We start from the raw sequence: 112,405 nt of genomic DNA, 5'->3' as shown, positions 1-112,405 counted from the left end.
GTTGTCAGACCACCGCGAGCCGCCGGCTCACCACCTCGTCCACGATCCCGTACGCCACCGCCTCCTGTGCGGTGAAGACCTTGTCGCGGTCCATGTCCGCGCGCAGTGTCGCGGTGTCGTGGTGCGTGTGCCGGGAGAGGACCTCCTCGACCTGGGAGCGGATGCGGAGCATCTCCTTGGCCTGAAGAGTGAGGTCCGAGACCGTGCCCTGCCGGCCGCCGCTGGCCGGCTGGCCGAGCAGCACCCGCGCGTGCTCCAGCACGAACCGCCGCCCGGGATCGCCCCCGGCCAGCAGCACCGCCGCCGTCGAGGCCGCCTGCCCGACGCAGAACGTCGAGATCGGCGCCTGCACGAACGTCATCGTGTCGTAGATCGCCATGAGCGAAGTGAAGGAACCACCGGGCGAGTTGATGTAGATCGCGATCTCGCTCTCCGGGTTCGAGGACTCCAGATGGAGGAGTTGTGCGATGACGACGTTCGCGACCCCGTCGTCGATCTCCGTGCCGAGAAAGATGATCCGCTCGGACAACAGCCGGCTGAAGACGTCGTACGACCGCTCGCCCTGCGGGGTCCGCTCGATGACGTTCGGAATCGTGTACGTACCCATGTCAGAGTCCCATCCGTCGCCGTGACGCGGCCGGGCGGACGTCGTCGAGCGACTCCACGACCCGGTCCACCATGCCGTATTCCTTGGCCTGCTCGGCCGTGAACCAGCGGTCGCGGTCGCCGTCCCGGGAGATCGTCTCCTCGCTCTGGCCGGTGTGCTCCGCGGTGATCCGCTCGATGGCCTTCTTCGTGAACTCCAGGTTCTGCGCCTGGATTTCGATGTCGGCGGTCGTGCCACCGATGCCGGCCGACGGCTGGTGCATCATGATCCGCGCGTTCGGCAGTGCGAAACGCTTCCCGTGCGTGCCCACACTGAGCAGGAACTGGCCCATGCTCGCCGCGAATCCCATGGCGAGGGTCGAGACGTCGTTCGGGATCAGCCGCATCGTGTCGTAGATCGCGAGGCCCGCGGTCACCGATCCGCCCGGACTGTTGAGGTACAGGCTGATGTCGGTCCGCGCGTCCTCCGCCGACAGCAGGAGCAGTTGCGCGCAGACCCGGTTCGCGGAGACCTCGTCGACCTGCGTGCCGAGAAAGACGATCCGCTGGGCGAGCAGCTGCGCGGCCAGATGGTCGTCGAAGCGTGACGGAGGGGTGTCGCCCTCCTCGGCCCGTGGCGCACGGGCCGGGTTCCAGCCGGTGATGAGTGGAGTCATCGGTCCTCCTAGTCGTGACGCGGCTGCCGTCGCCGCACGCTCCACTCTCGGCCCGAACACGCCCATGGATCAGCTTTCTCGGCCCGCAGCAGATTCGCTGCGAGCAGAGGTCCACGTCGAGATCTACGGCACCAGCCTCATCGGCGGGTACGGGTACGGGACCGGGCCTCGCTCGGCGGGCGGATGAACTGGAGTTCCAGGGTGACCGGGGGTTCGGCGATGCCCGGTCCTCCGGCGGCCGCCCACCGCAGCACGTCCTCCGTGCAGTCGTCGTCCATGGCGAAGCCGATCCACGTGGGCCGGCCGCCGGCCCGGCGCCCGGCCCCGGACGGCTGCACGACGATGACGTTCGCCTGGTCGCACGGGCCGAGACAGTCCGTCGTCCGCACGACGAAACGGCCCCCGGAGGCGTCGGCACCGGCGCGCAGCCGGTCCAACTGCCAGTCGTGGTCGGTGCCGGGGTACTTGCGCGGGTTGCCGCAGCAGCAGCCCCGGCAGACGACCAGGGTGCAGGGCCGCGAAGCGGCGGCGCCTATCGCGGTCCTGCGAAAGCTCTGGGGCGTAGCGCCGGTCACGGGGATGCGGGTCCTTTCACCTGGGGTGCCGTTCGCCGGAGGACGGAGTTCTCACGGGTGGCGCCGGTGATCACCGTACGAGACGGCTCGCACCCGGTGTTGATCACCCCCTGTGCGAGGAGCCGGCGCCGTCAGCCGGCCTCGCGAAGCTCCCGGAAGAAGGCCCGGACATCGTCGATCAGCAGATCCGGCTCCTCCATGGCGGCGAAGTGACCGCCCCGGTCGAACTCGGTCCAGCGGACGATCTTGTCGGTGCGCTCGGCCAGGTGTCGCAGCGGTACGAAGTTCTCCCGGGGGAAGACGGCGAGAGCGGTCGGCGTGGTCGACCGCTCGGGCGGCAGGCCCCAATAGTCCGCGTGGGCCCGCTCGTAGTAGATACGGGCCGACGAACCGGCCGTGCCCGTCAGCCAGTACAGCATCACATTGGTCAGCAGCAGATCCCGGTCGACGGCGTCCTCGGGGCGGTCCCGCGAGTCCGTCCACTGCTTGAACTTCTCCGCGATCCAGGCGAGTTGGCCGACCGGCGAGTCCGTGAGTCCGTACGCGAGGGTCTGCGGCCGCGTCGACTGGATGTCGGCGTACCCCTGTTCGTCGCGGAGCCATTCCTGGCCCCGCCGCCAGGAGAACAGCGTGCGCTCGCGCTCCGCGGGGCTCAACGCGGCCAGTTCGTCCGGGTCCGGTTCGGCCGTCGCCGAGGACCCGGGGAGCAGATTCAGATGGACGCCGATCATGCGGTCGGGGTACGCCCGGCCCAGCTCGCGCGAGATGCCCCCGCCCCAGTCCCCGCCCTGCGCGCCGAACTGCCGATAGCCGAGACGCTCCATCAGCTCGGCGAAGGCGGCGGCCACCCGCTGGAACTCCCAGCCGGTGTCCCGCGTCGGCCCGGAGAGCCCGAATCCGGGAATGCTCGGTACGACCAGATGAAACGCGTCGGCCGGATCACCACCGTGCGCCCGCGGATCGGTCAACGGGCCGACGACGTCCGTGAATTCGACGATCGAGCCGGGCCAGCCATGCGTAATGATCAGGGGAGTCGCATCCGGTTCCGGAGACCGGATGTGCGCGAAGTGAATCCGCGCGCCGTCGATCTCCGTCGTGAACTGCGGCCATGCGTTCAGCCGCGCCTCGGCCGCACGCCAGTCGTACTCGTGCCGCCAGTACCGTACGAGCCCTTCCAGATAGTCCCGGGGAACTCCGTACGCCCAGCCCACACCCGGCAACGCGTCGGGCCAACGGGTGCGGTCGAGGCGCTGATGGAGATCATCGAGGTCGCTCTGCGGGAAGTCGATGCGGAAGGGGGCCATGCGTGTGCCGTCTGAAGAAGTCATCGCCGCGCATGCTAGCTCCGGCCGCGGAGGGGTGCGTCCGAATATCTTCGCCGTGCCGACGATGAGTTTTCGGACGACGATCAGTCGACAGAAGTGACGACGTTACCCGCCCGAGGAGGTACGCATGCCCGCCGACGGATTCACCACGTGTCTGTGGTTCGACGGCCAGGCCGAAGAGGCCGCGCACTACTACGTCTCGATCTTCAAGAACTCCCGGCTCGGCAGGATCGGCCGCTATACGGAGGCCGGGCCCGGACCCGCCGGTTCCGTGGTCGCCGCCGAGTTCGTGGCCAACGGGCAGAAGTTCGTCGCGCTGAACGGCGGCCCGCAGTTCACGTTCGACGAGGCGATCTCGTTCCAGATCCACTGCGAGGACCAGGAAGAGGTGGACCACTACTGGAACAAGCTCATCGACGACGGCGGCGAAGGGGGCCCGTGCGGCTGGCTCAAGGACAAGTTCGGTCTGTCCTGGCAGGTCGTCCCGAGCAGGCTCATCGACATGATCAGCGACCCGGACCCGGTGAAGGCGGCCCGCACGACCGAGGCGATGATGCAGATGTCCAAGCTGGACATCGCGGCCCTGGAGAAGGTGTACGCGGGGGAGTAGCGGATCCGCAGGGGCCGGCCGCACAGCAAGAGTCGTAACAGCAAGAGTCGTACATGGTGTGCGGCCCGCCCCCATGTCAGGAGCCTCCTGTCCAGCGCGCCTGTCAGTGGCTTCCGGCAAGAATCAGGCGAGCCGGCCGCTGTGCAGCGCCGTGTACGCGCCGCCGCGCCGCAGCAGCTCCTCGTGCGCGCCGATCTCCAGGACGGCCCCGTCCCGCATCACGACGATGCGGTCCGCGCCCCGGATCGTGGACAGCCGGTGCGCCACGACGAACGTGGTGCGCCCGCGCAGCAGCCGGGCCAGTGCCTGCTGGACGAGGGCCTCGGAGTGCGTGTCCAGCGCGGAGGTGGCCTCGTCGAGGACGAGTACCCGGGGATCGCGGATCAGCGCCCGCGCGATGGCGAGGCGCTGCCGCTGCCCCCGGAGAATCGGGCCCCGTGCTCGCCGATCACGGTGTCGAGGCCCTGCGGCAGCCAGTCCACGAACTCCAGCGCGTTGGCGGCGCGCAGTGCCTCGCGCACGGTGGCGTCACCGGCGTCGTCCATGCCGTACGCGACGTTCTCCCGGACCGTGTCGTCGAAGAGGATCGACTCCTGCGGCACCACCGAGACGAAACGCCGGTACGTGCGCAGGTCCAGCGTGTTCATGTCGGTCCCGTCGAGCAGCAACCGGCCCGACGTGGGACGGATGAAGCCGATGACGAGATTGAGCACGGTGGACTTCCCGGCACCCGAGGCGCCGACCAGGGCGATGGTCTCGCCGGGAGCGACGGCCGGTGTGAAGTCCCGTACGGCGGGACTGCCTTCCTCCCGCGCGGGCCCGGCCCCCTCGAAGTGCGTATGTCCTACGCCCTCGAAGACGACGGCACCGCGCAGCGCCTTGACCTCCAGGCCGTGTGCCCGGGTGACCGGGATGAGCCGGGTCATCTCGGTCACCGGCGACGACAGATGCTCGACCTCGTGCCGGAAGTGCTCATTCTGGGAGCGGAGCCGGGTCCGCAGCCGCGCCACGAGCAGGGCAGCGACCGGCACGACGCACAGGAAGACGGGCACGAACTCGGGTGTGCGGACGGCGATCACGACTAGGCCGCCCGTGAGTACGGTGAGCGCGCCGAGCCCATGCGGCGGACACTCCCGTACAGCAGACGCACGTACAGCAGGTGCAGCGGGATGTTGACCAGCAGGATGAACAGAACGGCCCCGGCGCTCAGCCACACCCGGCCGATCGGCTGATGCTGGACGACGGTGTCGATGATGGACGCGGTGATCAGCGGCAGCAGCCACACCGGGCTGTGCTTGACGGTGAAGACGAGGAACGCCGCGGCCAGCTATCGGCGGTCGCCAACCGGCTGACGTGCAAGACGGCTCCGTTCGTGCGGCTCGGCTGATGAGGCGCGTCATCCGTCACCGCTTGGATCAAGTGTCGGAAAGTGCAATCCCCTGAGAGCTGTTTTCCGTATTGACTCACAGGAAGCAACTCCTTCTGATCAACAGCTCGCGATGCCGGGCTCCGCATGGCGATCCAGTGCGGGGTGTCCCTGGGCGTCGCCCAACGCTGGTGCGGCTGCGTAACTGCCTTTTCACCCACGGACGGCAAAGGCACCGGCTACCCGCGCGGCCTGAAAATCTTCAAGATCAAAGCAGTGATCGCCCCGCGATCTGGTTCGTGCTGCGCTGAACCGTGTGGCGAGGACGCGGCCGGATGCCGTCTCCCCCTGGGCCCCTCTGCTCAATGCCCCTGAACACCTGGAGCCACGATGAACTCCACGAATGCTGCCGAAGTCACCTTGAAAGGACTGGGAGTGTGCTGCGCCGTTGGCAATACGGTCCTGCACACGCTCCTGGTCCCTGATCATCTTGAGGAGATGTTCTACATCGGTCTTCTGTTCGCCGTGGGCAGCGCCATCATGCTCGTCGTGGCAGTGGCGCTGGTCATCGTCAAGCGTCCCTTGACCGCTTGGCTGACCGGGACATTCGTCAGCCTCGGCATGATCGTCGGCTTTGTGCTCTCGCGCACCGTCGGCCTGCCGGGCGGCTATTACGAACCCGGCTGGGAGCCGCCGTACGGCCCCCTGTCCTTGCTCGTTGAGGGACTCTTCGTCTTCGCCTTCCTCGCCTGGCTCGGTGACAGGGCCGCGCACGGCGTAGCGCCCAAACTGCCGTACAGGGCGGACCACGAGCCGGTCTCGGTGGGGCCCGGCGTATCAAAACCCCGGTGACGCCGAGCCTGAGGAACATGCACGCGGCCTGGCGGGACCTTCACAAGGCCCGCCACGGCGCCCTCCCAAGGGCCGTCCGTCATGGAACCCGTCATCCGCCCGTCCGCCGGGGCACCCCTCGTCGTTCAGGTCCCCACGTCTTCGTTCAGGTCTCCACGTCCAGCTGGGCTGTCGCGAGCACGGTGCCGTCGGGCGCCGTCACCCGGGCGCCGGAGAGCGTCGAGGGGTCGACGGAGGCGGGGCCACCCCAGGAGCCACGGCCCTCACTCAGGGTGAAAGTGCCGACGGGAACCGTGGTGCCGTCCTTGCGCTCCAGCTGGCAGACGACCTTGCCGTTGGAGGGGGTACCGGCCTGGGCGAGGTCGATGGTCATGTAGACCCAGCCCTCGGGGTCGGCGTGTGCGTAGACCTCACCGACGGGCTTCCCCGGGGCGACGGTTGAGGTCAGGTCTCCGGAGAACAGGTCGTTGCCGGTGTTGGTGGAGGTGGCGGAAGGCCCGGCCACGACGTTCTCGATCGCCGTACCGGCCGCCCAGCCGCCGAACCCGACCGCGACGACGAGCGCGGCGGCGGCGGAGGCGACCCGCAGCCGTACCGGGCCACGGACGCGCTTGCGCGGGACGGCGGACCCGCGGGCGTGCGCACGCCCCTCGTGCACCGGCGCCCCCTGCGTCAGCGCCTGAGCCACCCGGGTCTCGAACCCGACCGGCGGCTCGCTGCCGGGCAGCAGTCCGATGAGCCCGTCGCCCACGAGGGTCAGCTGCTCGATGTACTCCCGGCAGTCCGCACACCCCTCCAGATGGGCGACCGCACCCGCCCGTTCACGGCCGGGCAGCACGCCGAGCGCGAACTCGGCGCCGACCTCCCGCAGCTTCTCGCAGGTCACATCACTTGCCATGGTCGCCTCGGTTCGGAGACGCGAGCGTGGTTCGCAGTTTGCCCATCGCCGTCCTGATGCGCGTCTTGGCGGTGCCCAGCGGGATCTTCTCCCAGTCGGCGATCTGCTGGGCGGTCATGCCGTAGATGCCCGCCATCACCAGGGCGCGGCCCTGCTCGCGCGGCAGCTCCGCCACGGCTGCCCGCAGCTGGGAGGACGCCTCGGCGGCCAGTGCGTGCTGCTCGGGCGTCTCGCCGATGACGCCGAGCATCGCGTCAAGATCCTCGGGCGCCACTGGCTCCGGCCGTCGCGACCGGACGGCGTCGATAGCGAGATTGTGGGCGATGGCCATCAGCCAGGTCCTTACCGATCCGCGGCGCGCGTCGTAGATCTGCGCATAACGCCACGCGCGCTCGAATGTCTGCTGGGCGATGTCTTCGGCGAGCTGTGGATCCCCGATGACGGCGATGGCGACACCGAAGACCGTGTGCTGGAACCTCCGTACGAAGGTGACGGCGAGCTCCGGATCGCCGGTGGCCAGTCCGGACAGCAGAGCCTCGTCCGGGAGCCGGCCCACGGAAACCGGAAATCTCGACATATCCGTATGTACGGTTCGCCCGCGTCTAGGGATTGCCCCACCGCTACGGAATCGGAAGGCCATGTTCCGATTCTCCCTCGGCCGGGCTCCGCGCACCGCGGTGGTTCCTCACGGGTTCCAGGTCTCGTCGTCGCTTGCCGGGCTGCGCGAGCGCATGCTTCGGCCGCACGCGAACCTTGAGGCTGCCTGGGGTCAGGCGGTCACCCTGGCGATGAACGCGGCGAGGTTCGCCACGGTCCGCTGGATCTTCTCGGCCGGCGTGAGCGACTCGTGGATCCGCGAGCCGACGCCCGCGTCCTTCTTGCCCCGCACGTACAGCGAACAGGAGAGGTCGCTGCATATGTAGGCACCCACCGAGTTGCCCTGCTGCCCGGCCCTCCCCGCCTTCGGCGCGACCATCAGGGAGACGCCGCCCGTGTGGGTGGTCATGCAGATCGAGCACATGCTGCGCCGCATCTGCCAGGAGGCGGGGTTGGGGCAGCGCAGCGCGAGGGCCTTCGGTCCGCCGTCCAGCTCGATGACGAGGTAGGCGCGTCCGGGCGCCTGAGGATCTCGCCAGCCGAGATAGTCCAGGTCGTCCCAGGGGTGGTCGTCGAGGTCGCGTGGGACGGACAGGCGCTTCGCCTCGCCCTTGGTGCAGTTCACGAACGCGGTACGGATCTCTTGCTCGGTCAGCGGCTTCATATGGGGCAGGCTAATTTGCCTAAAAGGTTTAGGCAATTGCATAATCGGTTCTGTCGATTGAGGGGAAGGGTATGGCACGTGTAGGACTGACCACGGAACGCCTGACTCGGGCAGGGGCGGATCTGGCTGACGAGGTCGGCTTCGACCAGGTGACCGTCTCGGAGCTCGCCCGGCGGTTCGACGTCAAGGTCGCGAGCCTGTACTCGCATCTGAAGAACTCCCAGGACCTCAAGACCAAGATCGCCCTGCTCGCCCTGGAGGAACTCGCCGACCGGGGCGCCGCCGACCTGGCCGGCCGGGCCGGCAAAGACGCCCTGACCGCTCTCGCGAACGTCTACCGCGACTACGCCCGGGAGCATCCCGGCCGCTATGCCGCGGCTCAGATGAGGCTCGACCCGGAAACGGCGGCCGCCAGCGCGGGTGTCAGACACGCACAGATGACTCGGGCGATCCTGCGCGGCTACGAGCTGACGGAACCGGACCAGACCCACGCGGTCCGGCTGCTGGGCAGCGCCTTCCATGGCTACATCAGCCTGGAGATGGGGGGAGGGTTCAGCCACAGCGCGCCCGACACCCAGGAAACCTGGTCACGGATGCTGGACGCCCTCGACGCCCTGCTGCGGAACTGGCCGGAGCCCTGACCGGGGCCCCGCACCGGCCAGAGTCCGTCGGCCACGCGGCCCAGCGGCGATTCCGAACAGCGTGAACAGGGCGAACGGGAACAGCGCGAACATTTTGATCAAGAGACCGAGGCCATGCACACCGAGCGCGACTGGATCACCACTCCCCTCACCACGGACCTCCTGCGCGGCGCCCTCGACCTGGAGCGCACCGAGCACGGATGGCTGCCGCATCGGCTGCCCGTCCGGGCCCGCAAGCAGATCCCCGACGGGCAGCTCGCCATGGCCGAGTCCCAGCCCTCCGGCGTACGGCTGGTCTTCCGCACCCGGGCGACCGCCCTCGAACTGGACACGCTGCCCACCAAGCGGGTCTACGTCGGTGCCCCGCCCCGCCCGGACGGCGTGTACGACCTGCTCGTCGACGGCCGCCTGGCCGGGCAGGCCTGCGTGAGCGGCGGCAACACGCTGACCATCGACATGGCCACCGGATCCGTCCAGGCCCAGCCCGGCCCGGTCGGCACCCTCCGCTTCGCCGACCTGCCGGACGGCGACAAGGACGTCGAGATCTGGCTGCCGCACAACGAGACCACCGAACTCGTCGCCCTGCGCACCGACGCCCCCATCGAGCCCGTACCGGACCGGGGCCGCAAGGTGTGGCTGCACCACGGCAGTTCGATCAGCCAAGGCTCCGACGCCGCCGGCCCCACCACCACCTGGCCCGCGCTCGCGGCCTCCCTCGCCGGTGTGGAACTGATCAACCTGGGCCTGGGCGGCAGCGCCCTGCTCGACCCGTTCACCGCCCGCGTCCTTCGGGACACGCCCGCCGACCTGATCAGCGTCAAGATCGGCATCAACCTGGTCAACACCGACGTGATGCGTCTGCGCGCCTTCACCCCCGCCGTCCACGGCTTCCTCGACACCATCCGCGAAGGCCACCCCACCACACCGCTGCTGGTCGTCTCGCCCATCCTGTGCCCCATCCACGAAGACACACCCGGCCCGAGCGTCCCGGACTTCACCGCCCTCAGCACCGGACAACTGCGGTTCCGGGCCGCGGGCGATCCGGCGGAGCGCGCCGGCGGGAAACTGACCCTGGGCGTCATCCGCGACGAGCTGGCCCGGATCGTCGAGCAGCGCACGGCCGAGGACCCAAACCTGCACTACCTCGACGGCCGCGATCTCTACGGTCGGGCCGACTCCGTCGAGCTGCCGCTGCCCGACCAGCTCCACCCGGACGCCGCCACCCACCGCCGCATCGGCGAACGGTTCGCCAAGCTGGCCTTCACCGCGGGCGGCGTCTTCGACGAGTGAGTTTCCGGATGTGGGATTCGGCCGGTCGGGGAATCGGGGATCCACACGCTTCCGTGGTGAGCGGCGACCACTCATCCGCCGCGATCGCCGTCCGGAATCCTCTGGTTGACGGCTAAGCTGATCCCGCATCAGCTGCACCGGGGGAAGGGGGGCGCGGTGGGTGGCGACGCAACACGCGTGATGAATCTCGTGCTGGAGGGCAGCGCGGACAGTGACCAGGAGGAACTGGACACACTTACCCGCCAGTTGCGTAAGCGGCTGCTCGAACTGGACATCGACCGCGCCGAGTTGAATCGCTCGGACGCGGCTCCGGACGGCTCCAAACCCGGCGACGTGATCGCCCTCGGGGCTCTCGCGGTGACCATGGCCCCGTTCGCGTTGCGGAGCGTCGTGCGGCTGGTGGAGACGTGGATCGGACACCGGCCCGTTCGTACGGTCAGCATCACGATCGGCGAGGACAGCCTTGAACTGCAGGCGGTCTCACCCGGTGACCAGCGGAAACTGATCGACGCGTTCATCACGCGGCACGGTCCGACGCCACCACCCGCGGGGGAGCCGGTGAGTGGGCCACCACCGGAGTCCGGCGGTGGTACCGCCGAGGGGGCCTGAGGCCGCGGCCGTGTCCGAAAGTCGCTTCGCGCTGCTCATCGCCACAGGCCGTTACGACCATCCCGGCCTGCAACAGCTCCGCTCACCCGTGCGTGATGCCGAAGGCCTCGCCGAGGTGCTCCAGGACCACCGCATCGGCGGCTTCGATGTGCGGACGGTCGTCGACGGTCGCCAGCACGAGGTGAACCGGGCCATCGAGGACTTCTTCCTCGACCGCGGCAGAGATGATCTCCTGCTGCTGCACATCTCGTGCCACGGCATCAAGAACGACGACGGCGAACTGTACTTCGCGGCCCGCGACACCGACCGGAGACTGCTCGGCTCCACGGGCGTTTCAGCCGCCTTTCTGCACACCCAGATGCGCCGCTGCCGCGCCAAGTCGATCGTGCTGCTGCTCGACTGCTGCTACAGCGGCGCCTTCCTTCCCGGCAGCAAGGGCGATACGGCGGTCCACCTCAAAGAGGAACTGGCCGGGCACGGCCGGGCGGTGCTCACAGCGACCAACCGCGCCGAATACGCCTGGGAGGGCAACCAGCTCAGTGAACTGGAACCCGAACCCTCCCGTTTCACGGGCGCGGTGATCGAAGGACTGCGCTCGGGCGAGGCCGACGGCAATCGGGATGGCCTGGTGAGCGTGCACGACCTGTACGACTACGTCTATGAGCGGCTGCGTGCCGACGGGGTCAAGCAGCGGCCGCAGATGTGGGCGGAACTGGAGTACCGGGTCGTGGTCGCGCGCTCACTTCTTGGCGACAGGAGGGAGGAGCGCGAGGAAAGAGAGGCGCCGCCGACGAGACAGCAGACGCAGGCGCCCAGCCCGAAGGCCCAGGGTGAGCGGAGGACTTGGCCCGAAGGACGGCGCCTCGGTGGCCGGTATGAGCTGGGCCAGGTGCTCGGTCGTGGTGGCTTGACGGAGGTCTACCTCGCGCATGACACCCGCCTCGGGCGCACCGTGGCGGTGAAGACGCTGCGAGCCGACCTCGCACGCGACCCGTCGTTCCAGACCCGGTTCCGCGGGGAGGCCCAGACGGCTGCCTCGCTCAACCATCCCGCGATCGTCGCCGTGTACGACACGAGTGAGGAGGACATCGACGGCACCTCCATCCCGTACATCGTGATGCAGTACGTCGACGGGGCCACACTGCACCAGCTGCTGCGTTCGGGCCGCAAGCTGCTGCCCGAACGCGACATGGAGATCACCATCGGCATCCTCCAGGCGCTCGAGTACTCCCACAGAAACGGCATCGTCCACCGCGACATCAAGCCGACCAACGTCATGCTGACGCGCAAAGGCGAGGTCAAGGTCGTGGACTTTGGCATCGCCCGCGGCCTGGGAGACGCCGGCATGACGATGACGCAGCAGGTCGCCGTCATCGGTACGGCCCACTATCTGTCGCCGGAGCAGGCGAAGGGCGAGCAGGTCGACGCTCGCTCGGACCTCTACTCGACGGGTTGTCTCCTTTACGAACTGTTCACGCACCGACCTCCGTTCACCGGGGATTCCCCGATCGCGGTGGCCTATCGGCACGTACGGGAAGAGCCGGTGCGGCCGAGCGTTGTGGACCGGGAGATCACGCCCGAGATGGACGCGATCGTACTGAAGGCGCTGGCCAAGAACCCGGACCACCGCTACCAGACCGCCGACGAGATGCGCGCCGACATCAAGGCGTGCCTCGACGGTCACCCCGTCGGCGCCCCCTTCTCGGCCTACTGGTTCGCGGTACCCGAGCGCCGTCCGCTGATGTCCGAGACCGATGGCCGGCGGATCACCGAACTGGAGCCGGGCAACTGGTATTTGGCGGTGGAAAGGCAAGGGCTGGCCCTGGTCGTACAGACTCAGGACGGGCTTCGAGGACTGCTGACGGACACGTCCGGCCTCGTGCGCGGTTAGGGCAAAGGGAGGGAAGGATCGGCCATGATCGGCGGAGTGAGACAGCGAATACACCTTGACCACGCCGCGGACATGCTGGCCGAACACGCGGCGCGATGGACGTCCGATCACTGCGTGGTCTCTCCCATCCGGTGGCGCCAGGGCAAGGACGGTCTTCCCACCGCGGACCGCGGTGATCTGGCCAGTCCGGACTGCCTGGGAGTGCGCGTGGCCCAAGCCGGCTGGGAGGTCCAGCTCGTGGTGGAGCTGGAGGCCACGGGGTGGGCGCATTTCCACTTCCTGTCGGAGAACGGCGGTGTGCACGAGCGGTGGCGGGCTCGGTCGCTCGACACGTGGAGCACCCTGCTGGACGAGGCGGTGTCGCGCGCCTCCCGTATCCGTCTGACGCACGCCCAGTTGCTGGCCCGCACCTGTACCACCGGATGGCTGGACTGGATCCATGGCGAGCTGTGGCTGCTGCCGACGTGCCTGGTCCGGGTACGCAGTGGGTTGATGGACTCCGTGGCGAACTCCCTGGGCTCCTCGCTGACGGCGCCGAATCCGGGCCACCTCATCGGCTACGACCCCGCGGCCGTCCTGGCCGCGCACCGCACCAACAAGGTCATCCCGTTCGACGCCGTGGCAAGGGCCCATCTGCACGGTGGTCTGACCACGTCGGGCCTGACGGTCTCGATGGTCGACGGCACGCGGCACAAGCTCCTGTGGCTGTCCTCTGAGCCGGCGCGCCGCCTCCTGACGGACCGGTTGCTGCCGGTGTTGGGTGCCCGTCTCATCCAGTGACGGCGCGCCGCCGAACCGATGAATCCGGACGTACTCCTGCTAAGGGGTGCTAAGGGGTGCTAGGGGGACGCCCCGTCGGTGGCCTCGGCGACGACCCGGGTGATCTCGCGCGTGATGCGCATGATCCCGGGGGAGCGGACCGGGCACGGCTTCGGGGTGGTCGTGGTGGGGGCCAGGCAGAAGTGGAGGTAGTCGTCGTCGCGGTGGAGGGCGGTGCGGTCGCGGGTGGCCTGGGTGCAGTATGTGGGGTGGTCGTGCTCGTACGCCGTACAGGGCAGGTACTGGGTCCAGGTGTAGCGGGCGGATGCCGGGCTCACCGTCCGGCCGGCGTCGGCGACGAGGTCGCCGGCGGCGCGGGCGCGCGCCTTGTACAGGGTGTTCACGGTCTGGACCCGGGTGGGGGTGATCGGGTCGGGGCCCTGGAGGACCCACACGATCCTCGGGCGTCGGGCGCCGCCCGCCTGCGCGATCTGGTCGGTCAGCCGTTTCATGTCGGCTTCGTAGCGCTTGAAATATGTGCTCCGCGCCTTGTCGTAGGTGATGCCGTCCATGCAGGGCGTGTAGCCCCACGCGTTGCCCCAGAACTGGAGGACGACGAAGTCCGGTCGCAGGGAACGGACCAGTGCGGCCGCCTTGTCCGCGGTCGGGACGAGGGACTTCTCGCCGGTGCCCTCCAGGTAGTCGCACAGGGTGGTGCCGGAGTACGGGGCGCTCGTGTAGTGGGCGTGCAGCCGGTCCCGGAGCAGCCCGCCGAGCACCTTCTGGTTCTCCATGGCGATCGAGTCCCCGAGATAGAGGACCGTGGGAGCCTTCGCCGGGTCGCTCGGCTCCGGGGACACGGCGGCTCCCTGGTGAGTGGTCGGGGCCGCCGACCCCGAGCCTGCGGGCGCCTCGGGAGCGGGCGGCGCCGCCTCCGGGCCCGAGGCAGGATCCCCGCACGCGCCGAGCAGCAGCGCGGCCAGCAGCACCCCCACGATCCACGGCTTCCGCATACGGCAACTCCCGCCCCGCCCGTCGAAAGGGCTCACCAGGCAAGCACAGACCGGCGAAAGGCGGAAGACACGCGTCGGCCACACGGCGTGTCCGGGGGGACGGAACCTGAGGCGGGCCGCCCCGCCTCAGCCGGTTGGCCCAACTCCCACACCCGCGAAACCAGCGGAGTCACCGCTCGGGGACGGTGCCTTCCAGTAGTTCCAGCAGGTCGGCAAGGGGCAGCGGCTTGGCGAGATGGGCGTCGAACCCGGCCGCCGTCGACTGGCCACGGTCGGAGCCGCGGCTGAATCCGGAGACCGCGATGAGGCGGACCTTTTGGCCGTGCGGGCGGGAGCGCATCGCGCGCGCCACCGCGTAGCCGTCGATGTCGGGCAGCCCCAGGTCGCACAGCACGACGTCGAAGAGGTGGGACTCGGTGGCCGTGAGCGCGTCCGCGCCGGTGTGTACGGCCGTGACGTGGTGCCCCTGCCGCTCCAGCAGGGTGCGGTAGGTGGTGGCGAGGTCCGTGTTGTCCTCGACGATCAGGACGGCCAACTGCCGTGGCGCGGGCCGGGTGGACGGTGCGCGGCGCGGCTCCGGGACGCCGGAGGCGGCGAGGGGGAGCAGCGCGGTGAACGAGGCGCCGGTTCCCGGTCCGTCGCTGTGCGCGGTGATCCGGCCGCCGTGGAGTTCGACGATCGTCCGGGCCACCGCCAGCCCGAGACCGAGGCCCTCGGGGGTGTTCGGGCCGGCGGGGGCCGCCCGCATGAAGACTCCGAACAATTCCTCGGCCTGACCCGGTGCGAAGCCGATCCCGTCGTCCTCGACGGTCAGCCGCACCTGCCCGTACGGGGCCCGCGCCGTGGCCGCCGCCTTCGCCGGCGACAGCCGTACCCGCGTACGGCCGCCCGGCATCGTGTACTTGAGCGCGTTGGACAGCAGATTGGTCAGCACCTGGGCCAGTCGCAGCCGGTCCCCGTCGACCAGCACCGGGTCGGCGGGCAGGTCGACGTCGAGGGCGCGGTCCTCGTGGCCGAACAGGCCGCGGATGTCGGCGCAGGCGCCGTGCACGACGGAGCACAGGTCCGTCCGCTCGCGCACCAGCTCCAGGCGGCCGGTCACGGCCCGTGTCCCGTCGAGCAGGTCGTTGCTCATCCGCACCAGCGTGCCGAGCTGCCGTTCCAGCACCGGCAGCGCCGGATGGCCGTCCGGCAGGTCGAGCGCGAGTAGTTCGGTGGCCGCGGTGGCGGCGGCGAGAGGATTGCGCAGCTCGTGCGAGAGGGTGGCGATGAACCGGTCCTTGGCCTGCTGCTCCTCCTTCAACGTCCGCCCCGCCGCGTCGAGTTCGGCGTTGACGCGGCTGAGCTGCTCATTGACCTCACGGATCTCCCGGGCACGGACGAACAGGTCGATCTCCATGCCCTCGGCGCGCATCTGCGCCTCGGCGACGGCACGCTCCTGCTCGCGCCCGACCCGGCGCAGATGGACGAAGTCGGTGACGTCCTCGACGCGGTGGATGATGTGGGTCACCCGGCCGTCACCGTCCACCACCGGTGTGTTGACCGGGCTCCAGTACCGCTCGGCGAACGCGCCCTCGTCACCGGTGGGGATGTCGTAGCGCTGCAACGGCATGGTGTCCGTACGCCCGGTGTCCACCACGGTCCGCAGCGAACGGCGCAGGTTCGCCACGCCGTCGGCCGACGGGTCGTCCGGGTTGTCGGGGAACACGTCGAAGATCGGGCGCCCGACGATGCTCCGCCCCGTGCGGGTGGCCGTCAGATACGCACGGTTGACCTCCACGATCGTGAAGTCGGGCGCCAGCACGAGCAGCGGGGAGAGCGCCGCGTCGAACAGGCTCCGGAAATCCGGGGCGGGATGCGGGGTGCTCGTGGACATGGCGGCCCTCAGGGGTCGAGTCGGTAACCGAAGCCGCGCACCGTGGTGATACGTGGCGCGGGCGTGGGGAGCCCGGAGAGCTTGCCGCGCAGCCGGTAGACATGCTCGACGACGGTCGCGGGCTGCTGCCAGGACGCTCCCCAGATCTGCTCCAGCAACTGCTCGGCGGAGAAGACCCGGCCGGGGGAGCGGGCCAGCAGCTCCAACAGGGCGTACTCCTTGGGCCGCAGCGTCAGCGGGATGCCCGCGACGGCGGCCTGATGGCCCGCCGTGTCGACCCGCAGCGCCCCGACCTCCAGGACGACCGGCGCGTCGGGCGGTTGGGACCGGCGCAGCACGGCACGGATGCGAGCCACCAACTCCCGTTGTGAGAAGGGCTTGACCAGATAGTCGTCGGCGCCGATCTCCAGGCCCGCCACCCGGTCCGCCTCCCCGCCGCGCCCGGAGACGACGATCACCGGCAGGCGGCTGCTGGAGCGCAGGGCCCGCAGCAGTTCAAGGCCACTGCCGTCCGGCAGCCCCAGATCGAGGACGGCCAGAGCGATGCCGCCGTCGTACAGGGCGGACTTGCCGGCCCGGGCGTCGATCGCCCACGTGACGGTGAACCCCGCCCGCTCCAGATACGCACGGCACATCAGTGCGAAGTCGGGATCGTCTTCGATCAGCGCGAGGTGAGGACGCATCCCGCACCACCCGGCCCAGCTGCCGCCGCCCCCAGGTTGTTGCGCTGGTGAGCGGGCGTTGATGCCCCGACCATGTGGCGAAGGTAGAACAGAAACGGCCCACGGTTCAAGGGGGAGCCGCACGGGGGGAGTTCCGGCGCGGGTTCGTGCGGTGCGGGGATGGATCGCCGCCGCACGAACCCGCGCCGGGACGCGCCGGCTGCCCCCCCGGTGCCACGTGATCCGGCCGCGTACGCCCCGACAGGCCCGCGCGCCGCCCACAGAACGGATCGGGACAGCTTGAGCGAGCACGCCCTGGAGCGGATCAACGGTGTCTCCTGGCCACCGCCCAGCGACCACGCCCACCTCTACGCGGGAGCCGGTCTGCTGCTCGTCGAACTGCGCGGCGACATCGACCTGGCCGCCGTCCCGCACATACGCCCGTGGCTGGACTCGGTGGCGGCCCTGCCCGCCCGGTTGTACGTCGTGGACCTGCGCCGCACGTCCTTCGTCGACGACACCGGCCTGGGCATGGTGCTGCGCTTCCGCGAACGGGTCACCGATGCCGACGCGGACTTCGGTCTGCTCTGCGCGCGGCGCGTCCACCGGCTGCTGCGCGCGCACGGCAGCCTGGACATGCTCAGCCCCGCGGCCACCCTGGACGAAGTCCTCGCCCGGCGGAGGCGGGGATGCGTCCGCTGACCGACGTCATGGCGGGTGCCGGCGGCGGATGCGGGCGACCAGTACCGCCACGTCGTCCTCCGCGTGGCGGGCGTCGAGCTTGAGGAGGACCTCGTCGAGCAGCTCGTCGACGGCCGCCCCGGGCGGCATCCGGAGCCCGGCCAGCCGGGCGAGCGATGCGTCGATGTCCTCCCCGCGGCGCTCCACCAGACCGTCGGTGAACATCACCAGGGTGTCGTCGGGCGCGAGTGAACGGGTGGCCGGCTCATAGCCGCCGACGCCGGTGCCCAGCGGGGGACCGACCGGCAGATTCAGCAGCTCGCCGGTGCCGTCCCCGGCGAACACCACCGGCGGCAGGTGCCCGGCCCCGGCGAGCACCGCCGTGCCGCGGGCCGGGTCGACCTGGACGAGCAGACAGGTAGCCGGACGCCGGGTGCCGTCCTCGGCAACCGCGGCGTCCAGGCGACGCAGCACCCGGTGCGGCGGCAGATCCGTGGAGGCGACATAGCGCAGCATCGAGCGGTACGCGTTCATGTCCACCGCCGCCTCCAGCCCGTGCCCCATGACATCGCCCACGACCAGCAGGGTGCGCCCGAAGTGCAGCCGTACGGTCTCGAACCAGTCCCCGCCCACCAGGGTGCTGTTCCCGGCCGGGAGATAGCGGGTGGCCAGATCGAGGTTGGGATGCGGCCGCCCGGGCTCGGTCAGTAGCGCCCGCTGAAGGTCGAGAACCGAGCTGCGGACGGCGTTGTGCTCGCGGGAATGGCCGAGGTGGACGGCGGCCAGGCGTGCCGCGTAATGCGTGCCGGTGGTCTCCGCGTCGGTGAACGCCGGCCCTCGCCGGACGGTCAGCAGCACCCCGTACAGACGGCCGTGCGCGAGCAGCGGCACGGTCATGACCTGCCGCGGGACCCGGCCGGACAGGTCGAGCGAGGCGGTGATCGGGTGTCCTTCGTCCAGCACCTGCACGGCCAGGGGACGCGCACCGCGCTCCGGGGTCAGCAGTTCGGTGTGGCCCGCCGTGGCGGCCCGCGAGAGGCCGGGGTCGGGCGTCTGCCGGGTGGCCGGGGCGTCCGCGGGCAGCAGATCCACCGCCGCGGCGTCGCAGAAGTGCCGGCACACGAACGCCGCGAGCTCGGTACACGTGGTCTGCTCGTCCAAGGTGGTGCCGATCGACTCGACGGCGTCCTCCATGGCGCCGGACGGCGTCCGGTCACCCGCAGGGTCTGCACCGCCTCGGCCCGCCATGCCACCTCCACCGCCGCACACGCCTGGGTCCATCCACGCACGCGGGCGGGGCGCCCGCATGCTCAGTGCCGCGGGGAAAGGTCGTTCACCAGCACCGCCGCCCCCTCGAAGCGGCCCGCCGAGAGGTCCTTCAGGGCCTGCTGGGCCTCGGACAGCGGGTAGGTGTGCGTCGTGGCGTGTACGCCGTACCGCGCCGCGAGCGTCAGAAAGTCCCGGCCGTCCTCGCGGGTGTTGGAGGTGACGCTGCGCAGCTCCTTCTCGTAGAACAGCTCGCTCTCGTAGTGCAGGGGCGGGGTGTCGCTCAGGTGGATCCCCGCGACCGACAGGACCCCGCCCCGGTCGAGCGCCCGCAACGCCACCGGAACGAGGTCACCGACCGGCGCGAACAGGATGGCGCTGTCCAGCGGCTCGGGCGGCTCGTCGTAGGCCCCGCGGGCGGACGCGGCGCCGAGCTCCAGCGCCAGCCGCCGGGCGGCCGGGTCACGGGTCAGTACGTGCACGGTGGCGCCCTGTGCCACGGCGAGTTGTGCGCACAGGTGGGCGCTGCCGCCGAAGCCGTACAGCCCGAGCCGCCCGCCCGGTGGCAGCGAGGCCCTCAGCAGCGCGCGGTAGCCGATGATGCCCGCGCACAGCAGCGGGGCCAGGGCGACGTCGTCCACCTCGGCGGGCAGCCGGTAGGCGTAGGCGGCCGGAACGGTCGTGTACTCCGCGTAGCCGCCGTCGGCGTCCCAGCCCGTGTACTCGGAGGCCGGGCACAGATTCTCGGACCCGCGCACGCAGTACCCGCAGGTGCCGTCCGTACGACGCAGCCAGGCGACGCCCACCCGGTCGCCGACGGCGAACCCGCTCACGTCCTCGCCCGTGCCCGCGACCACGCCGACGACCTCGTGCCCCGGTGTCACTCCCGGCCGGCGTACGGGCAGGTCGCCCTCGGCGACGTGCAGATCGGTGCGGCACACCCCGCAGGCGCGGACGTGCACAAGGAGCTCGTCGGATCGGGGTACCGGCACCGGTTTCTCGACGAAGCGCAGCGGATTCCCGTCGATCGGCCCAGGCCGGGCCACTTCCCACGCCTGCATCATCGCGCCCGTCCCATCGTGTCGACGACCACCGTGCCCGCCTTCCAGTGTCGTGCAGGAGACCCCGCTCGGCGCGCGGCCCGGCGGAAGGCTGGCTAGCGTGACAGGCGGAACCGTTCACCGAACCGGAGAAGGTCGACGTCATGGCCGTACAGCCTGAAGGAACGCCCTGTTGGGCGGACGCGATGTTCAGCGATGTCGAGGGAGCGAAGAGTTTCTACGGTGACGTACTCGGCTGGACATTCGGCGAATCGTCTTCCGAGTACGGCAACTACACGCAGGCGTACGTGGACGGCAAGGCGGTGGCGGCCGTCGTCCCGCCGATGCCCGGGCAGGAAGGCCAGTCCTCCTGGTGTCTGTATCTCGCCTCGCCCGACGCCGCCGCGACCGCGACGAAGATCAAGGGCAACGGCGGTGAGGTGCTGATGGAGCCGATGCAGGTCGGCGAGTTCGGCACCATGGCGCTGGCCCGCGACCCGGGCGGCGCCGTCTTCGGCGTCTGGCAGGCGGGCACCCACGAGGGCTTCGAGGCGACGGGCGTGCCCGGCGCGTATGCCTGGGCCGAGGTCTTCACCCGCGAACCCGAGAAGTCCGACGCGTTCTTCCCGGCGGTCTTCGGGTACACGGCGAAGCAGATGCAGGACGACGCGGTCGACTACCGGATGTACAACCTGGGCGAGGGCACGGTCCTGGGCCGGATGAAGATGACGGACGAATTCCCGCCCGAGGTGCCGTCGTACGTCAACCTGTACTTCACCGTCGAGAACTGCGACGCGGCCGTGGCGAAGGCGACCGAGCGCGGCGGCATCCTGCGCTTCGGGCCCATGGACAGCCCGTTCGGCCGGTTCGCCGCGCTGAGCGACCCGCAGGGCGCGTCGTTCTCCGTCATCGACATGAAGACCACCCAAGGGGACATGCCCAAGACGACCGACGTGTGAGCCATTCCCGCACGAGGCATTCCCGTACGAGGGCAACCGCGTGGATGCGGTGCTCGTCCCTTCTTGTGGCCGTGGCACCTTCGGGTGGCCGGATCCCCCACCAGGACGGCGAGTGAAAGAGACCGCATGCTCCGCATTCACTTCACCCCGCACGATCTGCAGAACATTCGCGTGGCCAGGCAACCCGATCCGCTGTGGGAACTGATCTGCAGCCTCTGCCGGCTGGAGACCGGGCAGGGACCGCTCGACTTCGGGCAGTGGCGGCGCGCGGCCCATGCCCGGCTCTCCAGGGACGCGGTCGCGGGCCGCGCGCTGCGCCCGCTGCGGGCACTGATCCCCGCGGCCGGCTACATCCCGGACTTCCTCACCCCGCCGGTCACCGGAGCGGGTCTGCCCGCCGCTCTCGACCAACTGCGGAGCACTCCTCGCCCACGGCTGGTCCGCGAACTGACGCGGCTGGCCGACTCGCGCCCGCTGCCGAACTGGACGACCTCGCTGGGCAGACCCGGCAGCGATGCCCTCAAGTCCCTGGCGGGCGCCCTCGGCGGTTACTTCCGCGCGCTGCTGGAACCGTACTGGGGGCACATCCGCACGGCGGTTGACAACGATGTCGACCTGCGCTCCCGGGCCCTCCTCGACGGCGGCACCGGGGCGCTCCTCGACGGACTGCGCCCGCTGGCCCGCTGGAACGCACCCGTGCTCGAAGTGGACTACCCCACCGAGCGCGATCTGTATCTGGAGGGCCGCGGCCTGCTCCTCGTCCCGTCCTACTTCTGCTGGCGCCGGCCGACCGCGCTGGCCGACCCGGGCCTCGATCCGGTTCTCGTCTACCCGGTCGAGAAGGCGCCCCTCGCCATCGCGCGCGGCACGGACGACGGGCTCGAACGCCTGCTGGGCCGCACCAGGACCGCCGTACTGACCGAGGTGGCGGGCCGTACCGCGCGCACCACCTCCGAAGTGGCCGAGGCCGTCGGGATCGCACTGCCCAGCGTCAGCTACCAGCTCGGCGTCCTGCGCGACGGGGGACTGGTGGCCAGCCACCGCGACGGCAAGTACGTCCTGCACACGGCCACCCCGCTGGGCCGGCGACTCCTCGGCGCGGGCAGCTTCTCCGGGGCCCGGTGAGCCCGCGGCGCGGGGCCCCGGCCGGACCGTGGCATGATCGGGGCCATGCCTGAACGCGTTGTGGCCGCCTGTGACGGGGCTTCGAAGGGAAACCCGGGACCCGCCGGATGGGCCTGGGTCGTCGCCGACGGGGACGAGAGTCCCACCCGCTGGGAGGCCGGCCCGCTGGGCACGGCGACCAACAATGTCGCCGAACTCACCGCGCTGGAACGGTTGTTGACGGCGATCGCCCCGGATGTGCCGCTGGAGATCCGGATGGATTCCCAGTATGCGATGAAGGCTGTCACGACCTGGCTGCCGGGCTGGAAGCGCAAGGGCTGGAAGACGGCCGCGGGGAAGCCCGTCGCCAACCAGGAACTGGTCGCCCGCATCGACGAACTCCTCGACGGCCGCACCGTGGAGTTCCGCTATGTCCCCGCGCACCAGGTCGACGGCGACCGCCTCAACGACTTCGCCGACCGCGCCGCGAGCCAGGCCGCGATCGTCCAGCAGCCCGCGGGCAGCGACCTCGGCTCCCCGGAGCCGCCGTCCTCTCCCGACACGCCTGCCCCCGCCCGCCGCCGCACGACCACGAAGACCGCGCGGCAGAGCACCGCATCGAGCCGCACCATCAAGGCGAAGTTCCCGGGCCGGTGCCTGTGCGGCCGCTCCTACGCGGCGGGCGAGTCGATCGCCAAGCTCGGCCAGGGGTGGGGGCACCCGGAGTGCCGTACCGCCGAGACGAGCAACGCGTAGGCGACCTCCGCATCAGGGGTTCCAGGAGCTTCAGGGGACTTCCCGCAGAGGTGCGCCGATGCCCAGGCCTTCGTCGAGCTTGGCGACGACCTGTGCGGCGAGCGCGGGAGGGAAGTCCCGCTCCGTCCACTGCCCGACGAGGCCCACGAACCCGGCCAGCGCGCTCCGCACGGAGTCGAGCAGCACCGGAAGTTCACTGAGCGGCAGTTCGACCGGCGGGCCGGCCGGGCGTTCCGCGTCCGGCCGGAGCCGGACGAGCGATCCGGAGTGCTCCACATCCGGCGCGGGGTCGTGGCCGAGCCAGGGCGTCTCGCCGTCCAGCAGATCCAGCCAGTCCCTCCAGTTCTCGAGACCGAAGCAGCACCCCGGCGACACGGTGATTCCGCTGGCGGTGTCCCTGAGCCGCAGGCCGCCCGGAGCGATGACGGACTCGACCGACACCAGGCGGCGAAGCAACGCGAGGCCGTCACAGGGGCCGGGGTCATGGCGTGTGCGCTGCGTCTTGTTGTAGCCGGCCAGGACCGCCATCGCGGTGCCGACCTCAAGTGGCGACAGGTCGCCGGAGAGGGCGAGCAAGCGGTCCGCGGGCTGTTCGGCGGTGGGCCACAGAGTGAAGTCGGCGGCTTCGTAGGTCTCCAGTACGGCGTCCATGATCAGCACGTCTCTCATCCTGCCGATCGGCACGGCTGAGCGCCGCTCCTTTTCCGCGGGTCGCGGAGGCCCCTCGTGCGAGGTTCCTCCGCGACCGGAGCCGGTTCTGATCAGACGGTGTCGAACGTGTAGTACGCGGTGTGATCCAGCAGATCCGCCGGGCGCACGTCGTTCCACGGCTTCATCGTGTCGTTGAGGTCGACGACGTCGGGGGTACCGGCGAGCGGCAGATAGCCGGAGTCGGGGTGGCGGCGCTGCCAGTCGGCCCACAGCTTGTCTATGTAGGCGTGGTGGAGCCAGAAGACCGGGTCGTTGGGGGAGACGCCGGTGGCCATCTGACCGCCCACCCAGACGTGGACGCGGTTGTGCAGATTGACGCCCCGCCAGCCTTCGAGATGATTGCGGAAGCCGTCCGAGGAACTGTTCCAGGGCGCCATGTCGTACGTCGCCATGGAGAGCACGGACTCCACCTCGGCGCGGGTCGGCAGCTCCCGGGTGCTGCCACCGAGCGATCTGCGCAGGTACGTACGGCTGTCGACACGTACGTTGATCGGCCAGTTGCCCGACGAGGCGGCGAACGGGCCGTCCATCACCCGGCCGTCCAGGCTGCGCCCGGTGCCGCCGAGGAAGTCGGGCGCCCACAGGGACGAGCGCGCCGTGCGGTCGGTGCTCCAGTCCCAGTACGGCAGCGCGACGGAGGAGTCGACGGACTGCAGGGCCTGCTCGAACTCGAGGAGGAATCTGCGGTGCCAGGGCAGGAACGAGGGTGAACGGTGGCCCGTCCGCTCGCCGTTGTCGGTGTCACCCATGATGAAGGCGTTGTGCGTGGTGACGAAGGCGTCGTACCGGCCACTGCGCTTGAGCTGCACGAGCGCGTCGACGAAACGCCGCTTCTCGTCGGCACTCAGGCTCGCCTGGTTCTTGCGTACGGTCATGTGCGGGACTCCACGATCTGCTTGCGGGGCGGGTCAGTTGGTGTGGAAGGGGACGAGCGGGGCCCCTTGCAGCTCCACGACCGCGGCGCGGGCGGCGGCGCGCGGGGTGGGTACGGGGTCGTAGTGGCTGACGACGCTGATCCAGGTGCCGTCGGCGTTCCGCATGACGTGCAGTTCCACGCCGTCGATGAACACGGTGTATCCGGCGTCGTGGTGGTGACCGCCCCCGCTGACGGGCCGGCCTTCTATTCGGCGGCCCCGGTAGACCTCGTCGAAGGGGTCGGGCCCGCCGTGGTGGTGTTCGGCGGCGGACGCCACGGGTGCGGCGACGGCCTGGGTTCCGGCCGCGACGGCCAGCGCGGCCGCGGCCCCGAGGGCACGGCGACGAGTGAGTTCCGGCATGCGGAAACCTCCAGTGATCGGCTCTGTTGACGACTCGTCATGCCTATCGGGTCCTCAAAGAGCGGGAGAAATCGCCGAATGTCGGTTGGCTGCGATCCGGACAATTAAGTAAATGTCGTGCAAGGTTGAACGAAGATGATCTTGCTGTCGGAGGGGTTCGCGGGCCACCGGAGGGTGAAATTCCTCCCGTTGGGCGGCCCGTTGTCGATGATCTTGCTGGGGTGGCCCGCGGTGAGTGGCGCGGCTCACGCCCGCAAGGTGACGTGAACTCCCACGGTGACACCCCCTGCTACTCTTCGTGATCAATTGACCGCTTTGTGCAACAAAGGGGAGTGCGCGTGAAGATCGCGTGCGTCGGTGGCGGACCCGCAAGCCTGTACTTCTCGATCCTGATGAAGCGCCAGGACCCGTCCCATGACATCGCCGTCTACGAGCGGAACCCGGCCGGATCCACCTATGGCTGGGGGGTGACCTACTGGGCGGGCCTGCTCGACAAACTGCGCGAGGGCGACCCCGAGTCCGCGCTCGCCGTCAGCGAGAACTCGGTCCGCTGGAGCGACGGGGTGGCCCACGTCGGCGACCGGACGACGGTCCATCACGGTGACGAGGGTTTCGGCATCGGACGTCGGCGGATGCTCGACCTGCTCGCCGAGCGTGCCGTATCGCTCGGCGTACGCGTTGAGTTCGAGCACGAGGTCACCGCCGGCCGGCTGCCCGACGCGGACCTCGTCGTCGCCGGCGACGGGGTGAACAGCGCGCTGCGTGAGCGTCACGCCGACCACTTCGGCAGCGAGATCACGCTGGGCCGCAACATCTACATCTGGCTCGGCACGACGAAGGTCTTCGACTCCTTCACCTTCTCGTTCGTGGAGACCGACCACGGCTGGATCTGGTGTTACGCCTACCGGTTCGGCGACGACCACAGCACCCTCGTCGTCGAATGTTCCCCGGAGACCTGGACCGGCCTCGGGCTCGACCGGGCGAGCGAGGCCGACGGGCTGGCCCTGCTGGAGAAGCTCTTCGCCGACCTGCTGGGCGGACACGGGCTGATCGGCCGGGCGCAGGCCGACGGCAGCGCGCAGTGGCTCAACTTCCGCACCCTGACCAACCGGACCTGGCACCGCGGCAACCTCGTCCTGCTCGGCGACGCCGCCCACACCACGCACTACTCGATCGGCGCGGGCACCACCCTCGCCCTGGAGGACGCCATCTCCCTGGCCGGAGCGCTGCGCGACCACCAGGAACTGGAGTCCGCGCTCGCCCACTACGAGCGGGAACGCAAATCCGCGCTCCTGTCGGTCCAGAGCGCGGCCCGGCACAGCGCCCAGTGGTACGAGAACCTCCCGCGCTACATCCGTCTCCCACCGGCGCAGATGTTCGCCCTGCTCGGCCAGCGGCACTCACCGCTACTTCCGTACATCCCGCCGCAGCTGTACTACCGGATCGACCGCGCGGCCGGACAGCTGGAGGCGCTGCGCCGGTTCAAGCGCTGGCTGGGGCCCCGGGTGGCCCGCACGGTGCAGGCCCGCTCCCACCGGTAGCAACCTGGCAATATATCGGCGGCACATTGGGTGAATGGTGATTCACCAGTATGGTGAATCACCATTCACCTTCTTTTTCGCGTCGACTTCAGGAGTGTCCATGGCGGCCCTGCGCGATCGGCTGGCGGTCCCTGTCCTGGCGTTCGGCGGGATTCTCATGGCCGTCATGCAGACGGTGGTGGTGCCCCTGCTCCCGGATCTGCCCCGGCTGACGGGCGCCTCGGCGAGCACGGTCTCCTGGATGGTGACGGCGACGCTGCTGTCCGGAGCGGTGCTGACGCCGGTGCTGGGCCGCGCAGGAGACATGTACGGCAAGCGGCGGGTGCTGCTGATGGCCCTCGGGCTGATGACGGTGGGCTCGCTCCTGTGCGCCCTCACGTCGGACATCCGTGTCCTCATCGCGGCGCGGGCGCTGCAGGGCGCTGCCGCTGCCGTCGTACCGCTGTCGATCAGCATCCTGCGGGACGAACTGCCACCGGAGCGCACGGGTTCCGCCGTCGCGCTGATGAGCTCCACCGTGGGGATCGGCGCCGCGCTCGGTCTGCCGCTCGCCGCCTTGATCGTCCAGTACGCCAACTGGCACGTCATGTTCTGGGCGACGACCGCGCTCGGCGCCTGCGGGCTGACGCTGGCCTGGTGGGCGGTGCGCGAGTCGCCCGTACGCGAACCGGGCCGCTTCGACACGACGGGCGCGCTGGGCCTGGCCGCGGGACTCATATGCCTGCTGCTGGGGGTGTCCCAGGGCGGTACGTGGGGCTGGACCAGCCCCCGGATCCTGGGTCTGCTCGTGGCCTGCGTGGTCATCCTGGCCCTGTGGTGGATGCAGCAGCGGCGCGCCGAACGCCCCCTGGTCGACCTGAAGCTGGCCGCCCGCCCGCGGGTCGCCCTGCCGCACATCGCCGCGCTCCTGACCGGATTCGCCTTCTACGGCAACTCGCTGGTGACGGCGCAACTGGTGCAGGCGCCGGAGGCGACCGGCTACGGGCTCGGACTGTCCATCGTGGCGACCGGCGTGTGCCTGCTGCCCGGCGGAGTGACCATGCTGCTGCTGTCACCCGTGTCGGCGCGCATCTCGGCGGCCCGCGGTCCGCGCGTGACGCTGGCCATCGGGGCCGCGATCATCGCCTTCGGCTATGTCATACGTATCGCGGACAGCCGCGACCTGTGGGTGATCATCGTGGGCTCGACCATCTGTGCGACTGGCACGACCTTCGCTTACTCGGCCCTCCCCACCCTCATCCTGCGCGCCGTTCCCGCCGGGCAGACCGCGTCCGCCAACGGCGTCAACGTCCTGATGCGCACCATCGGTCAGGCCGTGTGCAGCGCCGCCGTCGCCGCCGTACTCGTCCACCACACGAGCCTGATCGGCGGCGCCCCGGTGCCCACGCTGCACGGCTATCTGCTGGCCTTCGCCATGGCGGGTACGGTCGCACTGGTGGCCTGCGCCGCTGCCCTCGCCATACCCGCCGACCCCGCCGACGCCGCCTCAAGCGGCACCCGGCGCGCCCGCCGCCGTACGGCGGCGCCCCGCGACGAAGCCCTCGAAGGAGCATGAGCACCGTGACCACCCCGCACCCCGGTCTCACGGCACCCACCGCCGCACCGCCGCGCCGCGACGCGGAGGCGACGAAGGCGGCCATCCTGCGCGCGGCCCGTTATCTGCTGGCCCGGCACGCGCACGCGGACATCACGCTCAAGGCGGTCGCCGACCGGGCGGGAGTGAGCGCGCCGCTGATCCTCAAGTACTTCGGCAACAAGGACGCGCTGTTCGCGCGCGTGATGTCCTTCGAGTCCGACGCCGACGCCCTGCTGGACGCACCGCTGGAGGACCTCGGCCGCCATATGGTCCGCCATCTCCTCGAAGGCCAGACCCAGCGCGGCGCCGACCCCATTCTGCGGATCGTCTTCGCCCCGCTCCAGGGCGAGCAGGGCGACATACTGCGCGCCAACTTCCGTACCCAGGTCAGCGACCGCCTCGCCGAGCGCCTCGCCGGCCCCGACGCGGGCCTGCGCGCCGAACTCGTCGTCAGCACCCTGCTCGGACTCGGCGTGATGTACGGCATCGCCCGCGGTACGCGCCTGCGTGCCACCACGATCGACGACATCGTCGAACGGTACGCACCGACGGTGCAGAGCCAGCTCACACCGTGAGGTGTTCCGCGAAGAGCGGTAGCGCGTTCCGCTCGGTGTGGCCGCGGACTCAGTTCACCCCGTGCGGCCGGAACTGGATGCTGATCCGAGGTCCCGCCGCCCGCGCCGTCTTGGGGATGGCGTGCTCCCAGGTGCGCTGGCAGGAGCCGCCCATCACGATCAGGTCGCCGTGGCCGAGGGGGCGCCGCACGGTGTCCCCGCCACGGCATGGCCGCAGCAGCAGATCGCGTGGAGCGCCCACGGACAGGATGGCGACCATGGTGTCCTCACGGGCGCCCCGCCCGATCCTGTCCCCGTGCCAGGCCACGCTGTCCCGGCCGTCCCGGTAGTAGCAGAGCCCGGCCGTCGTGAACGGTTCGCCCAGCTCGGCGGCGTAGTGCGCGGACAGCGCGTCCCGGGCCTCGTCCAGGATCGGATGCGGCAGCGGGTCGCCCGCGCGGTAGGAGGCGAGCAGCCGCGGTACGTCCACCACGTGCTCGTACATCTGCCGTCGCTCGGCCCGCCACGGCACCTCCGCGGCGAGCCGGTCGAACAGCATGTCGGCCCCGCCGAGCCACCCGGGCAGCAGGTCGATCCAGGCCCCGGCGCCCAGCGCGGTCCGGCGCATCCGGTTCAGCGGACTGAGGTGGAGCTCGTCGGTCTGGTCGAAGAGCGAGCCCTGGAGGTGCATGGCCATGCGACCAGCCTACCCCCGTAATCGAATATATGTTCCATGTCCGGTGTGGTCGTCCCGCTCACCAGGGGACCGGCCCCGAGGCGTCGAAGTAGCCGCCGGTGGGTCCGTCCGGGCCGGTCCGCGCCATGCGGACGATGATCTCGGCGCCCTCCGCGACGGTCTGCGTACCCGTGCGGCCGTTCAGGTCGGTCGCGGTATAGCCCGGCTCCACCGCGTTGATCCGCATGGCCGGGAACGCCTTCGCGTACTGCGCCGTGATCATGTTGACGGTGGTCTTGGACGCCGGGTAGGCGACGCCCGGGTAGGCGTACGTCGGGGTGTCGGGGGCGGTGACGAGGGCCATCGAGCCGAGGCCGCTGCTCACGTTCACCACGACGGGGGCGGCGGACTGTCGCAGCAGCGGCAGGAACGCGTGGGTGACGCGTACCACGCCGAAGACGTTCGTCTCGAACACCGACCGCATCATGTCGGCGGTCACGTCCGCGGCGCCGACCACGGTGTTCCCCTCGCCGCGCCCTTCGACGCCGGCGTTGTTGACGAGCACGTCGAGTCCGCCGTCGGCCTCGATGGTCTTCGCGGCGGCGGCGACGGACGCGTCGTCGGTGACGTCGAGGACGACCAGTCGCGCCCCCAGCTGCCCGGCGGCCCGTCGCCCGCGTTCCGGGTCCCGGCTGCCGATGTAGACGGTGTGGCCTGCTGCGATGAGCTGACGGGCGGTCTCGAAACCGAGCCCCTTGTTCGCTCCGGTGATCAGTGTCGTAGTCATGAGTCCAGGTTCCGGCGCGGCAGTGCGGTCAGCCAGGAGTCCTGTCTTCCTGGGACTGTCAGTACCAGGCATGTCCGCGCCGGACGGTGCACAGTTGAGGGCATGGCGAGCACGGAGTTCGGGCAGATGGTGCGGCGCTGGCGCGACCGGGTCCCGCCGGAGGCGGCCGGGCTGCCCGCCGGCGGCCACCGCCGCGCCGCCGGGCTGCGCCGCGAGGAGCTGGCCCTGCTGGCCGGGATCTCGGTCGACTACGTCACCCGCCTCGAACAGGGCCGGGCGGCCAACCCGTCGGAGCAGGTCGTCGAGGCGCTGGGCCGCGCGCTGCGGCTGTCCGGAGCCGAGCGCGAGCATCTGTTCCATGCCGCCGGGCTCGTACCGCCGGGGCGGGACATGGTGCCCGCCCACATCACACCGGGCGTGCACCGGCTGCTGGACCGGCTGACCGGCACGCCCGCCGCGGTCTACGACGCGGCGTGGACCCTGCTGCTGGCCAATCCGCTGTACGCGGCGCTGCTGGGCGATCCGTCGGGCTGGCGCGGCAACGAGCGCAACGGCGTCTGGCGCAACTTCATCGGCCCGGGCAGCCGCGTCCGCCACACCCCCGAGGAGCGGCGCACCTTCGAGGCCACGCTTGTCGCCGACCTCCGCGCGACCGCGAGCCGGTATCCGGCCGACCAGCGGCTACGGCGCCTGATCGCGGAACTGCGCGCGAACAGCGACCGGTTCGCCGAACTGTGGGAATCCGGAGCCGTGGGCCACCACGAGGCGTCCCGCAAGACCATCGACCACCCCCAGGTCGGCCCCGTGACCCTCGACTGCGACATCCTCAGCGTCGCGGGCGGCGACCTGCGCATCATGCTCTACACGGCCGAGCCCGGCACACAGGACGCCGAACGGGTCGCGCTGCTGGGCGTGTTGGGCACGCAGGCGCTCGTGGAGTCCTAGGGGGACTCCCTCAGTCGACGTCGCCGAAGACCCGTACCCCGGGGGCGAAACCCTGGACCGCTTCCTTGAGCCGGGCGGGATCCAGCCGGCACAACACCATGCCGCGAGTCGACATCGTGGTGCCCCGGAAGGTCTCCACGAAGTCGGCGTCCACGTGGTTCGCCAGGTAGGTGTCGATCGCCTGCACACCGGGGGAGTTCGCCGGGTTCCACGGCGGGGCGGCTCCCTGCCGGTGCCGCACATCGAGGACCGGGACCCTGAACCGGCCGCTCCCCGCCACCACGTTACGGAGGTCGACGGAGACGATCTCGGACCAGGGCACGAACTCCCTGTGGGTGAAGGGCAGACGGCCCAGCGTCATGCCCTTGTGGTCGATGAGAACTGCGGTACGCCGGCACGAAGCCGTCAGGACGGTCGCCGCGAGGATCGGGGTGAGGAGCGGTTCCAGGAGGTAACCGACAGGTGGCTCGGCGCCCGGGATGAGGCCGACGCCCATGAACGCCGCCAGTATCAGCGCGATCCACGCCCCTCGGCGCGTCCACCCGTAGCGGATCTCGTACGTGTCCGGGCTAGAGATCGGCAAGGACCTCACCGATCACATGCTCGGCGTTGGCCGCGATGACGGGGTTCGTGGTGCGGTAGTACGGGAGTTGGGTCAGGGCCATGGACAGGGCCCAGCCGCGCCCCCGCGCCCACATGGCGTCGTCGGTGTCGTTGGCGCCCACGGCGTTCCGGAACGCGGGTCTCGCCTCGGCGGGGAGGAGATTCCAGGCCGGGATGAGGTCGCCGGCGGGGTCGCCGGTGCCGAGGGTGGCGAAGTCGAGGACGGCGCCGAGGCGGCCCTGGTGGGTGAGGAGGTTCATCGGCATCAGGTCGGAGTGGACCCATACGGGCGGGCCGGTCCATCGAGGTGCCGCCAGCGCGGCCTCCCAGGCCGCGGTCGCGGCCGACGTGTCGATGACGCCGTGGAGTTCGGCGATCGCGGAGCGCGTCTCGGCGTCCACCGCCGTCAGGGGCCCGCCCCGGTAGGCGGGCGGCCCGCCGGGCATGTCGACCTGTCGCAGCGCGGCGACGAACCGGCCGAGATCGACGGCCAGCGCCTGGGCGTCGGCGAGCCGGCCGGGGACGGGAAGCTCGCCGTCGAGCCAGCGGAGCACGCCCCAGGACCACGGGTAACCCTCCCCGGGCGCACCGATGGCGAGGATCTCAGGGACGGCGAAGGGCAGCAGAGGCGCGAGCCGTGGCAGCCATTCCCCCTCCTTCTCCACGTCACCGGCGCCCGCCGGGATGCGCGGAAGGCGTACGGCCAGGTCGTCGCCGAGCCGGTAGACGGCGTTGACGGTGCCGGACGACTCGACGCGCTTCAACGGCAGGTCGGCCCACACCGGGAACTGCGCGGCCAGCAGCCGTCGTACGAGCGAGTCGTCGATCCGCGCCTCGTCGGCGTGCATCGGGCTTGCGGGCATGGGCGCCTGCTTCCGGTGTGAGAGGTCAACTTCCGCCATTCTGTGGCTCGTTCACGTTTCCTCGCAGCGCAATTTCGGCTTCCTCGCAGGGCGAAGCAACCCTGCGGGCGCCGCCGTCGTCTTGATCGGCAACGGGTGGGCAGCGCGTGAACCTTGGTGAGTGAGGGATTCCCAGGTGGAAATCCGGCGCACTATACGCTCTGCGTATACATATTGCGTATACGTCGTGCGTATAGCTGAACCGTCACAGGCCGCCGACCCGCGGAAGCCAGCAACAGCCATCACCGCCGGCCCGCGAGCGAACGCGGCCGACCGGTGGCAGACGGAAAGGCATTCATGTACGGCAAGGCCTTCGCCCCGGAGTACCAGGGCGCTTTGACCACCCTGTCGGTGAACTCCTCGCTGACCGACGTCCTCGCGGCCGGCACCGAGCAACTGCGTGCCGCCGAGCGCGCGGGGGCACGGGGCGAGGCGGCCCGTTCGGGTCTCGCGGTCGCCGAGGCGCACCGCCGCCTCGGGCAGGTGGCGGACGCCGACCGGGCGTGGAAGGCGAGCTACCGCACCGCCCGCGAGGCCGGCGACACCGGAGCGATGGCGTGGGCGCTGTGGAGCGGCGGCACACTGGCCCGCCAGCGCGGCGCGTTCCCGCTGGCGTGGAGGCTGCTGCGGCTGGCCGCAGAACTCGGCGAGCACGCCGGGGACGTCGTGGTGCGCGGCTACTCCCTCGCGGGGATGGCGGAGACCGGCCGTATCCAGGGCGACTACGCCGCCGTCACCGCGCTGCACGAACAGCTCCTGGCCGAGGCCCGTAAACGCGGCGAGGCCCGCCACACCGTGTGGGCCCTGGAGGGCATCGCGCAGATACACCGCAACACCGGCGCCCACGACACCGCGTACGCCATGTTCGAGGAGGCGGCCCAGATCGCCGACCGCGCCGAGGACCGGCGCGGTCACGCCTGGGCCCTGCGCGGCCTCGCGGACATCGTCTCCGTACGCGATCACGACGTGGACCGCGCGCTGGAACTGCTCGGCGAGGCGGAGGTGTCCTGCCGGGCGATGAACCTGTCCGGCGCGCTCGCCTACAACCACAAGATGCGCGGCAACGTCCTCTACCGGGCCGGACGGTACGAGCAGGCCCGCGACGTCTACGCGCAGGCGCTCGCGGAGTTCGAGGCGATGAGCGAGCCGCGTGGCCGGGCCCTGTCGCGGCTCGGTCTCGTCAAGTCCCTGGCGCGCCTGGGCCGCGACCGCGCCGAGACCGCCGCCGAACTGGCCGGACTGGCACGGGTGCTGGAGGGGATCGGGCTGCGGCACGCCCGGGACATGGTCGAGCGGGCGCGGACCGAACTCGGCCTCACAGCGACCGGGAGTGCGGACGCGGAGGCTGCCCGATGACCCCTCGCGGTACGGCCCTGCAGTCGCCGCCCGCCGCGCCGGAGATCCTGCACCGGTGCCGCGAACTCGTCGCCCCCGCCCTCGCGGAGGCGATCGGCGGTCTGCACCCCTGGGTGGCGGAGATGGCCGGATACGCGCTCGGCCGCTGCGAGGTGGGCGCCGCCCCCGCGACCCACAGTCAGGGCAAGGGCGTACGGCAGGCGCTCGCCGTACTGGGCGCGGAGGCGGCAGGAGGTCCCGCCGAAGCGGGTGTGCCGGGCGCCGTCGCCGTGGAGCTCGTGCACACCTTCTCGCTGCTCCACGACGACATCATGGACGGCGACGCGCTGCGCCGCGGCCGCCCCGCCGTGTGGAAGGCGTACGGCACGGGCCCCGCCGTCCTTGCGGGCGACGCGTTGTTCGCCCTGGCCGTGGAGACCCTCACCGCGGGGCCCGCGACCGCGCACGCCGCCGCGGCCGTACGGCACCTGACCACGGCGCTGCGCGACTTGGTCCGCGGCCAGGCCGACGACCTGCTGTTCGCCGACCGCCCCTGGCGCGGACCCGAGGCGGTCGGTGTGGGGGAGTACGAGACGATGGCCGAGCACAAGACCGGTGCGCTGCTCGGCTGCGCGCTGGCCCTGGGCGCCCAACTGGCGGGAGCGCGGCAGGAGACCACGACCGCCCTGGACCGCGCCGGGCGCCATCTCGGGGTGGCCTTCCAGATCGGCGACGACCTTCTGGGCATCTGGGGTGATCCGGCTGTCACGGGCAAACCGGTCCACGGCGACCTGCGCCAGGGGAAGAAGACCCTCCCGGTTCTCGTCGCCCTGAACGCGCCCGGCCACTGTGCGCTCGCCGAACTCCTCGCCTCACCGGCCGCCCTCGACGACGCCGCCGTTCGCCACACCGCGTCCCTCGTCGAGCGGGCCGGCGGCCGCACGGGGGCCCTGCGTGAGGCCCGCCGTCATCTCGCCACGGCGGACATGCTGCTGGCGGGCGCGTCGCTCGCCCCGCGCCCCGCCGGGGAGCTGCGCACCCTGCTGTCCTCCCTCGCCCACCGCACGATCTGACACCTGCACGCCTCCGGACCCGCCCGCTGCGGGCCGGAGGCGCTGCGACATGGGTCACATACGCGTGTCAATGGGCCTCACCAGGCAACCGCCTCATTCCCCCTCACATCTGTCCGGGCGGCGCGCAGTTGGGCACCCGTTGATCACCGAGAAGTGAACATTCGTAAAGACATCGCCCGGAAACCAATAAAAGGGATCTTTCGTCTTTACATGTACATGATGAATCTGTGAGGGTGTCGCCTCGGGGCCCAACAGCTCCCACGGCGCCCAACAGCGCCGTGTCTCTTGGCGGTTGGCGATCCCGGCCGCCCTGTTCGAAGGAACTCAGTGCGTAGACCCCACATACGCCGCGTGGCGATCGCCGTCGCGGTGACGACGGCCGCCACTCTCCCGGCGGGCTCCGCCTTCGCGGCCGCGCCCGACTCGCCCGCCCGTGCGGCGGCTTCGGTCTCCTCGCCGGTGGATGCCGCGAGGGCCGCGGCCTTCGCTCACGCGTCGGCCACCGGTGTCACCCAGGGCGACACCCTTCAGGCCAAGGACGTGATGACGGACCCGGACGGCAAGCAGCACGTCCGCTTCGTCCGCACCCACCAGGGCCTCCCGGTCCTCGGCGGCGACCTGGTCGTCCACCTCAGCAAGCAGTCCGGCTACCTCGGCGTGACCCGGGCGGCCGACCACGTGGTCAAGCCGGCCACCACCGAGGCGAAGCTGACGCCTCAGCAGGCCGAGCAGAAGGCCGCCGCGGTCGCCAAGGGTGACGCGGGCAGTGCCGAACTGGTCGTCGACGGCCGCGACGGCGCCGCCGCGCTCGCCTACCAGGTGCGCGTGACGGACAGCGACACCACGGAGGCCGGCGGCTCCCGCACGGTCGTCGTGGACGCCCAGACCGGCAAGGTGCGCAGCAACACCCCCGACAGCGACGAGTTCATCTCGCCGTCCCTGGAGGAGACGCTGCGCAAGCGGGGCGAGTCGGCGACCCCCGAGTCGGGTACGGCGGTCACCGGGCTGACCGGCATCAGCGGCGCGACCGCGGCGGGCCAGTACCCGGCCACGGCCACCGGCAGCGGCGCCTCGCTCTTCGCGGGCAAGGTGGCGCTGAGCACCACGCAGACCGCGCGGACCAGCTTCCTCCTCAAGGACCGGACCCGGTGGAACACCGAGACCCGGGACGCCAGGGGCCAGGAGCTGGAATCCTTCGCCGGCGGCAAGAAGTTCACCGACGGCGACAACAAGTGGGGCACCGGCACCACGTCCAGCCGTGCCACCGCCGCGGTCGACGCCCAGTACGGCATCACCAAGACGCTGGACTTCTACAAGAAGACCTTCGGCCGCAAGGGCATCAAGAACAACAGCGCCGGTGCCCACGCGATGGTCCACTTCGGCAACAAGGTCGGCAACGCCTTCTGGGACTCGACGTGCGGCTGCATGCTGTACGGCGACGGTGACGGCGACCTGTTCAAGAAGCCCCTGGTCGTCCTCGACGTCACCGGTCACGAGCTGACGCACGGCGTCGTCGACGCCACCGCCGCCCTCGAACCCACCCGTGTGGACCAGGACGGCAACCAGTACGGGGAGCCCGGCTCCCTGAACGAGTCGCTCGCCGACATCTTCGGCTCGAACGTCGAGTTCTCGGCCAACAACCCGAAGAACCCGCCGAACTACCTCCTGGGCGAGAAGCTGGGCCTGGAGCAGAAGTTCCTGCGCCGCCTCGACCACCCGTCCCTCGACAAGCTCGAAGGCACGGTCGACTACTGGGCGCCCGAGGTCTACGACACCGAGGTCCACGCGGGCTCCGGCGTCTCCTCGCACGCGTTCTACCTGCTCGCCGAGGGCAGCGGCCGCAAGACGATCGGCTCGGTCACGTACGACTCGCCGACGTACGACGGTTCGACGGTGACCGGCATCGGCCGGACCAAGGCCACCGCGATCTTCTACCGGGCGCTCACCCGCTACATGGTCTCCACGACCGACTTCCATGACGCGCGGAAGGCCACACTCAAGGCCGCCGCCGACATGTACGGGTCGAGCAGCACCGAGTACAAGACGGTCAACAAGGCCTGGGCCGCCGTCAATGTGACGGCCGCCAACACCCCCGCCGCGGGGCACTGACGCACCACATGAGGGCGCCCCGCCATCCGGCGGGGCGCCCTTTCGTCCGCGGCCTCGGTGTCAGTGCTGCTGCGCCTTCTGCGGCGTCACCTCGCTGGGACGCACGACCACGTAACCCTCGCCCTCCAGCTTCAACTGCACGGCCTCGCCCGAACCGCCGCGGATCATCGAGCCGATCGACTGCGAGCGGTGCAGCGAGGTGTGCAGATGGGCGGTCCAGCCGACGACGGCGTCCGTGTCGACGTACACCGGCTGCTGCTGCGAGACGGGTATGACCAGCGGGTTGCCCTCGCAGATCAGTCCCAGACCGCCGTGGCCGGTGAAGACGCTGTTGAAGAGGCCGCCGCCGGTGATGCCCGCGCCCTTCACGGTCTTTATCTCGTACGACAAGGTGGCGTCGAAACACAGGACGTTGCGGCCGTTGACGGTGAACACGTCGCCCGGCTCGATACCGACGATGAAACAGTTCTGCGCCTCGTGCGCGAACCAGGCCTCGCCCTGCCCGCGGACGGTCATCAGCGGCAGCCCCTCACCGGTGACCGCCCGCTTGAGCATGCCGCCCACGCCCTGGCCCTTGCGCTCGAACTGCAGATTCCCCCGGTAGGCGACCATCGCCCCCTGTCGTGCCAGCATCTCGCCGTTGACGGCGTACTTGATGGACTTGGCGTTCTGAATGGTCATGCCCGGCGCGACGGCGGGCTGCACCATGTGGTCACTGGAAAAGAGATCACCCTTCATGCGGGCATCTTGGCGCGGAGGATTTCGTTCCGCCAAGATCCAGGAGACGCCGGAGCCATACGGTGGCGGTCTTGAGACACGCGGTGGCGATCTTGAGACATACGAAAGGGCCGGCCCGGCTGAACCGGACCGGCCCTCAAGGGAGTTGTCAGGCGGCGGTGACTTCGCCGACCTGGGTGTGCAGACGGCTGACGACCTCCGTCAGCTGGGCGGCGACCTCGGCGTCGTCGACCGGGTGGGTCTCGGCGAAGCGGACCACGGAGCCGGGGATGGAGAGCTTGACGTCCTCCAGGACGGTGCCGCCGGCGATGCCCACGGCCTTGCGGGCGTCGTCCTGCGCCCATACGCCGCCGAACTGGCCGTACGCGGTGCCGACCACGGCGACCGGCTTGCCGGTGAAGGCGCCGGCGCCGTAGGGGCGGGACAGCCAGTCGATGGCGTTCTTCAGCACGGCCGGGATCGTGCCGTTGTACTCGGGCGAGAAGAGCAGGAAGGCGTCGGCGCGGCCGGCGGCCTCACGCAGCCGGGCAGCGGCGGCGGGCACGCTGCCCTCGACGTCGATGTCCTCGTTGTAGAAGGGGATCTCGGCCAGGCCCTCGAAGAGCTCGACCTCGGCGCCTTCCGGGGCGAGCTTGACGGCCGCCTCGGCGAGCTGGCGGTTGTGGGAGCCGGCACGCAGGCTGCCGACGAGCGCGAGGATACGTACAGACATGAGTAACTCCCGAAGCTGAAACGTTGCCGCAATAAAGCGGACCGAGGTCCGTTTAAAGTTGTAGCACTGAAGCGGACCGGAGTCCAGTTTTCCCGGTCTGCCGTTACGCTGGCTTCATGTCCACCCCGCTCCCGCCGTTCCCGAAGCGACAGGAACCGTCCGACGAACCCGTGCTGACGGAGCTCACCGCCCCCGGTGACGCCCCGCAGCTGCGCGCCGACGCCGCACGCAACCGCGCGCGTCTGCTGGAGGCCGCCGCCCGGCTGGTGGAGGAGCACGGGGTGGCCAATGTGACGATGGAGGCCGTCGCCGCCGCGGCCTCGGTGGGCAAGGGCACCGTCTTCCGGCGCTTCGGCGACCGCACCGGCCTGCTGATGGCGCTGCTCGACCACACCGAGCAGCGGTTCCAGGCCGACTTCATCAGCGGTCCGCCTCCGCTCGGCCCCGGTGCGTCACCGGCGGAGCGACTGCACGCCTTCGGCTGTCGCGCCCTGCGCCAGACCTCCGAGCGACTCGACCTGTACCTCGCCGCGGAGCCCGACGCCTCCCGCCGCTTCAACTCCGCCCCGTACCGCGTCCACCTCATGCACGTCTGCATGCTGCTGCGCCAGGTCCGCCCGGCAACGGACATCGAACTCGTCGCCCAGACCCTGATGGGATACCTGGAACCCGCCCTGATCCACCACCTGACCCGCCAGCGCGACATGCCGCTGGAGCGCCTGGAGTCCGGCTGGCACGACCTCGTGGACCGGAGCATCCGTCCGCCGTCCGCCTAGCTTCCGCACGCCGGGAAGGCGGACAATGCGGGCATGAGCCATCGTCTCGGCGACGTGAGTGGACCCGCTCGGCTGGCCGGGCCGGAAGAGGGCGTCAGCCAGGAGGAGCTGGCCCTCGCCGCCCGGAATCATGGGATACCGCTGGAGGCTCTGCGGTACGACGTCACGCCACCGGGGCTGCACTACGTACTGACGCACTACGACATCCCGTACACCGCGAGCTCCTCGTGGCAGCTCACGCTCGGGGGACGGGTGCGGCGGCCGCTGCTGTTCGGGATCGCTGACCTGAAGGCGTATCCCGCGGTCACACAACGGGTGACGCTGGAGTGCGCGGGCAATGGGCGGGCCCTGCTGACGCCCCGGCCGGTGAGTCAGCCGTGGCTGGTGGAGGCGGTCGGCACGGCGGAGTGGACCGGCGTGCCGTTGCGGATGCTGCTCACCGAGGCCGGCGTCGAACCCGGGGCGGTGGACGTGGTGTTCACCGGCGCCGATCACGGCGTCGAGCGCGGGGTCGAGCAGGACTACCAGCGTGCCCTTCCGCTGGACGTGGCCATGGGCGGCGAGCCCGAGGTGCTTGTGGCGTACGGGATGAACGGCGCCCCGTTGCCGCCCCAGCACGGACATCCGGTGCGGCTGGTGGTGCCCGGCTGGTACGGCATGGCGCACGTGAAGTGGCTGCGCGACATCACGGTTTCGGACACGCCCTTCACGGGATTCCAGCAGGCCGTGGCGTACCGGCTGCGGCAGGGCGCCGGCGACGAGGGCGAACCGGTCACCCGGATCGCCCCGCGTGCCCTGTTGATCCCGCCCGGCTTCCCGGACTTCATGTCACGGACCCGGGTGGTCCGGCCGGGTGCCGTGGCGCTGGAGGGACGAGCCTGGTCGGGGCGCGCGCCGGTGACCGGGGTCGAGGTGAGCTGGGACGCGGGACGGTCCTGGTCCGCGGCGCACCTGGACGGGGGAAGCGGCCTGCGTTGGGCCTGGCGCCCTTGGCACTTCGACTGGACGGCCACACCCGGCCACCATGTGCTCAGCGCGCGGGCCACCGACGCCGAGGGCCACACCCAGCCCCTGGAACAGCCGTGGAACCGGGGCGGCTTCGTCAACAACCTCGTCCAGCGGGTTCCTGTGCTCTGCCTCGATCCTGACTGACGACGGGACGTGAAGGGGTGGCGGAGTCCCGCGCGGGACTCCGCCACCCCGGGACCATCCGTCAGCTGAACGGATCCAGCGTGATGTAGGCCTGTTGCGGATTGCCGTCGTGGACGAGCGACTCGTAGTTGCCGACGTCGTCGAAGGCGAACGCGTAGGCCTTGCCGTCGGCCATCTGCGCGTGGATCTTGCGGGCGTACTGGTTGGTCACCGTGTCCTGGTAGAAGTTCGCCGAGGTGGTGTCGGGCTGGTTGGGATTGACCAGGAGCGTGGAGCGGTTGAAGCCCGCGCACAGGGTGCGTGAAATGGGGCCGCGCACCAGGTCGTTGGGCGCGTCGAGACGCTTGTAGCAGCCGAAGACGCTGTCGGAGTCGGGCTTCTGGAAGCTGGTGACGACCGCTCCGGAACTGTTGGTGAAGTTCATGACGTCACCGGACACCCGGCCGTAGTACTTCGTGTTCGGCTGGTCGGCGAACGGCGTCACTGTCAGCGTCGACGAACTGTACTTCTGCCACACACGGTTGACGTAGTCGTCCATGACGGTGCCCGGCAGCGCGCCCGCCTCGATGCCGTGGCCGGGAGCGAGAGCCCGCAGAACGGTGCCGTCGGACCGGGTCTGGATCAGATTGGCCCAGCCGCCCGGCTGACCCCGCAGGGCGTTGAAGAACCCGTTGTACCCACCTGACTTGAGGTGGCCGGTGTTCTTCGTCGTGCCGTCGGCGAGCTGGACTCCGACGGCGTACGGCGCCGAGAACATGTCGACCTGTGTGCTGTTGATCCACAGACCGGAGTCGTTGAGTGTGTACTCGGACCAGTTGAAGAGGATGTTGCGGTTGGGGTCGCTCGGATTCTGCACGGCCGGCTGCACCAGGCCGCCGGTCGTCAGCCGGAAGTCGAGCTTCTGCCCGTAGGAGAAGTAGATCCGTCCGGAGAACTTGGGGATCCGGATCGTCTTCGACTGTCCATTGGCCGGCCCCGCGATCGATGCGTCGGGCGCGGGCGTCGGCGGATTGCCGCCCGCGGGCCAGGCGTGGAACGCTCCGTTCGCGTCGGCCCAGCCCTGCTGGCCGGTGGACAGCAGTGTGCCGAGGTCGTAGATGTAAATCGGGTCGCTGCGGCCGGAGTTGTTCGTGAACTTCAGCGGGATGGTCGCCGGGACGGCGGCCTCGGCCCGGGGTGGGGCCCCGAACGTCAACAGCGCCGCGGTGAGCGTGGCCGCCGCCGCTGCCAGGGCCCGCCAGGTGGGTTTTCCGGGCACTCTCTTCCTCCTTGATGTGGGGGATTCAGCGAGGTGGATTCCTGCGGACGAAGGTCGTCCGGTTTCCCTTTGAGAGCGCTCTCAGAATCGTCCGGGGTGGCGTACATGTCAACGATTCACGCATGATTGGTCTGGTCCAACTTTCGCCGCCCCGGGGCCTCGTACGATCCGATGGCCCCTGTGGCCCGACGCCTCGGCCGGCATGGTGCTGCGCGACCTGGCCGACCGCGCGGACATCGTGTTCGTCGGGCTCGACGAGGCGCAGCGCCTGTGGGGCCAGGACCTGAAGGCCGCTGAGGTACGGGAGTTGCTCGGGCGCCCGCGCATCCTTGTGGTCAAGGACGGCGCGTACGCCGCGACCGCGTTCAGTGACGAAGGCGTGTGCACCGTTCCGGCGCTGCGGACGACCGTGGTGGAACCCGTCGGCGCGGGAGACGCCTTCGTGGCGGGGTTTTCAACTGTGGGCGAAGGCGCAGGGCGTGCATCCGCAGACCGCGTATCGCTGGTTCCGTGAGGGGACGCTGCCTGTCCCGGCTCAGCGGGTCGGCCCGCGGACGATTCTCGTGAACGTGGGGGTCAACGCCGCGCCCGAGGCAGTCGGCGGGCTGGGTCTGTATGCCCGCGTCTCCTCGCATGATCAGAAGGACGATCTGGAGCGCCAGGTCGCCGGGCTGGTCCGCTGGGCTGCCACCGCAGGTCACCGGGTGGTGCGGGTGGAGTCCGAAATCGCGTCCGGTATGAACGGCGCCCGTTCCAAGGCCAAGCGGCTGCTTGCCGATCCTGCCGTGCAGACGGTGGTGGTGGAACACAAGGACCGCCTCGGTCGGATGAAAGTCGAGCTGGTCGAGGCCGCCCTGTCCGCGACCGGGCGCCGCCTGGTCGTGCTGGAGGACGGCGAGGTCGAGGACGACCTGGTGCGGGACATGGTCGAGGTGCTGACCTGGTTCTGTGCCCGCCTGTACGGCCGCCGATCGGCGAAGAACCGGGCGCGCAAGGCTCTTGAGGCGGCCGAGCATGGCTGAACCCAGGAAGCAGTTGCGCACCATTGAGGCGCCGTTCGTCGCGCTCGGTCCGTCCGGCGTCGCCATCCGCGACCGCCTCAAGTACCTGACCGCGGGGGACGAGAAGGTGCTGCGCCTCGTCGGTGAGCACCTGGGCTCTGTGGCCTCCCGGGACCTGAAGGCACGATGTGCGGACGGCCTGGAGCACTCCAGTCAGACGTGGGCGGTCCGCAAGCAGGGCCTGACCTCCGAGTCCTCCTCGCGCTGGGCAGGCAGTATCACCAAATCCACCCACGACCAGTGCGCCCTGTCGCGGCGCTGTCAGCTCGCGCACATTCAGAACCTCGAAGCCGGTGTCCGGACTCTGATACACCGGCTGTCACAGCCGATCGGTGAGAAGGGCGCCAAGAAGGCACCGGGCGGATACCGCTCGAAGAACGAGTGGTTCCGCAAGTCCCGGCGTCTGGCCACGCTGGAAGGCCGCCTGGAACAGGAGCGGTCCGACCGTGAGGACGGACCGCTCCGTGTTGTGCGTGGCGGCCGGAAACTGATGAACATCCGCCACCACCTCGCCGACGCTCAGCTCACCGAGGCCGAGTAGCGCAAGCGGTGGGAGGCAGAGCGCTGGTTCCTGGCCGCCGACGGCGAGTCCGGTAAACGCTTCGGGAACGAGACGATCCGCGTCACCCCCGACGGTGAGGTATCCGTCAAGCTGCCCGCACCGCTCGCGCACCACGCGAATGCTGCACACGGCCGGTACGTCCTGACCTCGAAGGTGGCATTCGCGCACCGGGGCCCGGAGTGGGGCGACCGCATCGGTATCGAAGACCTGGACTTCGCGCAGGAGAAGACCCGCGAGAAACACGGCCGCCGCAAAAGGTTCCGGCAGCTCATCTCCGGCATCCCCACCGGCAAGCTCAAAGCCCGGCTCGTCTCGATGGCCGCCGGGCAGGACCTCGCGATCGTCGCGGTCGATCCGGCGTATACGTCGATGTGGGGCGACCAGCACTGGCGTAAGCCCCTGACCAGCAACACTCGCAAAATGTCCCGTCACGATGCCGCGAGCATCGCGATCGGCAGACGCGCCCTCGGGCACCCGATCCGGCGACGGACGGCACCGCCCCACGACGACCAGAGCGATCGTCGTGGGCATCGGACCGCCCAGGCCGGACCGGGCGTTCAGGAGCGTGAGGAAACCCGCCCACCCGTCGGTTCCTGGCCGGTCTGCTGCACGGCATGGACATGAGGCGCGCGCTGTGGCTCGGCCACATCACCGCGGTGTCCGCGCTCGGGGTGACGGGGACCATGTGCCCCTCTCGGACATCGAGCGGATCGAACGCCTCCTCGGCCTGCCGGACCAGGAGTGGCTCACGCTCGGGTCGGCCGTGAGCGCTAACAGCCGTGTGTGGAAGGAGGGTTGACCGAAAGGGACGCCTACTGGTTCAGTGGCTCAGCCACTCATCCACTTGCCGGAGGGGGAACCGTGGAGGCACTGCCCCGCGAGACCATCGTGGACGTCCTGGAAGACCGGCTGCGCACGGAGATACTCAACGGCCGTCACCCGGCGGGGAGTTACCTTCCACCGGAGCGCCAACTCGCCGACGGTTACGGAGTCACCCGGACCACGCTCAAGCACGCCTTCGGCCGGCTCGTCCAGGCGGGCCTGCTGGAAACCCGGCACGGTGTGGGGACCCGGGTGCGCGACTACGCCCGCCTGGGCGGCGCGGACCTGCTGCCCATGCTCGTGCGGCACGACGCGAAATGGATCCACGAGATCTTCGAAGTGCGGCGTGGCGTGGGCGCGTTGATCGCCGAACGGGCCGCGGCGCGAGCCACCCGCACCCAGCGGGCCGAGCTTCGCGCGCTGCTGGAAGCCGTACGGGAGGCCGACGGCGCCGACGCGGTGCAGCTCGCCGACGTCGAGGTGCACCGCGCTCTCGCCCGGGCCACCGGCAACCGCGTCTACGTCCTGCTGACGAACACGCTCTTCAACGCCTACCTGCCCGTCCGCTCCCTGCTCAAGGGGCCCTTCACCGACCCGGCGGCGGCGTACGAACGGCTGGCCCCGGTGGTGGAGGCGGTGACATCCCAGGACGCCCGGCAGGCGCACACGGCAGCCGACACCTATCTGCGGGCCACCGAGCGCATCATGCTGGACGGTCTCGCATGAGGGGCACCGCGTTCAAGGAGACGATGCTCGGCACGGTCCGGCTCGACACCGAGACGCGGGAACGCCGCATACGCCTCGACCTGCGCGCCGAAGCCGAGGGGATACTGCGCCCGCATCGCACCACCCGGGCGCGCGTGACCGGCCGCATACGGATCGCCGGGTACGCCGACGACCCTGACGCCGAGGGCGAGTTGGAGGTGTCACCGCTGGCCAGGCGGCGCATCCGCTACCGACTGGCGTTCACCGCCGACGGCCGCGGCCTCACCCTGGACGGCTGGAAGTCCGTCACCGCGCGCCGCCCGTTGGAGTCGATGACCGTCCTGCCGTTCACGCTGTACGAGGGCGACGCGCCGGCCGGCGAAGGGGTCCTGCGCTTCCCGCTCGCGACCGGCCTCGCACCGTTCCTCCTCAGCTTCCGCTTCCCGCGGCGCGAGAGCCCCTCCGAGCACTTCGCGCCGCGCTGGAACGGCACACCGGGCCGCACCGAGGTCTGGTACACCACGCTGACCGATCCGGCGAGCGGCACCGGGATCTGGCTGCACCACGAACTGACCGCGCCCGCCGACGGATCCGAGCCGTTCGCCCACGGATGGGTCGCGGCGTTCCCCCGCGAGGGCGAGGTGCGGCACGCCCGCTTCGGGCCCGTTCCCTGGACCCGGCCCACGGACGGGTTCGCGGGAGACAAGGTCACGGCCGTCCCGGGGCAACTCACGGGCACTGCGGATGACTTCCAGTGGAAGCTCACCGAACGCCCGCAAGCATCACCCCTGTTCACCTTCCCGCGCTGGTCCTGGCGCCGACCGCTGCTGCCCGCCGCCCAGATGCTCCCAGCCGCTCGGGCCACGTACGACGGCGAATTCTCGTACGGGGAACGCACCTTGACCCCGCGCGGCGCACCCGGCGCCTCGGCCCGCATCTACGGGCACGGCAACGCTCACCGGTGGACCTGGCTCCACGCGGAACTCGGTGACGGCGACGTCCTGGAGATCGTCGCGGCGGTGTCCACCCGGCCGGGCCTGCGGCGGCTGCCTCCGCTGGTGTTCCTGCGGCTGCGCTGCCGGGGCAGGACCTGGCCGCGGCGGGCGGAGCGGTCGGCGGTGGGCTGGCTGGGCGTCGGGCGGTTCCGGGCCGCGTTCGGCCTCCCCGAGTGGACGGTGACCGGCCGGACGGCGCTGCGTCGCATCCGCGTCGAGGTCGACCAGCCCGCCGAACGCACCCTCACCCTGGAGTACCGCGACCCTGACGGAGCCCGCGCGGTGTGCCACAACAGCGAGTCCGCCGACGCCCGCATCGTGCTGGAGCGCTGGTGGGGCCGCTGGCGCCCAGAGGCCTCCTGGGTCCTGGACGGCACGGCGCACGCCGAGGCGGGTGAGCGGTGACCGCCGACGGATTCGTTGCCGCGCTGCTCGCCGACACCGGCGACGAGAGCTGGCCCGCACGCGTGCCGAACCGGCTCGACACGGTGCTCGCCGCGCTGCCCCGGCCCGCCCGCGCCGGGCTGCACACGGCCGTCGCGGCCCTGGAGACGTACGCCGTCCTGCGCACCGGCAGACGCCTGGCCGCACTCGCCGCCGACGAACGCGAGAGCGTGCTCGGCTCGCTGGCCGCACGCCCCCGGATCGCCCCGCTGCTCGACGTCCTCAAGGTGCCCGTGCTGCTGGCGGCGGGCACCGAGCGCATGCCCGCCACGCCCGCCACTCCCACGACGGCACCCGAGGACCCACCCCTCGACTGCACCCCGGCGCACGAGTGGCCGACACGCTCCACCGCCGACGTGGTGGTCGTCGGGTCCGGCGCGGGCGGTGCCGTGGCCGCCCGGACGTTCGCGCGCGCAGGAATGAGCGTGGTCGTCCTGGAGGAGGGCGAACACCACTCGACGGCCTCCTTCGGACGCCGGGCGCCGCTCGACCGTTTCGCCGAGCTGTACCGGGACGGCGGCGCCACCGTCGCCGTCGGCAACCCGCCGCTCCTGCTGCCGGTCGGCCGCGCGGTCGGCGGCACCACCGTGGTCAACTCCGGTACCTGCTACCGGACTCCGGAGCATGTGCTGGACCGATGGAGCAGCGCGTACGGGTTCGGGCTCGCCGAGGGCTTCGCGGCCCGGCTCGACGAGATCGAGCGCACCCTCCGCGTGGCCACCCAGCCGCTCGACGTGCTCGGCAACAACGGCCTGCTCGCACTCGCCGGCGCCGAGCGCCTCGGCTGGCGGGCCGGACCGCTGCGCCGCAACGCGCCCGGCTGCAAAGGCTCCTGCCAGTGTGTGGTCGGCTGCCCCACCGGAGCCAAACAGAGCGTGCAGCTGTCCGTCCTGCCCGACGCCTGCGCCGCAGGGGCCCGGATCGTTACGGGCGCACGGGTCCGCCGCATCCTGGTGGACCACGACGGACCGGGAGCGCCGCGCGCCGCGGGCGTACAGGCGCGGCGGCCGGACGGCAGCGAGCTGGAGATCCTCAGCCCGCTCGTCGTGACCGCGGCCGGAGCCCTCCAGACACCGCCCCTGCTGCGCCGCTCGGGCCTCGGCGGACATCCACGGCTGGGCCGCAACCTCAGCGTGCACCCGGCCACCAGCGTCGCGGGACGCTTCACCGAGCCGGTCACCGCCTGGAAGGGCGTGCTGCAGAGCGCCGGAATCGAGGAACTGCACGACCGCGGCGTCCTCATCGAGGCGACCGCGAGCCCGCCGGGCATGGGAAGTTTCGTCCTCCCCGGCCTGGGCCGCGAGCTGCGGCGCGAACTGGAGGACGCGGACCACCTCGCGACCCTGGGCGCCATGATCGCCGACCGCCCCTCCGGCCGGGTCCAGGGCCACGGCCGCACCCTCGTCCGCTACGACCTGGACCCCCGTGACGGCGACCGGCTGATGACGGCCGTACGCGCCATGGGCCGCCTGCTCTTCGCGGCGGGCGCCGAAGAGATCCTCACCGGAGTCCCCCGCGCCCCGCGCGCCCGCTCACTCAAGGAACTCGACGACCTGCTCACGGGCGTCACCGCCCGCAACCTGCATCTCTCGGCATTCCACCCCACCGGCACAGCCGCCGCCGGCGCCGACCCGCAGCGCGCCCCCGCCGACCCCGAGGGCCGGCTCCGTGGCACCCACGGAATCCTCGTCACGGACGCCTCGGCCCTGCCCAGCTGCCCGGAGGTCAACCCCCAGCTGAGCATCATGGCGGCGGCTCTGGCGATCGCGGAGACCTGGCTGGAACGGGAGGGCGGCTCGGGCGCCCACTGAGCTCCTGGCCCCGCCGAGCCCCGAGGCGCCGGACACTCCAACGGTCCAGTGCCATTCGCGGACCCCGATCCCGGCACGGAGCATGAGGGAGTCTCGTACGCCAGGAAGAGGACGAACCCCCCATGCGCACACGCACCCCCGACGCCCGAGGCCGATCGACCCGATCACGCCGGATCGCTGTCCTCCTGGCAGTGTTCGCGTGCGGGTCCGGGCTCGTCTCGTGCAGCACGGACAGCAACGACAGCGGCACTTCCTCCTTCAGCCCGCGCCCCACCGCGCCGAACGAGTCCAACTTCACCGGGTCGGCGCCGTCCGCCCTGGCCTCGGCCGCCTCCTCGATCATCGGCTCCGCCCGCGCCTCGGCGTCGGCGGCAGCCTCCTCCGCGGCGGCCGCCGCCTCGGCGTTCGAGGCGTCCGTCTCCGCCGACACGGCACGCGCCAGTGCGGCCGCGCAGAAGGAGCTGAAGGACGTACAGGGCAGCGGCAACGCGATGTCCGAGGTCGCCATGACCGGCCTGCCCAAGGCGGAGACCGGTGGGCTGCTCGCCGTGCTCGTCACCATCACCAACAAGACCGACCAGAAGGCGTCGTACGCCGTGCAGATCGACTTCGAGGACTCCGACGGCAAGGTCGTGGAGACCCGGTACGTCGGAGCGGAGAACCTCGACCCGGGGAAGCGGGCCCAGCCCATCGCCATCAGCAGGCAGCCCGCCGAGCCCCAGCTGACGGCTCGGCTGGCCAAGGCGCAGCGGTACTAGGCAGCCGTCCGGGACAGGGTCTGTCACCGTCGTGTCACAGACCCTTGAGCAGGTGAACCCCGCAAGCCGCCGATGCTCTCTGAAGCTACGAGTGCCGGTGAGCGACCGGCGCCTGAACTTCTACTTCGGGGGACTACATGCAGTACGCGACGGGTATGCGCAGAGGCGCTCTGGCGATGGTCACCGCGTCGGCGGCCACACTGCTCATGACCGCGTGCCAGCCGGGCGGGAACGGAGCCGGGGCGGCCAGTTCGCCGTCGGGCGTTCCGGCCAAGCCGGCAGCCTCCAAGTCCAGCGCCCCGACGTCCGCGCCGTCGGGGCCCGCCACGACCGCCCCGTCGACCCCCGCCGGGACCGCGACGCCGACCCCCGCCACGAAGACGAAGACCTGTGGTGTGGCGGACCTGGAGGCCTCCATGCACCAGGCCGCCGTCCGGCCGGACGGCACCGGAACCGGGGCGGCGATCGTCGAGTTCACCAATGTGTCCGCCAAGCCGTGCACCGTCCAGGGCCATCCGACCGTGGCGGGAGCGGGCAACGGCTCCCCGGAGAAGAACCATCCCCTCACGGTGACCGCCGAGGGCTCCGCGTCCCAGGTGGTCCTCTCACCGGGCGGCAAGGCATGGACCAAGCTGACGTTCGTCCAGGTCCAGGGCGAGGCCGACGGCTACTGTGAGTCCGGGTCCACGCCCGTCACGTATCCGACCCTGGTGGTGGGCCTCCCGGCCGCCGGTTTCCACCAGGTCGCCCTTGACGACGGTGTACTGGCCGAGTGCGACGACACGGTGACCGTCACCGCCGTCTCCGCCACCAAGCCCTCCTGACCGCACGGCTCGCCACCACAGCGGGCGTTTTGTAACCGCTGTGGTGGCGTACGTGTCGCGGTCGACGGCATGGCCGTACGACTCGCCGGCAGGGGCCCGTTTCCACGGGACCCTGCCGGCGTACTGACACGCGCGCACGACGGTGCGCAACCCGCTGGAACAGCTCCCATACTCGTCCGGCACCTGGCGCTCCGCCAGATCCATGCCCGCAGGCCGGCGAAGATCGCGCACATGACGGGGCGCTGGTCAGGGCCGACGCGGCCCTAGGAGAGCGGCCTCGACGGCCTCACCCGTCATCTCGATCACTATGGCATCGTCTTGCATTCCCGCCGGAAGGTGTGCGTGTTCTTCCGCCTGGCACACGACCACTGCCCCGCTCGGGTCGATGATGACCGCTCCAAGCCGGGAGACCAGCTCCGCAACGATGCCCCACACACCTCCGGCATGCGGGCGGTGCACCACGACGCCCTGCGCATCAGCAAATATTTCGGCCTCGCTGCCGTCGGAAGCCCGGACCCAGAACTCCAGGCCCCCTTCCTCGCCCACCGTGAGCTGCGGGTCCCCAACATCGTGAGGTTCCAGAACAGCCCGTACCAACGCCAAGTCCAGCAGTACGGGCGCCTCACCGCCGTCGACGAACTTGTAGATCATCGGACTCCAACCCAAGAGGACCCCTCCACCCACGGCAGGAGCACACGCCCCCCATCCCGTTGACGCTGTTGTCAATCACCCAGTGTTGCGGCGTCGGCCCCGCCCTGGGGGCGCGCCGGCGCAGGTGGCACCACCAACTGGGCCAGCCTCAAAGCGCGTCCGGCACCAGCCACTACACCAGGTCCCTGACGGACACAGTAAGGGCGATCGCCCCAAATGAGGCCAGCTCCAAGGCTTCCCCGAACCGGCGGAACCGGCGGAGCCGGCGGGAGTGAACCGCACCTCCTCGGCCCGCACAACGGCATCCGTGTCGTCGACAAACGCCATCCGCACCGGCCGGCCCCGATCCGCCGTGCGCCGCAGCGAGACCGGGCCCGCCGCACGCGGGCGGTTCTCGTCCCCCCACTTCATCACCATCGACGGCGGCAGCCGACTCGACGCGGGGCACATCAACCGGCGTGACGATGTGCTGAACCGGGTCCATAAATGCGAGCGGGCGCGCGGTCGGCCGGTCAACTTCATCGCCGTGGACTACACGACGAGCGGGGATGCGCGGGGCGCGGTGAACGAGTTCAACGCCGAGCGCGCACATGGGCGTTGACCTCAGACGTCCGGTTCACGCACTAGGTGCATCGCCGCGCTCGATCAGTCGCCGGGCGGCAGGTCCAGATGCAGCCCGTACGCGCCGAGCACCGTGGCGTGGTGCATGGCGCCGGTGCGGGCGACGCGGTAGCGCGCCGCCGGGGTCAGGCCGCACAGGCGGACCGGGAGGGCCGGCGCGCCGTGGCGGGAGACGCGCCGGTACGCGAGCAGCAGGGCCTCCGAGGCGTCAGCGGCCGTGTACTGCACCACGCAGACAGCGTCCTCGGAGGGCGGCGACAAGCGGTCCAGCCTGCCGTGCTGCACCAGATGGCGCACCGTCTTGTACTCGGCCACCAGGGCGGCCCCCTCCCGCAGTTCCTCCTCGGACCAGCGCGTGAGATCGCCCCCGATGCCCAGCGCCCCGGCCATCGCGACGTGGAAGCGGAAGCGCAGCGGAACCGTGCGGCCGGTGAGCTGGTTCGGTGTGTCCGTGACCCACGAGCCCATGGTGCGCGCGGGATAGACCTGGCCGTAGCCGTGCTGGATCCACATCCGGTCGGCGGCATCGGTGTTGTCCGACGCCCACGTCTGGTCCGTACGGGACAGAATGCCCAGGTCGACCCGGCCGCCCCCGCCGCTGCACGACTCGATGCGCAGCGCCGGGTGGTCCGCGCGCAGGCGGTCGATGACGTCGTACAGGTTGCGCACGTACTGCGGGCCGAGGCGGTCGGCGCCGTCCTGCCGGCCGGGCCAGCCGGGCTCGCTGAACGCCCGGTTCATGTCCCACTTGAGGAAGTCGATGCCGTGGTCGCCGACGAGTCGCGTCAGCCAGCCGTACGCCCAGTCCGCGACATCTCGACGAGCGAAGTTGAGGACGAGCTGGTTGCGCAGCTCGGAGCGTGGTCGGTTCGTGAAGTGCAGGACCCAGTCCGGGTGCAGGCGATACAGGTCGCTGTCCGGATTCACCATCTCGGGTTCCACCCACAGGCCGAAGCCCATCCCGAGCCGGTGCACCGCCTCGACCAGCGGTGCCAGCCCCTCGGGGAAGCGGTCGGGGGCGGGCGTCCAGTCGCCCAGGCCGGCCCGGTCGCTGCGGCGCGCCCCGAACCAGCCGTCGTCGACGACATACAGCTCGGCTCCGAGCTCGGCGGCCCGTTCGGCGAGCGCCTTCTGGCCGACCTCGTCGACGTCGAAGCCTGTGGCCTCCCAGGAGTTGTAGAGCACCGGGGCGACCTCGTCCGGATGCGGCAGGACATGGGTCAGGGCGTAGGTGTGCCAGGCGCGACTGGCGGCGCCGAAACCGCCGTCGGTGAACAGGCCCGCGAACGGGGGAGTGGTGAACTCCTCGCCCGGCGAGAGCGGCACGGCCGTACCGTCATGGCCCAGGCCGCCGGTGAATCCCGCGTGCCCGTCCGGGGTGCGCTGCGCGGTGATCCGCCAGCTCCCGCTCCACGCGAGGGCGGCGCTCCACACCCGGCCGTGTTCCTCCGTCGCCTCGCCCCCGTCCAGCATCACCCACGGGTTCGCGTGATGACTGGTGATCCCGCGACGGCTCGTCAACACCGTCTCCCCGTAAGGGAGTTGGGCTCGGTGCAGTTGGGTCTCGGCGGACCACTGTCCGGTGACACGGCTGAGCCGGTAGTCCCGTAGCGGGGGCAGGGTCCATGCGGCCGAGTCGGCGCGCAGCAGGGTGACGGGCTCGTCGCCGGCGTTGCGGACGACGGTCCAGCGCTCGATGACGTCGGTGTCGTCGCGCAGGCGGTAGTGGAGCGCCACCCGCAGGGGGTAGCGGCGGTCGCGGAACGACAGTTCCAGCTCGCCCTCGTGGACGCGATGGCCGGTCGGCTGCCATTCGAAGGCGCGGGATCCGTCCGCGAACCGGACTTGCAGCGACGGTGGCCCGTAGCGCGTCCCGCCGTCCACGGGAAGTTCCTCCCCGGCGGGGGGTCTTCCCTCGAAACTGCTGGTCGGAACGGGCCGCGGCAGGGCGAGTTCCCCGGCCTCCGCGAGCGTCAGGCGCGGGCCCCATCCGAGATGGCAGGGCGCTCCGGTCTCGTCGATTCTCAGCGCGTACGACGTGTGCGGTGTGGTCAGCAGCCAGACCCCGGTGTCCGGGGCGAAGGAGATCATCGAGAGGCGTCCTCACGTTCCGGTGGTGCCACGAGATGCTGGAAAGCCAACCGTGACCTTCGATCACATGTCAACACCCCGCCCCCATCTGTCATTTGCAGGTTACTGGACTCTCAAAGAGGGCTCTCAAGATAATCCTGCTTCTTTCATTGACAGCAGAAAATAAGGGACTTAGGTTCCGGCCATGCGCTCGACCTCTCGCACCGAGGCGTTCCCGGCCCACACGCCGGCCGCCGCCCAGATCTTCACCACCGTGCTGTCGCACGGCCCGCTCACCCGCTCGGAGATAGCCGGACGGACGCGGCTGTCGGCGGCGGCGGTCACCAAGGCGGTCCGGCCCCTCATCGAGGCCGGATACCTCCTGGAGGACGCCGACGAGGACGCGCGGCAGCCGTCCCTCGGGCGGCCCGCCAACCCGGTGCGGGTCGACGGCGGGAGGGCACTGTTCATCGGCGTCAAGATGACGGGCGACGAACTGATCGCCGTGCTCACCGACTTGTGCTGCCGTATCAGGGTCGCCCGGCACCTGCCGCTCACGACCCACGATCCCAAGGCGGTGCTGGCCTCGACCGCGGCGCTCGTCCAGGAACTGCTGACCGAGGCCGACGGCTTCGGGGTGCCGGTCCAGGGACTGGGCATCGCGGTGTCCGGCGACGTGGACCGCACGGCCGGAGTGGTGCGCTACTCACCGTTCCTGGAGTGGCGCGACGTACCGCTCGCCGAACTGGCCGCGATGACCACCGGGTTGCCGGTCACCGTCGACAACGACGTCCGGGCGCTGACCGTCGCCGAGCAGTGGTTCGGCGCCGGAGTGGGCCTGTCCGACTTTGCCGTGGTGACCGTCGGCGCGGGCATCGGCTGCGGCCTGGTGGTGCACGGCCAGGTCGTGTCGGGCGCGCACGGCGTGGCCGGTGAGATCGGGCACGTCGCCATCGACCCGGCCGGGCCCCTGTGCCACTGCGGCAACCGCGGCTGCGTGGAGGCGATCGCCGCGGACTCGGCGATCGTCGGCCGGATCCGGGAGGTCACCGGCGTACAAGTGGCCGACGCCGCCGAGGCCTTGGCGCTGGCGCATGACGGTGACCCCGGAGCGCGCGAGGTGTACGCGCGGGCGGGGGAGGCGATCGGGCGGGGCATCGCGACCGTGGCCAACCTGCTCGGCCCCGAGCGAGTGATCATCTCCGGCGAGGGCCTCGCCGCCTACGACCTGTTCGCCGAGCAGATCCGCGACGCGTTCGCCGCGGCCGCCTTCGGATCGGCCGCGCGGTGCGATGTGCGGACCCGCCCGCTGCCCTTCGAGGAGTGGGCGCGCGGGGCCGCGGCCACCGCGATCCAGTCCTTCATCACATCAGACACGTAACCGCACGCACGAGGAGCAACGATGACGCAGCAGAGCCGCGATCACCTGGCTGCGCGGGGGCCCGGTCGGCGCAGAGTGGTCGGCGGGCTGTTCGGACTCGGCGCGGCCGCACTGGGGGCGCCCGTCCTGAGCGCCTGCGGTGGGGGAGCGGGCGCCGACCCGAAGACGGTGACCTTCGGATCCAACGGCGCCGACGCCACCCCCAAGAAGGCCTACGCCGCGGTGACCGAGGCATTCGCCAAGGACAGCGGGCTGAAGGTGAAGACGAACACCGTCGACCACGACACCTTCCAGAAGAGCATCTCCACCTACCTTCAGGGCACCCCGGACGACGTCTTCACCTGGTTCGCGGGCTACCGCATGCAGTACTTCGCCAAGAAGCAGCTCTGCAGCCCTCTCGACGACGTGTGGGACAAGATCGGCGCCGGCTTCAGCGACGCCACCAAGCAGCTCTCGCGCGGCGAGGACGGCAAGTACTACTTCGTGCCGCTGTACAACTACCCGTGGGCCGTGTTCTACCGAAAGAGCCTGTTCAAGGAGCGCGGCTACCAAGTCCCGCAGAAGTGGGGCGAGTTCATCGCGCTCGCCAAGCGCATGAAGAAGGACGGCCTCGCCCCGATCGCCTCCGGATACGGCGGCGGCGACAGCTGGAGCGTCCTCGGCGCCTTCGACTACCTCGACCTCAGGGCCAACGGCTACGACTTCCACATGTCCCTGATGCGCGGCAAGGTCTCCTGGACCGACAAACGCACCGTCGCCGTCCTCGACCTGTGGCGTGAGCTGACCCCCTACTACCAGCCGAGCGCCGGCGGCCGTTCCTGGCAGGACGCCGCCCAGTCCCTGCTCGACAAGAAGTCCGGCATGGCCGTCATCGGGCTCTTCCTCGGCCAGCAGATCACCGACGAGAAGATACGCGCCGACATCGACTTCTTCCCCTTCCCCGAGATCGAGGCCGCCCACGGCCAGGACGCCGTCGAAGCCCCCACCGACGGCTTCATGCTCAGCCGCAGGCCCAGGAACGAGGACGGCGCCAAGAAGCTCCTGGAGTTCCTCGGCGGCGCCCACGCCGAGGAGTCGTACATGGCCGTCGACCCGAGCAACCTCGCCGTCAACGAACAGGCCGACACCGGCTCGTACAACGCACTTCAGAAGAAGTCCGCGGACCTCATCGCCTCCGCCCGGCACATCAGCCAGTTCGCGGACCGCGACAGCGACCCCGGCTTCATCTCCACCGTGGTCCTCCCCGGCCTGACCCAGTGGCTCGGCCACCCCGACGACGGCTCGGGAACGCTGAAGAAGATCGAGTCCCAGCGCTCACGCTTCTTCACGGCCTGACCAGGACCGGAAAGGTCGCCCCCACGTGTCCTCCGCGCCCGTCACGCCCATCACGCCCGGCACACCCAAACGCTCCCGCGCCCGCCGACTCGGCCCCGGCGACCGGCTCTTCCTCACCGTCGTCATCGGCATCCCGCTCGCCGCCCTGCTCTTCTTCGTCTGGCTGCCCGCACTGGCCTCCCTGGGACTCTCCTTCACCACCTGGGACGGCATCGACCTGGCCGACATCCACTGGACCGGCCTGGACAACTACCAGCAGATCTTCACCAACTACCCGCCGTTCTGGCCCGCGGTCCGGCACAACGTGATCTGGCTGCTGTTCACGGCGCTGCTGCCCACCCCGTTCGGCATCTTCCTCGCCTATCAACTCGACCGGAAGATCCGCTTCACCAGGATCTACCAGACCGCGATCTTCCTGCCGATGGTGCTCTCCCTGGCCGTCGTCGGTTTCATCTGGGAGATCATCTACAACCCTGACACCGGACTCCTCAACGGCATCCTGAACGCGGCCGGTCCGGGCCACCACATCGACTGGCTCGGCAATCCCGACCTCAACCTGTGGGCCGTTCTGGTGGCTTCGGGATGGCGGCACACCGGCTACATCATGATCCTCTATCTGGCCGGACTGAAGGGCTTCGACCCGGCGCTCAAGGAAGCCGCCGCGCTCGACGGCGCGAACGGCCGCCAGACCTTCCTGCGCGTCGTCTTCCCCGCCCTCAAACCGGTCAACATCATCATCCTGGTCGTCACCGTCATGGAGTCCCTGCGGGCCTTCGACATCGTCTACGTCCTCGGCGGCGGCGTCGGCAGCAAGCCCGGCATGGAGCTGCTGTCCCTCCTCATCACCGACAACATCATCGGCGAGTCCAGCCACATCGGTTACGGCTCCGCCCTCGCCGTCGTCCTGCTCCTGGTCTCCCTGGCCGCCATCGGGACGTTCCTCGTCCAGACCGTCCGCAAGGAGGACCAGTGACCACGACGGCGACGCGGCCCGCCTCCCGAACGCGGGAGCCCCAGACACGGCAGACCCCCGCGGGACCCCGCCGCCAGACGGGCCGCCATCTGATGCTGGCCGGCATCGCCCTCCTCTGGCTCGTCCCGCTCCTCTGGGCCATGTACACCTCGCTGCGCCCCTACTCGGACACGGCGAAGTACGGCTATCTCTCCTGGCCGCGCAGCCTGAGCCTCGGCAACTTCACGGACGCCTGGGAGCAGTCCGGGATGCCGCACTTCTTCTGGAACTCCGTCCTCATCACCGTCCCGTCGGTCCTCGGCACGCTCCTGTTCTCGGCGGCCGTCGCCTTCTTCGTCACCCGCTTCGACTTCCGCTGGAACATCGTCCTGCTGATGCTGTTCACCGCCGGCAACCTGCTTCCGGCGCAGGTCCTCATCACCCCGCTGTACCGGCTCTACCTCCTTGTCCCGCTTCCGCAGTGGATGAGCGACTCCCTCCTCCTCTACAACTCGGCCTGGGGCATCATCGCGATCCACATCGCCTACCAGTGCGGGTTCTGCACCTTCGTCCTCAGCAACTACATGAAGACGATCCCCCGGGAGATCTCCGAGGCCGCGCTCGTCGACGGCGCCCCCGTCTGGCGGCAGTTCTTCCAGATCATCCTGCCGCTGTGCCGACCGGCGTTCGCCGCCCTCGCGACGCTCGAATCGATCTGGATCTACAACGACTTCTTCTGGCCGCTCGCACTCATCGAGACCGGCGACAAGCGCCCCATCACCTCAGCCCTGGCCAACCTCCAGGGCCAGTACTTCACCAACCCCAACCTCATCGCGGCCGGTGCGCTGATGACCGCGATCCCCACGCTGCTGGTGTACTTCGCGCTCCAGCGCCAGTTCATCAGCGGACTCACCATCGGCTCGGGCAAGGGCTGAGCCGCCGCAGCACAGGGGCATGAGCCGCCCCGCGTCCCCCTTCGCTGACCCCACTCCCAGGAGGTACGGCCCATGCGGTCATCCTCGTACTCCGTCATGCCCGTTCTCAGAGCCGCGGTCGTCCTCGCCCTCACCGCTGGCGTCGCGACGACCGCCCCGCCAGTACACGCCGATCCCGCACCGGCCGACACCACCACCGCCGCCGTGGCGGCCAAGCCATACATGGGCTGGTCGAGCTGGAGCATGCAGTCGTCGAAGTACCCGGGCCTCAACCCGGACGGCGACTACAGCTACCTCACCGAGGCGAACGTCCTGAAGCAGACGGACGCCCTCGCCGCCAAGCTGAAGCAGTACGGCTACGACCATGTCAACATCGATGCCGGCTGGTGGATGGACAAGAACTGGAAGTCCGGATTCGACCAGTACGGCCGGCAGACACCCGACCCGGTCCGCTTCCCCAACGGCATGAAGTCGGTCGCCGACCACATCCACTCCAAGGGCCTCAAGGCCGGCATCTACCTGCCCGCCGGCCTGGAGAAGGGTGCGTACGGCGACGGCAAGGTGCCGATCTGGAACGCCCCCGGCTGCACCACCGGCGACATCGTCTACCCGGACCTGCGCACCACCAACGGCTGGGACAGCGCCTACAAGCTGGACTTCGACAACTCCTGTGCGCAGAAGTACGTCGACTCTCAGGCGCAGATGTTCGCCGACTGGGGCTACGACTTCCTCAAGCTGGACGGTGTGGGCCCGGGCTCGTTCAAGTCCGGTGACAACTACAACAACGTCGCCGACGTCGCCGCCTGGCAGAAGGCCATCGGCGCGACCGGGCGCCCGATCCACCTCGAACTCTCCTGGTCGCTCGACATCGGCCACGCCGCCGACTGGAAGAAGTACTCCAACGGCTGGCGCATAGACACCGACGTCGAGTGCTACTGCAACACCCTCGTCACCTGGGAGAACTCGGTCAACGACCGGTGGGACGACGCTCCCGCGTGGAGCCGCAAGGCGGGCCCGGGCGGCTGGAACGACCTGGACGGCATCGACGTCGGCAACGGCGAGATGGACGGCCTCACCAAGGCCGAGCGGCAGAGCTACATGACCCTGTGGGCCATCAACAAGTCGCCGCTGTTCACCGGGGACGACCTCACCAAGCTGGACAGCTACGGCGTATCCCTGCTGACCAACAAGGAAGTCATCGCCGTCGACCAGAACGCCTCGCCTGTGGCGCGTCCGGTCACCCCGGTGGGCGACCAGCAGGTCTGGGGCACCAAGAACTCCGACGGCAGCTACACCGTCGCCCTGTTCAACCTCGGCGACTCGCCGGCCTCCGTCACCGCCGACTGGGCGTCCTTCGGATTCACCGGCAACGCCTCAGTGCGCGACCTGTGGAACAAGGCGAACCTCGGGACCTACAAGAACAAGATCACCGAGGCGCTGCCCGCGCACGGTTCGCGGCTGTTCACCGTCACGCCCGGCGGCAGCACGCTGACGACCACGGGCTACGAGGCCGAAGCCGCGGCCAACACCCTGTCAGGCAACGCCTCCGTGGCCGGATGCGACGCCTGCTCCGGTGGCAAGAAGGTCGGCAACCTCTACTCCGGCGGCAAGCTGCGGTTCAACGACGTCACGGTGAAGAAGGACGGGATCTACACCGTCAAGGTCTCCTACGTCAGCGGCGACCCCCGCTCGGTGACCGTCTTCTCCAACAGCGGCAACGGCACCAGCTTGAAGTTCCCCTCCACGGGCGACTGGAGCACGGCCGAGACCGTCAGCGTCCAGCTGGCACTGAAGGCGGGCTCCAACACCATCACCTTCGACAGCGGCAGCGGATACGCACCCGACATCGACAGGATCGTCGTCCCGCAGTCCGTCTGACCCTGCTTCCCGTGGGGCCCGGTGACACAACCCGGGCCCCACGGGGCCCGGCCCGACGCCGACGGCCCGCAGCCGTCATTTCCGCACGAGCCGTCCCTGCACGATCCGTTCCCCGGATATGGAGTGCACCACAGTGGACATCCAGCACACCGAACCACGTGACGACAGACCCAACCGCAGAGGTTTCCTCGCTCTCGCCGCCGCTGCCGGCGCGGCCACCGCACTGGGCGGTCTGCCCGCCTTCACCGCCTCGGCGGCCCCCCTGCGCCCCACCGAGTCGCCCCTGCTGTCCGCGGCCGACGCTGCGAAGAACCAGCTGTGGTGGCAGGCTCCCGGCTCCTCCACCTCGATGATCGAGCAGGGGCTGCCCGTCGGGAACGGGCGCCTCGGGGCGCTCGCGAGCAACGACCCCTCCAATGAACTGCTGATGATCAGCGACGCCACCCTGTGGACCGGTGATCTCAACGACAAGCTCCAGAGCGACGGCCAGTTCCCCTACGGCCGCGACGACTTCGGCTCCCTGACGCTGCTCGCCAAGCTCACCGTCGCCATCCCGGACCACGACCTGGGCAAGGTCAACAACTACCGCCGCACCCTCGACCTGGCCCAGGGCCTGGTCAGCACCTCGTACGACATCTCCGGTGTGACGTACCGGCGGCAGATCTTCGCGAGCCGCCCCGACGACGCCATCGTCCTGTACTTCTCCCAGCAGGGCGGCGGCTCCTACACCGGCACCGTCTCCCTCGCCGGCACCCACGGCGAGTCCACCACCGCCAACAGCGCGGGCCGGTACGCGTCGTTCGGCGCCTCCTTCGCCAACGGCCTGAAGTACGGCGCCGCCGTCACCGCCTACAGCAGCACCGGCAGGGTCCGCGTCGACGGTACGTCGATCTCCTTCAGCGGCTGCAAGGACCTCACCGTCGTCGTCAGCGGTGGCACCGACTACGCTCCCGACGCGGCCGCGAAGTTCCGCGACCCGTCCGTGGACCCGCAGCGCCTCGCCAGGACCAAGGTCCTGGGCGCGGCCGGCCACTCGGCGAGCACGCTGCTGCACACGCATGTCGCCGACTTCCGCGCCGTGTTCGGACAACTGGACATCAACCTCGGCACGTCGTCCGCCGCGCAGCGCGAACTGGACACCTGGGCGCGGGTGCAGGCGCGTCACCGGGACGACGTCCCCGACCCGGAACTGGAGGCCGCCTACCTGCAGTTCGGCCGCTATCTGATGATTTCCGGATCCCGGGGCAGCCTGCCGATGGGCCTCCAGGGCCCGTGGCTGGACGGCAACGACCCGGACTGGATGGCCGACTACCACACCGACATCAACATCCAGATGAACTACTGGATGGCCGACCGGGCGGGCCTGTCCGACTGCTTCGACGCCTTCGCGGACTACTGCCTCGCGCAGCTGCCCGACTGGACGGACGTCACCCAGCGGCTGTTCAACGACTCCACCAACAGATACCGCAACTCCAGCGGCAAGATCGCCGGTTGGACGGTGGCCATCTCCACCAACCCCTATGGCGGGGGCGGCTGGTGGTGGCACCCGGCCGGCAACGCCTGGCTCTGCCAGAGCCTGTTCGAGCACTACGAGTACACCCAGGACCGCGCCTACCTCAAGAAGGTCTACCCCCTCGTCAAGGGCGCCGTGGAGTTCTGGGAGGCCCGGCTGATCACCACGACCGTCACCGACGCGTCCGGGGCCTCGCGCGAGGTCCTGATCGCTGACAGCGACTGGTCGCCCGAGCAGGGCCCGCTGGACGCCAAGGGCATCACTTATGCCCAGGAACTGGTGTGGAACCTCTTCGGCAATTTCCACACGGCGACCGAGGTGCTCGCCAAGGACGCCGCCTACCGCAAGACCATCGACGGCCTGCGCGAGCGCCTGTACCTGCCCGTGGTCAGCCCCAAGACCGGCTGGCTGGAGGAGTGGATGTCGCCCGACAACCTCGGCGAGACCACGCACCGGCACCTCTCCCCGCTCTTCGGCCTCTTCCCCGGCGACCGGATCCGTCCGGACGACTCCACCCCGAAGGACATCCTCGACGGCGCGACGGCCCTCCTCACCGCACGCGGCATGAACAGCTTCGGCTGGGCCAACGCCTGGCGCAGCCTGTGCTGGGCGAGGCTGAAGAACGCGGAGAAGGCGTACCAGCTGGTCGTGAACAACCTGAAGCCGTCGGCCAACGGCAGCAACGGCACCGCGTTCAACCTCTTCGACATCTACGAGGTGGAGACGGGCCGCGGCATCTTCCAGATCGAAGCGAACTTCGGCACCCCGGCGGCGATCGTCGAGATGCTGGTCTACTCACGGCCCGGACACATCGAGCTGCTGCCCGCGCTGCCCGCCGCCTGGGCGGCATCCGGCTCGGTGTCCGGCGTGGGCGTCCGCGGCGGCTTCGTCGTCGACCTCAGCTGGCAGAACGGCAAGGTCACCCGGGCGACGCTGAAGAGCGTCGGCGGCAGCGGCGCGACCGTCGTCGCGGGCGGCGCCTCGCGGAAGATCAGCCTCAAGCCCGGTGAGTCCGTCACGCTGCGGAACCTCGGATGAGGGCCGCCTGGTACCGGCGCCGCGCGGTGGGCGTCGTCTCAGCACTGGTCCTGGCGGTCTGCGGCCCCCTGACCGCCTCGTCGGCGGCACAGGCGCAGTCCCCAGCGCAGGCGCAACCGCTGTCGCAGGCCTCGACGGGCACGGCGGCGACCCCGGCCGCCGCGAAGGGCAAGCACTCCGTCGTCACGTGGGGCGCCAGTGCCGACCGGCAGGGTGCCGGGCCCGCCGACCGCAGCTACCGGTTGATCGTGCGTACCAGCGTCGGCGGCACGAACATGCGTATCCGGCTGTCCAACGCCTTCGGTGACCACCCGGTGACCTTCGCGAGTGCGTACGCCGGGCTGCAGAAGCAGGGGGCGGAGCTGGTCCCCGGCTCCAACCACCCCTTGTCCTTCGGCGGAGTGGCGTCCGTCACCGTCCCGGCCGGCGAGACCGTGCTGAGCGATCCGCTGCCCGGCAGACTGGCCGCCCAGACCAACCTGGTCATCAGCCTGTACGTGACGGGCGCTCAGGGACCGACGACCGGTCACGGCATGGCCATGCAGACCAACTACGCGACCGCGGGCAACCACGCCGCCGAGGAGGGCGCGGCCAACTGGACCGATCCGATGGGCTCCTGGTACTGGCTGGACGCCGTCGCCGTGGAGACGTCCACGGCGGTCAGCTCGGTGGTGACCCTCGGCGACTCCATCACCGACGGATGGGCCTCGACCACGGACGAGAACCGCCGCTGGCCCGACTATCTCTCCCGGCGGCTCCAGGCCGCGTCCGGCAGCACGGTGAAGGGAGTGGCGAACGAGGGTATCTCGGGCAACAAGGTGCTCGCGGACGGAGCCGGGGAGGCCGCGCTGAACAGGCTGCAGCGTGATGTGCTCTCCCAGCCCGGGGTCAGCACGGTGTTCCTGTTCGAAGGCATCAACGACATCAAGGCCCATTCCGGCGTGACGGTGGACGACATGATCGCCGGCTATCAGCAGATCATCGACCGGGCGCACGCGGCGGGCAAGTGTGTCGTCGGCGCGACCGTCATGCCCTTCAAAGGCTGGTACGAGTACGACGCCGCCTCCGAGGCCGTGCGCCAGGGCGTCAACGACTGGATCAGGAACAGCGGCGCGCTCGACGCCGTGACGGACTTCGACAAGATCACACGTAATCCGTACGACCCGCAACTGATCCTGCCGTTCTTCGACGGCGGCGATCACCTGCACCCCAACGACAAGGGAATGCAGGCGATGGCCGACGCGGTCGACCTCGGACGCCTGACGTCCTGCCGACCACCTCAAGGTTCTCCAGGCCCAGCGGAAACGACGTTGGTGGCGCCGCCGTTGAGGGCTGGGGCACCTCGTTACGACCTCGTGCGGCGCGGAGCGTAGTGGCTCAAGAACATGTCGACGCCGCCGGCGATCAGACGGTCGGTGAGGCTGTCGTCGATGTCGGTGCCGTAGGCGCTGAAGACGAGGTGGGGATAGAGCAGCAGCGAGTAGAGCTGCAGGGTGGCCACATCGAAGTCGGAGATGTCCAGTCGGCCCTGTTCGGCCACCTTCCTGAGCGCCCCCGCGACGGCGGGGTGGTGGCGCTCGGTACTGCCGTGCCGCCAGGCCTCGCCGAGTTCGGGGAACCGGTGCAGCTCCCGGCCGACGACGTTTTGCAGCGCGAGGATGTCCGGGTTGGTGCGGATGCCGTCCACCCAGGCGCGGGCAGTGGCGACCAGGGCCTCGCGGAGGTCCTCCGCCTCGGCGAGGTGGTCGATGGCTGTCACCAGGGTGCCACCGAGCGGTGCGTCGAGTGAGTCCTTGATGACCCCGATGAACAGGGCTTCCTTGCTGCCGAAGTGGTTGTAGACGGTCACCTTGGACACGTCCGCTTCGGCGGCGATGACGTCGACGCTGACGTCGAAGCCCTCGCGCAGGAAGAGCTCCCGGGCCGCTGTGACGATGGCCTGCCGCTTGGCCTCGGCGCGTGGTCCGGCCGGTGGCCGCTTGACGTCCTTCGTGCTCATACGGCAAGTCTATCCAGGTAGTGAACTGAACGGTTGAGTTCATGTGAACTGTTCCGTACAGTTCACATGGTGGGGTTCGTGCGGAACCCTCTGTCTGTCACACCTGGAGAGTCGTCATGACGCACAGCACTGTCGGTGCGGAGCGCGCGTCCGCATCCCCTCAAACGGCCGATTCGCGCCGTTGGGTGATGCTCGCGCTGCTCTGCCTGGCTCAGTTCATGCTCATCCTCGACGTCACCGTCGTGAACGTCGCCCTGCCCGACATGGCCGCCGACCTCGACCTCGGCCGGGAGACACTGACCTGGGTGGTCACCGCCTACACCCTGTGCCTCGGCGGGCTGATGCTGCTCGGCGGCCGGCTCGCCGACGCGCTCGGCGCCCATCGCACCGTGCTCGCCGGGCTCGCCCTCTTCACCGCGGCGTCCCTGATCACCGGACTCGCGACGGGCGTGCCCATGCTGCTGGGCGGGCGGACACTCCAGGGCGTGGGAGCCGCCTTACTGTCTCCCTCCGCCCTCTCGATCCTCACCACCGCCTTCCACGGCCCGGAGCGCAACAAGGCGCTCAGCGTCTGGGCGGCGATCGGCGGTACCGGCTCGGCGGTCGGCGTGCTGCTCGGCGGAATGCTGACCGACGGCCCCGGCTGGCGATGGGTCTTCTACATCAACGTGCCCATCGGGATTCTCGCCCTGGCCGCACTGCCCGCCGTTCTTCCGTCCCGCCCGCCGCAGCCCGCCCGGCTGGACCTGCCCGGCGCGCTGCTGGTCACCGCGGGCACCGGATCACTCATCTACGGCTTGGTCAAGGCGGGTGACGGCGGCTGGAGCGCAGCCACAGCGCTGCTGCCGCTGCTCGGGGCGGCGCTCCTCTACGGAGCGTTCGTAGCGGTCGAGCGATCCAGTCGAGCCCCGCTGATGGACCTGCGGATGCTCACCCGCCGTCCCGTCGTGGCGGGCGCGTTCCTGATGCTGATCGCCACGGCGCTGCTGATCGCGTTCTTCTTCCTCGGTTCGGTCTACCTCCAGCACGGACGCGGCTTCAGCCCGCTCAAGACCGGGCTCGTGTTCCTACCCGTGGCCGTGGCCACCGCACTCGGCGCCCATCTCGGATCCCGGCTCGTCGGCAGGATCGGCAGCAGGCCGACCGCCGTGGGCGGCATGCTGGTCGCGGCGGCAGGGACCGTGCCGCTGGCTTGGCTGTCAAGCGACGGCAGCGTGTACGCCGACCTGCTGCCGGGCCTCGCTGTCGCCTCGCTCGGCATCGGCGCGGTCTTCGTCACCGCCATGACCACGGCGCTGGCCATGGTCGCGCACGAGGAGGCCGGGCTCGCCTCGGGTGTTGTCAACACCTTCCATGAGGTGGGTGGTTCGATCGGCGTGGCTGTCACGTCCACCATCGCGGCTGAGGGCATCGAGCACGGCGTCATCGACGGCTTCAGGGACGCGTTCACGCTCAGCGCGGTCGCCGCCGCCGTCGCGGCCGGGGTCGCGCTGCTGCTCGTACCGCGCGGGAAGCCTCGGATGACCGGGGGCCCGCATGTGCACTGACGTCGCCTGACCGCACCGCGGTCGACGGGGAACCGTGGGTGCGGGAAACCCGGACATGCCCGGCTCAAGGAGTGTCGTCGGGACGCAGTCCGGTCAGGGTGACGCTCACGAGCCTGCGCACCGCGGCCTTTGAGGGGAGGTCGCCGGCCGCGGTGAGGGCGTGGAGGCAGTAGGTGGCGAGCTCGCCGGGGGCGATGTCGCCGCGGAGGTCGCCGGTGCGAACGCCCTCGGCCACCAGATCCCGGACCATGCCGTGGAGTCGCTGCTGTGCCTCAGTGACGTGCTGATCCCGGTGCAGGAACGCCGAGAGATCGGTGTCATGGTGCCGGCGGGACTCGTGGGAGATGAGGGCGAACGCCTCCAGCACGGCCTTGAGTCGCTCACCGGGGCCGACGGCCCGGTCCCGGGCCTCGACGAGGAGATCGAGGTGGCCGCCGATCTGCCGCTCGTGCCAGGCGAGCAGGATCGCTTCGGTATCCGGAAAGTACTTGTACAGCGTCGCCCGGCCGATGCCGGACTCCTTGGCGATCTGGGACATCGTCACCGACGCCAGTCCGTGTTCGGCGACCAGCGCCGCGGTGGTGTCCATGACGGCGGTGCGCACCGCCGCCCGGTGCGCGTCGATCGTCTCGTTCCACAGCTTCGGCACCTGCTCAGTGTACGACTCGACGTTGACGAGACAGAATGAGTTGACAGCGACATAGTGTCTCGATAAAGCTGAAGTCGGCACCGGGAATCCGGACCGTCACGGCCAGGGAAGGACACGACCATGGCTCGCTCGACCCCTCACCCCCACTACGATCCCGAGACCTCGCGCAGGCCGGAGGACCTCTACGCCAGTCCGCCGCCGTGGGACATCGGCCGCCCTCAGCCGGCGCTTCTCGCCCTCGCCGAGGCCGGTGCCCTCCGCGGCCGGGTGCTGGACGCGGGCTGCGGAACCGGTGAGCACGCGCTGCTGGCCGCGGGTCTCGGTCTGGACGCGACGGGCGTCGACCTCGCTTCCAACGCCCTGCGCGTGGCCGAAGCGAAGGCCCGCGACCGAGGCCGCCCGGCGCGGTTCATGCGCCACGACGCCCGTCGACTGGCCGATCTGCACGAGCGGTTCGACACCGTGCTCGACTGCGGGCTCTTCCACATCTTCGACGACCACGATCGCGCCGCCTACGTCGACGGCCTGCGGTCCGTGCTGTCGGCGGGCGGCCGCTGCTTCATCCTCGCCTTCAGCGACCGGCAGCCGGGCGAGTGGGGACACGTGCACCGGCTGACGCGCGGCGAGATCGAGGCCGCGTTCGCCGACGGATGGCGCATCGACTCGATCGAACCGGCCACGCTCGACATCACCACCGACGCCGCCGGCATCCAGGCCTGGCTGGTCGCCCTCACCCGCATCTGAGCCTCCGCGGGGCGGCACCTCACCGCCCGCGCGGAGAAAGGAACACCATGCTGACCGCCGAAGCCCGCGTCGAGACCGATCGTCCGAGCCGGTATCTCGTGCAGCTCTGCAAGCACTTCGACAACAAGGGGCGGCACTTGGGACATCGGCCGCGCGGCCACAACGGCGAGGACGCGCAGGCGCTGCAGGAGACGCGGGCGGTGGCAGCCCAGGCGCAGGTCGAATGGTCCGAGACGCGGGGGAGCGTCCGCCTTCCCTGGGGCCGGTGCGAGCTGCGGGCCGAACCGGGCGCGCTGACCGCACACGTCGAAGCCGTCGACGAGGAGAACCTGCGCCGGCTCCAGGATCTCGTTACCGGGCACGTCGAGAGGTTCGGCAGGCGCGAGGAGCTGACGGTGGCCTGGGAAGAGCCCGAGGCCGCGATGGAGCCGGCCGACGACAACGCCGCCGGCGCGGCTCCGGCGACGCGAGGAGAGGTCGTACGACGAGGTCGGCGCGCCAGGACGGCGGCCCTCGTGGCCGTCGGTGTGCTCGCCGTCGCCGTACACCTCGGGCTGGGCGGAGTCCTGCTCGCGAACTGGCGGTGGACGGGATGGGCCGTGGGTGTGGTCCTGGCGGTCGTCCTGCTGAAGGTCACTGTCCTGACGGGTCTGGGCCGCTTCGTCGTACGACGAAACAGGATCTCCAGGGCCCGCTGACGCCGACTTAGGGCGGCCTTACTGCTCCATGGCTCCCTGGGGCACCGGATACCGCTCGTCGAAACGGCGCAGCTTCCACAGGGCGACGGCGCCGATCCAGGTCACCAGGAAGGTGACCACGATGACGATGCCGATGGTGTTGAGGTCGATGCCGGTGAGCCACGACCAGGGCCGTCGATCGGCCGCACCGAACCGGTCCGCCAGCAGGGAGACCAGTTCCACCGTGCCGACCACGAACGCGACGAAGATCGACAGTCCCGTCATGGTGAGGTTGTAGTAGATCTTGCGGACGGGGTTGGAGAACGACCACTCGTACGCCTTCGCCATGAAGACGCCGTCCGTGGTGTCCATCAGGCTCATTCCGGCGGCGAAGATCAGCGGCAGCGCGATGATGGCGAGCGGCGGCAGGGTGCCGTCCGCGGCCGAGCCCGCCGCGAGGCCCAGCGCGCCGACCTGGGTGGCGGTGTCGAAGCCCAGGCCGAAGAGTAGGCCCACGAAGTAGAGCTGCCAGGTGTGCTCGATGAACTTGTTGTAGCGGCCCTTGAAGACACGGTTCATCAGACCGCGGTCGGCGAGCAGCTGCTCGAGTTCCTCCTTCTCGTGGCGGCCCGCCTTCGCCTCGCGCCAGGTCCTGAAGATGCCGCGCAGCACGGCGAAGTTCAGCGCGGCGATCGCGTACAGGAACACCCCCGAGACCAGCGTGCCCACGACGCTGCCTATTTCGGCGAAGCCCGCCTGGAAGCGGTTCGCGGCCTGGGCGGCGAAGGCGATGCCGACGGAGAGGCCGAACACGACGGACGAGTGGCCCAGTGAGAAGGCGAGACCCAGACCGAGCGGGCGCTTGCCCTTCTGCAGCAGGTAGCGGGTGGTGTCGTCGATGGCCGAGATGTGGTCGGCGTCGAAGGCGTGGCGCATGCCGAGGGTGTAGGCGAGCCCCGCGGCCCCCGCGTACAGCAGTGTGCCGTGGCTGTCGGTGAGCCCCTGGTAGCGCGCGTTGTAGTACGCGAAGAGTCCGAAGCCCGCGACGTGGAGCGCCGCGACGAAGCCGTACATCGCCACCAGGCGGCGTATCTCTCCGCTGTCGAAGCGGCGGCCTCGTGCGGTGGCCCGCTGGGCGGGCGCGGCGTTCGTGCTCATGGGCTGCTTCTCTCGGGGCGATCCTGACCGGCCATTACTGCGCCCACACCTTATATGCGATCAATGTGCAGGAGCGGGTGCGGGCCTACTGCGAGGGGGATTCGGTGCGGCGGCGGGTTCGGATGGGTCATGTCGAAGGATCGCCACCTCGCCCCGGAGATGAGGTCGAACGCGTGACCGCTCGGGCCCCTGACGGAGCCCGAGCGGTCACGCGTGCTGCGGATCAGAGCCGGTCGAGAATGCCCTGGAGCTGCTTGACCTCGGCGGACTGGCCCGTGACGATGCCGTCGGCCATCGTCTTGGCGTCGGTGTTCCGGCCGCTCTTCTGCTCGGTCCTGGCCATGCCGATCGCGCCGTTGTGGTGGTCGATCATCATCTGGGCGAACATCTTGTCGAACTCGGTGCCCTTCATGGCCTTGAGTTCCTTCATGTCCTTGTCGGACATCATTCCGTCGCCCATGTCCATCCCGGGCATGTTTCCCATGGCGGTCGGCTTGCCCCAGGACTGAAGCCAGCCCGTCATGGTCTTGATCTCGGGGTCCTGGGCCTTCTCGATCTTCGCGGCGATGTCCTTGATCTCGGAGTCGGAGGCGCGGCCGTCGGCCAGCTGGGCCATCTCCACGGCCTGCTGGTGGTGCGGGATCATCGACTGAGCGAAGGTGACGTCCGCGTCGTCGAAGGCTTCGGACTTGGCGGCCGCCGTCGCTGACGCGGAGCTCTTGCTGCTGCCGTGGTCCATGCCGCTCATACCGGTGCTGTCGCTGCTGCAGGCGGAGAGCAGCAGGGCTCCCGCGGCTACGACGCCGGCGGCCGCGATGCGTCGGGCGGGCTGGCGGCGCAGGGCGCGCGTGAAGGCAGTCATCGTGAATTCACCTCGTGTGTGGGTTCTCTGGCTGTTTTGGCGTACGCGTCATCGCGGGACGGCGCAGGGGTGCGCGTCCGCGAGGGCGGTTCGGCCTAAAGCCGCAGGACCGACAACCGGGTGAGATCGGGGCCGCGTGGCGGAGGGTTGGGCCGCAGCATGACCGGGGCCTCGGCGAGGAGGGTCGCCAGCCAGTCGGGGCGGCGGGAGAACGCCATGCGCAGGAGCGCGGCGAGCACCCACGCGGTGACCAGAACCGCCATGCACAGCGAGAGCATGTCCATCGCCATGGCGGGCTCGTGCGAGGACGATGTGTGCGCGGGATCCAGCGCGTGACCCTGATCCAAAGACGCCGGAGCCCGCATGGGGTCGTGCGCCGCGGACGGCGTGTACGTCGTCGACGCCTGGGACGCGGCGCCCATCCCGGAGCCGGAGGAGCCGGCGGGGTGTCCCACGGTATGCATGACGAACACGCCCAGCGCCAGCACCACGACGAGCAGAAGGTGCCCGAGGGCCGCTCCTGTCCGTACGTTTCGGCTCACACGCACTCTGGGGTCTCCGCCTGTGATCGCTCCGGATGTTGCTCTGCGACAGTACCGAAAGTGGAGCGGCCGTGCGGCGGCGGGCATCGGTGTCAGGTCAGCCGGCACCGGGCGGCTTCACCCGGAAGAGCGTTAATACGCCCACGTCGTGACGTTCCGCTTACGATCAGTCACATGCCGCAGGAACCGGTCGGCCGCACGGCGTCGCGCAAGCCGACCCTCGCACTCCTCGTGGGCCTGGCTCTGCTGCTCATGGCCCACGTCGTGGCGTGTGCCGCGCATGCGGCCGCGAGCCACACCCACCCTGCGGCGGCCGCGTCCTCGGTGCACGCGGCGTCCGGCGCCGACGACCCGCCGCAGGTCTCCGACGCGTCGGACTGCGCGGCGGACGGCGAAGGCGACGACCACCCGGGACACGGCGCCACCTGCTGCGACCCGGCCGACTGGACCGCGAACGTACGCGCGCCGGCAGGAGCCCTGCTGCTGGCCTTGTCTCTGCTCGCCCTGCTCGTGCTCCGCCGACGCGGGGAAGACCGGGCGACATCCGGCGGCCCACCCGGAGGACGAGAAACCTCCGACGGGCCGTCCCCCGGCGGTCCCCGACTGCTGCGACTCGTCTGCGTCAGCCGTACGTGACGTCGCCCGCCCGGCGCATCCGCCGGGTGTCCGGCACACCTTCCCGTACGGCACAGACACGCGGCCTCCTCGCGGGCCGCGGAAGGACCACGACATGAGCACGGCCCTGCGCAGGATCTCCTCGCGCGACATCTCCTCCTTCCTCGCGGCACATGAACTCCCCGACCCGCTCGGCGCACCGCGCCGGTCACCCGCCGGCCTGGTCGGCAACACCCCCGTCCTGTGGATCGGCGAACCCTTCAACCCCGCGGGACGGGGCTTCTGGGCCAAACTCGAAGGCGCCAACCCCGGCGGCATCAAGGACCGCGCGGCGCTGCACATGGTCTCCGCGGCGCGCGAGCGCGGCGACCTCGCGCCCTGCGCCCCGATCATCGAGTCCACCAGCGGCACCCTCGGCCTGGGCCTGGCGCTGGCCGGGATCACCTACGGCCACCCGGTCACTCTGGTCACCGACCCCGGCCTGGAGCCACTGATGGCGCACCAGCTCCGCGCCCTCGGCGCGCACGTGGACGTCGTCACCGAGCCGCACCCGGTGGGAGGCTGGCAGGAGGCCCGCCGGCAACGGGTCGGTGAACTGCTCGCCCGTACGCCCTCGGCCTGGTGCCCCGACCAGTACAACAATCCCGACAACGTTGCCGCCTACGCCCCGCTCGCCCTCGAACTCACCGTCCAGCTCGGCCGGATCGACGTCCTCGTGGCCGCGGTCGGCACCGGCGGACACTCGGCCGGTATCGCCCGCACGTTGCGCGCCTTCCACCCGGAGCTCAGACTCGTCGGCGTCGACTCGGTGCACTCGACCGTCTTCGGCCAGCCGGCGGGCCCGCGCCTCATGCGGGGCCTCGGCAGCAGCATCCATCCGGGCAACGTCGACCACGCGGCCTTCGCGGAGGTCCACTGGGTCGCTCCCGGCGAGGCGGTGTGGACCTGCCGCGAACTGGCCCGCGGCCACTACGCCAGCGGCGGATGGAGCGTCGGCGCGGTGGCGCTGGTGGCGAACTGGCTGGCCCGTACGGAGCCCGCGCGCACCCGTATCGCGGCGGTCTTCCCCGACGGTGTGCACCGCTACTGGGACACGGTCTACAGCGACGACTACTGCCGGACCCATGACCTCCTGCGCCGTCTCCCGGCCGCCGAGCCGGACGAGATCGCGCACCCCGGCGAGCGTACGGTCGAGCGCTGGACCCGTTGCGCCGGCGTCACCGCACCCGTCGGGACGGAAGGGGCGGCGCGATGAAGTCACTCGCCGAGCAGTTCCGTTCGTTCAACGGATGCGTCCGGCTGCTGATGGTTCAGCAGTTCACCATCAACACCGCCTTCTACATGCTGATGCCCTATCTCGCCGTTCATCTCGCGGACGGGCTGGGGATGGCCGCCTGGGCGGTCGGCCTGGTGCTGGGGGTGCGCAACTTCACCCAGCAGGGGATGTTCCTGGTCGGTGGCACGCTCGCCGACCGGCTCGGCCACAAACCCATGATCATGGCCGGATGCGGTCTCCGGACCGTCGGATTCGGCCTGCTGGGGTTCGTGGACTCGCTGCCGGCTCTCGTCGTGGCCTCGGCGTTGACGGGGTTCGCCGGAGCCCTGTTCAACCCGGCGGTCCGGGCCTGTCTCGCGCAGGAGGTGGGGGAGCGCAGAGTGGAGGCGTTCGCGACGTTCAACGTCTTCTACCAGGCAGGGATGTTCGTCGGCCCGTTGGTCGGACTCGCCCTGCTGTCCGCCGACTTCGGGCTGGTCTGCTCCGTCGCCGCGCTGCTGTTCCTCACCCTGACGGTCGTTCAGTTCCGCATGCTGCCCGATCGCGGGGGCAGCCCGAGGGCTGAACCCGGCGGCGTGCTCGCCGACTGGCGCACCGTCGTCCGCAACCGGCCGTTCCTGCTCTTCTCCGCCGCCATGATCGGCTCGTACGTCCTGTCTTTCCAGGTCTACCTCGCGCTGCCGCTGCAGGCGCACCGGGTGGCCCCGGGCAGTGGCGACGCGGTGACCACGGCCCTGTTCGCGGTCTCCGCCGGGGTGGCCGTGGCCGGGCAGATGAAGATCACGGCATGGGTGCGGGCGCGATGGACCGCGCGTCGCGCCATCGTCCACGGCATCGCGCTCATGGGCGCCGCCTTCCTGCCGATGCTCCTCGGCACCGGAGCGGTGACCGGAGACACCGGTGCCATCGGCCGGCTGACGGCTCTGGCACCCCTGTTCGCGACGGTCACCCTGCTCGGACTGGGCACGGCCGTGGTCTATCCGTTCGAGATGGACACCGTCGTCTTCCTCGCCGGCGGGCGGCTGGTCGCCACCCACTACGGTCTGTACAACTCCGTCTCCGGACTCGGCATCACTCTGGGAAACCTGATCACGGGCGCCCTCTGGGACGCCGCCGAACGCGAGGGGCACCCGGAGTTGACGTGGTGGGCGCTCGCGTTGACGGGCGCCCTCTGTGCCGGATGCGTCGGCCTGCTGGCCCGCTCGGGCCGCCTGACACCTCGGGCCGAGCCGGACCTCACCGTGGTGGCCAGGTCCAGCAGCAGGTGACCGGGGGCGCCGGGCAGGCCCGTGCACGGCTGATCCCTAGGTGTTCTCCGCCCTGGACATGCGCAGGGCGAGGTCCCGGAGCAGATCGGCCGTCTTGATGTCGGTCCGTCCGGAGTCGTGGATGTCGGCGAGTTCGGAGAAGAGGAAGGCGAAGGCGCCCACGAGCGAGATGGCGGCCGGCAGGTAGGCGTCGGCGACGGCCTGGCCCGCTTCCGCGGGTCCCGCGTCGGCGGGCACCTCGACGCGGGGGAACACCTCCGTGACCAGCGCGCCGAGGTGGGTCTCGGCCGACTCGACCTCGGCGTCCTCGTCCTGGGCGATCCTGCGCACCATCGCGTTGGTCTCGGTGAGGACGCCGATGGCGCGCAGGATGATCTCCGTCTGTTCCATGCCGTGAGCCTAGACGCGCGAAGCCCCGCTGTGACCTCGGTATTCGATTCGAGATGGTAGACAGTGGCCATGAACGACTTCTCCCGCTCCCGCCCGGGCCGCGCACGATGACCGAAGGCGTCGACACCCCGGACCGCCGGGGCCGCACCGGACTCGACCGCGTCGGCCGCGACCTGACCGGCAACCCCCGCGTCAAGATCCGGGACGTACAACTCCTGTCCTGCCACTGGTACGTGGAGCGCACCACCACCTTCGACTTCCGGCACGCCGACGGCACCTGGAGCACCCAGGAACGCGAGACGCACGACCGCGGCAACGGCGCCACCCTCCTCCTGTACGACGCCGAACGCGAAACCGTGCTGCTGACCAGGCAGTTCCGCTACCCCGTGTACGTCAACGGGCACCCCGACGGCATGCTGATCGAAACACCGGGCGGGCTGCTCGACGAGGAGGACGAGCATCCCGAAGTCGCCGTGCGGCGCGAGGTCATCGAGGAGACCGGGCACACCGTCGGCGACGTCCACCATGTCTTCGACATCTACATGAGCCCGGGCTCGGTCACCGAGCGGGTGAGTTTCTATGCCGCCTCGTACGGCCCCTCCACCCGTACCCACGAGGGCGGAGGGCTTGACGAGGAAGGCGAGGACATCGAGATCGTCGAACTGCCCTTCCGTAGCGCCCTGGACATGATCCGCACCGGGGAGATCGCCGACGCGAAGACCATCATGCTGCTGCAATGGGCGGCCCTGGAAGGACCGTTCAAGAAGGCTTGACAAGAAGGCTTGACTTGAAGAGCACTTCAAGTTCCAGACTCCCGTTCAGGCCCGCGGATTTCGGGCCCGAACGGGAGGGACACCATGAGGTACCGCACGATCGGCACCGACCCGAAGACCCGCCGTGAGGTGAGCGTGCTCGCACTCGGTGCGATGCTCTTCGGCTCACGGACGGACGAGAAGACCTCCTTCGCCGTCCTCGACCGCTATGTCGAGGCCGGCGGGAACTTCATCGACACCTCCGACAACTACGCCTTCTGGACCGACGACAGCCAGGGCGGCCAGAGCGAGGCGCTGCTCGGGCGCTGGCGGCGCAGCCGCGGCATCGGTGACGAGATCGTCATCGCGACCAAGCTGGGCGCGCGGCCACTGGCGCCCGGCACCGGCTACATCGACAACCCGGAGGGCCTGTCCGCCAAGGTGATCCGCGAGGCGGCCGAGCGCAGCCGGGAACGCCTCGGCGTGGAGAAGATCGACCTGCTGTACGCGCACATCGAGGACCGGACCGTGGAACCGCGGGAGACCGTGGAGGGGTTCGGCGAGCTGGTCGCCGAGGGCGCTGTCGGGCTGCTCGGGGTGAGCAATCACGCCATTTGGCGGGTGGAGCGGGCCCGCGCCCTCGCCGCCGCGGCGGGACTGCCCGGCTATGAGGTCCTGCAGTACCACCACAGCCTCCTGCGGCCGCGCGCCGACGTGCCCAGCGAGCTCTTCCCCGAGGGCAGCCTCGGCGCGGCGGCGGGGGAACTGCTCAGCTATCTGCGAGCCGAGCCCACGCTGACACTGGTCGCCTACTCACCCCTGCTGACCGGCGCGTACGTACGCCCGGACAAGCCGCTGCCGTCCGACTACGACCACCCGGGAACGCCGGCCCGGCTCGCCGTGCTGAGGGACGTGGCGAAGGAGACGGGGGCGAGCCTCAACCAGGTGGTGCTGGCCTGGCAGATCGGTGCCGAGCTGCCGGTGATCCCCCTCGCCGGGGCGTCCTCCGTGGCCCAGCTGGAGGAGAACCTGGCCGCGGTGGAGCTGGAACTGACGGCGGATCAGCGGGCCCGGCTGGACGCCGCTCACTGAGAGGAACGGCACGGTCCTCGTCAGGGCCTAGTGGCCACTGCCGCGCGGCGACCTGCGTGTCGTCAGGAGGAGCGCGATGTCGTCGGGGCGCTCGGTGGCCTGCCGGGCCTCCGCGGTGAGCAGGTCGGCCGCACGGGACAACGAGGGGCTGCCCGGCCTGCCGTGCGGGGTGCCCGCGCGGGCCAGGGCCGCGCGGAGGATCTCGACGCCCTCGTCGATGTCGGTGCCGGGCCGCTCGACCAGGCCGTCCGTGTACAGGGCCAGCACGGCGTCGGGTTCCAGCTGCAGTTCTGTCACCGGGTACTGGGCCCGCGGGTCCACTCCGAGCACCACCCCGCCGGGCAGGTCCAGCACCTCGGTGCGGCCGTCGGGGTGGCGCAGCAGGGGCTGCGGATGCCCGGCCCGGGCGGCTCGGGCGACTCCCGTGACCGGGTCGACCCTGACGTAGCAGCAACTGGCGAACTGACCCGGATCGAGATCGATGAGCAGCTGGTTGGTGCCGCTCATCACCTCGTCCGGGGAATGGTCGCCGAGCGTGAACGCCCTTACGGCGCTGCGCAGTTGGCCCATCGTGGCCGCCGCCTGTACGCCGTGCCCCTGTACGTCGCCGATGACCAGGGCGAGCCCGTCGCCCGCCTTCACGACGTCGTACCAGTCGCCGCCCACGTCCATGCCCACGGTGCCGGGCAGATACCGCCCGGCCGTCTTCACCAGCGGGTGTGCCGACAGCCGGTGTGGCAGCAGGGCCTCCTGGAGCCCGCGGGCGAGGGCGGACTCGTCGTCGTAGCGCCGGGCCCGCTCCAGGGCCTGCGCGATCAGCCCGGCGAGCGCCGTCAGCACCGTACGGTCCTCGGTGGTGAAGTCGCGGGAGCGGTCGAAGCCCAGGATGCAGGAGCCGACCGGCCGCCCCGAGGCGATCAGCGGCAGGAAGGCACGGGCCCCCTCCTTGGCGTCCAGCGCGATACCCGGATAGGCGGCCGCCAGCTGCCGCATCGACTCGAAGAAGAGCGGGCGGCCATTGGTGAGTACCTCGACGCCGGGCAGCTTGGCGTCCAGGCTCACCCCGTCGAACGGGGCGAGGAATCCCTGCGGGAAGCCGGTCTCCCAGGCCAGGTACATGCGCCGGTCCTGGAGCAGATAGATGGCGAGCCGGCGTCCGCCGAACGCGGGCAGCAGCTCCCGCATCACCACCTCGGACACCTGGCGGGCCGTCACCGCCTCGGTCAGTGCGATGGCGAGGACGATGGGCCGGTACTGCGGCGGTGTCGTCGGGACACCGCTCATGGGCTCGTCGGCCTCGGGCCCCACCGGCACGGCCGCCATCGCCCGCTCGTCGTACGGGATGGCCTCCGCGGTGTCCGCGACCCGCCCCATCGGCACGATCTTGCACGTCAGGCTGTTGGGGCCGGGGTAGACGGACAGCATCAGCCAGGTGCCTCCGGTGCGCCCCGGAGTCGCCTCGCGGCCGTCTCCGCGCGGGCGTCTGATCTGGAAGTGCACCGGATCCGGCGACAGCAGCGCCCCGCGCAGATGATCCTCGTAGGCCGGCCGGTCCAGCCAGGGCACCGCCTCCCACAGGGGCCGCCCCAGCAGCTCCGGGAGCGGCCGGCCGAGCAGTTCGGCGGCGCGCGGGTTGGCGTAGGTGATCAGTCCGAGCCGGTCGAAGGCGAACACACCCTCCGGCAGCAGATCCGCCGCCCCGTCCGCCGCCGGGCCCGGGCCGGGATCCACGACCACGCCGCTGACCCGGTACGGCGGGGCGGGCGCGGCACCAGAGATCCACAGCTCCAGCAGACGCAGTCCGCCGTCCGCGGTACGCACCGGCAGCGGGTGGGGCGGCGGGCTCCCGGCCGCCGTGTCGCGCAGCGCAGCCAGCAGCAGTCGGGGATCGTCGCGGGTGACCGCGCGGGCCAGCGCCTCCGGCGTTCCGGTGAAGCCCTCGCGGCTGGTGCCGAGCAGGGCCCACAGGGCGTCGTCGGCGATGACCGTGCCGTCGGTGGGGTCCCAGGTGAAGCCGCCGACACACCGGGAGGACGGAGCGTCGGCCGGTGGCCGCGTGCACAGCGGCTCCCCGTCCCAGAGGACGCCCTGCCCGTTCTTGTCCAGTGACGCCAGAACGGCACCCAGTTCATCGGCCACCGCCGTCATCCGGTCCCGGTCCGGTAGCACCTCGGTGGCGTCCGAAGCCGAGGGCCGCAGCACCGTCAGGACGCCGAACGGCGTCGCGGCGCCCACCACCGGGACATACAGCGAACCGAACGGGAACGGCAGTCCCGCGGCGAGCTGCGGGTAGCGGCGCATCGTCTCCGTGGGGTCGGCGAGCAGCACCTCCACGCCGAGCCGATGGGCGTCGGCGGCGGGGAACGGGCGGTCCACGTGCATGCGCCACCAGGGGCGGAACAGCGGGCCGGGCAGCCCCGCGAGCACGGCCAGCCTGAGCAGTCCGGGCGTGCTCGAACGCAGGTATACGCCTCCCGCGAAGCCGCGCGCCGCCCGGATCGCGTCCGTCACGGCGCCGCTGAGCAGAGCGGCCAGGCTTGCCAGCGCCTGGTCCTCACGCTCGGCGCTCCCAGTCATCGGTCTGCCCTCGTCCGCCCGCCGCCAGGGGGGTACCACAGCAAGAATGCGCCTTCCAGGCCCCTGACCGCACCTCGAAGCCCTCCGGGGCACGGGGGCGCGCGGCCGTTTTCCACGGCCGTGCTCACTTGTGCCCAGCGCGAAGATACCGGGTCGTACGAGGTTCGGGAGCCGCTCGGAGGCGAGTGATTCAGGAACCCGGTCCGGGAGCGAGCGTCTCGGCGGCGACGGCCGCCACAGCCGCGGCGACGGCGGCGAGCGCGGGGGAGTCGAGTTTCCACTGCTGCCAGAACAGCGGAACGTCGACCGCCCGGTCCGGTGCGAGGTTGACCAACCGCCCGGCCCGCAGCAGCGGTTCGGCCTGCACCTCGGGCACCATTCCCCAGCCCATGCCGGCCACGACGGCGTCCACAAACCCCTCCGACGTGGGCATGAAGTGCCGTAGTGGGCCGGCGCCGCGTTCGCCCCGGAGCGCGCGGGCGAAGTCGTCCTGGAGGCCGTCGTTGCGGTCGAACACGACCAGGGGCGCGTCGCCGATCACGTCCCGCAACGGCGTCTTCGGCGGGCCGCCGAACCATCGCCCGGCGAAACCGGGGCTCGCGACCGGCAGGTAGCGCATGCGGCCGAGCGCGCGGACCGAGCAGCCCGTGACCGCGTCGGGTGACGAGGTCACGGCCGCCATGACCAGCCCCTCGCGGAGCAGCGTGGCCGTATGGTCCTGGTCCTCGCGGCGCAGCTCGAAACAGAGCCGCAGCTCCTCCGGGACGCGGGTGAGCGCGGGCAGGAACCAGGTCGCCAGGGAGTCGGAGTTCACGGCGATCGACAGCCGCGTCGGCTCCCCGGATCCGGTAAGGCCGAGCTCGCCCCGCGCGTCGCGCTCAAGCCGGGCCAGCTGACGCGCGAAGCGCACCACGACTTCGCCCGACTCGGTCGGCCGCACCGGTTTCGTCCGCATCAGCAGGACCCGGCCCGTGCGCTGTTCGAGCGCCTTGACGCGCTGGCTGACCGCCGACGGCGTCACATGGAGGGCGGCGGCCGCCGCGTCGAAGGTGCCCTCGTCGACCACCGCGAGGAGCGTGCGCACCTGGTCGAGGGGGAGTTCCGTCATCACGAGCGCTAATGATACGTAAGAATCTTTAGCTGTACTCCTGGCGATTCTCTTTCTAGCGTCGATGTCATGACAGCCGCCCTGACCGCCGTGGCCGCCGGATTCGGCACCGGCCTCTCCCTTATCGTCGCCATCGGCGCCCAGAACGCGTTCGTGCTGCGCCAGGGCATCCGCCGGGACGCGATCCTCGCCGTGGTGGGCATCTGCGCCCTGTCCGACGCGGCGCTCATCGCCCTGGGTGTCGGCGGGGTGGGCGCGGTGGTGGTGGCCTGGCCGGCGGCCCTCACCGCGGTCGGGCTGGTCGGCGGCGCCTTCCTCCTGGTCTACGGATTCCTCGCGGCACGGCGGGTCCTGAAACCCTCGGCCCTACAGGCGGCGACCGTGCCGACGGGCTCGCGGCGTCGTGCCGTACTCACCTGTCTGGCGCTGACCTGGCTCAACCCGCACGTCTACCTCGACACCGTGTTCCTGCTCGGCTCGATCGCGGCCGACCGCGGCCCGCTGCGCTGGACCTTCGGCCTGGGCGCGGCCCTGGCCAGCCTGTGCTGGTTCGCCGCGCTCGGCTTCGGCGCCCGGCTGCTCAGCCGCTTCCTGGCCCGGCCCTCGTCCTGGCGTGTGCTGGACGGCCTGGTCGCCACGACGATGATCGCCATGGGTGCCTCGCTGATCGCCGGTGTTTGAGGCGTCGTAAGTCCTGCGGCCCCCGCAAGTCCGGTCCCCCGTGGACGCGTTCCGCTCCCGCTCGGCCATAGTGATCCCTGGACCGAAAGATGTATCGAGCAGCCAGGACGAGCGTGGACACGAGCGAGAGCAGTACGGACAGCGGCCCCGCGGCACAGGACCGGACACCGGCACCGGAGCGGGCGAACCGGAGCGGATGGCGCCGCTGGGCGATGGACACCCGGCCGCTGCGCCGCCCCGCCTACCGCCGGCTGTGGTCCTCGACCGTCGTCACGACGGTGGGCAGCCAGCTCACCGCCGTCGCCGTGCCCAAGCAGATCTACGACATCACCGGCTCCTCGGCCTGGGTCGGCTACGCGAGCCTCGCCGGACTGCTGCCCCTCGTGGTCTTCGCGCTGTGGGGCGGCGCCATCGCCGACAGCATGGACCGGCGCAAGCTGCTCCTCATCACCAACAGCGGCATAGCCGTCACCTCGCTGCTCTTCTGGATACAGGCCGTCACCGGACTCGACTCGGTGCTCGTCCTGATGGCGCTGCTCGCCCTCCAGCAGGCGTTCTTCGGCCTCAACTCCCCGGCCCGCAGCGCCTCCATCGCCCGCCTCGTCCCCGCGGAAGAACTGCCCGCGGCCAACGCGCTCGGCGCGACCGTCATGCAGACCGGCCTGGTGATGGGGCCACTGCTCGCCGGTGTGCTCATCCCCGTCGTCGGCCTGCCCGAGCTCTATCTGATCGACGCGCTCGCCCTCTGCTTCACCGTGTGGGCGGTGGTGCGGCTCCCCGCCCTGCCCCCGCTGACGGAAGGGGCGGCCCAGCGGGCGGGCTGGCGCGAGGTCGCCGCCGGCTTCCGCTACATCTCGGCGCACAAGGTGCTGCTGCTGTCCTTCCTCGCCGACATCATCGCCATGGTCTTCGGCATGCCCCGCGCCCTGTTCCCGCAACTCGCCACGCACACGTACGCGCCCTACGGCGAAGGGCTCGCACTCGGCCTGCTGTTCGCGGCGATCCCCATCGGCGCGATGATCGGCGGACTGATGTCGGGCACCTTCTCGCGTGCCCGCAGACACGGCCTGATGGTCATCGTCGCGGTCGCGGCATGGGGTGCGGCCATCACCGGGTTCGGGCTCAGCACCAGCCTGTGGGTGGCGGTGGCCTTCCTCGCCGCGGCCGGGATCGCCGACATGGTCTCCGGCGTCTTCCGCGTCGCGATCCTGCTGTCGGCCGCCACCGACGAGATGCGCGGCCGGATGCAGGGCGTCTTCACGGTGGTCGTCGTGGGCGGCCCGCGCCTCGCCGATGTCCTGCACGGCACGGTCGGATCGGTCCTCGGGGCACGCGCGGCGGTCGCCGGCGGCGGCCTGCTGGTGATCGCCGCCGTACTGGGCCTGGCCGCCGTGACACCGGCCTTGAGGCGTTACACCATCTGACACCGGAAGAGGCCGCGACAGTCATAGAGTGACCGCCATGGGGGACACACGACCTACGTCGGAATTCCATGCCCGGAACATCACCGCCGAGAGCGTCGCACGGCTGGTGGGGGCACTGGACGCGCAGGACGCCAACGACGGCGTGCGACGGTTGCGGGCGTGGGCGCACGAGGCTCTGGCCGCACGGCCCGGAGAGCGCGCGCTCGACATCGGCTCCGGCACCGGATCGCATACCCGGCACCTGGCGGCCGCCGTGACTCCCGGGGGCGAGGTACTCGGGATCGAACCGAACCCCGGGCTGCGCGCGCTGGCCGAACAGCGTGCGGCCGAGGCCGGCAGCCCGGCCCGCTTCGTGGACGGCGACGCGCTCACCCTGCCGGTGCCCGACTCCTCGGTCGACGTGGTGTGGTGCGAACGGGTGCTCCAGCACCTCCTCGAACCGGAGAAGGCCGTCGCCGAGATCGCGCGCGTGCTGCGCCCCGGCGGGCGGGTCGCCCTGCTGGACACCGACTGGGCGACCACGATTTTGCACCCCGGCGACCCCGAGACCGTCGCGGCCCTCACCTCCGGCGCGCTGTCCGCGGCCGCCGACCCGTACTCCGGACGCAAGCTGGTGGGCCGGCTGACGGCGGCCGGTCTGGTGATCGACGACCGGGGATCGCAGGCCCTGCTCCAGAACCACACCTCGGTCGCCTGGCCGCTGATCCGCATGCTGGGTGAGTCGGCCGTGCGCCGTGCGCTGATCACCGAGGGGCAGCGCGACCGCCTGTACGCGGACCTCACGGAGGCCGCCGCGCAGGGTGCGCTGCACATGTCCGTCACGATGTTCGGAGCCGTGGCGCACCGTCCGGAATGAAGCAGAATATAATGGGATCGCCGTCGCTGACGGCGGCACCACGCAAGTCTCCCCTGGTATTGGGGGTACACGAGCACATGAACACCGCGAGCTATGAACTGATCGCAGCGAACTCGACGGTCAACGCGGTCGCCGCCTTTGTCGGTGGCCTCTTCATCGCCGGCGCGCTGGTCTGGGCCGTCCGGCTGGGCATCAAGGTACGGCGCCAGGAGTCGGCCCCGCCTCGCCCCGATGAACAGCCGAGGCTGCCCGCCTCCGGAGCGGTTCACGAAATCCGGGAGCGGCGGGAGCCCGACGAAGTACCGCACGCCGCGGACGAGAGCGAGCGGCTGATGCCGTACAACATCCATGCCGTGGGGAGCAAGCACGCCGCGGACCAGCATCGAAAGCGTTGGGTCCCCGGATCCAGCGGGTCCTTCGGCGGCGGCGGCTCCGGATTGTCGTAATCGGCGCGCTGCACGATATGACCGCCCCACGGGGCGGTCATATCGTCCGTGTGCCTTGTCCACACGCCTAGGGCAGGTCGGCCGCGGAGTCCTCGGGGGCCAGGTCCTGGCGCAGGCGCAGCCACGACGGCTGCCGCAGCAGTCCGGCCCGGGTACGGGTGCTGTACCGGACCTCGCCGACCAGCCGCGGCAGGACCCAGTGCGCCGCGGCCACCTGTGGGACGGTCTCGAACGGACAGCGGTCGGTCGCGGCGGCCAGCAGGAGCCGGGCGAGTTCCGACCGCTCGGCCTCGCTCCAGCCGGTGCCCACGCTCCCGACATAGCGCAGCCGCCCCGCCTCGCGCTGTCCCACGAGAACGGCGCCGGGCAGCCCCGACAGGCGTCCCTTGCCGGGGACCCAGCCGCCGACGATGACGTCCACGGTCCGTACGTTGCGGATCTTGACCCAGGCGCGGGAGCGCACCCCGGGCTCGTACACGGAGTCCAACCGCTTGCAGACCAGCCCCTCCAGGCCGCTCTCCCGAGTCGCCCGCAGGGCCAGCTCCCCATGGCCGACGAGCGCGGCCGGTGTCGACCAGAACGGCCCGTCGAGCGCGAGCCCCTCCAACTCGTGCCGGCGGCGCGCGTAGCGCAGGCCCGTCAGATCGCCCCGCAGGTACATGACGTCGAACAGGACGAGATGCGCGGGAGCCTCCGCCGCACGACGCGCCGCCTTGCCCGGCGACCGGGCCAGCCCCATACGGGACTGCAGGAGCTGGAAGTCACCCCGCCCCTGCTCGTCCAGGACCAGCACCTCGCCGTCCAGGATCGCGGGGGCCGCGCCGAGAACGCCGCCCAGCGAACGGAGTTCGGGATACGCGCCGGTGATGTCCTCGCCCGACCGGGCCCGCAGCAGCACGCTTCCGTCCCCGGGCAGATAGACCACGGCACGCTGCCCGTCCTGCTTCGTCTCGTACGCCCAGCGCATGTCCTGCCCGGCGGGCGGCAGCGTGCCGGGTGTGGCGAGCATGGGAGCGATCAGCGGAAGACTCACAGCTGTGTTGTCGACACACCTCCTCGCGCCCACTCCCGGTTGCCGGCCGTTTCGCCTGAACGGCGTCGCCTTCCGGGGGCGCTGCGCTAGCTCTCCAACGCCTGGGCCATCAGGGTCTGCAGATACAGCCCACGGCGCGCATCGAGCTCGCCGGACCGCCCCGTCCGTACGGCGGTGGCGAACTCCCGGCGCAGCACGGGCCAGGACTCCTCGTGGTCGAGGGCGGTGCTGTCGAACACGAGCTCGGGGTGCCGGCCGAACAACTCGATCCGCGTGATGCCGCGCTCGACGTCGACCGACCCCGACAGCGACGCCTGGCTGATGGCCCCGCTCGCGTGCTCACAGGTGAGCTCGATCCAGCGGCGGAGGTCTCCGGCACCGCGCACACGGACGATGGGACCCAGGGCCGCGTCCAGCAGATCGAGAAGGTGCGGCCCGAGGTCCAGCAGGGCGCCGTGTTCGAGACGCCAGGGGGTCGCGAAGTCACCGCCCAGGAATGCGCCGCTCAGGCAGCAGGACCGTGCGCCTACGACGTCGAGGCCCTGGGCGGCCTTCAGGAACTGCCGGGTGGCCGGGTGGTAACGGTTCGTCAGGACGAGCTGGGAGACGACACCGGCGGTGTCGACGGCGTCCACGAGGCGTTGCGCCGACGGCAGGTCCAGCGCGATCGGCTTCTCCATGAGCAGGGCCTTGCCCGCCTTCGCGGCGACCGACGCGAGCTCCGCCTGCACGGCGGGCGGAACCGCGAAGGCGACCGCCTCGCAGCCGTCGAGCAGTTCCTCGAACGTCGCGGCGACGCCGGCACCGTAAGGAGCGGCCGTTTCTCGCGCCGCTTCGGGGCGGCGTGCCCACACGGACGTCAGCTGCGTCTCTGGCCCGGCGGCGAGCAGGCGCGCGTGCACGGCGCGCGCCCATGGCCCCGCGCCGACGAGCCCGACCTTGACCGGTGCGTGGGGCCAGGCGTGCGAGGTTCCGGTCACGAGAAGTCTCCTCTGCGGTGTGCGGGGGCGATGATGCGCCGTCGACCGACAGCGGCGGAAGCCGAGCGCCGGATCTCCGGGCGGGTGGACAAACTTCACCACGCTGTACGGCATCCCGACCAGGGGGTGCGGTCTTCGGGCTTCGGGACGAAGAGCACCTGAAACACCGGGCTCACGGGGCAGCGGCAGGGGGACCGGCGCACGGCGAGGAAGGCGCACGCCTCTGTCTCTCATGGCGTACCCGCGCCATCATTCGGGGCATGAATCCCACACAGGATGAAGCAGACTTCGCGGACGGTTCCGGCCTGCCCGTGCTGCCGGAGGACTGGCAGCGATGTCTCGCGGTGGCGGCGCACCCGGACGACATCGAGTACGGGACCGCGTGCGCCGTCGCCCGATGGACGGCGCAGGGCAAGCAGATCAGCTACCTGCTGGCGACCCGGGGAGAGGCCGGAATCGACGGCATGCACCCGGACCGTGCGGCGCCGCTGCGCGAGGCCGAGGAACGGGCCGGTGCCCTGCAAGTCGGCGTCGACACCGTCGAGTTCCTCGACCACCGCGACGGGGTCGTCGAATACGGGCCGGCGCTGCGCCGTGACATCGTGCGCGCGCTGCGCCGCCACCGGCCCGAGGTCGTGGTGTCCGGCGCGTTCACCGTGCGGATGGTCGGCGGCATCACGAACCAGGCGGACCACCGGGTGGTGGGCCTGGCCACCCTGGACGCGGCACGCGACGCGGGAAACCGCTGGATCTTCCCGGAACTGGCCGACGAAGGGCTGGAACCCTGGAACGGGATCCGGATGGTGTGCCTCGCCGGTGCCCAACAGCCCACCCACGGCGTCGACGTCACGGGCGAACCCCTCGAACGCGGAATAGCCTCGCTCGAAGCGCACGCCGAATACACCAAGGGGCTGGGAGCGGGGGCCTTCGCGGCGCGTCCGTTCGTAACCTGGGCGGCCGGGATGGGCGGCCCCGCTCTCGGCGTCGAGTCCGCGATCCTCTTCGACGTCCACCAGCTCATCCCGGACGGGCCGCCGCCCTGGGTGTGAGAACCATTCCTCTTCCGTCCTCTTCCGTGAACATCCCGGCGGCCAACGGGCCGAGCCCACGGCCGGCGGCGCGTCGGGCCGAGCCCAGAGGAGTTGCGAGTTGCCCGTCACCACCGATCAGACCTGGTACGACGCCCAGCTCAACGCGGCCACCTGGAACCTCGTCGCGCGGCCTCACCGTGACCTCCCGAAGGCGATGGAGTGGATGTTCCGCACCGCTCCGGGTCCCGGCCCCGAACTACTCGGCCCCCTCGCGGGTGCGTGCGTCGCCGAACTCGGCTGCGGACACGGGGCCCAGCTGGCAGGTCTCGCCGAGCACGGCATCGCCCGAGGCATCGGCATCGATGTCTCCCCGGTCCGCATTCACCACGCCGCCACCAGCTTCCGTGACATCGACGCGCTGGAGTGGTGGCTCGGCGACGCCGTGGCGATCGCGCCCCATCTGCCGCCGCTCGACGCCGTGTTCTCCAACTACGGTGCCGCCTGGTTCTCCGATCCGCACCGATTGCTGCCTCGTGTCGCCCAACGGCTCAAGCCCGGCGGACGGTTGGTGCTGTCCTGCCTGTCCCGTTCGGCCGGGACGCCCGAGGGACGCCGCCGCCTGCTCGTACGCACCGGCCCGGCCCGGTCCCTGTGGACCGTCCGCTGGATGTACAGCGTCACCGGCTGGCTGCGCATCCTCGCCGAGTCGGGCTTCGCCACCGACTATGTCTTCCGGCCCACTGACCGTGTCAACGCTTTCTGGGGGACGGTCGTGATCCAGGCCCGGCGTAACTTGACCTGAATGAGGGGGTTGTGGGGCGAGGAGGCTCATAGGCTGTGCGCGAGTGATCACCGCTGACCCGTGTGTGGTCACTCGCGACCCCCGAGTGATCGCCATCTACCCCTTGTGTGATCTCCATCGACCGGAGGAGCGAACGTGACGCGACGCCCGCAGCAGCCCACGACCAGACGGACAACTGTCCTTCGCCGAGAAGCCGTTGTCGCGGCGGTCCCCGTCGCCGTCGCGGCCCTTCTCGTGGGGGCCGGGCCGGCCGTGGCCGGGACCGTGGGCTCCGCCGGCGCGGGAGACCCGTACTTCCCGCTCTCGGGCAACGGCGGCTACGACGTCCACCACTACGGCCTCACCATCGGCTACGACCCGCAGAGCCGTCACCTCGACGGCAAGGCCGTCATCACCGCCCGGGCCACCCAGCGGCTGACCCGCTTCGACCTCGATCTCAAGGGCCTGAAGGTCACGGGCATCACGATCGACCACGCCAAGGCGTCCTTCCGCCGTGACGGACAGGAACTCGTGGTCACCCCGCGGGACGCGCTGTGCAAGGGCCAGGAGTTCCGCGTCGCCGTCACCTACTCCGGCACCCCGAAGCCGGTCACGGACCCCGACGGCTCCCTCGACGGCTGGATTCCCACGGACGACGGCGCGTTCGTCGCGAGCGAGCCCCAGGGCGCCATGACGTGGTTCCCCGCCAACAGCCACCCCACGGACAAGGCTTCGTACGACTTCAAGCTCACTGTGCCGAAGGGGCGTACCGCCGTGGCCAACGGTGTTCTCCTCGGGCAGAAGACCTCACACGGCCGGACCACCTTCCGCTGGCGGCAGTCCGAGCCGATGGCGGCGTACCTGGCCACCGCGACCGTCGGGAAGTTCGACGTCGAGCAGTACACCACCGCGGACGGCCTCAAGGTCTACAACGCCGTCGACCCGCGCGAGGCGGCCGCCGCCGCGCCGGTCCTGAAGAAGCTGCCGTCGGTCCTCGCCTGGGAGAGCGAGATCTTCGGCCCCTACCCGTTCCGGGCCGCCGGGTCGATCGTCGACCGCGCACCCCAGGTCGGGTACGCGCTGGAGACCCAGACACGGCCCGTCTACGACTCGGCACCGGACCTGAGCACCCTCGTCCACGAAAGCGCCCACCAGTGGTTCGGCGACTCCGTCACCCTCACCCGCTGGAAGGACATCTGGCTCAACGAAGGCTTCGCGACGTACGCCGAGTGGCTCTACACGGAGCAACACGGCGGCAAGAGCGCGCAGAAGACCTTCGACTCGCTGTACGCCAGTCCGGCGAACAGCGACCTGTGGGCGTTCCCGCCCGGCGACCCCGGGAGCGGGGCGCACATCTTCGACACTCCCGTATACGCCCGCGGCGCCATGACCCTCCACAAGCTGCGTACGGCCGTCGGTGACCCGGTGTTCTTCCACATCCTGCGCTCCTGGGCCACCGCCCACCGCGACGGCCACGGCACCACGGCCCAGTTCATCCGCCTCTCCGAACGGGAGTCCGGGAAGAACCTCGACGCCCTGTTCCACACCTGGCTCAACACACCGGGCAAGCCGTCGTCCTCTTGAAGGGTTTCTCGCCCCCGCCGCCCCTACCCGTCCCATCCCTGGGGGCTGCGCCCCCAGACCCCCGCTAAAAGATTGCGCAGTTCCCCGCGCCCCTTTTAGGGGCGCGGGGAACTGCGCGATCAGCCCCCACCCACTCGCGCCCGACGCACTACCTGCCGGGGTTGAAGGGGCGGAGCCCCTGGGATGGGACGGGTAGGGGCGGCGGGGGCGGAGAACGTTTAGGCGGGGCGGAGCCAGAGGGTGGCGAGGGGTGGGAGGGTGAGTTGGATGCTGGTGGGGCGGCCGTGGGTGGGGTGGGGTTCGGGTTTGACGGGGTCCTGGTTGAGGACGTTGCTGCCGCCGTAGTGGGCGGCGTCGGTGTTCAGGATCTCGTGCCAGGCGGGGATGTCTTCGGGGACGCCGAGGCGGTAGCCGTGGCGGACGGCGGGGGAGAAGTTGGACACGGCCAGGAGTGGGGTGCCGTCGGCGTCGTGGCGGAGGAAGGCGAAGACGTTGTCCTCGGCGGCGTCGCCGGCGATCCAGGTGAAGCCGGTGGGGTCGGTGTCGCGTTGCCAGAGAGCGGGTTCGCGGGCGTAGAGGGTGTTGAGGTCGCGGACGAGGTCGCGTATGCCCCGGTGGTCCGGCTCCGCTCCGTAGGCGGGGTCGAGGAGCCACCAGTCGGGGCCGTGTGCCTCGGACCATTCGGCGCCCTGGGCGAATTCCTGTCCCATGAAGAGGAGTTGTTTGCCGGGGTGGGCCCACATGAAGCCGAGGTAGGCGCGGGTGTTGGCGCGTTGCTGCCACCAGTCGCCGGGCATCTTCGAGACGAGTGAGCGTTTGCCGTGGACGACCTCGTCGTGGGAGATGGGCAGGACGTAGTTCTCGCTGTAGGCGTACACCATCGAGAACGTCATCTCGTTGTGGTGGTACTGGCGATGGATCGGCTCGCGCTGCATGTATTCGAGCGAGTCGTGCATCCACCCCATGTTCCACTTCAGGCCGAAGCCCAGACCTCCGTCAGAAGTCGCCCGGGTGACGCCGTCCCAGGCTGTGGATTCCTCCGCGATGGTGACCACGCCGGGGTTGCGGCGGTACACGGTGGCGTTCATCTCCTGGAGGAAGGCGACCGCGTCGAGGTTCTCGCGGCCCCCGTGTTCGTTGGGCACCCATTGGCCCGGCTCGCGGGAGTAGTCGAGGTAGAGCATCGAGGCGACGGCGTCGACGCGCAGGCCGTCGATGTGGAACTCCTCGCACCAGTACACGGCGTTGGCGACGAGGAAGTTGCGGACCTCGCGGCGTCCGTAGTCGAACTCCAGGGTGCCCCAGTCGGGGTGCGCGGCCCGCAGCGGGTCCTCGTGCTCGTAGAGCGGTCGGCCGTCGAACTCGGCCAGCGCCCAGTCGTCGCGCGGGAAGTGGGCCGGAACCCAGTCCATCAGGACGCCGATGCCTGCCCTGTGCAGCGCGTCCACCAGGTACTTGAAGTCGTCCGGGGTGCCCAGCCTCGCCGTCGGGGCGTAGAAGCCGGTGATCTGGTAGCCCCACGATCCGCCGAAGGGATGCTCGGCCACCGGCATGAACTGCACATGGGTGAAGCCCAAGTCGCCGATGTATGCCGGTAGTTGTTCTGCCAGTTGGCGATACGTCAGCCCGGGGCGCCAGGACGCCAGATGCACTTCGTAGACGGAGAACGGAGCCTCGTGCATGGGGTGCTGCGCCGCCCGTCCCGCCATCCACTCGGCATCCCCCCACACGTGGGACGACTCCGTCACGATCGAGGCCGTCGCCGGAGGCACCTCGGTACGCCGGGCCATCGGGTCGGCGCGCAGCGTGCGCGTGCCGTCGGGGCGGGTGATGTCGAACTTGTAGAGCGTGCCCTCGCCGATGCCGGGAAGGAAGAGCTCCCAGACACCGGAGGAGCCGAGCGAGCGCATCGGGAATCCCGTGTTGCCGTCCCAGTGGCAGAAGTCCCCGCAGACCCTGACCCCCTGTGCGTTCGGGGCCCAGACCGTGAAGCGGGTACCGAGGACGCCCTCGTGGGTCATCGGGTGGGCGCCCAGCGCGGTCCACAGCTCCTCGTGCCGGCCCTCGCCGATCAGGTGGAGATCGAGTTCGCCGAGTGCGGGCAGAAAACGGTACGGGTCCTGCACCTCGGACTCGGTGCCGTCGTACGTCACCGACAGTGTGTACTCGGGGAGGGCGTCGAGCGGCAGTACGCGGGAGAAGAGCCCGTCGCCGATGTCGTCCAGCCGCGTGCGCGTTCCATCGATCACCACGGCCACTGCCTGGGCGTACGGCCGCAGCGCCCGGAAGACGACGCCGCCCGGCACCGGGTGTGCGCCGAGCAGCGCGTGCGGATCGTGGTGGGCGCCCGACAGCAGTCGCCCCCGGTCTGTCGCGTTCAACGAAGCGGCAGCGGCCGGTTGGACGCTCACCGATGCGGTGCGAACTGTCACGACGTCAGCCTCCTCAAGAGGGGGGATAGGGCGGGCGGGGCAGCACTGCCGGAGGGCCTTCAGCAGCGTTCGGCGAGCCGCCTGACCGCCGCCATCGGCACGGGCAGCCAGTCAGGACGGTGTCTCGCCTCGTACAGCACCTCGTACACGGCCCTGTCCGTCTCGTACGCGCGCAGCAGCTCGGGCTCCTCGCGCGGGTCCCAGGCCGCCTCGGCGGCATAGCCGGCGCAGTAGGCCTCACGGCAGCTCTGCGCCCACTCGGGACGCCATGGGTGGCGGGAACGGGCCGCGTAGTCGAAGGAGCGCAGCATGCCCGCGACATCGCGCACGGGGGACTGGACGCGTCGGCGTTCGGTGAGCGGGCGGGCCGGCTCGCCCTCGAAGTCGATGACGGACCACTGCTGTCCGGCCCGCAGGACTTGGCCGAGGTGGAGGTCGCCGTGAATCCGCTGTGCGGGACGGACCGCCCCGTCGAGGGCTGCGAGCGCGTCGAAGGCGGACCTCAAGCCCGTTGCGTGCGGCCGGAGTTCGGGAACGGATCGGACAGCGGCGTCGAGACGCTCACTCATCGCAGCCGCGAGGCGATTGTTCTGGCGGGGGCTCGGCACATCGACGGGGAACGCCGAGGCCAGTGCCAGATGTACCTCAGCCGTCGCCCGTCCCAGTTCGTACGCCTCCTCGGTGAACTCCCGCCCCAGGACGAGGGATTCGAGCGCGAGAGTCCAGCCGTCGGCGGCCTCGCGCAGGTACGGCTGAAGGACGCCGAGTGTCGCTTCCTGCGGTCGCGAGGTCCGGAACCACGCGGCGGGAGCGGGCACGCGGGTACAGCCCTGCCGGGCCAGCGCCCACGGCACCTCCAGGTCGGGGTTGATGCCGGGCTGGACGCGGCGGAAGATCTTCAGGATGAACGAATCCCCGTACACCAGGGAGGTGTTGGACTGTTCGGCGTCCAGGAGACGTGGAGCGAGACCGGCGGGCACCGTCACGCGTGTGTCGCGCTCGAAGCGCAGCGGGCCCACGGTGCCCGGCCGGCGCAGGCGCTCCAGGAGCAGGCCCGCCGCCCTGGGGTCGTGGAGGGCGTCGTACACGATCAGGTCGGCCAGCGGGCCCGCGCTCGCCCGTCCGATGACGGCGTGGGCGAGACGCGGCGGCAGAACGTCCCGTACTCCGACGAGCAGTTGGTAGCAGTCGTCGGGCGGGGGAGTGCCGGGGCCGCCGTGGGCGGGCGGGCCGAGGTGTTCGGTGCGGACCAGGAGATGCAGGCACCCCGGGTACAACTCGGTCGTCGATATCAGGCTCAGATCGGTGACGGGCCTGCCCTTGCCCGCGAACCAGCGCTGCCGAGGGAGCCAAGCACGCAGCAACTCGGCTAGCGAGGTCAGCAGCGGAGCGGTGCCGAGGCCGCTGGGACGGTGCAGCGCGGTCTTCGCCATGGCGACACGTCCTTTCTGAGGCATGCGGGCTGGTGGAGCCTGAGGCATGTGGGCTGGGGGAGCGGGCGGCGGCACACGGTCAAGAACGCCTGGTGGCGCCGGGTGCGACAGCGCGCCGCAGCCGGAACCAGTAGAAGCCGTGTCCTGCCAGGGTCAGCAGGTACGGGAGCTCACCGATGGCCGGGAAGCGCACCCCGCCGATCAGCTCCACCGGGTGGCGTCCGTCGAATACGCGGAGGTCCAGTTCGGTGGGCTGGGCGAAACGGGAGAAGTTGTGGACGCACAGGACGAGGTCGTCCTTGTATTCGCGCAGGAAGGCGATGACCGCTGGGTTGGAGGACTGGAGTTCCGTGTAGGAGCCGAGGCCGAATGCCTTGTTCTGTTTGCGGATCTCGATCATGCGGCGGGTCCAGTGCAGGAGCGACGACGGTGACGACATCGACGCCTCGACGTTGGTGACCTGGTAGCCGTAGACGGGGTCCATGATCGTGGGGAGGAAGAGGCGGCCGGGGTCGCAGGAGGAGAAGCCGGCGTTGCGGTCGGGGGTCCACTGCATGGGGGTGCGGACGGCGTCGCGGTCGCCGAGCCAGATGTTGTCGCCCATGCCGATCTCGTCGCCGTAGTAGAGGATCGGCGAGCCGGGCAGGGACAGCAGCAGGGCGGTGAAGAGTTCGATCTGGTTGCGGTCGTTGTCCAGCAGCGGGGCCAGGCGGCGGCGGATGCCGATGTTGGCGCGCATGCGCGGGTCCTTGGCGTACTCCGCGTACATGTAGTCGCGTTCCTCGTCGGTGACCATTTCCAGGGTCAGCTCGTCGTGGTTGCGCAGGAAGATGCCCCACTGGCAGCCGGACGGGATGGCGGGCGTCTTGGCGAGGATTTCCGACACCGGGTAGCGGGACTCCCGACGTACGGCCATGAAGATGCGGGGCATGACCGGGAAGTGGAAGGCCATGTGGCATTCGTCGCCGCCGGCTCGGAAGTCGCCGAAGTAGTCGACCACGTCCTCGGGCCACTGGTTCGCCTCAGCGAGCAGCACCGTGTCCGGATAGAGGGCGTCGATCTCGGTACGGACCCGCTTCAGGAAGTCATGGGTGGCGGGGAGGTTCTCGCAGTTCGTCCCCTCCACCTGGTAGAGGTACGGCACCGCATCGAGACGGAAGCCGTCGATGCCCAGATCGAGCCAGAAGCGCAGTGCCGCCAGGATCTCTTCCTGGACTCGCGGGTTCTCGTAGTTGAGGTCCGGCTGGTGCGAGAAGAAGCGGTGCCAGAAGTACTGCTTGCGGACCGGGTCGAAGGTCCAGTTGGAGGCCTCGGTGTCGACGAAGATGATCCGGGCGTCCTGGTACTGCTTGTCGTCGTCGGCCCAGACGTAGTAGTCGCCGTACGGGCCGTCCGGATTCGACCGCGACTCCTGGAACCACGGGTGCTGGTCGCTGGTGTGGTTCATCACGAAGTCGATGATCACCCGCATGCCGCGCTGGTGGGCGGCGTCCACGAACTCGACGAAGTCCGCCAGGTCACCGAACTCGGGCAGCACCGCGGTGTAGTCCGAGACGTCGTACCCGCCGTCCCGCAGAGGGGACTTGAAGAACGGCGGCAGCCACAGGCAGTCGACGCCCAGCCACTGCAGATAGTCCAGTCGCGCGGTGAGGCCCTTGAGGTCGCCGACACCGTCGCCGTCGCTGTCCTGGAAGGAACGGACCAGGACCTCGTAGAAGACGGCGCGTTTGAACCATTCGGGATCACGGTCCTTGACCGGTGTGTCCTCGAACGTGTCCGGGACGGGCTCGTTGACCATCATGCGGGTGACGCTCCGATCCGCGACGAGGGGCCGACGGTGAGCACATGCGCACCGCCCGGTCCCAGACGCACATAGTTGGCCCTGCCCCAGTGGTAGGTCTCGCCGGTGAGCTCGTCGCGCACCGGCACCGACTCGTCCCAGTCCAGGCCGATGTGCCGCATGTCCAACGAGACCGTGCCGTCCTGGGTGTGGTGAGGATCGAGGTTCGCCACCACCACAACCGTGTCGTCGCCCGTGCGCTTGCTGTACGCGATGAGGGCGTCGTTGTCCGCCGAGTGGAAGTGGAGGTTCCTGAGCTCGTGCAGGGCCTTGTGGCGCCGTCTGATCCGGTTCAGCCGGGTGATCAGCGGCGCGATCGACCTGCCCTCGCGCTCGGCCGACGCCCAGTCGCGCGGCCGCAGTTGGTACTTCTCGGAGTCGAGGTACTCCTCGCTGTCCTGCCTGACGGGGGTGTTCTCGCACAGCTCGTATCCGGAGTACATCCCCCACGCCGGTGAGAGAGTCGCGGCGAGCACGGCCCGCACCTCGAAGGCCGGCCGACCCCCTCGCTGGAGGTAGCCGGGCAGGATGTCGGGGGTGTTGACAAAGAAGTTGGGGCGCATGAACGCGGCCGTCTCACCGGAGAGTTCGGTGAGATAGCCGGTCAGCTCCTCCTTGGTGTCGCGCCAGGTGAAGTACGTGTACGACTGCTGGAAACCGACCGTCGCGAGCCGGTGCATGATCGCCGGGCGGGTGAACGCCTCCGCCAGGAAGATCACGTCCGGGTCGATGCGGTTGATCTCGGCGATGACCCGCTCCCAGAACACCACCGGCTTGGTGTGCGGGTTGTCGACGCGGAAGATCCGTACGCCGTGATCCATCCAGAAACGCAGCAGCCGTACGGTCTCGGCGATCAGCCCCGGCATGTCCTGGTCGAAGGCGATCGGATAGATGTCCTGGTACTTCTTCGGCGGGTTCTCGGCGTACGCGATCGTGCCGTCCAGCCGGTGGTGGAACCACTCGGGGTGCTTCTCCACCCACGGGTGGTCGGGGGAGCACTGGAGGGCGAAGTCGAGGGCGACTTCGAGGTTCAGGTCCGCTGCCCGGCGTACGAACGCGTCGAAGTCGTCGATCGTGCCCAGGTCCGGATGGACGGCGTCGTGCCCGCCCTCCGGGGAGCCGATCGCCCAGGGCACACCGACATCCGAACGGCTCGCCGACAGGCTGTTGTTGGGGCCCTTGCGGAAGGTCCTCCCGATGGGGTGGACCGGGGGCAGATAGACGACGTCGAAGCCCATCTCCGCGATGGCGGGCAGGCGTTCGGCGGCCGTGCGGAACGTGCCGTGCACCGGCACGCCCGGCTGCCCGTTCTCCGGTTGCCCGCTCTCGGACTGTCCGCTCTCCGACCGGGGGAAGAACTCGTACCACGCGCCGTACAGCGCCCGTTTCCGTTCCACGAGCAGGGGCAACGGCAGTGAGCGGGTGAGCCGTTCACGCAGCGGGTGCTCGGCGAGGGCGGACTCCGCTTCCGGGGTGAGGGCGGCCGCGAGTCGGGCGGCCGGTGCCCGGGAATCGTCGCGCAGGGCGTTCGCGGCGGCGAGCACCGCGTCCCGGCCCGCCGACTCCGGTACTCCCGCGGCGGCGCGCTCGTACAGGGTGGCGCCCTCCTCCAGGATCAGCCCGAGGTCGATCCCGGCCGGGACCTTGATCTCGGCGGCGCGGCGCCAGGCGGCGACGGGGTCGCTCCACGCCTCCACCAGATAGGTCCAGTGGCCGATTTCGTCCGGTGTGACGTGGGCGCCCCAGCGGTCGCTGCCGGGGGTGAGTTCGCGCATCGGCGTCCACGGGCCGAGGCGGCCGCTCGGGTCGCGCAGCACGACATTGGCGGCGACCGCGTCCTGGCCCTCGCCGAAGACAGTGGCGGTGACTTCGAAGGTCTCGCCGGCGACCGCCTTCGCGGGGCGGTTGCCGTTCTCGACGACCGGACGGACATCCACGATCGGGATGCGGCCGGTGTCCGGGGTTGTGTCCATGGGTTTCGCCTCCGCCGTCGTTGAGCCCAACCCGCGGTTGGGATCCGCGTCACGCCGAACCGGTTCAGATCCGTGCCGGAACATCCCGCAGATAGTGCTCGGCGGCGTCCGCGGCCTCCCGCGCGCAGCGCTTCCCCATCAGGACGCACAGGGTGTACCCGGTGTTCTCGAAATTGCCCCGCACCTCGTGGTCGGCGGGGGCCGCGAGCAACAGGCGTTCCCAGGCCCGGTATCGCTCCAGATGCCTGGCGACCTCGGCTTTGGCAGGCAGCAGCATCACGCTGGTCACCTTCCCACTCTTTGGACCGCGCACGGCTCGCCTGGGTGGCGGGTGAGGGCCGTGCACGCAGAGGCACCGATCCGTTACGGAGATCGGAGCTCTCACTCATGGTGCCCGTACCGCCACCGAGCGTCTTGTTAGGTCTTCAACAATATTGGTGGGCGCTCTCGTGTTGCACGAATGGAGTAGCACTCTCACTCTGGGACTGACTCAGAAGCGATCATTGCTCACGCTTCGTGTTCGGGGCTCGGCCCGCAGGGGCGAGGAGAAGCAAGAGCTTCGCCGGTGAGGAGCCAACGACGATGAAAGCTGCAGTGCCCTGCTATTACCACCTCGACGTGGAGGTCAGCCCGGAAAGGGTCGGGCAGGTCAGGCGCATTCTGGCCGCGCACCTCCGGTACTGGAATCTGGAAATTCTCGTCGAGTCCGTCTGCCACTGCGCCGAAGCGCTGCTCCACACGATCGAGGAGCACGCGGCGGACAAGAACACGACCATCGAGATGTGGTGGAACGGCCAGCACCTCATCGCGGCCGTCTCCGACAACAGCCAGGACATCCGACCGCACAACGCGCCGCAGGGCTGCCTCGCGCAGATCGCCGCGCTGAGTGACGGCTGGGGCTGCTGCGCCACCGGCGCCGGCGGCAAGATCATCTGGTTCTCGTGGCGGGCCCGGGCCGCGGAACGCGCCCCGCTGGTCCCGGCCGCACCCGCGCCCAGCCTGCGGGAGGCGCGCCAGGCGCCTCGCCAGGTACCGCTGCCGGAGCCGGCGTTCGCCGGCCCCCTCGACGAGAAGGAGGCTCCCGTCGCCGTCGGGTGATCCCGTGACGGCACCTGCGCGGTGACCGTCACCCGGAGACGTTGTGACGGCACCGCGGCCGTGATCGCCGTACGGTGATCGTGTGCGCACCTGGAACGGGCGCCCCTATCCACTGGGCGCGACATACGACGGCGAAGGAACCAACTTCGCCCTGTTCACCGAAGTCGCCGAACGCGTCGATCTTGTCCTGATCGACGCGTTCGGCGCGTCCGGCGACTCTCGTACCCGTACGGTCACGCTGACCGAGGTCGACGGCTTCGTGTGGCACTGCTACCTCCCCGGCGTCGGCCCAGGGCAGCGCTACGGCTACCGGGTGCACGGCCCCTGGGACCCGGCCGCCGGCCACCGGTGCAATCCGGCGAAACTGCTGCTCGACCCGTACGCCAGGGCCGTCGACGGACAGGCCGGCAACGACGCCTCGGTCTTCGAGCACGCACCCGACGGGCCATCCCCGGCCGACAGCGCCGGTCACACCCTGCTCGGCGTGGTGACCGACCCGGCCTTCGAGTGGGGCGACGACCGTCCGCCGAGGCACCCGTACGCGGAGACGGTGATCTACGAGGCCCATGTGCGCGGTCTGACCCGCACGCACCCCGAGGTTCCGGCCGCACTGCGCGGCACCTACCTGGGACTGGCCCACCCGGCGGTCGTCGAGCACCTGACCTCGCTGGGAGTGACGGCCGTCGAGCTGATGCCGGTGCACCAGTTCGCCCAGGACGGTTTCCTCCGCGACCGCGGCCTGTCCAACCACTGGGGCTACAACACGATCGGCTTCTTCGCGCCGCACCACGCCTACGCCGCCCACGGCACCCGCGGACAGCAGGTCACCGAGTTCAAGTCGATGGTCAAGGCGCTGCACGCGGCCGGTCTCGAAGTGATCCTCGATGTCGTCTACAACCACACGGCCGAGGGCAACGAGAACGGCCCCACGCTCTCCTTCCGGGGCATCGACAACGCCTCGTACTACCGTCTGGTGGAAGGCGACCGCGCGCACTACTACGACACCACCGGCACCGGGAACAGTCTGCTGATGCGGCACCCCAACGTGCTCCAGCTGATCATGGACTCGCTGCGGTACTGGGTCACCGAGATGCACGTCGACGGGTTCCGCTTCGACCTCGCGGCCGCCCTGGCACGGCAGTTCCACGAGGTGGACCGGCTGTCGGCGTTCTTCGACCTGGTCCAGCAGGATCCGGTCGTCGGCCGGGTGAAGCTCATCGCCGAGCCCTGGGACGTCGGTGAGGGCGGCTATCAGGTGGGCAACTTCCCGCCGCTGTGGTCCGAGTGGAACGGCAAGTACCGTGATTCCGTCCGGGACTTCTGGCGCGCCGGCGATCGCACGCTCGGCGAGTTCGCGTCCCGGCTGACCGGCTCGTCCGATCTCTACCAGCACGACCGGCGGCGGCCGCGCGCCGGCATCAACTTCGTCACCGCGCACGACGGATTCACCCTGCGCGACCTGGTCTCGTACAACGACAAGCACAACGAGGCCAACGGCGAGGACAACCGGGACGGCGAGAGCGTCAACCGCTCCTGGAACTGCGGCGTCGAAGGCCCCACGGACGACGAGGGGGTGCTGGAGCTGCGCGCCCGCCAGCAGCGCAACTTCCTCGCCACCCTGCTGCTGTCCCAGGGCGTCCCGATGATCGCTCACGGCGACGAACTCGGCCGCACCCAGCGGGGCAACAACAACGCCTACTGCCAGGACAACGAGATCTCCTGGATCGACTGGAACCTGAGCGACGACCAGCGCGAGCTCATGGAGTTCACCCGGCGCGCCATCGCCCTGCGCGCCGCCCACCCGGTACTGCGGCGCCGCCGCTTCTTCCTCGGCGACACCGCGACGCACGAGCATCAGCCGCTGCCGGACCTGATGTGGCTGCGGCCGGACGCCCGCGAGATGACGGACGAGGACTGGCGGCGCCCCGACGCCCACGCCGTCGCCGTCTTCCTCAACGGTGACGCCATCGCCGAGTCCGACCCGTACGGCGACCCCGTGGCCGACGACTCCTTCCTGCTGCTCCTGAACAGTTACTGGGAGCCCGTGGTCTTCCGCCTGCCGGACGCCGACTACGGCGAGCGATGGACGGTGCGGATCGACACCGCCGATCCGCAGGGCCTGCCGGACGAGTCGGAACGCAAGGCCGGCACCGACGTCCATGTCGAACCCCGCAGTCTCGTGCTGCTGTCCCGCCCGCACCGGACCGAGACACGGCGCGGGCGGTCCGCGACCTGATCCGGGCAAGCTCCTCACCCGTACACGCGGCACCCGCGAGTTCGCCGAGACCCCGCCGGAAAAGCGCGGCTGTGCCAGAATTGCGCCGTGGATTGGGGGATCCTCGAACGCGACCACGAGCTCGCCCGACTGGCTGCCGCCGCGCGGGAAGCGGCCGACGGCGCCGGATCGGTGGCGCTTGTCTTCGGCGAGGCCGGTATCGGCAAGTCCAGCCTGGTGAAGGCCCTGCCGGAGGTCATGCCACCCGAGGCGCGGGTGCTGCTGGGGGAGTGCGACGATCTCGCGACGCGACGGCCGCTGGGACCCTTCCGTGACCTTGTCGGAAGCGTCGGCCCGGAACTGGCACAGGCGCTCACCGAGGGCGGCGACCGTCATCGGGTGTACGACGCCCTGCGGATCGAGCTGAGAGGGGCACCGCACCCCGCGGTACTCGTCGTCGAGGACGTGCACTGGGCCGACGAGGCGTCGCTCGACGCCCTGCGCTTCCTGGTCCGCCGGGTGGAGCGGCTCCCGGCCGTGCTGGTCCTGACATACCGGGACGACGAACTGGGCCGTGAGCACCCGCTGCGCCATCTGCTCGGTCAGGTGTCCCGGGCGGAGCGGGTGCACCGCCTGCCGCTGCCCCGGCTCTCACCGGAGGCCGTACGCAGGCTGAGCGCGGCCAGCCGACTGGATCCGGCCGAGGTGTACGAGGTGACGTCGGGCAATCCGTTCTTCGTCGCCGAGGTGGTGGCGGCCGGTGGCACCGGCGGTGTGCCGCCGACGGTGGTGGACGCCGTACTGGCCCGGCTGCGGGGGCTGGACGACGGGACCCGGGACGCGCTGGAGCAGCTGGCCGTGGTGCCGTCCGCGGTGGAACGCCCGCTGGTCAACGCACTGTTGGCGGAAGGGATGGCCGAGCTGGCTGCGGCCGAGCGGCGCGGGCTGCTGGTCGTCACGCCGGAGCGGGCGGGGTTCCGGCACGAGTTGATCCGCCGCGCCATCGCCGACTCACTGCCCGCCGCACGGCGGATCGAACTGAACCGGGACGTGCTGGCCGCGCTCGTCGCCCTGCCGGGTTCCGACGCGTCACGGATCGTGCATCACGCGGCGGAGGCCGGCGACCAGGAGGCGATCGCGCGCTACGGACCCGACGCCGCCCGGGACGCCTCCCGCGCGGGCGCACACCGCGAAGCCGCCGCCCACCTGCGGCTCGTCCTGCGGCAGCGCGAGCGTCATACCCCACTTGAGCTGGCCGGCCTCCTTGAGCGATACGCCGTGGAGAGCTACACGATCGCGGACTCCGGGGCGGCCGTCCGCGCCGAGCGGGAGGCGGTCGCGCTGCGCAGGTCCCTGGGAGACGCGCGGGCGCTCGGTGCGGATCTGCGGTGGCTGTCGAGGATCCACTGGTGGGCCGGTGATGCCGAGGAAGCGCGGGAGGCCGCGCGGGAAGCCATCGCCGTACTGGAAGAGGCGGGCGACGACCGGCTGCTCGCGCTGGCGCTGAGCAACACCTCCCAGCTGCACATGCTGTCCGACCGGCATGCGCAGGCGATCGCCGTCGGTGAGCGCGCCATCGCCCTGGCCCGCCGGGCGGGCGACCTGGAGATCCTCGCGCACGCTCTCAACAACGTCGGCTCCGCCCGCTGGCGGACCGGCGACCCACGGGGACGGGCGCAGGTGGAGGAGAGCCTGAAAGTGGCCCTGGGCGCGGGCGAGGTCGAGCACGCGTGCCGCGCCTACGCCAACATCATCTGGACCCTGCTCGAAAACCTCGACTTCGCCGAGGCCGACCGCTTCCTGGCCCCGGCGATGGAACTGGCCGACCGGGCTGAGCACTTGGGCTTCCTCAGCTATCTCAACGTCGAGATGGCGCTGCGGCAATTCGCCGCCGGGGCCTGGGACGACGCCGAGAAATACGCCGAGGCCGGCGCACACGACTTCGTGCCCGCCCGCTGCCCCGCGCTGACCGTGCTGGCACGCGTACGAGTCCGCCGCGGCAGGAGCGGCGGTGACGAACTGCTCGCCCAGGCCTGGGAGATCGCGGTGCGCAGCAGCGAGCTCCAGCGCACCGGACCGGTCGCGGCGGCCCTGGCCGAGGCGGCCTGGTTGCGAGGCGATCACCTCGCCGTGGCCGAGGCCGCCGGCCCGGTGTTCGCGGAGGCCCATCGGTTGTCCGCCATGCCGCACCGGGCGGAGCTCGGCTACTGGCTCACCAAGGCCGGTCATCCGGTCGAGGCGGACGGCTCGGAGCACCCGTACGCTCTCCAGACCGCGGGCCGCTGGCGCGAGGCCGCCCACATCTGGGCGGCGGCCGGCTGCCCGTACGAGCAGGCCGCCGCCCTTGCCGAGAGCCCTGACCCCGAGGACAAGCTGACCGCGCTCGCCGCTCTGGACGCGCTGGGTGCGGAGCCGCTCGCCCGCCTGGTCCGCGGGGAGTTGCGCGCGCTCGGAATGCGCAGGATCCCGCGGGGCCCGCTCGCGGTGACACGGGAGAATCCCGCCGGTCTCACCGAGCGCCAGTTGCAGGTCGTGCGGCTGCTCGCGGAGGGGCTGACCAACCCCGAGATCGCGGACAAGCTGGTGGTGTCGGTGCGCACGGTCGACAACCACGTCTCCGCCGTGCTGGACAAACTTGGCGTCCGAAGCCGGCGCCAGGCCGCCGCGCGAGCCGTGGAACTGGGCATGCTTCCCGCCGCCGGAAGCTGACGACCTCGCGCATGGACCGATTGCCGTGGCGACGGATCGCGGAGACGGCGGTCTTGGTGTGATCCTTCGTACTGGTCCAGAGCGCGCGTTTCACTGGCCCAAGACCGCCGTCGGAGATGAGTCTGCTGCACCACGATGCCCAGCAGGAGCCGTTCGCTCTCACGTCACACTTCCGGGAGGACTTCTTGGCCCATCTCTAGGTAGCCGCCGGGTGCGAGGTGGGTGGCGGGCACGGATATCCGCGTACCGGGAACCGGGCTAGAACGGGCGTATCGGACCCATCAGGGGGGACTGGGCGAGGGGACCCGGACACGGGACCCCGGCCCGGTCCCCAGACACGGGGATGCTTATGTCCATCACACCAGCACAGGCGGCACGCCAGGAACTGGCAGGATTCAAAGGGCAGTTGATCGGACCGGACGACTCCGGATACGACGAGGCCCGTACCGTGTACAACGCGATGATCGACCGACGGCCCGCCCTGGTGGCTCGCTGCACCGGCGCCGAGGACGTCTCCCATGTCGTGGGCTTCGCCCGCGACCACGGCCTACCGCTCGCGGTGCGCGGCGGCGGCCATCACGGAGCGGGCCTGGGAACCTGCGACGACGGCGTGGTCCTCGATCTCTCCCCGCTCAAGGACGTCGAGGTCGACCCGAAGGCCCGCACGGTACGCGTCGGCGGAGGCTGCGTGTGGGGCGAGGTCGACCGCGCCACCAACGCACACGGTCTGGCCACACCCAGCGGCATCATCTCCACGACGGGCGTCGGCGGCATCACGCTGGGCGGCGGCCTCGGGCACCTCACGCGCAAATGCGGGCTGACCATCGACAATCTCCTGGAGGCCGACCTCGTACTGGCCAACGGCGAGTCCGTGCGGGCGAGCGCCGACGAGAACGCCGACCTGTACTGGGCGATCCGCGGGGGCGGGGGAAACTTCGGCGTCGTCACCTCGTTCGTGTTCCGGCTGCACGAGGTGAGCAACGTCGTCGCGGGGCCCACCTTCTGGCCCGTCGAACTCGGTGCCGAAGTCCTCGCCGCCTACCGCGACTTCATCCCGCACGCGCCACGCGAGCTGAACGCCTTCTTCATGTTCGGATCCGTCCCACCGGGCCCGCCGTTCCCGGAGGAGATCCATCTGCGCAAGGTCTGCGGCGTCGTGTGGTGCCGTATCGGGGACGACACGGAGGCGGCGGCCAGGGAGATGGCACCCATGCTCGATGCCCTGCCCGCACCGCTGCTGCACGGCCCCGCGCCGATGCCGCACCCCGCCATCCAGTCGGCGTTCGACGGGGTCTACCCGCCCGGCGACCAGTGGTACTGGCGGGCCGACTTCGTCAACGAGATCCCCGGTGACGCGGTCGACCTGCACGCCAAGTTCGGTGCCCAACTGCCGACATGGAAGTCGACGATGCATCTGTACCCCATCGACGGCGCCGTGCATGACCATGCCCCGACGGACACCGCGTGGAGCTACCGCGACGCGCGCTGGGCCTCCGTGTTCGCGGGCGTGGACCCCGACCCGGCCAACGCCGAACTCATCAAGCGGTGGAGCGTCGACTACTCCGACGCCCTGCACCCGTTCTCCGCGGGCGGCGCCTACGTCAACATGATGATGGACGAGGGCCAGGAGCGTGTGCGGGCCAGCTACCGCGACAACTACGCCCGCCTGGCCCGCATCAAGGCCGACCGCGACCCGGACAACCTGTTCCGCCTCAACCAGAACATCGAACCGACGGCACAGGCCTGATCACGCCTTGAGGGCCACGCCCCCGTGGACGTCCGTGGGCTCGGGCGAGGTACCGGGCTCCGGGCGCCACAGCGGGCAGGACACGATGCCGGGTTCGACCAGTTCGAGCCCCTCGTAATAGGCGGTGATCTGCTCGGGGCTGCGCAGGACGTACGGGATCGCTCCCGTGTCGTCGTAGCCCTGCTGGGCCTCCTTGAGCGCGGCGTCGGTGTCGGTGCTGTCGTAGTGCACGAAGTAGCTGCCGGAGGGCAGGGCGGCCTGGAGGCGACGGACGATCGACTTGGCCTCCTCGTAGTCCTGGATATGGCCGAGGATGCCCATGAGCATCAGGGCGACGGGCTGGTCGAAGTCCAGGATGCGGCTCGCCGCTTCGATGATCTTCTCGGGCTCGTGCAGATCCGCGTCGATGTAGTCGGTCACGCCCTCGGGGGTGCTGGTCAGCAGCGCCTGGGCGTGCCGGAGCACCAAGGGGTCGTTGTCGACGTAGACGATCCGGGATTCGGGCGCCACGCGCTGGGCGACCTGGTGGGTGTTGTCGTACGTGGGCAGGCCGGTGCCGATGTCGAGGAACTGCCGGATGCCGAGTTCGCCGGCCACGAAGGTGACGGTGCGGATCAGATAACCGCGCGAGGCGCGGGCCATCGTCTCGATGTTCGGGGCGACTTCGCGGTAGGCGTCGCCCGCCACCCGGTCGACCTCGTAGTTGTCCTTCCCGCCCATCCAGTAGTTCCAGATGCGAGCCGAGTGCGGCACCGTGGTGTCGATCTTGGACAGCGCTTCTTGGTCGGGGGCGGGGTGGCCGTCTGCCATGGGAAGTCTCCTGCCGTATGTCACTCGGTCGGTCTCTAACTTATCGTCAATGCCTGTGTACAGCCCCCGAGTTGGGGCTGTGGGGTAGCGGGAGCGCGGATCGGACGGCCCAGCTGTGCCGCATCGAGGGTCACCACGGGGACATGCTGGGACAGGGTGCGCAGCGCCCGCTCGTATGCGTCGACCGCCTCGGTGTCGTCCGTCACGCCCGTCACATGGACGAGGGCGCCGTCGCGTTCGGCCACCGCTTCCGCGAAGTCGAGTGCCTGGATCCACGTCACCCGGGAACGTCCGCGCCGCAGCGGTCCGTAGACCAGCTCGTGGACGAGACTGCCGTCGACGGCCAACCGCCCCGGTGCGGCGAGGAGTTCGCGGTACGGCTGGGTGGGGTTCACATGGTGAAGGTGCCCGCGCGAGCGGCGGATCATGAATCCGTGCCGGGCCAGTTCGGCGATCAGGCCGCTTCTGCCGATGCCGTCGGGACCCTCGACGACCAGCGTTCGGCACTGGGCGAGGGCCTGGTGGAGGATCATCCCCGCACCCACTCCCTCCCGGACGACCGACTCCCCCAGTGTGAAGGGGACAACCCGCACAGGGGGAGTGGCCGTGCGGGTTGTCCGGTTGTGCGGGCGTAGTGGTGGCCTCAGGGGCCATGCGGTGGTGGTGCTCAGGCGATCAGAAAGTCGGCCTGCCCGGACTTGGCGCCCTGGAGGAACGCGATCATCTCGTCGCGGGAGTAGACCAGCGCGGGCCCCTCCGGGTCCCTGGACTGACGGAAGGCGACGCTGCCGTCGGGCAGCCGCTTGGCCTCGACACAGCTTCCGCCGTTCGTGCCGCTCCAGGGCTTCTCCCAGCCCTCGGTTCCCAGATCGACGGCGGACATGCCGCTGTGGACGGATCCCATGGATCACAACTCCTTACGCAGTTCACCCAGGATGGCCCTGGTCCGAGCGACCGGCTCCGCCTGAACGGACATCCGGTCCAGTACTTCGAGATAGGTGACGACGTCGTCGGGCCGGTCGACGTAGACCGCGCCGACGAGGCTCTCCGTGTAGACGACGTCGGGGAGTTCGGAGAAGCCGAAGCGGAAGTGGTGGAACGGGCCGAAGGCGCCCGGGTGGGCCCCCACGCTGAAACGCATGATCTGGATCCGGACCTTCGGCATGTCCAGGACCTCGTGCAGCCGGTCGATCTGAGCCCGCATCACCTCGGCCCCGCCCACCGGCCGGCGCAGCACCGTCTCGTCCAGAACGGCCCAGATGGCGGGCGCGTCCGGCTTGGCGAGCAGGTCCTGGCGCTTGACCCGCAGGGCGACGCGGCGGGCGATGTCCTCCTTCGACTCGTTGGGGAAGCCGACGCGCATGAGTGCGGTGGCGTAGTCGCGTGTCTGCAACAGGCCGGGAACGTAGTGGGGTTCGTAGAGGCGGATGACGCTGGCTTCGCTCTCCAGGCTCACATAGGCGCTGAACCACTCCGGCAGTACGTCGCGGTACTTGTACCACCAGCCGGGCTGGTTGGCCTCCCTGGCCAGGGCGAGGAAGTCGTCGATCTCCGCCGCCGGCACGCCGTAGGTGTGCAGCAACTCCCGTACGTACGGGATGCGGAGCCCGACCTCGGCCTTCTCGATCCGGCGGACCGTCAACGCAGTGACCTCGATGGCCCGTGCGGCGTCCTCGAACGACACCCCCGCCTGTTCCCGTAGCTGCCGAAGCCGCTTCCCGAGAACCATCCGCAGGACGGTGGGGGCGCTGCCGCCAGAGCGGTTCTCGCTCACGTCCTACCTCCCGGAACGGCCGTCACAGCGTGCAGTGTGCCACGCGGTCGATGACAGAGACAGGGCGATGCCAATCGTTCTGAAATTATCAGAACGCCGGTTGCACACTGAGTGTGTCGGCGACCATAGTGATCGAGTGACGTATCGCACACTCCGTGGCGATGGCGTCCAACTGTGCTCGTCCGTACCGGAATTGATGTCTCGGCAGGTACGTACGAGCGCAGCCGTACGCGACCGTGAGGCGAGACCTGGATGGCCACCGTGACCGACGGACAAGCGAGGAACGCCGGCAAGGTCCCCACCGGGGCCAACAAGGTGCTGGCGGCCGCCCTCAAGGAAGCCGGCTGTTCCTACGCCTCACTCGCCCTGCGCGTCAACGAGCTGGGCCGGTGTCAGGGCACGGAATCCCACTACGACAAGGCGTCGGTCACCCGCTGGCTCCAGGGCCAGCAACCGCGGGGAACCACACCGGAGTTGATCGCCGCCGTACTGTCCGAGCGGCTCGGCCGCGCCGTGTCCCCCGCGGACCTCGGTTTCCCCTCCGATCAGCAGCGCCCGGTCGTCAGCAGGGCGCTCGGCTATGGCGAAGACGTGGCAGAAACTCTTCACACCCTGGCGGAGCTGGGGTCCACCGACATTTCCCGGCGCAGCCTCCTCGGCTCGGTCCCCTTTGTGGCCGCCGCCCTGACGATCCCTCAACGTGAGTGGCTGCTCTGGCTGTTGGAGCACCAGGACGCCGTCGAACCGGCCCTGATGGCGAGCGGCGGACCGGTCGAGCAGGTGCACGCGATGATCGCCATGTTCGACCAGATGGACAACCACTACGGCGGCGGCGGAGTGCGCACCAGCATCGTGCACTACCTGTCCACCGAGGTCGTCCCCCTGCTCCAGCGGCGCGGTACGCCACCGCGGCTGCGCCGCCAGTTGTACGCGGCCGCCGCGCGCCTGGCCGCGATGGCCGGCTGGAGCTCGTACGACGCGGGGGAGTACGGCCTGGCTCAGCGCTATATGACCCAGGCGCTGAGGCTCTGCGCCGAGGGCCGCGACCGGGTGCTGGGCGGCCAGATCCTGGCCGGACTCTCCCATCTGGCCACCAACCTCGGCCGCCCCGACGAGGGGGTGGCCCTGGCCCGCGCCGGGATCGTCACCGCGAAGGGCGCGGGCAGCCCGCTCGGCCTGATGCGCCTGTACGCCATGTCGGCGCGAGGGCACGCCGCGCAGGGCCGCTCGGACGAGGCCTCCGAGGCCCTGCGTCTCGCCGAGCGGGAGCTGGACGCGAGCAAGGGAGCCGCGCAGGAGTCGGTGTGGGTGCGCTATCTCGACCACCACTATCTGCAGGCCGAATCCGCCCTGTGCTTCCGTGACCTGGGGCAGGCCGCTCAGGCCGAGCGCACGGCGAGCGAGTCGCTCAGCGCCAACGCGGACCGGCGCAGGCGCCAGGCCATCAGCCGCTCCGTCCTGGCGACCGCCCATCTCCAGCAGGACCGCCTCGACGAGGCCGTCGGCACCGCGACCGAGGCGCTCGACACCCTCAGCACCGTGCACAGCGAACGGTCGATCCAGGCCCTGCGCGACTTCCGCAGGCGCCTCGAGCCCCGCCGCCACGAGCCCGTGGTGCAGGAGTTCGAGCGCAGGTCCCGGGGGGTGCTGGGGGCGGTGGCATGACGGGGCAGGGTGCGGCCGGGACGCCGGGTGTCTCAGGGGCTGTCCGGTGGGTCGTGCCCGGGACGGGCGTGTGCGGCGCCGCTGCTCTCTTCTGCTCCGATCTGCCGGGTGCCTCAATACCCGTCCGGGGAGGGGGCGTTCTGGGCGCGGTCGACCGGCAGGTGGGCGCCCGAGATCCCGCTCGACCAGTCCGAGAGCAGGAACGCCACCACCCGGGCGACCTCCTGGGGTGCGACCGGCTCTCCGCCCGGCAGCTCTGCCGCCACGAACCGGGCGAACGCCTCGGGTTCCTCCCTGCGCATCCGCTCCCAGCGCCTGCCGGGGATGAGCATCGACCCGGGGGAGACGGCGTTCACCCTGATCCCGTCCGGACCGAGCTCGCGGGCGAGCGACGCGGCCAGCTGGATCTGCGCGGACTTCGCGACCCCGTACTGGACAGGCGGGCCGGGCTTCCAGCCGGAGATCGACGAGATCACCACGACCGAGCCGCCGCCCGCCGCCCGCAGATGCGGGACCGCGGCCCGCACCAGCCGCACGGTATGGCCGACGTTCACTTCCCAGGTCGCCGCCCAGTCCTCGGCGTCCGCCTGCTCGAACCCGCCCCCGCGGGAACCGCCCGCGCAGGCCACCACCCCGTCCAGGCCGCCGAAACGTTTCACCGTGGCGGCGACGAACCCTTCCAGCGCCTCGGGCGCGGTGACATCGAGCGGCTGGGTGAACACGGCGGAGTCCATCGACGCGGCCAGCGTCTCCAGATCCCGCGCGGTGCGCGCGCAGGTCGCCACCCGGGCGCCCTCCGCGGCCAGGAGTCGCACAATCTGTTCGCCGAGCCCCCGCGTACCACCGGTGACCAGTACGCGCTTGCCGAGCACCCCCGGCCATCCGGTGCCGCCGGTCCGGTCCACCGCCGGCCGGCCCCCGTTCACGTTGCTCACGCGATCGAACATACATCCCATGCCACTACGTCCCTGCAACCGGACAACCCCGATACCCCCTGGTCCCGCCGCCGGTCCGGCGTGTTGGCTGCACGGGCAGCCACCGAGACCGACCCCCCACCCGTGCTGCATGCGAAGGAGGACCGATGACGGCATCCAGGGCGCATCGCCGCGGGCCGTCGCCCTCACTGGCGCCCGACGTGCGCGCGCCGGAGCACGATGCCCGGTCACCGGCGGACGACGTCCGCCGCGCGGACGACCACGCGCCTGCGGGCCGGGCCCGGTCCGCTGACCCCGCCACGATCCCCGTGTCCCCCTTGACCCCCGGAACGCCTGTGACTCCCGCGATGCCCGTGCTGTCGGCGAGCGAAGCCCACCTCCTGCGGACCACGGTCCCCGCCCATCCCTCGCGTGCAGCGGGGGTCCGGGCCATGCTCGCCGAGCACCTCACCCAGCTGGGGCTCTCGCCCGATCACCTCGACAACGCTGTCCTCGCCGCCGACGAGCTGTTCGTCAACGCGGTCAAGCACGGCAGCCCCGACCCCGGCGGCACGATCACCGTCACCGTCGAGTACACCGAGCGCGAGCTGCGTGTGACGGTCGCCGACCGCTCGCCCGCCCTGCCGCGGCTGCGTACGGCGGACGGCGCCGAGGAGTCGGGACGCGGACTGACCATCGTCGCCGCGCTGAGCGACGACTGGGGGATCGCACCGGCCGGCCCGGGCAGCGCCGGGAAGAAGGTGTGGTTCGCGCTGATGCTTCGGGGGATGCCGTGAAGGGTTCCCCGGGGCATCTGGCGGTCGACGGCGACGCGCGGCCGGGGCATGAGGACGCGCGGCGGATGATCCCGGAACTCGCGGCGGCTCTCGCCGGGGAACTCGTGCGCCGGGCGGACGAGGAGCAGCGCCTGATGCGGGAGGCGCGGGTGGACCCCAACGCCCAGTGCCGGCGCTTCCTCACCGAGTGCCGCGAAGCCAATGCCGAAGCGCTCGGGACGATCGTCCGCCGGCACGGCTGGCCGAGCGCCGACGTGGTCGGCGCGCCCGCCTCGACAGCAGCCCTGATGATCCTGCTGCACGCACCGGACCTCGACCTCCAGCTCAGGTGCCGCGACCTGATCGCCCAGGCCGCGGCGGACGGGCGCTGCCCCGCCGTGCACCACGCCTATATCGCCGACCACTGCGCCGTCGAAGAGGGCCGGCCGCAGTTCTACGGCACCCGCGTCAATCCGGTGACCCTCCGCCCATACCCGATCCGCCGTCCCCAGACCCTCGACGAGCGCCGCCGGGACGTCGGCCTCGGCCCGCTCGACGAGCAGATGCGGACACTGCGCGGCGGCGGATGAGACGCCGGAGAACGTCATGTGCGGAACGTGATGTGCAGCACGCGCGGAAATGCCGTCGAAGCCGCCCGGGAAAGGTTCTGGCTGGGCACGGCTTGATCGCCGATCAAGCAAAGGGAAATCCCTGGCCACGGCACGTTCCGCTCATTTGACACTTCGTTGAGGGCACAGATAGGAAACAGCTCTCTGAAGAGGAGAGGTGGACTGTGCGCGAGCCGAACGTGGTCGGGGACTGGCAGGAGTGCGACGAGCATGCCGGCCTGCGTGTCCGCGTTCACGGTGTGGAGAAGGCGGAGCCCCCGAGAGGGCGTGACGACGCCGCCGACGGACTCACCTACTTCAGATTTCGGGTGACCGTAGAAAACCGAACCACTGAGCATTTCGGCATCCATCTCGAAGACGGTCAGATCGATATCCGCATCGGCGCCGACGGCGAGAGCGCGTTCCTCGACTGGAGGAACTCACAGTTCATCGAGGGCTACGACGTCTACCCCCTGCGCCGGGCCACAGCGGTCCTCTACGCCGCCGGTCCCGACGCCGTCCTGCACCGCGCGGACATCCAGATCCAGCTGAAGGTCGACGACGAGTGGACCGAGCGCTACCTCTGGGCGGGCGGTATCGACCTCTACGAGACCTCCGTCGACGCGAGCACACGCTCCGGCACGACCAGGGACAGCCTCGCCTGCCAGGTGACCAACTTCCTGCGCAGAGAAGCGGACTCGTGAACCGCGGCCGGCGCGGTGAAGGCCTCGCGGCCCAGGGCTGATCCGAAAGACAGGCCCTAGCGTTCCCCGGCGGGGTTCTGCTCCACCCACTGGATGAGGAGCTGGCGCACGTACGGGTTGCCCTCCTGGGCGGCGTGCGCCAGGCGCTCCGCGCTCGCGCGGGCGGCTCGCCAGCCCGCCGGGGTGTCCTCGGCGTACGCGTGGTCGGCGGCGTCCAGTGCGTCGGCCGCCAGGTGGCGGAGATCCTCCGCCAGATCGTCGTCCGCGGCCGCCCGGTACGCCTCAAGACGCAGGGCGGCCGTGTCCCGGGGGGAGCTGGAAGGCATCGCCAGGGGCTGGGCGTAGCCGCTGACGGCGATGACCACGCAGAAGGTCGCGACGTCCCGGCGGCTCTCCTGCTGTCCCTTCGCGATGGCGGGCGCGAGCCAGGAAGTGGCCTTCCAGTGCGAGACCGACGTGGCCGCGACGAGGGCGATGGCCAGCAGCACGACGGGTATCCAGCCTGCCAGGAACCAGCCGACCGGCCCGAGCACCAGGAAGCAGGCCGCGCTGCTCATCCATATGCGACGGCGACCGAGTCTCAGGTGTCGTGGATCCATGTGGCTCAGTCTCGCAGGGGCGGGCAGGGCACGATGAGGCGGCGGGCTGTTCGCGCGGTCACCACGCTTCTTCCCCCGCCACCATGCCCCTCGCTCCGCCACCGTATGGCCGGATCACTACGCCTTGCGGCCCACTCCTCCGTAGGCATCGACGGCGACGTCCGTGCTCGATGAACCCCCGGGTTCCGGACGCCACCCCGTGACCTGGGCGATGCCGGGCTCGGCCAGTTCGAGCCCGTCGAAGAAGCCGCCGATCTCCTCGACACTGCGCACGTAGTACGGCACGGCCCCGCTGGAGTTGTACGCCTCCGACGCCGCGATCATGCCCTCGCTGGTGGCGGTGCTGTCACTGATCACCAGGTAACTGCCCGGCGCGAGCCCGTCCATGAGCCGGGACACCAGCGCCCGCGCCTGCTCGTAGTCGGCGACATGGCCGAGCGTGTTGAGGATCATCAGGGCGACCGGCCGGGAGAGGTCCAGTGTGCCCGCGGCGGCCTTCAGGATGGCGTCGGGGTCGTACAGGTCGGCGTCGAGATACGCGGTCTCGCCCTCGGGCGTACTGGTCAGCAGCGCTCGGGCGTGAGCGTGCACCATGGGGTCGTTGTCGACGTAGACGATCCGCGCGTCCGGTGCCAGCCGCTGCGCGACCTCATGGGTGTTGTCGGCCGTCGGAAGCCCGGTGCCGACGTCCAGGAACTGACGGATGCCCTGGTCGACCGCCAGATACCGGACCGCGCGGCCCAGGAAATGACGGCTGGCGCGCGCCACATCCACCAGGCCGGGGAAGATCTGCTTGATGTGGTCGCCGATCTCGCGGTCGACCTCGTAGTTGTCCTTGCCGCCGACGAAGTAGTTCCAAAAGCGCGCGGAGTGGGGCTTGCTCGTGTCGATCCGGGCGCGTATCTCCGCGGCGGCAGCGAGCTGGGGGTCAGGGTCTGACACGGAAGCGCCTCCTGCGCAGCGATGTTCGACGGCCGAACATCAACCTAGACGAGCCGGTGCGGCCCCGCCCGGCCCCGCGACCCCAACTCCCCGCCGACGCACGACTTTTGGCCACGGGTCAGGTGCCGGACGCGCTGTCCCGGGCCGCTGACTCCGTGGGTCGTCGAGCTGCCCCTCTGTCCGCCCGGCGCTAACGTGGCGGACATGCGCCGAAGAAGCCGCCGGAGGGCCGTACCCCTCGTCGCGGCAGCCGCGCTGGGGCTCATCGCCGGCTGCGGAGGCGACGGAGGAGCTTCCAGCACGCCCGCCGTCTCAGT

At 70.4% G+C, this 112,405-nt stretch carries 102 protein-coding genes and 7 pseudogenes (1 of these 109 cut by a window edge); 61 read left to right on the top strand and 48 right to left on the bottom strand.

Going from position 1 to position 112,405, the window contains the following annotated elements; translation table 11 throughout:
- Positions 1-4: 4 nt before the first annotated feature.
- The 4 genes from AB5J50_RS04505 to AB5J50_RS04490 form a co-directional block, all read right to left on the bottom strand.
- The gene (locus tag AB5J50_RS04505) at positions 5-607 is read right to left on the bottom strand and encodes a ClpP family protease (RefSeq protein ID WP_369255088.1); all 603 of its coding nucleotides are present in this window, start codon (positions 605-607) and stop codon (positions 5-7) included.
- Between the two features lies 1 nt (position 608).
- Positions 609-1,262 (bottom strand): ATP-dependent Clp protease proteolytic subunit, encoded by a 654-nt coding sequence (locus AB5J50_RS04500; RefSeq protein ID WP_327426305.1) that lies wholly within the window; start codon positions 1,260-1,262, stop codon positions 609-611.
- A gap of 137 nt (positions 1,263-1,399) precedes the next feature.
- Entirely contained in the window at positions 1,400-1,837 is a 438-nt protein-coding gene (locus tag AB5J50_RS04495) for a (2Fe-2S) ferredoxin domain-containing protein (RefSeq protein ID WP_369255086.1), read from the bottom strand.
- 131 nt (positions 1,838-1,968) lie between these two features.
- The gene (locus AB5J50_RS04490) at positions 1,969-3,165 is read right to left on the bottom strand and encodes an epoxide hydrolase family protein (RefSeq protein ID WP_369255084.1); all 1,197 of its coding nucleotides are present in this window, start codon (positions 3,163-3,165) and stop codon (positions 1,969-1,971) included.
- 124 nt (positions 3,166-3,289) lie between these two features.
- Here AB5J50_RS04490 and AB5J50_RS04485 point away from each other — a divergent pair, with 124 nt between their 5' ends.
- Positions 3,290-3,772, top strand: coding sequence for a VOC family protein (locus AB5J50_RS04485; RefSeq protein ID WP_327426302.1), 483 nt, complete (start codon positions 3,290-3,292; stop codon positions 3,770-3,772).
- Between the two features lie 123 nt (positions 3,773-3,895).
- Here the strand turns inward: AB5J50_RS04485 and AB5J50_RS04480 are convergent.
- Positions 3,896-5,099, bottom strand: a pseudogene (locus tag AB5J50_RS04480) (ABC transporter ATP-binding protein); the annotation flags it as partial.
- 429 nt (positions 5,100-5,528) lie between these two features.
- Between AB5J50_RS04480 and AB5J50_RS04475 the strand changes: the two are divergent.
- Positions 5,529-5,990 carry a hypothetical protein gene (locus AB5J50_RS04475; protein WP_369255082.1) on the top strand — a complete coding sequence of 154 codons (462 nt, stop codon included), beginning with the start codon at positions 5,529-5,531 and terminating at the stop codon, positions 5,988-5,990.
- A gap of 145 nt (positions 5,991-6,135) precedes the next feature.
- On the opposite strand, the gene AB5J50_RS04470 is transcribed toward AB5J50_RS04475, so the two are convergent.
- From AB5J50_RS04470 to AB5J50_RS04460, 3 genes are all read right to left on the bottom strand, one after another.
- Entirely contained in the window at positions 6,136-6,888 is a 753-nt protein-coding gene (locus AB5J50_RS04470; RefSeq protein WP_369255080.1) for a zf-HC2 domain-containing protein, read from the bottom strand.
- A complete protein-coding gene (locus AB5J50_RS04465) occupies positions 6,878-7,465 on the bottom strand; it encodes an RNA polymerase sigma factor (protein ID WP_369255078.1) in 588 nt (195 codons plus the stop codon). Before AB5J50_RS04465 ends, AB5J50_RS04470 begins: the two co-directional genes overlap by 11 nt.
- Positions 7,466-7,657: 192 nt before the next feature.
- Complete coding sequence (locus tag AB5J50_RS04460; RefSeq protein ID WP_369255076.1) at positions 7,658-8,149, bottom strand: FBP domain-containing protein; 492 nt, start codon at positions 8,147-8,149, stop codon at positions 7,658-7,660.
- A gap of 71 nt (positions 8,150-8,220) precedes the next feature.
- Here AB5J50_RS04460 and AB5J50_RS04455 point away from each other — a divergent pair, with 71 nt between their 5' ends.
- The 6 genes and pseudogenes from AB5J50_RS04455 (at position 8,221) to AB5J50_RS04430 (ending at position 13,360) form a co-directional block, all read left to right on the top strand.
- Positions 8,221-8,790 carry a TetR/AcrR family transcriptional regulator gene (locus AB5J50_RS04455; RefSeq protein ID WP_369255074.1) on the top strand — a complete coding sequence of 190 codons (570 nt, stop codon included), beginning with the start codon at positions 8,221-8,223 and terminating at the stop codon, positions 8,788-8,790.
- A 114-nt stretch (positions 8,791-8,904) separates the two neighbouring features.
- A complete protein-coding gene (locus AB5J50_RS04450; protein ID WP_369255072.1) occupies positions 8,905-10,080 on the top strand; it encodes a GDSL-type esterase/lipase family protein in 1,176 nt (391 codons plus the stop codon).
- A 156-nt stretch (positions 10,081-10,236) separates the two neighbouring features.
- Entirely contained in the window at positions 10,237-10,689 is a 453-nt protein-coding gene (locus AB5J50_RS04445) for a hypothetical protein (RefSeq protein WP_369255070.1), read from the top strand.
- Positions 10,643-11,392, top strand: a pseudogene (locus AB5J50_RS04440) (caspase domain-containing protein); the annotation flags it as partial. The gene AB5J50_RS04445 and the pseudogene AB5J50_RS04440, both read left to right, overlap by 47 nt.
- A gap of 177 nt (positions 11,393-11,569) precedes the next feature.
- A pseudogene (locus tag AB5J50_RS04435) lies at positions 11,570-12,385 on the top strand (protein kinase); the annotation flags it as partial.
- A 309-nt stretch (positions 12,386-12,694) separates the two neighbouring features.
- Positions 12,695-13,360, top strand: coding sequence for a hypothetical protein (locus AB5J50_RS04430; RefSeq protein ID WP_369255068.1), 666 nt, complete (start codon positions 12,695-12,697; stop codon positions 13,358-13,360).
- A 59-nt stretch (positions 13,361-13,419) separates the two neighbouring features.
- On the opposite strand, the gene AB5J50_RS04425 is transcribed toward AB5J50_RS04430, so the two are convergent.
- The 3 genes from AB5J50_RS04425 to AB5J50_RS04415 all read right to left on the bottom strand — a co-directional run bounded on the left by AB5J50_RS04425 (position 13,420) and on the right by AB5J50_RS04415 (position 16,911).
- Entirely contained in the window at positions 13,420-14,352 is a 933-nt protein-coding gene (locus tag AB5J50_RS04425) for an SGNH/GDSL hydrolase family protein (RefSeq protein ID WP_369255066.1), read from the bottom strand.
- A gap of 169 nt (positions 14,353-14,521) precedes the next feature.
- Positions 14,522-16,228, bottom strand: coding sequence for an ATP-binding protein (locus AB5J50_RS04420; protein WP_369255064.1), 1,707 nt, complete (start codon positions 16,226-16,228; stop codon positions 14,522-14,524).
- Positions 16,229-16,236: 8 nt separating this feature from the next.
- Entirely contained in the window at positions 16,237-16,911 is a 675-nt protein-coding gene (locus tag AB5J50_RS04415) for a response regulator transcription factor (RefSeq protein ID WP_369255062.1), read from the bottom strand.
- Between the two features lie 279 nt (positions 16,912-17,190).
- Here AB5J50_RS04415 and AB5J50_RS04410 point away from each other — a divergent pair, with 279 nt between their 5' ends.
- Positions 17,191-17,592 carry an STAS domain-containing protein gene (locus tag AB5J50_RS04410; protein WP_369255060.1) on the top strand — a complete coding sequence of 134 codons (402 nt, stop codon included), beginning with the start codon at positions 17,191-17,193 and terminating at the stop codon, positions 17,590-17,592.
- A 6-nt stretch (positions 17,593-17,598) separates the two neighbouring features.
- Here the strand turns inward: AB5J50_RS04410 and AB5J50_RS04405 are convergent, their stop codons facing one another.
- Positions 17,599-18,819, bottom strand: a complete 1,221-nt coding sequence (locus AB5J50_RS04405) for a PP2C family protein-serine/threonine phosphatase (protein WP_369255058.1) — start codon at positions 18,817-18,819, stop codon at positions 17,599-17,601.
- Between the two features lie 62 nt (positions 18,820-18,881).
- Positions 18,882-19,898, bottom strand: a complete 1,017-nt coding sequence (locus tag AB5J50_RS04400; protein ID WP_369265305.1) for a zinc-binding alcohol dehydrogenase family protein — start codon at positions 19,896-19,898, stop codon at positions 18,882-18,884.
- A 143-nt stretch (positions 19,899-20,041) separates the two neighbouring features.
- On the opposite strand from AB5J50_RS04400, the gene AB5J50_RS04395 reads away from it, so the two are divergent.
- The 3 genes from AB5J50_RS04395 (at position 20,042) to AB5J50_RS04385 (ending at position 22,696) form a co-directional block, all read left to right on the top strand.
- A complete protein-coding gene (locus tag AB5J50_RS04395) occupies positions 20,042-20,836 on the top strand; it encodes a VOC family protein (protein WP_369255056.1) in 795 nt (264 codons plus the stop codon).
- A gap of 126 nt (positions 20,837-20,962) precedes the next feature.
- Entirely contained in the window at positions 20,963-21,961 is a 999-nt protein-coding gene (locus tag AB5J50_RS04390; protein WP_369255055.1) for an ArsR/SmtB family transcription factor, read from the top strand.
- Between the two features lie 33 nt (positions 21,962-21,994).
- Complete coding sequence (locus AB5J50_RS04385) at positions 21,995-22,696, top strand: ribonuclease H (protein WP_369255053.1); 702 nt, start codon at positions 21,995-21,997, stop codon at positions 22,694-22,696.
- A 30-nt stretch (positions 22,697-22,726) separates the two neighbouring features.
- Here the strand turns inward: AB5J50_RS04385 and AB5J50_RS04380 are convergent, their stop codons facing one another.
- The 3 genes from AB5J50_RS04380 to AB5J50_RS04370 form a co-directional block, all read right to left on the bottom strand.
- On the bottom strand, positions 22,727-23,380 hold the full coding sequence (locus AB5J50_RS04380; protein WP_369255051.1) for a hypothetical protein: 654 nt from the start codon (positions 23,378-23,380) through the stop codon (positions 22,727-22,729).
- A 77-nt stretch (positions 23,381-23,457) separates the two neighbouring features.
- Complete coding sequence (locus AB5J50_RS04375; protein ID WP_369255049.1) at positions 23,458-24,282, bottom strand: tyrosinase family protein; 825 nt, start codon at positions 24,280-24,282, stop codon at positions 23,458-23,460.
- 33 nt (positions 24,283-24,315) lie between these two features.
- Complete coding sequence (locus tag AB5J50_RS04370; protein ID WP_369255047.1) at positions 24,316-24,684, bottom strand: tyrosinase cofactor; 369 nt, start codon at positions 24,682-24,684, stop codon at positions 24,316-24,318.
- A gap of 338 nt (positions 24,685-25,022) precedes the next feature.
- Between AB5J50_RS04370 and AB5J50_RS04365 the strand changes: the two genes are divergently transcribed.
- From AB5J50_RS04365 to AB5J50_RS04355, 3 genes are all read left to right on the top strand, one after another.
- Entirely contained in the window at positions 25,023-26,225 is a 1,203-nt protein-coding gene (locus AB5J50_RS04365; protein ID WP_369255045.1) for an FAD-dependent monooxygenase, read from the top strand.
- Positions 26,226-26,325: 100 nt separating this feature from the next.
- The gene (locus tag AB5J50_RS04360) at positions 26,326-27,780 is read left to right on the top strand and encodes an MFS transporter (protein WP_369255043.1); all 1,455 of its coding nucleotides are present in this window, start codon (positions 26,326-26,328) and stop codon (positions 27,778-27,780) included.
- A complete protein-coding gene (locus AB5J50_RS04355; protein WP_369255041.1) occupies positions 27,777-28,376 on the top strand; it encodes a TetR family transcriptional regulator in 600 nt (199 codons plus the stop codon). Before AB5J50_RS04360 ends, AB5J50_RS04355 begins: the two co-directional genes overlap by 4 nt.
- Before the next feature lie 49 nt (positions 28,377-28,425).
- Here AB5J50_RS04355 and AB5J50_RS04350 read toward each other — a convergent pair whose 3' ends face one another.
- Positions 28,426-29,052, bottom strand: coding sequence for an alpha-ketoglutarate-dependent dioxygenase AlkB (locus AB5J50_RS04350; RefSeq protein ID WP_369255039.1), 627 nt, complete (start codon positions 29,050-29,052; stop codon positions 28,426-28,428).
- Between the two features lie 58 nt (positions 29,053-29,110).
- Positions 29,111-29,818 carry an SDR family NAD(P)-dependent oxidoreductase gene (locus tag AB5J50_RS04345; RefSeq protein ID WP_369255037.1) on the bottom strand — a complete coding sequence of 236 codons (708 nt, stop codon included), beginning with the start codon at positions 29,816-29,818 and terminating at the stop codon, positions 29,111-29,113.
- 102 nt (positions 29,819-29,920) lie between these two features.
- Here AB5J50_RS04345 and AB5J50_RS04340 point away from each other — a divergent pair, with 102 nt between their 5' ends.
- Complete coding sequence (locus AB5J50_RS04340) at positions 29,921-30,763, top strand: helix-turn-helix transcriptional regulator (protein WP_369255035.1); 843 nt, start codon at positions 29,921-29,923, stop codon at positions 30,761-30,763.
- Between the two features lie 10 nt (positions 30,764-30,773).
- Here the strand turns inward: AB5J50_RS04340 and AB5J50_RS04335 are convergent, their stop codons facing one another.
- A complete protein-coding gene (locus tag AB5J50_RS04335) occupies positions 30,774-31,346 on the bottom strand; it encodes a hypothetical protein (protein WP_369255033.1) in 573 nt (190 codons plus the stop codon).
- A complete protein-coding gene (locus AB5J50_RS04330) occupies positions 31,333-32,229 on the bottom strand; it encodes an aminoglycoside phosphotransferase family protein (protein ID WP_369255031.1) in 897 nt (298 codons plus the stop codon). The genes AB5J50_RS04335 and AB5J50_RS04330 overlap by 14 nt, the downstream gene beginning before the upstream one ends.
- A 336-nt stretch (positions 32,230-32,565) precedes the next feature.
- Between AB5J50_RS04330 and AB5J50_RS04325 the strand changes: the two genes are divergently transcribed.
- From AB5J50_RS04325 to AB5J50_RS04315, 3 genes are all read left to right on the top strand, one after another.
- Positions 32,566-33,624 (top strand): tetratricopeptide repeat protein, encoded by a 1,059-nt coding sequence (locus AB5J50_RS04325; RefSeq protein ID WP_369255029.1) that lies wholly within the window; start codon positions 32,566-32,568, stop codon positions 33,622-33,624.
- On the top strand, positions 33,621-34,676 hold the full coding sequence (locus AB5J50_RS04320; RefSeq protein WP_369255027.1) for a polyprenyl synthetase family protein: 1,056 nt from the start codon (positions 33,621-33,623) through the stop codon (positions 34,674-34,676). Before AB5J50_RS04325 ends, AB5J50_RS04320 begins: the two co-directional genes overlap by 4 nt.
- A gap of 327 nt (positions 34,677-35,003) precedes the next feature.
- Complete coding sequence (locus tag AB5J50_RS04315; RefSeq protein WP_369255025.1) at positions 35,004-36,785, top strand: M4 family metallopeptidase; 1,782 nt, start codon at positions 35,004-35,006, stop codon at positions 36,783-36,785.
- A 60-nt stretch (positions 36,786-36,845) separates the two neighbouring features.
- On the opposite strand, the gene AB5J50_RS04310 is transcribed toward AB5J50_RS04315, so the two are convergent.
- Both AB5J50_RS04310 and AB5J50_RS04305 read right to left on the bottom strand, forming a co-directional pair.
- A complete protein-coding gene (locus AB5J50_RS04310; protein ID WP_369255023.1) occupies positions 36,846-37,523 on the bottom strand; it encodes an AIM24 family protein in 678 nt (225 codons plus the stop codon).
- Between the two features lie 148 nt (positions 37,524-37,671).
- The gene (locus AB5J50_RS04305; RefSeq protein WP_369255021.1) at positions 37,672-38,235 is read right to left on the bottom strand and encodes an NAD(P)H-dependent oxidoreductase; all 564 of its coding nucleotides are present in this window, start codon (positions 38,233-38,235) and stop codon (positions 37,672-37,674) included.
- A 116-nt stretch (positions 38,236-38,351) separates the two neighbouring features.
- Between AB5J50_RS04305 and AB5J50_RS04300 the strand changes: the two genes are divergently transcribed.
- A complete protein-coding gene (locus AB5J50_RS04300; protein ID WP_369255019.1) occupies positions 38,352-39,011 on the top strand; it encodes a TetR/AcrR family transcriptional regulator in 660 nt (219 codons plus the stop codon).
- Positions 39,012-39,044: 33 nt separating this feature from the next.
- Positions 39,045-40,163 carry a sulfite oxidase gene (locus AB5J50_RS04295; RefSeq protein ID WP_369255017.1) on the top strand — a complete coding sequence of 373 codons (1,119 nt, stop codon included), beginning with the start codon at positions 39,045-39,047 and terminating at the stop codon, positions 40,161-40,163.
- Between the two features lie 61 nt (positions 40,164-40,224).
- Here AB5J50_RS04295 and AB5J50_RS04290 read toward each other — a convergent pair whose 3' ends face one another.
- A complete protein-coding gene (locus tag AB5J50_RS04290) occupies positions 40,225-41,361 on the bottom strand; it encodes a glycoside hydrolase family 64 protein (protein WP_369265304.1) in 1,137 nt (378 codons plus the stop codon).
- A 238-nt stretch (positions 41,362-41,599) separates the two neighbouring features.
- Between AB5J50_RS04290 and AB5J50_RS04285 the strand changes: the two are divergent.
- The 7 genes and pseudogenes from AB5J50_RS04285 to AB5J50_RS04255 form a co-directional block, all read left to right on the top strand.
- Positions 41,600-41,875, top strand: a pseudogene (locus AB5J50_RS04285) (PfkB family carbohydrate kinase); the annotation flags it as partial.
- A 4-nt stretch (positions 41,876-41,879) separates the two neighbouring features.
- Complete coding sequence (locus tag AB5J50_RS04280; RefSeq protein WP_369265303.1) at positions 41,880-42,443, top strand: IS607 family transposase; 564 nt, start codon at positions 41,880-41,882, stop codon at positions 42,441-42,443.
- Positions 42,436-43,626, top strand: a pseudogene (locus AB5J50_RS04275) (hypothetical protein); the annotation flags it as partial. The gene AB5J50_RS04280 and the pseudogene AB5J50_RS04275, both read left to right, overlap by 8 nt.
- A 279-nt stretch (positions 43,627-43,905) precedes the next feature.
- On the top strand, positions 43,906-44,592 hold the full coding sequence (locus AB5J50_RS04270) for a FadR/GntR family transcriptional regulator (protein WP_369255015.1): 687 nt from the start codon (positions 43,906-43,908) through the stop codon (positions 44,590-44,592).
- Positions 44,589-45,971: a hypothetical protein gene (locus AB5J50_RS04265; protein WP_369255013.1), complete on the top strand. Its 1,383-nt coding sequence runs from the start codon at positions 44,589-44,591 to the stop codon at positions 45,969-45,971. Before AB5J50_RS04270 ends, AB5J50_RS04265 begins: the two co-directional genes overlap by 4 nt.
- A complete protein-coding gene (locus AB5J50_RS04260; protein ID WP_369255011.1) occupies positions 45,968-47,821 on the top strand; it encodes a GMC family oxidoreductase N-terminal domain-containing protein in 1,854 nt (617 codons plus the stop codon). Before AB5J50_RS04265 ends, AB5J50_RS04260 begins: the two co-directional genes overlap by 4 nt.
- Before the next feature lie 122 nt (positions 47,822-47,943).
- Positions 47,944-48,579 carry a hypothetical protein gene (locus tag AB5J50_RS04255; protein WP_369255008.1) on the top strand — a complete coding sequence of 212 codons (636 nt, stop codon included), beginning with the start codon at positions 47,944-47,946 and terminating at the stop codon, positions 48,577-48,579.
- A gap of 133 nt (positions 48,580-48,712) precedes the next feature.
- On the opposite strand, the gene AB5J50_RS04250 is transcribed toward AB5J50_RS04255, so the two are convergent.
- Positions 48,713-48,997 (bottom strand): hypothetical protein, encoded by a 285-nt coding sequence (locus tag AB5J50_RS04250; protein ID WP_369255006.1) that lies wholly within the window; start codon positions 48,995-48,997, stop codon positions 48,713-48,715.
- On the opposite strand from AB5J50_RS04250, the gene AB5J50_RS04245 reads away from it, so the two are divergent.
- Positions 48,996-49,403, top strand: coding sequence for a DUF4232 domain-containing protein (locus AB5J50_RS04245; protein ID WP_369255004.1), 408 nt, complete (start codon positions 48,996-48,998; stop codon positions 49,401-49,403). The two genes, AB5J50_RS04250 and AB5J50_RS04245, sit on opposite strands and share 2 nt — an antisense overlap.
- 246 nt (positions 49,404-49,649) lie before the next feature.
- On the opposite strand, the gene AB5J50_RS04240 is transcribed toward AB5J50_RS04245, so the two are convergent.
- A complete protein-coding gene (locus tag AB5J50_RS04240) occupies positions 49,650-50,054 on the bottom strand; it encodes a hypothetical protein (RefSeq protein ID WP_369255002.1) in 405 nt (134 codons plus the stop codon).
- 403 nt (positions 50,055-50,457) lie between these two features.
- Between AB5J50_RS04240 and AB5J50_RS04235 the strand changes: the two are divergent.
- Positions 50,458-50,655 (top strand): annotated as a pseudogene (locus AB5J50_RS04235) (hypothetical protein); the annotation flags it as partial.
- Positions 50,656-50,699: 44 nt separating this feature from the next.
- On the opposite strand, the gene AB5J50_RS04230 reads toward AB5J50_RS04235, so the two are convergent.
- Positions 50,700-52,766: an alpha-galactosidase gene (locus AB5J50_RS04230; protein ID WP_369255000.1), complete on the bottom strand. Its 2,067-nt coding sequence runs from the start codon at positions 52,764-52,766 to the stop codon at positions 50,700-50,702.
- Between the two features lie 184 nt (positions 52,767-52,950).
- On the opposite strand from AB5J50_RS04230, the gene AB5J50_RS04225 reads away from it, so the two are divergent.
- The 7 genes from AB5J50_RS04225 to AB5J50_RS04195 all read left to right on the top strand — a co-directional run bounded on the left by AB5J50_RS04225 (position 52,951) and on the right by AB5J50_RS04195 (position 63,150).
- Positions 52,951-54,126, top strand: coding sequence for an ROK family protein (locus AB5J50_RS04225; protein WP_369254998.1), 1,176 nt, complete (start codon positions 52,951-52,953; stop codon positions 54,124-54,126).
- 21 nt (positions 54,127-54,147) lie between these two features.
- Positions 54,148-55,461, top strand: a complete 1,314-nt coding sequence (locus AB5J50_RS04220; protein WP_369254996.1) for an ABC transporter substrate-binding protein — start codon at positions 54,148-54,150, stop codon at positions 55,459-55,461.
- A 25-nt stretch (positions 55,462-55,486) separates the two neighbouring features.
- The gene (locus tag AB5J50_RS04215) at positions 55,487-56,434 is read left to right on the top strand and encodes a carbohydrate ABC transporter permease (RefSeq protein ID WP_369254994.1); all 948 of its coding nucleotides are present in this window, start codon (positions 55,487-55,489) and stop codon (positions 56,432-56,434) included.
- Between the two features lie 89 nt (positions 56,435-56,523).
- On the top strand, positions 56,524-57,348 hold the full coding sequence (locus AB5J50_RS04210; RefSeq protein ID WP_369265302.1) for a carbohydrate ABC transporter permease: 825 nt from the start codon (positions 56,524-56,526) through the stop codon (positions 57,346-57,348).
- Positions 57,349-57,420: 72 nt separating this feature from the next.
- Entirely contained in the window at positions 57,421-59,226 is a 1,806-nt protein-coding gene (locus AB5J50_RS04205) for a carbohydrate-binding protein (RefSeq protein ID WP_369254992.1), read from the top strand.
- A gap of 118 nt (positions 59,227-59,344) precedes the next feature.
- The gene (locus AB5J50_RS04200; RefSeq protein WP_369254990.1) at positions 59,345-61,777 is read left to right on the top strand and encodes a glycoside hydrolase N-terminal domain-containing protein; all 2,433 of its coding nucleotides are present in this window, start codon (positions 59,345-59,347) and stop codon (positions 61,775-61,777) included.
- A complete protein-coding gene (locus tag AB5J50_RS04195) occupies positions 61,774-63,150 on the top strand; it encodes an SGNH/GDSL hydrolase family protein (protein WP_369254988.1) in 1,377 nt (458 codons plus the stop codon). The genes AB5J50_RS04200 and AB5J50_RS04195 overlap by 4 nt, the downstream gene beginning before the upstream one ends.
- On the opposite strand, the gene AB5J50_RS04190 is transcribed toward AB5J50_RS04195, so the two are convergent.
- A complete protein-coding gene (locus AB5J50_RS04190; protein WP_369254986.1) occupies positions 63,123-63,776 on the bottom strand; it encodes a TetR/AcrR family transcriptional regulator in 654 nt (217 codons plus the stop codon). The two genes, AB5J50_RS04195 and AB5J50_RS04190, sit on opposite strands and share 28 nt — an antisense overlap.
- A 116-nt stretch (positions 63,777-63,892) precedes the next feature.
- On the opposite strand from AB5J50_RS04190, the gene AB5J50_RS04185 reads away from it, so the two are divergent.
- A complete protein-coding gene (locus AB5J50_RS04185; RefSeq protein ID WP_369254984.1) occupies positions 63,893-65,323 on the top strand; it encodes an MFS transporter in 1,431 nt (476 codons plus the stop codon).
- A gap of 64 nt (positions 65,324-65,387) precedes the next feature.
- Here AB5J50_RS04185 and AB5J50_RS04180 read toward each other — a convergent pair whose 3' ends face one another.
- On the bottom strand, positions 65,388-65,972 hold the full coding sequence (locus AB5J50_RS04180) for a TetR/AcrR family transcriptional regulator (RefSeq protein WP_369254982.1): 585 nt from the start codon (positions 65,970-65,972) through the stop codon (positions 65,388-65,390).
- Positions 65,973-66,092: 120 nt separating this feature from the next.
- On the opposite strand from AB5J50_RS04180, the gene AB5J50_RS04175 reads away from it, so the two are divergent.
- Both AB5J50_RS04175 and AB5J50_RS04170 read left to right on the top strand, forming a co-directional pair.
- Positions 66,093-66,716 carry a class I SAM-dependent methyltransferase gene (locus AB5J50_RS04175; protein WP_369254980.1) on the top strand — a complete coding sequence of 208 codons (624 nt, stop codon included), beginning with the start codon at positions 66,093-66,095 and terminating at the stop codon, positions 66,714-66,716.
- A gap of 47 nt (positions 66,717-66,763) precedes the next feature.
- Positions 66,764-67,414, top strand: coding sequence for a DUF2218 domain-containing protein (locus tag AB5J50_RS04170; protein WP_369254978.1), 651 nt, complete (start codon positions 66,764-66,766; stop codon positions 67,412-67,414).
- An 18-nt stretch (positions 67,415-67,432) separates the two neighbouring features.
- On the opposite strand, the gene AB5J50_RS04165 is transcribed toward AB5J50_RS04170, so the two are convergent.
- The 3 genes from AB5J50_RS04165 to AB5J50_RS04155 form a co-directional block, all read right to left on the bottom strand.
- Complete coding sequence (locus AB5J50_RS04165) at positions 67,433-68,551, bottom strand: HoxN/HupN/NixA family nickel/cobalt transporter (protein ID WP_327426249.1); 1,119 nt, start codon at positions 68,549-68,551, stop codon at positions 67,433-67,435.
- 223 nt (positions 68,552-68,774) lie between these two features.
- Positions 68,775-69,413 (bottom strand): DUF305 domain-containing protein, encoded by a 639-nt coding sequence (locus AB5J50_RS04160; RefSeq protein WP_369254976.1) that lies wholly within the window; start codon positions 69,411-69,413, stop codon positions 68,775-68,777.
- 95 nt (positions 69,414-69,508) lie between these two features.
- On the bottom strand, positions 69,509-69,961 hold the full coding sequence (locus tag AB5J50_RS04155) for a hypothetical protein (RefSeq protein WP_369254974.1): 453 nt from the start codon (positions 69,959-69,961) through the stop codon (positions 69,509-69,511).
- A 168-nt stretch (positions 69,962-70,129) separates the two neighbouring features.
- Between AB5J50_RS04155 and AB5J50_RS04150 the strand changes: the two genes are divergently transcribed.
- The 3 genes from AB5J50_RS04150 to AB5J50_RS04140 all read left to right on the top strand — a co-directional run bounded on the left by AB5J50_RS04150 (position 70,130) and on the right by AB5J50_RS04140 (position 73,114).
- The gene (locus tag AB5J50_RS04150; protein WP_369254972.1) at positions 70,130-70,591 is read left to right on the top strand and encodes a hypothetical protein; all 462 of its coding nucleotides are present in this window, start codon (positions 70,130-70,132) and stop codon (positions 70,589-70,591) included.
- A 94-nt stretch (positions 70,592-70,685) separates the two neighbouring features.
- Positions 70,686-71,825 (top strand): PLP-dependent cysteine synthase family protein, encoded by a 1,140-nt coding sequence (locus AB5J50_RS04145; protein ID WP_369254970.1) that lies wholly within the window; start codon positions 70,686-70,688, stop codon positions 71,823-71,825.
- The gene (locus AB5J50_RS04140) at positions 71,822-73,114 is read left to right on the top strand and encodes an MDR family MFS transporter (RefSeq protein WP_369254969.1); all 1,293 of its coding nucleotides are present in this window, start codon (positions 71,822-71,824) and stop codon (positions 73,112-73,114) included. The genes AB5J50_RS04145 and AB5J50_RS04140 overlap by 4 nt, the downstream gene beginning before the upstream one ends.
- Positions 73,115-73,150: 36 nt before the next feature.
- Here AB5J50_RS04140 and AB5J50_RS04135 read toward each other — a convergent pair whose 3' ends face one another.
- Positions 73,151-73,504, bottom strand: a complete 354-nt coding sequence (locus tag AB5J50_RS04135; protein WP_330302229.1) for a hypothetical protein — start codon at positions 73,502-73,504, stop codon at positions 73,151-73,153.
- A gap of 107 nt (positions 73,505-73,611) precedes the next feature.
- Between AB5J50_RS04135 and AB5J50_RS04130 the strand changes: the two genes are divergently transcribed.
- Both AB5J50_RS04130 and AB5J50_RS04125 read left to right on the top strand, forming a co-directional pair.
- Positions 73,612-74,277: an NUDIX domain-containing protein gene (locus AB5J50_RS04130; protein ID WP_369254967.1), complete on the top strand. Its 666-nt coding sequence runs from the start codon at positions 73,612-73,614 to the stop codon at positions 74,275-74,277.
- 84 nt (positions 74,278-74,361) lie between these two features.
- On the top strand, positions 74,362-75,348 hold the full coding sequence (locus AB5J50_RS04125) for an aldo/keto reductase (RefSeq protein WP_369254965.1): 987 nt from the start codon (positions 74,362-74,364) through the stop codon (positions 75,346-75,348).
- A 27-nt stretch (positions 75,349-75,375) separates the two neighbouring features.
- Here the strand turns inward: AB5J50_RS04125 and AB5J50_RS04120 are convergent, their stop codons facing one another.
- Both AB5J50_RS04120 and AB5J50_RS04115 read right to left on the bottom strand, forming a co-directional pair.
- Positions 75,376-77,925, bottom strand: a complete 2,550-nt coding sequence (locus AB5J50_RS04120) for a SpoIIE family protein phosphatase (protein ID WP_369254963.1) — start codon at positions 77,923-77,925, stop codon at positions 75,376-75,378.
- A gap of 190 nt (positions 77,926-78,115) precedes the next feature.
- Entirely contained in the window at positions 78,116-79,036 is a 921-nt protein-coding gene (locus AB5J50_RS04115; protein ID WP_369254961.1) for a LysR family transcriptional regulator ArgP, read from the bottom strand.
- A 66-nt stretch (positions 79,037-79,102) separates the two neighbouring features.
- On the opposite strand from AB5J50_RS04115, the gene AB5J50_RS04110 reads away from it, so the two are divergent.
- The 4 genes from AB5J50_RS04110 to AB5J50_RS04095 all read left to right on the top strand — a co-directional run bounded on the left by AB5J50_RS04110 (position 79,103) and on the right by AB5J50_RS04095 (position 82,440).
- Complete coding sequence (locus tag AB5J50_RS04110) at positions 79,103-79,714, top strand: LysE/ArgO family amino acid transporter (protein WP_369254959.1); 612 nt, start codon at positions 79,103-79,105, stop codon at positions 79,712-79,714.
- A gap of 89 nt (positions 79,715-79,803) precedes the next feature.
- Positions 79,804-81,138, top strand: coding sequence for an MFS transporter (locus tag AB5J50_RS04105; RefSeq protein WP_369254957.1), 1,335 nt, complete (start codon positions 79,804-79,806; stop codon positions 81,136-81,138).
- Between the two features lie 37 nt (positions 81,139-81,175).
- Positions 81,176-81,994 (top strand): methyltransferase domain-containing protein, encoded by an 819-nt coding sequence (locus AB5J50_RS04100; protein WP_369254955.1) that lies wholly within the window; start codon positions 81,176-81,178, stop codon positions 81,992-81,994.
- A 77-nt stretch (positions 81,995-82,071) separates the two neighbouring features.
- On the top strand, positions 82,072-82,440 hold the full coding sequence (locus AB5J50_RS04095) for a DUF6479 family protein (RefSeq protein WP_369254953.1): 369 nt from the start codon (positions 82,072-82,074) through the stop codon (positions 82,438-82,440).
- 67 nt (positions 82,441-82,507) lie between these two features.
- On the opposite strand, the gene AB5J50_RS04090 is transcribed toward AB5J50_RS04095, so the two are convergent.
- Together AB5J50_RS04090 and AB5J50_RS04085 are read right to left on the bottom strand one after the other, a co-directional pair.
- Positions 82,508-83,473, bottom strand: a complete 966-nt coding sequence (locus AB5J50_RS04090; RefSeq protein ID WP_369254950.1) for an ATP-dependent DNA ligase — start codon at positions 83,471-83,473, stop codon at positions 82,508-82,510.
- A gap of 86 nt (positions 83,474-83,559) precedes the next feature.
- The gene (locus AB5J50_RS04085; protein ID WP_369254948.1) at positions 83,560-84,453 is read right to left on the bottom strand and encodes a Gfo/Idh/MocA family protein; all 894 of its coding nucleotides are present in this window, start codon (positions 84,451-84,453) and stop codon (positions 83,560-83,562) included.
- A gap of 260 nt (positions 84,454-84,713) precedes the next feature.
- Here AB5J50_RS04085 and AB5J50_RS04080 point away from each other — a divergent pair, with 260 nt between their 5' ends.
- The 3 genes from AB5J50_RS04080 to AB5J50_RS04070 all read left to right on the top strand — a co-directional run bounded on the left by AB5J50_RS04080 (position 84,714) and on the right by AB5J50_RS04070 (position 87,849).
- The gene (locus tag AB5J50_RS04080) at positions 84,714-85,502 is read left to right on the top strand and encodes a PIG-L deacetylase family protein (protein WP_369254946.1); all 789 of its coding nucleotides are present in this window, start codon (positions 84,714-84,716) and stop codon (positions 85,500-85,502) included.
- A 100-nt stretch (positions 85,503-85,602) separates the two neighbouring features.
- Complete coding sequence (locus AB5J50_RS04075; protein WP_369254944.1) at positions 85,603-86,286, top strand: trans-aconitate 2-methyltransferase; 684 nt, start codon at positions 85,603-85,605, stop codon at positions 86,284-86,286.
- Between the two features lie 135 nt (positions 86,287-86,421).
- Positions 86,422-87,849, top strand: coding sequence for a M1 family metallopeptidase (locus tag AB5J50_RS04070; protein ID WP_369254942.1), 1,428 nt, complete (start codon positions 86,422-86,424; stop codon positions 87,847-87,849).
- Between the two features lie 218 nt (positions 87,850-88,067).
- Here AB5J50_RS04070 and glgB read toward each other — a convergent pair whose 3' ends face one another.
- The 5 genes and pseudogenes from glgB to AB5J50_RS04045 form a co-directional block, all read right to left on the bottom strand.
- Positions 88,068-90,281, bottom strand: coding sequence for a 1,4-alpha-glucan branching enzyme (gene glgB, locus AB5J50_RS04065; RefSeq protein WP_369254940.1), 2,214 nt, complete (start codon positions 90,279-90,281; stop codon positions 88,068-88,070).
- 59 nt (positions 90,282-90,340) lie between these two features.
- On the bottom strand, positions 90,341-91,714 hold the full coding sequence (locus tag AB5J50_RS04060) for a maltokinase (protein WP_369254938.1): 1,374 nt from the start codon (positions 91,712-91,714) through the stop codon (positions 90,341-90,343).
- A 79-nt stretch (positions 91,715-91,793) separates the two neighbouring features.
- Positions 91,794-93,515 carry a maltose alpha-D-glucosyltransferase gene (treS, locus tag AB5J50_RS04055; protein WP_369254937.1) on the bottom strand — a complete coding sequence of 574 codons (1,722 nt, stop codon included), beginning with the start codon at positions 93,513-93,515 and terminating at the stop codon, positions 91,794-91,796.
- On the bottom strand, positions 93,512-95,527 hold the full coding sequence (locus AB5J50_RS04050; protein ID WP_369254935.1) for an alpha-1,4-glucan--maltose-1-phosphate maltosyltransferase: 2,016 nt from the start codon (positions 95,525-95,527) through the stop codon (positions 93,512-93,514). Before AB5J50_RS04050 ends, treS begins: the two co-directional genes overlap by 4 nt.
- Positions 95,528-95,612: 85 nt before the next feature.
- A pseudogene (locus AB5J50_RS04045) lies at positions 95,613-95,804 on the bottom strand (DUF5133 domain-containing protein); the annotation flags it as partial.
- Positions 95,805-96,109: 305 nt separating this feature from the next.
- Here AB5J50_RS04045 and AB5J50_RS04040 point away from each other — a divergent pair.
- From AB5J50_RS04040 to AB5J50_RS04025, 4 genes are all read left to right on the top strand, one after another.
- Complete coding sequence (locus tag AB5J50_RS04040) at positions 96,110-96,625, top strand: pep a2 (protein WP_327426226.1); 516 nt, start codon at positions 96,110-96,112, stop codon at positions 96,623-96,625.
- A gap of 82 nt (positions 96,626-96,707) precedes the next feature.
- Positions 96,708-98,861 carry a glycogen debranching protein GlgX gene (gene glgX / locus AB5J50_RS04035; protein WP_369254933.1) on the top strand — a complete coding sequence of 718 codons (2,154 nt, stop codon included), beginning with the start codon at positions 96,708-96,710 and terminating at the stop codon, positions 98,859-98,861.
- Positions 98,862-98,948: 87 nt separating this feature from the next.
- Positions 98,949-101,549 carry an AAA family ATPase gene (locus AB5J50_RS04030; protein WP_369254931.1) on the top strand — a complete coding sequence of 867 codons (2,601 nt, stop codon included), beginning with the start codon at positions 98,949-98,951 and terminating at the stop codon, positions 101,547-101,549.
- A gap of 349 nt (positions 101,550-101,898) precedes the next feature.
- A complete protein-coding gene (locus tag AB5J50_RS04025; RefSeq protein WP_369254929.1) occupies positions 101,899-103,296 on the top strand; it encodes an FAD-binding oxidoreductase in 1,398 nt (465 codons plus the stop codon).
- On the opposite strand, the gene AB5J50_RS04020 is transcribed toward AB5J50_RS04025, so the two are convergent.
- The 4 genes from AB5J50_RS04020 to AB5J50_RS04005 all read right to left on the bottom strand — a co-directional run bounded on the left by AB5J50_RS04020 (position 103,297) and on the right by AB5J50_RS04005 (position 105,880).
- On the bottom strand, positions 103,297-104,106 hold the full coding sequence (locus AB5J50_RS04020) for an SAM-dependent methyltransferase (protein ID WP_369254927.1): 810 nt from the start codon (positions 104,104-104,106) through the stop codon (positions 103,297-103,299).
- 35 nt (positions 104,107-104,141) lie between these two features.
- Positions 104,142-104,639, bottom strand: a complete 498-nt coding sequence (locus AB5J50_RS04015; protein WP_327426221.1) for a hypothetical protein — start codon at positions 104,637-104,639, stop codon at positions 104,142-104,144.
- Positions 104,640-104,773: 134 nt separating this feature from the next.
- Entirely contained in the window at positions 104,774-105,010 is a 237-nt protein-coding gene (locus AB5J50_RS04010) for a DUF397 domain-containing protein (protein WP_327426220.1), read from the bottom strand.
- Between the two features lie 3 nt (positions 105,011-105,013).
- Positions 105,014-105,880 (bottom strand): helix-turn-helix domain-containing protein, encoded by an 867-nt coding sequence (locus tag AB5J50_RS04005; protein WP_369254924.1) that lies wholly within the window; start codon positions 105,878-105,880, stop codon positions 105,014-105,016.
- Positions 105,881-106,132: 252 nt separating this feature from the next.
- On the opposite strand from AB5J50_RS04005, the gene AB5J50_RS04000 reads away from it, so the two are divergent.
- A complete protein-coding gene (locus AB5J50_RS04000; RefSeq protein ID WP_369254922.1) occupies positions 106,133-107,545 on the top strand; it encodes a hypothetical protein in 1,413 nt (470 codons plus the stop codon).
- Between the two features lie 113 nt (positions 107,546-107,658).
- Here AB5J50_RS04000 and AB5J50_RS03995 read toward each other — a convergent pair whose 3' ends face one another.
- Positions 107,659-108,471, bottom strand: a complete 813-nt coding sequence (locus AB5J50_RS03995) for an SDR family NAD(P)-dependent oxidoreductase (protein ID WP_369265301.1) — start codon at positions 108,469-108,471, stop codon at positions 107,659-107,661.
- Positions 108,472-108,626: 155 nt separating this feature from the next.
- Here AB5J50_RS03995 and AB5J50_RS03990 point away from each other — a divergent pair, with 155 nt between their 5' ends.
- The 3 genes from AB5J50_RS03990 to AB5J50_RS03980 all read left to right on the top strand — a co-directional run bounded on the left by AB5J50_RS03990 (position 108,627) and on the right by AB5J50_RS03980 (position 110,547).
- Positions 108,627-109,256: an ATP-binding protein gene (locus AB5J50_RS03990; protein ID WP_369254920.1), complete on the top strand. Its 630-nt coding sequence runs from the start codon at positions 108,627-108,629 to the stop codon at positions 109,254-109,256.
- A 65-nt stretch (positions 109,257-109,321) separates the two neighbouring features.
- Positions 109,322-109,825, top strand: coding sequence for a DUF6624 domain-containing protein (locus AB5J50_RS03985; RefSeq protein ID WP_369265300.1), 504 nt, complete (start codon positions 109,322-109,324; stop codon positions 109,823-109,825).
- Between the two features lie 203 nt (positions 109,826-110,028).
- Positions 110,029-110,547, top strand: a complete 519-nt coding sequence (locus AB5J50_RS03980; RefSeq protein WP_369254918.1) for a hypothetical protein — start codon at positions 110,029-110,031, stop codon at positions 110,545-110,547.
- Between the two features lie 56 nt (positions 110,548-110,603).
- Here AB5J50_RS03980 and AB5J50_RS03975 read toward each other — a convergent pair whose 3' ends face one another.
- Positions 110,604-111,146, bottom strand: a complete 543-nt coding sequence (locus AB5J50_RS03975; RefSeq protein WP_327426215.1) for a hypothetical protein — start codon at positions 111,144-111,146, stop codon at positions 110,604-110,606.
- Between the two features lie 117 nt (positions 111,147-111,263).
- A complete protein-coding gene (locus AB5J50_RS03970; protein ID WP_369254916.1) occupies positions 111,264-112,088 on the bottom strand; it encodes an SAM-dependent methyltransferase in 825 nt (274 codons plus the stop codon).
- 204 nt (positions 112,089-112,292) lie between these two features.
- On the opposite strand from AB5J50_RS03970, the gene AB5J50_RS03965 reads away from it, so the two are divergent.
- A protein-coding gene (locus AB5J50_RS03965) for a YbhB/YbcL family Raf kinase inhibitor-like protein (protein WP_369254914.1) crosses the window boundary here: on the top strand, positions 112,293-112,405 show its beginning. The gene runs 493 nt beyond the window's last position; 113 of the gene's 606 nt are visible here — the first part of the coding sequence; it begins with the start codon at positions 112,293-112,295; its stop codon lies off the right edge, out of view.

This window comes from Streptomyces sp. R35, from assembly GCF_041053035.1.
Classification (GTDB): domain Bacteria; phylum Actinomycetota; class Actinomycetes; order Streptomycetales; family Streptomycetaceae; genus Streptomyces; species Streptomyces lutosisoli.
The sequence above is the reverse complement of the archived record's forward strand: the minus strand, read 5'-3'. Positions and strand labels throughout refer to the sequence as shown.

Excerpts from the sequence above, each read along its gene's own strand:
- AB5J50_RS04355 (WP_369255041.1), top strand. The coding sequence starts at position 27,777 with ATGAGCACCGTGACCACCCCGCACCCCGGTCTCACGGCACCCACCGCC.
- AB5J50_RS04020 (WP_369254927.1), bottom strand. The coding sequence starts at position 104,106 with ATGGCAGACGGCCACCCCGCCCCCGACCAAGAAGCGCTGTCCAAGATC.
- AB5J50_RS04300 (WP_369255019.1), top strand. The coding sequence starts at position 38,352 with ATGTCCACCCCGCTCCCGCCGTTCCCGAAGCGACAGGAACCGTCCGAC.
- AB5J50_RS04455 (WP_369255074.1), top strand. The coding sequence starts at position 8,221 with ATGGCACGTGTAGGACTGACCACGGAACGCCTGACTCGGGCAGGGGCG.
- AB5J50_RS04190 (WP_369254986.1), bottom strand. The coding sequence starts at position 63,776 with ATGAGCACGAAGGACGTCAAGCGGCCACCGGCCGGACCACGCGCCGAG.
- AB5J50_RS04470 (WP_369255080.1), bottom strand. The coding sequence starts at position 6,888 with ATGGCAAGTGATGTGACCTGCGAGAAGCTGCGGGAGGTCGGCGCCGAG.
- AB5J50_RS04490 (WP_369255084.1), bottom strand. The coding sequence starts at position 3,165 with ATGACTTCTTCAGACGGCACACGCATGGCCCCCTTCCGCATCGACTTC.
- AB5J50_RS04370 (WP_369255047.1), bottom strand. The coding sequence starts at position 24,684 with ATGCCGGAACTCACTCGTCGCCGTGCCCTCGGGGCCGCGGCCGCGCTG.
- AB5J50_RS04390 (WP_369255055.1), top strand. The coding sequence starts at position 20,963 with ATGCTCCGCATTCACTTCACCCCGCACGATCTGCAGAACATTCGCGTG.
- AB5J50_RS04345 (WP_369255037.1), bottom strand. The coding sequence starts at position 29,818 with ATGACTACGACACTGATCACCGGAGCGAACAAGGGGCTCGGTTTCGAG.
- AB5J50_RS04105 (WP_369254957.1), top strand. The coding sequence starts at position 79,804 with ATGTATCGAGCAGCCAGGACGAGCGTGGACACGAGCGAGAGCAGTACG.
- AB5J50_RS04205 (WP_369254992.1), top strand. The coding sequence starts at position 57,421 with ATGCGGTCATCCTCGTACTCCGTCATGCCCGTTCTCAGAGCCGCGGTC.
- AB5J50_RS04150 (WP_369254972.1), top strand. The coding sequence starts at position 70,130 with ATGCCGCAGGAACCGGTCGGCCGCACGGCGTCGCGCAAGCCGACCCTC.
- AB5J50_RS04050 (WP_369254935.1), bottom strand. The coding sequence starts at position 95,527 with ATGGACACAACCCCGGACACCGGCCGCATCCCGATCGTGGATGTCCGT.
- AB5J50_RS04395 (WP_369255056.1), top strand. The coding sequence starts at position 20,042 with ATGGCCGTACAGCCTGAAGGAACGCCCTGTTGGGCGGACGCGATGTTC.
- AB5J50_RS04295 (WP_369255017.1), top strand. The coding sequence starts at position 39,045 with ATGAGCCATCGTCTCGGCGACGTGAGTGGACCCGCTCGGCTGGCCGGG.
- AB5J50_RS04360 (WP_369255043.1), top strand. The coding sequence starts at position 26,326 with ATGGCGGCCCTGCGCGATCGGCTGGCGGTCCCTGTCCTGGCGTTCGGC.
- AB5J50_RS04255 (WP_369255008.1), top strand. The coding sequence starts at position 47,944 with ATGCGCACACGCACCCCCGACGCCCGAGGCCGATCGACCCGATCACGC.
- treS (WP_369254937.1), bottom strand. The coding sequence starts at position 93,515 with ATGATGGTCAACGAGCCCGTCCCGGACACGTTCGAGGACACACCGGTC.
- AB5J50_RS04320 (WP_369255027.1), top strand. The coding sequence starts at position 33,621 with ATGACCCCTCGCGGTACGGCCCTGCAGTCGCCGCCCGCCGCGCCGGAG.
- AB5J50_RS03985 (WP_369265300.1), top strand. The coding sequence starts at position 109,322 with ATGATCCCGGAACTCGCGGCGGCTCTCGCCGGGGAACTCGTGCGCCGG.
- AB5J50_RS04485 (WP_327426302.1), top strand. The coding sequence starts at position 3,290 with ATGCCCGCCGACGGATTCACCACGTGTCTGTGGTTCGACGGCCAGGCC.
- AB5J50_RS04350 (WP_369255039.1), bottom strand. The coding sequence starts at position 29,052 with ATGGCCATGCACCTCCAGGGCTCGCTCTTCGACCAGACCGACGAGCTC.
- AB5J50_RS04225 (WP_369254998.1), top strand. The coding sequence starts at position 52,951 with ATGCGCTCGACCTCTCGCACCGAGGCGTTCCCGGCCCACACGCCGGCC.
- AB5J50_RS04130 (WP_369254967.1), top strand. The coding sequence starts at position 73,612 with ATGACCGAAGGCGTCGACACCCCGGACCGCCGGGGCCGCACCGGACTC.
- AB5J50_RS04220 (WP_369254996.1), top strand. The coding sequence starts at position 54,148 with ATGACGCAGCAGAGCCGCGATCACCTGGCTGCGCGGGGGCCCGGTCGG.
- AB5J50_RS04400 (WP_369265305.1), bottom strand. The coding sequence starts at position 19,898 with ATGCAGGCGTGGGAAGTGGCCCGGCCTGGGCCGATCGACGGGAATCCG.
- AB5J50_RS04240 (WP_369255002.1), bottom strand. The coding sequence starts at position 50,054 with ATGATCTACAAGTTCGTCGACGGCGGTGAGGCGCCCGTACTGCTGGAC.
- AB5J50_RS04305 (WP_369255021.1), bottom strand. The coding sequence starts at position 38,235 with ATGTCTGTACGTATCCTCGCGCTCGTCGGCAGCCTGCGTGCCGGCTCC.
- AB5J50_RS04165 (WP_327426249.1), bottom strand. The coding sequence starts at position 68,551 with ATGAGCACGAACGCCGCGCCCGCCCAGCGGGCCACCGCACGAGGCCGC.
- AB5J50_RS04330 (WP_369255031.1), bottom strand. The coding sequence starts at position 32,229 with ATGCCCGCAAGCCCGATGCACGCCGACGAGGCGCGGATCGACGACTCG.
- AB5J50_RS04465 (WP_369255078.1), bottom strand. The coding sequence starts at position 7,465 with ATGTCGAGATTTCCGGTTTCCGTGGGCCGGCTCCCGGACGAGGCTCTG.
- AB5J50_RS04250 (WP_369255006.1), bottom strand. The coding sequence starts at position 48,997 with ATGGAGGCCTCCAGGTCCGCCACACCACAGGTCTTCGTCTTCGTGGCG.
- AB5J50_RS04420 (WP_369255064.1), bottom strand. The coding sequence starts at position 16,228 with ATGTCCACGAGCACCCCGCATCCCGCCCCGGATTTCCGGAGCCTGTTC.
- AB5J50_RS04125 (WP_369254965.1), top strand. The coding sequence starts at position 74,362 with ATGAGGTACCGCACGATCGGCACCGACCCGAAGACCCGCCGTGAGGTG.
- AB5J50_RS04015 (WP_327426221.1), bottom strand. The coding sequence starts at position 104,639 with ATGATCCTCCACCAGGCCCTCGCCCAGTGCCGAACGCTGGTCGTCGAG.
- AB5J50_RS04175 (WP_369254980.1), top strand. The coding sequence starts at position 66,093 with ATGGCTCGCTCGACCCCTCACCCCCACTACGATCCCGAGACCTCGCGC.
- AB5J50_RS04025 (WP_369254929.1), top strand. The coding sequence starts at position 101,899 with ATGTCCATCACACCAGCACAGGCGGCACGCCAGGAACTGGCAGGATTC.
- AB5J50_RS04010 (WP_327426220.1), bottom strand. The coding sequence starts at position 105,010 with ATGGGATCCGTCCACAGCGGCATGTCCGCCGTCGATCTGGGAACCGAG.
- AB5J50_RS04100 (WP_369254955.1), top strand. The coding sequence starts at position 81,176 with ATGGGGGACACACGACCTACGTCGGAATTCCATGCCCGGAACATCACC.
- AB5J50_RS03990 (WP_369254920.1), top strand. The coding sequence starts at position 108,627 with ATGACGGCATCCAGGGCGCATCGCCGCGGGCCGTCGCCCTCACTGGCG.
- AB5J50_RS04080 (WP_369254946.1), top strand. The coding sequence starts at position 84,714 with ATGAATCCCACACAGGATGAAGCAGACTTCGCGGACGGTTCCGGCCTG.
- AB5J50_RS04415 (WP_369255062.1), bottom strand. The coding sequence starts at position 16,911 with ATGCGTCCTCACCTCGCGCTGATCGAAGACGATCCCGACTTCGCACTG.
- AB5J50_RS04405 (WP_369255058.1), bottom strand. The coding sequence starts at position 18,819 with ATGGCGGGCCGAGGCGGTGCAGACCCTGCGGGTGACCGGACGCCGTCC.
- AB5J50_RS04110 (WP_369254959.1), top strand. The coding sequence starts at position 79,103 with ATGACAGCCGCCCTGACCGCCGTGGCCGCCGGATTCGGCACCGGCCTC.
- AB5J50_RS04450 (WP_369255072.1), top strand. The coding sequence starts at position 8,905 with ATGCACACCGAGCGCGACTGGATCACCACTCCCCTCACCACGGACCTC.
- AB5J50_RS04140 (WP_369254969.1), top strand. The coding sequence starts at position 71,822 with ATGAAGTCACTCGCCGAGCAGTTCCGTTCGTTCAACGGATGCGTCCGG.
- AB5J50_RS04195 (WP_369254988.1), top strand. The coding sequence starts at position 61,774 with ATGAGGGCCGCCTGGTACCGGCGCCGCGCGGTGGGCGTCGTCTCAGCA.
- AB5J50_RS04135 (WP_330302229.1), bottom strand. The coding sequence starts at position 73,504 with ATGGAACAGACGGAGATCATCCTGCGCGCCATCGGCGTCCTCACCGAG.
- AB5J50_RS04460 (WP_369255076.1), bottom strand. The coding sequence starts at position 8,149 with ATGAAGCCGCTGACCGAGCAAGAGATCCGTACCGCGTTCGTGAACTGC.
- AB5J50_RS04385 (WP_369255053.1), top strand. The coding sequence starts at position 21,995 with ATGATCGGGGCCATGCCTGAACGCGTTGTGGCCGCCTGTGACGGGGCT.
- AB5J50_RS04040 (WP_327426226.1), top strand. The coding sequence starts at position 96,110 with ATGAAAGCTGCAGTGCCCTGCTATTACCACCTCGACGTGGAGGTCAGC.
- AB5J50_RS04095 (WP_369254953.1), top strand. The coding sequence starts at position 82,072 with ATGAACACCGCGAGCTATGAACTGATCGCAGCGAACTCGACGGTCAAC.
- AB5J50_RS04230 (WP_369255000.1), bottom strand. The coding sequence starts at position 52,766 with ATGATCTCCTTCGCCCCGGACACCGGGGTCTGGCTGCTGACCACACCG.
- AB5J50_RS04170 (WP_369254978.1), top strand. The coding sequence starts at position 66,764 with ATGCTGACCGCCGAAGCCCGCGTCGAGACCGATCGTCCGAGCCGGTAT.
- AB5J50_RS04000 (WP_369254922.1), top strand. The coding sequence starts at position 106,133 with ATGGCCACCGTGACCGACGGACAAGCGAGGAACGCCGGCAAGGTCCCC.
- AB5J50_RS04310 (WP_369255023.1), bottom strand. The coding sequence starts at position 37,523 with ATGAAGGGTGATCTCTTTTCCAGTGACCACATGGTGCAGCCCGCCGTC.
- AB5J50_RS04160 (WP_369254976.1), bottom strand. The coding sequence starts at position 69,413 with ATGACTGCCTTCACGCGCGCCCTGCGCCGCCAGCCCGCCCGACGCATC.
- AB5J50_RS04500 (WP_327426305.1), bottom strand. The coding sequence starts at position 1,262 with ATGACTCCACTCATCACCGGCTGGAACCCGGCCCGTGCGCCACGGGCC.
- AB5J50_RS04265 (WP_369255013.1), top strand. The coding sequence starts at position 44,589 with ATGAGGGGCACCGCGTTCAAGGAGACGATGCTCGGCACGGTCCGGCTC.
- AB5J50_RS04245 (WP_369255004.1), top strand. The coding sequence starts at position 48,996 with ATGCACCAGGCCGCCGTCCGGCCGGACGGCACCGGAACCGGGGCGGCG.
- AB5J50_RS04200 (WP_369254990.1), top strand. The coding sequence starts at position 59,345 with ATGGAGTGCACCACAGTGGACATCCAGCACACCGAACCACGTGACGAC.
- AB5J50_RS04475 (WP_369255082.1), top strand. The coding sequence starts at position 5,529 with ATGAACTCCACGAATGCTGCCGAAGTCACCTTGAAAGGACTGGGAGTG.
- AB5J50_RS04425 (WP_369255066.1), bottom strand. The coding sequence starts at position 14,352 with ATGCGGAAGCCGTGGATCGTGGGGGTGCTGCTGGCCGCGCTGCTGCTC.
- AB5J50_RS03975 (WP_327426215.1), bottom strand. The coding sequence starts at position 111,146 with ATGGATCCACGACACCTGAGACTCGGTCGCCGTCGCATATGGATGAGC.
- AB5J50_RS04325 (WP_369255029.1), top strand. The coding sequence starts at position 32,566 with ATGTACGGCAAGGCCTTCGCCCCGGAGTACCAGGGCGCTTTGACCACC.
- AB5J50_RS04375 (WP_369255049.1), bottom strand. The coding sequence starts at position 24,282 with ATGACCGTACGCAAGAACCAGGCGAGCCTGAGTGCCGACGAGAAGCGG.
- AB5J50_RS04340 (WP_369255035.1), top strand. The coding sequence starts at position 29,921 with ATGGCGAGCACGGAGTTCGGGCAGATGGTGCGGCGCTGGCGCGACCGG.
- AB5J50_RS04185 (WP_369254984.1), top strand. The coding sequence starts at position 63,893 with ATGACGCACAGCACTGTCGGTGCGGAGCGCGCGTCCGCATCCCCTCAA.
- AB5J50_RS04060 (WP_369254938.1), bottom strand. The coding sequence starts at position 91,714 with ATGGCGAAGACCGCGCTGCACCGTCCCAGCGGCCTCGGCACCGCTCCG.
- AB5J50_RS04145 (WP_369254970.1), top strand. The coding sequence starts at position 70,686 with ATGAGCACGGCCCTGCGCAGGATCTCCTCGCGCGACATCTCCTCCTTC.
- AB5J50_RS04120 (WP_369254963.1), bottom strand. The coding sequence starts at position 77,925 with ATGACTGGGAGCGCCGAGCGTGAGGACCAGGCGCTGGCAAGCCTGGCC.
- AB5J50_RS04505 (WP_369255088.1), bottom strand. The coding sequence starts at position 607 with ATGGGTACGTACACGATTCCGAACGTCATCGAGCGGACCCCGCAGGGC.